Source organism: Kitasatospora sp. NA04385, assembly GCF_013364235.1.
Classification (GTDB): Bacteria; Actinomycetota; Actinomycetes; order Streptomycetales; family Streptomycetaceae; genus Kitasatospora.
Genome location: NZ_CP054919.1, coordinates 7319187 through 7432126, shown reverse-complemented (window position 1 = coordinate 7432126; position 112940 = coordinate 7319187). Strand labels below are relative to the sequence as shown.

At 75.1% G+C, this 112940-nt stretch carries 99 protein-coding genes and 5 pseudogenes (2 of these 104 cut by a window edge); 51 read left to right on the top strand and 53 right to left on the bottom strand.

Translation table 11 applies throughout. The features are described from left to right. A protein-coding gene (locus HUT16_RS39485) for a YncE family protein (RefSeq protein ID WP_176191665.1) crosses the window boundary here: on the bottom strand, nucleotides 1-211 show its start. It extends 1265 nt beyond the left edge of the window; only the first 211 of its 1476 coding nucleotides appear in the window; the start codon lies at nucleotides 209-211; its stop codon lies beyond the left edge, outside the window. A 389-nt stretch (nucleotides 212-600) separates the two neighbouring features. On the opposite strand from HUT16_RS39485, the gene HUT16_RS32945 reads away from it, so the two are divergent. The 3 genes from HUT16_RS32945 to HUT16_RS32935 all read left to right on the top strand — a co-directional run bounded on the left by HUT16_RS32945 (nucleotide 601) and on the right by HUT16_RS32935 (nucleotide 4425). Further along, complete coding sequence (locus HUT16_RS32945) at nucleotides 601-2493, top strand: alkyl/aryl-sulfatase (RefSeq protein ID WP_176191664.1); 1893 nt, start codon at nucleotides 601-603, stop codon at nucleotides 2491-2493. Nucleotides 2494-2590: 97 nt separating this feature from the next. Beyond that, a complete protein-coding gene (locus tag HUT16_RS32940; RefSeq protein WP_176191663.1) occupies nucleotides 2591-3775 on the top strand; it encodes an MFS transporter in 1185 nt (394 codons plus the stop codon). Nucleotides 3776-3858: 83 nt separating this feature from the next. Further along, on the top strand, nucleotides 3859-4425 hold the full coding sequence (locus tag HUT16_RS32935; RefSeq protein WP_176191662.1) for a hypothetical protein: 567 nt from the start codon (nucleotides 3859-3861) through the stop codon (nucleotides 4423-4425). 163 nt (nucleotides 4426-4588) lie between these two features. Here HUT16_RS32935 and HUT16_RS32930 read toward each other — a convergent pair whose 3' ends face one another. Further along, complete coding sequence (locus tag HUT16_RS32930) at nucleotides 4589-6100, bottom strand: FAD-binding oxidoreductase (RefSeq protein ID WP_176191661.1); 1512 nt, start codon at nucleotides 6098-6100, stop codon at nucleotides 4589-4591. Nucleotides 6101-6380: 280 nt separating this feature from the next. Between HUT16_RS32930 and HUT16_RS32925 the strand changes: the two genes are divergently transcribed. Then, nucleotides 6381-7034, top strand: a complete 654-nt coding sequence (locus tag HUT16_RS32925) for a TerD family protein (protein WP_176191660.1) — start codon at nucleotides 6381-6383, stop codon at nucleotides 7032-7034. An 84-nt stretch (nucleotides 7035-7118) separates the two neighbouring features. On the opposite strand, the gene HUT16_RS32920 is transcribed toward HUT16_RS32925, so the two are convergent. Together HUT16_RS32920 and HUT16_RS32915 are read right to left on the bottom strand one after the other, a co-directional pair. Further along, complete coding sequence (locus HUT16_RS32920) at nucleotides 7119-7868, bottom strand: CbtA family protein (protein ID WP_176191659.1); 750 nt, start codon at nucleotides 7866-7868, stop codon at nucleotides 7119-7121. Nucleotides 7869-7892: 24 nt separating this feature from the next. Then, entirely contained in the window at nucleotides 7893-8111 is a 219-nt protein-coding gene (locus tag HUT16_RS32915) for a CbtB-domain containing protein (RefSeq protein ID WP_176191658.1), read from the bottom strand. 280 nt (nucleotides 8112-8391) lie between these two features. Between HUT16_RS32915 and HUT16_RS32910 the strand changes: the two genes are divergently transcribed. Next, nucleotides 8392-8952, top strand: coding sequence for a histidine phosphatase family protein (locus tag HUT16_RS32910; RefSeq protein ID WP_254898100.1), 561 nt, complete (start codon nucleotides 8392-8394; stop codon nucleotides 8950-8952). A gap of 315 nt (nucleotides 8953-9267) precedes the next feature. Further along, nucleotides 9268-10257 carry a response regulator gene (locus HUT16_RS38810; RefSeq protein ID WP_254898099.1) on the top strand — a complete coding sequence of 330 codons (990 nt, stop codon included), beginning with the start codon at nucleotides 9268-9270 and terminating at the stop codon, nucleotides 10255-10257. 97 nt (nucleotides 10258-10354) lie between these two features. Here the strand turns inward: HUT16_RS38810 and HUT16_RS38805 are convergent. Then, a pseudogene (locus HUT16_RS38805) lies at nucleotides 10355-10552 on the bottom strand (carbohydrate-binding module family 20 domain-containing protein); the annotation flags it as partial. A 344-nt stretch (nucleotides 10553-10896) separates the two neighbouring features. Between HUT16_RS38805 and HUT16_RS32900 the strand changes: the two are divergent. After that, a complete protein-coding gene (locus HUT16_RS32900; protein ID WP_176192992.1) occupies nucleotides 10897-13230 on the top strand; it encodes an excinuclease ABC subunit UvrA in 2334 nt (777 codons plus the stop codon). Between the two features lie 100 nt (nucleotides 13231-13330). Here the strand turns inward: HUT16_RS32900 and HUT16_RS32895 are convergent, their stop codons facing one another. The 3 genes from HUT16_RS32895 to HUT16_RS32885 all read right to left on the bottom strand — a co-directional run bounded on the left by HUT16_RS32895 (nucleotide 13331) and on the right by HUT16_RS32885 (nucleotide 16284). After that, a complete protein-coding gene (locus HUT16_RS32895) occupies nucleotides 13331-14644 on the bottom strand; it encodes a hypothetical protein (RefSeq protein ID WP_254898098.1) in 1314 nt (437 codons plus the stop codon). A gap of 90 nt (nucleotides 14645-14734) precedes the next feature. After that, the gene (locus tag HUT16_RS32890; RefSeq protein ID WP_176191655.1) at nucleotides 14735-15967 is read right to left on the bottom strand and encodes a hypothetical protein; all 1233 of its coding nucleotides are present in this window, start codon (nucleotides 15965-15967) and stop codon (nucleotides 14735-14737) included. Nucleotides 15968-16011: 44 nt separating this feature from the next. Further along, a complete protein-coding gene (locus tag HUT16_RS32885; RefSeq protein WP_176191654.1) occupies nucleotides 16012-16284 on the bottom strand; it encodes a hypothetical protein in 273 nt (90 codons plus the stop codon). 358 nt (nucleotides 16285-16642) lie between these two features. Between HUT16_RS32885 and HUT16_RS32880 the strand changes: the two genes are divergently transcribed. Genes HUT16_RS32880 through HUT16_RS39480 form a run of 3 tightly spaced genes read left to right on the top strand, consistent with a single transcriptional unit; the run spans nucleotide 16643 to nucleotide 19858 of the window. Further along, nucleotides 16643-17551, top strand: coding sequence for a hypothetical protein (locus HUT16_RS32880; RefSeq protein WP_176191653.1), 909 nt, complete (start codon nucleotides 16643-16645; stop codon nucleotides 17549-17551). Then, complete coding sequence (locus HUT16_RS32875; RefSeq protein WP_176191652.1) at nucleotides 17551-18906, top strand: hypothetical protein; 1356 nt, start codon at nucleotides 17551-17553, stop codon at nucleotides 18904-18906. Before HUT16_RS32880 ends, HUT16_RS32875 begins: the two co-directional genes overlap by 1 nt. A gap of 46 nt (nucleotides 18907-18952) precedes the next feature. Next, a complete protein-coding gene (locus tag HUT16_RS39480; protein WP_176191651.1) occupies nucleotides 18953-19858 on the top strand; it encodes a hypothetical protein in 906 nt (301 codons plus the stop codon). A gap of 72 nt (nucleotides 19859-19930) precedes the next feature. On the opposite strand, the gene HUT16_RS32865 is transcribed toward HUT16_RS39480, so the two are convergent. The 5 genes from HUT16_RS32865 to HUT16_RS32845 form a co-directional block, all read right to left on the bottom strand. Next, a complete protein-coding gene (locus tag HUT16_RS32865; RefSeq protein ID WP_176191650.1) occupies nucleotides 19931-20917 on the bottom strand; it encodes a hypothetical protein in 987 nt (328 codons plus the stop codon). Continuing rightward, the gene (locus tag HUT16_RS32860; protein ID WP_176191649.1) at nucleotides 20914-21744 is read right to left on the bottom strand and encodes a hypothetical protein; all 831 of its coding nucleotides are present in this window, start codon (nucleotides 21742-21744) and stop codon (nucleotides 20914-20916) included. The genes HUT16_RS32865 and HUT16_RS32860 overlap by 4 nt, the downstream gene beginning before the upstream one ends. A gap of 431 nt (nucleotides 21745-22175) precedes the next feature. Next, on the bottom strand, nucleotides 22176-22475 hold the full coding sequence (locus HUT16_RS32855; RefSeq protein ID WP_176191648.1) for a DUF2316 family protein: 300 nt from the start codon (nucleotides 22473-22475) through the stop codon (nucleotides 22176-22178). A 122-nt stretch (nucleotides 22476-22597) separates the two neighbouring features. Beyond that, nucleotides 22598-22855: a hypothetical protein gene (locus HUT16_RS32850; RefSeq protein ID WP_176191647.1), complete on the bottom strand. Its 258-nt coding sequence runs from the start codon at nucleotides 22853-22855 to the stop codon at nucleotides 22598-22600. 16 nt (nucleotides 22856-22871) lie between these two features. After that, the gene (locus HUT16_RS32845) at nucleotides 22872-23249 is read right to left on the bottom strand and encodes a helix-turn-helix domain-containing protein (RefSeq protein WP_176191646.1); all 378 of its coding nucleotides are present in this window, start codon (nucleotides 23247-23249) and stop codon (nucleotides 22872-22874) included. A gap of 73 nt (nucleotides 23250-23322) precedes the next feature. On the opposite strand from HUT16_RS32845, the gene HUT16_RS32840 reads away from it, so the two are divergent. Continuing rightward, nucleotides 23323-23976 carry an NADPH-dependent F420 reductase gene (locus tag HUT16_RS32840; RefSeq protein ID WP_176191645.1) on the top strand — a complete coding sequence of 218 codons (654 nt, stop codon included), beginning with the start codon at nucleotides 23323-23325 and terminating at the stop codon, nucleotides 23974-23976. Nucleotides 23977-24167: 191 nt separating this feature from the next. Here the strand turns inward: HUT16_RS32840 and HUT16_RS32835 are convergent, their stop codons facing one another. Both HUT16_RS32835 and HUT16_RS32830 read right to left on the bottom strand, forming a co-directional pair. Next, nucleotides 24168-24590 carry a hypothetical protein gene (locus tag HUT16_RS32835; RefSeq protein WP_176191644.1) on the bottom strand — a complete coding sequence of 141 codons (423 nt, stop codon included), beginning with the start codon at nucleotides 24588-24590 and terminating at the stop codon, nucleotides 24168-24170. Nucleotides 24591-24663: 73 nt separating this feature from the next. Continuing rightward, nucleotides 24664-25647: a TIGR01777 family oxidoreductase gene (locus HUT16_RS32830; RefSeq protein ID WP_176191643.1), complete on the bottom strand. Its 984-nt coding sequence runs from the start codon at nucleotides 25645-25647 to the stop codon at nucleotides 24664-24666. 120 nt (nucleotides 25648-25767) lie between these two features. On the opposite strand from HUT16_RS32830, the gene HUT16_RS32825 reads away from it, so the two are divergent. From HUT16_RS32825 to dmpI, 3 genes are all read left to right on the top strand, one after another. Further along, a complete protein-coding gene (locus HUT16_RS32825; protein ID WP_176191642.1) occupies nucleotides 25768-26403 on the top strand; it encodes an SMI1/KNR4 family protein in 636 nt (211 codons plus the stop codon). A 94-nt stretch (nucleotides 26404-26497) separates the two neighbouring features. Further along, nucleotides 26498-27448 (top strand): LysR family transcriptional regulator, encoded by a 951-nt coding sequence (locus tag HUT16_RS32820; RefSeq protein ID WP_176191641.1) that lies wholly within the window; start codon nucleotides 26498-26500, stop codon nucleotides 27446-27448. 101 nt (nucleotides 27449-27549) lie between these two features. Further along, a complete protein-coding gene (gene dmpI, locus HUT16_RS32815) occupies nucleotides 27550-27732 on the top strand; it encodes a 4-oxalocrotonate tautomerase DmpI (RefSeq protein ID WP_176191640.1) in 183 nt (60 codons plus the stop codon). 85 nt (nucleotides 27733-27817) lie between these two features. Here dmpI and HUT16_RS32810 read toward each other — a convergent pair whose 3' ends face one another. Together HUT16_RS32810 and HUT16_RS32805 are read right to left on the bottom strand one after the other, a co-directional pair. Continuing rightward, nucleotides 27818-28222: a hypothetical protein gene (locus HUT16_RS32810; RefSeq protein WP_176191639.1), complete on the bottom strand. Its 405-nt coding sequence runs from the start codon at nucleotides 28220-28222 to the stop codon at nucleotides 27818-27820. A gap of 133 nt (nucleotides 28223-28355) precedes the next feature. Beyond that, on the bottom strand, nucleotides 28356-29294 hold the full coding sequence (locus HUT16_RS32805) for a carbohydrate kinase (RefSeq protein ID WP_176191638.1): 939 nt from the start codon (nucleotides 29292-29294) through the stop codon (nucleotides 28356-28358). 383 nt (nucleotides 29295-29677) lie between these two features. Between HUT16_RS32805 and HUT16_RS32800 the strand changes: the two genes are divergently transcribed. Then, on the top strand, nucleotides 29678-31537 hold the full coding sequence (locus HUT16_RS32800) for a cellulase family glycosylhydrolase (RefSeq protein ID WP_176191637.1): 1860 nt from the start codon (nucleotides 29678-29680) through the stop codon (nucleotides 31535-31537). 88 nt (nucleotides 31538-31625) lie between these two features. Here HUT16_RS32800 and HUT16_RS32795 read toward each other — a convergent pair whose 3' ends face one another. Beyond that, nucleotides 31626-32474: an SAM-dependent methyltransferase gene (locus tag HUT16_RS32795; RefSeq protein WP_176191636.1), complete on the bottom strand. Its 849-nt coding sequence runs from the start codon at nucleotides 32472-32474 to the stop codon at nucleotides 31626-31628. A gap of 379 nt (nucleotides 32475-32853) precedes the next feature. Between HUT16_RS32795 and HUT16_RS32790 the strand changes: the two genes are divergently transcribed. Both HUT16_RS32790 and HUT16_RS32785 read left to right on the top strand, forming a co-directional pair. After that, the gene (locus HUT16_RS32790) at nucleotides 32854-33387 is read left to right on the top strand and encodes a MarR family winged helix-turn-helix transcriptional regulator (protein WP_176191635.1); all 534 of its coding nucleotides are present in this window, start codon (nucleotides 32854-32856) and stop codon (nucleotides 33385-33387) included. Nucleotides 33388-33541: 154 nt separating this feature from the next. Then, nucleotides 33542-33898 carry a PRC-barrel domain-containing protein gene (locus HUT16_RS32785; protein WP_176191634.1) on the top strand — a complete coding sequence of 119 codons (357 nt, stop codon included), beginning with the start codon at nucleotides 33542-33544 and terminating at the stop codon, nucleotides 33896-33898. 108 nt (nucleotides 33899-34006) lie between these two features. Here HUT16_RS32785 and HUT16_RS32780 read toward each other — a convergent pair whose 3' ends face one another. After that, nucleotides 34007-34402: an SsgA family sporulation/cell division regulator gene (locus HUT16_RS32780; protein WP_176191633.1), complete on the bottom strand. Its 396-nt coding sequence runs from the start codon at nucleotides 34400-34402 to the stop codon at nucleotides 34007-34009. 269 nt (nucleotides 34403-34671) lie between these two features. Beyond that, entirely contained in the window at nucleotides 34672-35043 is a 372-nt protein-coding gene (locus HUT16_RS32775) for a hypothetical protein (protein ID WP_176191632.1), read from the bottom strand. A 206-nt stretch (nucleotides 35044-35249) separates the two neighbouring features. Between HUT16_RS32775 and HUT16_RS32770 the strand changes: the two genes are divergently transcribed. From HUT16_RS32770 to HUT16_RS32760, 3 genes are all read left to right on the top strand, one after another. Further along, nucleotides 35250-36182 carry an RNA polymerase sigma factor SigF gene (locus HUT16_RS32770; protein WP_176191631.1) on the top strand — a complete coding sequence of 311 codons (933 nt, stop codon included), beginning with the start codon at nucleotides 35250-35252 and terminating at the stop codon, nucleotides 36180-36182. Nucleotides 36183-36314: 132 nt separating this feature from the next. After that, entirely contained in the window at nucleotides 36315-36683 is a 369-nt protein-coding gene (locus HUT16_RS32765; RefSeq protein ID WP_176191630.1) for an STAS domain-containing protein, read from the top strand. 240 nt (nucleotides 36684-36923) lie between these two features. After that, on the top strand, nucleotides 36924-37295 hold the full coding sequence (locus tag HUT16_RS32760; RefSeq protein ID WP_254898097.1) for an ATP-binding protein: 372 nt from the start codon (nucleotides 36924-36926) through the stop codon (nucleotides 37293-37295). Between the two features lie 297 nt (nucleotides 37296-37592). Here HUT16_RS32760 and HUT16_RS32755 read toward each other — a convergent pair whose 3' ends face one another. The 3 genes from HUT16_RS32755 to HUT16_RS32745 form a co-directional block, all read right to left on the bottom strand. Further along, complete coding sequence (locus HUT16_RS32755; RefSeq protein ID WP_176191628.1) at nucleotides 37593-37907, bottom strand: WhiB family transcriptional regulator; 315 nt, start codon at nucleotides 37905-37907, stop codon at nucleotides 37593-37595. 134 nt (nucleotides 37908-38041) lie between these two features. Beyond that, the gene (locus HUT16_RS32750; protein WP_176191627.1) at nucleotides 38042-38227 is read right to left on the bottom strand and encodes a hypothetical protein; all 186 of its coding nucleotides are present in this window, start codon (nucleotides 38225-38227) and stop codon (nucleotides 38042-38044) included. 534 nt (nucleotides 38228-38761) lie between these two features. After that, the gene (locus HUT16_RS32745; RefSeq protein WP_176191626.1) at nucleotides 38762-39775 is read right to left on the bottom strand and encodes an oxygenase MpaB family protein; all 1014 of its coding nucleotides are present in this window, start codon (nucleotides 39773-39775) and stop codon (nucleotides 38762-38764) included. Nucleotides 39776-40024: 249 nt separating this feature from the next. On the opposite strand from HUT16_RS32745, the gene HUT16_RS32740 reads away from it, so the two are divergent. The 3 genes from HUT16_RS32740 (at nucleotide 40025) to HUT16_RS32730 (ending at nucleotide 43994) form a co-directional block, all read left to right on the top strand. Continuing rightward, nucleotides 40025-41368 (top strand): hypothetical protein, encoded by a 1344-nt coding sequence (locus tag HUT16_RS32740; protein ID WP_176191625.1) that lies wholly within the window; start codon nucleotides 40025-40027, stop codon nucleotides 41366-41368. A gap of 74 nt (nucleotides 41369-41442) precedes the next feature. Then, nucleotides 41443-42702 carry an AAA family ATPase gene (locus tag HUT16_RS32735; RefSeq protein ID WP_176192990.1) on the top strand — a complete coding sequence of 420 codons (1260 nt, stop codon included), beginning with the start codon at nucleotides 41443-41445 and terminating at the stop codon, nucleotides 42700-42702. Beyond that, on the top strand, nucleotides 42699-43994 hold the full coding sequence (locus HUT16_RS32730) for a VWA-like domain-containing protein (protein WP_176191624.1): 1296 nt from the start codon (nucleotides 42699-42701) through the stop codon (nucleotides 43992-43994). Before HUT16_RS32735 ends, HUT16_RS32730 begins: the two co-directional genes overlap by 4 nt. Before the next feature lie 71 nt (nucleotides 43995-44065). On the opposite strand, the gene HUT16_RS32725 is transcribed toward HUT16_RS32730, so the two are convergent. The 4 genes from HUT16_RS32725 to HUT16_RS32710 form a co-directional block, all read right to left on the bottom strand. Then, nucleotides 44066-44917 (bottom strand): biotin-dependent carboxyltransferase family protein, encoded by an 852-nt coding sequence (locus HUT16_RS32725; protein ID WP_176192989.1) that lies wholly within the window; start codon nucleotides 44915-44917, stop codon nucleotides 44066-44068. A gap of 98 nt (nucleotides 44918-45015) precedes the next feature. Further along, a complete protein-coding gene (gene pxpB, locus HUT16_RS32720; RefSeq protein WP_176191623.1) occupies nucleotides 45016-45717 on the bottom strand; it encodes a 5-oxoprolinase subunit PxpB in 702 nt (233 codons plus the stop codon). A gap of 175 nt (nucleotides 45718-45892) precedes the next feature. Further along, nucleotides 45893-46375 (bottom strand): DUF6114 domain-containing protein, encoded by a 483-nt coding sequence (locus HUT16_RS32715; RefSeq protein ID WP_176192988.1) that lies wholly within the window; start codon nucleotides 46373-46375, stop codon nucleotides 45893-45895. A gap of 121 nt (nucleotides 46376-46496) precedes the next feature. Next, entirely contained in the window at nucleotides 46497-47126 is a 630-nt protein-coding gene (locus HUT16_RS32710; RefSeq protein WP_176191622.1) for a DUF6230 family protein, read from the bottom strand. 604 nt (nucleotides 47127-47730) lie between these two features. On the opposite strand from HUT16_RS32710, the gene HUT16_RS32705 reads away from it, so the two are divergent. Continuing rightward, nucleotides 47731-48720, top strand: coding sequence for a hypothetical protein (locus HUT16_RS32705; protein WP_176191621.1), 990 nt, complete (start codon nucleotides 47731-47733; stop codon nucleotides 48718-48720). A gap of 201 nt (nucleotides 48721-48921) precedes the next feature. Further along, nucleotides 48922-49584, top strand: a complete 663-nt coding sequence (locus tag HUT16_RS32700) for a Tat pathway signal sequence domain protein (protein ID WP_176191620.1) — start codon at nucleotides 48922-48924, stop codon at nucleotides 49582-49584. A gap of 67 nt (nucleotides 49585-49651) precedes the next feature. On the opposite strand, the gene HUT16_RS32695 is transcribed toward HUT16_RS32700, so the two are convergent. Next, nucleotides 49652-50254 carry a helix-turn-helix domain-containing protein gene (locus tag HUT16_RS32695; RefSeq protein ID WP_176191619.1) on the bottom strand — a complete coding sequence of 201 codons (603 nt, stop codon included), beginning with the start codon at nucleotides 50252-50254 and terminating at the stop codon, nucleotides 49652-49654. Nucleotides 50255-50336: 82 nt separating this feature from the next. Between HUT16_RS32695 and HUT16_RS32690 the strand changes: the two genes are divergently transcribed. The 3 genes from HUT16_RS32690 to HUT16_RS32680 all read left to right on the top strand — a co-directional run bounded on the left by HUT16_RS32690 (nucleotide 50337) and on the right by HUT16_RS32680 (nucleotide 53963). Continuing rightward, complete coding sequence (locus HUT16_RS32690) at nucleotides 50337-52064, top strand: SAM-dependent methyltransferase (protein ID WP_176191618.1); 1728 nt, start codon at nucleotides 50337-50339, stop codon at nucleotides 52062-52064. A gap of 117 nt (nucleotides 52065-52181) precedes the next feature. Beyond that, nucleotides 52182-52967 carry an electron transfer flavoprotein subunit beta/FixA family protein gene (locus HUT16_RS32685; RefSeq protein ID WP_217712037.1) on the top strand — a complete coding sequence of 262 codons (786 nt, stop codon included), beginning with the start codon at nucleotides 52182-52184 and terminating at the stop codon, nucleotides 52965-52967. Between the two features lie 39 nt (nucleotides 52968-53006). Further along, complete coding sequence (locus HUT16_RS32680; protein ID WP_176191617.1) at nucleotides 53007-53963, top strand: electron transfer flavoprotein subunit alpha/FixB family protein; 957 nt, start codon at nucleotides 53007-53009, stop codon at nucleotides 53961-53963. 79 nt (nucleotides 53964-54042) lie between these two features. On the opposite strand, the gene HUT16_RS32675 is transcribed toward HUT16_RS32680, so the two are convergent. Beyond that, nucleotides 54043-55995, bottom strand: a complete 1953-nt coding sequence (locus tag HUT16_RS32675; RefSeq protein WP_176191616.1) for a hypothetical protein — start codon at nucleotides 55993-55995, stop codon at nucleotides 54043-54045. A gap of 29 nt (nucleotides 55996-56024) precedes the next feature. On the opposite strand from HUT16_RS32675, the gene HUT16_RS32670 reads away from it, so the two are divergent. After that, nucleotides 56025-56897, top strand: a complete 873-nt coding sequence (locus HUT16_RS32670; protein ID WP_176191615.1) for a class I SAM-dependent methyltransferase — start codon at nucleotides 56025-56027, stop codon at nucleotides 56895-56897. A gap of 30 nt (nucleotides 56898-56927) precedes the next feature. On the opposite strand, the gene HUT16_RS32665 is transcribed toward HUT16_RS32670, so the two are convergent. Then, complete coding sequence (locus HUT16_RS32665; RefSeq protein ID WP_176191614.1) at nucleotides 56928-57269, bottom strand: DUF5713 family protein; 342 nt, start codon at nucleotides 57267-57269, stop codon at nucleotides 56928-56930. 147 nt (nucleotides 57270-57416) lie between these two features. Continuing rightward, the gene (locus tag HUT16_RS32660) at nucleotides 57417-58460 is read right to left on the bottom strand and encodes a hypothetical protein (protein WP_254898096.1); all 1044 of its coding nucleotides are present in this window, start codon (nucleotides 58458-58460) and stop codon (nucleotides 57417-57419) included. 180 nt (nucleotides 58461-58640) lie between these two features. Between HUT16_RS32660 and HUT16_RS32655 the strand changes: the two genes are divergently transcribed. Beyond that, on the top strand, nucleotides 58641-59645 hold the full coding sequence (locus HUT16_RS32655) for an aldo/keto reductase family protein (protein ID WP_176191613.1): 1005 nt from the start codon (nucleotides 58641-58643) through the stop codon (nucleotides 59643-59645). Between the two features lie 109 nt (nucleotides 59646-59754). On the opposite strand, the gene HUT16_RS32650 is transcribed toward HUT16_RS32655, so the two are convergent. From HUT16_RS32650 to HUT16_RS32640, 3 genes are all read right to left on the bottom strand, one after another. Then, entirely contained in the window at nucleotides 59755-62322 is a 2568-nt protein-coding gene (locus tag HUT16_RS32650) for a SpoIIE family protein phosphatase (RefSeq protein ID WP_254898095.1), read from the bottom strand. Between the two features lie 83 nt (nucleotides 62323-62405). Continuing rightward, nucleotides 62406-64475 (bottom strand): SpoIIE family protein phosphatase, encoded by a 2070-nt coding sequence (locus tag HUT16_RS32645; protein ID WP_176191612.1) that lies wholly within the window; start codon nucleotides 64473-64475, stop codon nucleotides 62406-62408. Between the two features lie 250 nt (nucleotides 64476-64725). After that, nucleotides 64726-65130 (bottom strand): SHOCT domain-containing protein, encoded by a 405-nt coding sequence (locus tag HUT16_RS32640; RefSeq protein WP_176191611.1) that lies wholly within the window; start codon nucleotides 65128-65130, stop codon nucleotides 64726-64728. Nucleotides 65131-65299: 169 nt separating this feature from the next. Between HUT16_RS32640 and HUT16_RS32635 the strand changes: the two genes are divergently transcribed. After that, the gene (locus HUT16_RS32635; protein ID WP_254898094.1) at nucleotides 65300-66598 is read left to right on the top strand and encodes a threonine/serine exporter ThrE family protein; all 1299 of its coding nucleotides are present in this window, start codon (nucleotides 65300-65302) and stop codon (nucleotides 66596-66598) included. 66 nt (nucleotides 66599-66664) lie between these two features. Here HUT16_RS32635 and HUT16_RS32630 read toward each other — a convergent pair whose 3' ends face one another. From HUT16_RS32630 to HUT16_RS32600, 7 genes are all read right to left on the bottom strand, one after another. Further along, entirely contained in the window at nucleotides 66665-67537 is an 873-nt protein-coding gene (locus tag HUT16_RS32630) for a hypothetical protein (protein ID WP_176191610.1), read from the bottom strand. A gap of 190 nt (nucleotides 67538-67727) precedes the next feature. Then, entirely contained in the window at nucleotides 67728-68096 is a 369-nt protein-coding gene (locus HUT16_RS32625) for a hypothetical protein (protein WP_176191609.1), read from the bottom strand. 52 nt (nucleotides 68097-68148) lie between these two features. Beyond that, a complete protein-coding gene (locus tag HUT16_RS32620; RefSeq protein WP_254898403.1) occupies nucleotides 68149-68712 on the bottom strand; it encodes a ubiquinol-cytochrome c reductase iron-sulfur subunit in 564 nt (187 codons plus the stop codon). Nucleotides 68713-68786: 74 nt separating this feature from the next. Beyond that, entirely contained in the window at nucleotides 68787-69404 is a 618-nt protein-coding gene (locus HUT16_RS32615; RefSeq protein ID WP_176191607.1) for a 4Fe-4S dicluster domain-containing protein, read from the bottom strand. 5 nt (nucleotides 69405-69409) lie between these two features. Continuing rightward, nucleotides 69410-71710 carry a molybdopterin oxidoreductase family protein gene (locus HUT16_RS32610; protein ID WP_176191606.1) on the bottom strand — a complete coding sequence of 767 codons (2301 nt, stop codon included), beginning with the start codon at nucleotides 71708-71710 and terminating at the stop codon, nucleotides 69410-69412. Continuing rightward, entirely contained in the window at nucleotides 71707-72717 is a 1011-nt protein-coding gene (locus HUT16_RS32605) for an MFS transporter (protein WP_254898402.1), read from the bottom strand. Before HUT16_RS32605 ends, HUT16_RS32610 begins: the two co-directional genes overlap by 4 nt. Nucleotides 72718-72997: 280 nt before the next feature. Then, nucleotides 72998-74164 (bottom strand): DUF4037 domain-containing protein, encoded by a 1167-nt coding sequence (locus HUT16_RS32600; RefSeq protein WP_176191605.1) that lies wholly within the window; start codon nucleotides 74162-74164, stop codon nucleotides 72998-73000. A gap of 237 nt (nucleotides 74165-74401) precedes the next feature. On the opposite strand from HUT16_RS32600, the gene HUT16_RS32595 reads away from it, so the two are divergent. The 4 genes from HUT16_RS32595 to atzF all read left to right on the top strand — a co-directional run bounded on the left by HUT16_RS32595 (nucleotide 74402) and on the right by atzF (nucleotide 82343). After that, entirely contained in the window at nucleotides 74402-75115 is a 714-nt protein-coding gene (locus tag HUT16_RS32595) for a GntR family transcriptional regulator (protein WP_176191604.1), read from the top strand. A gap of 106 nt (nucleotides 75116-75221) precedes the next feature. Continuing rightward, nucleotides 75222-76928 (top strand): cytosine permease, encoded by a 1707-nt coding sequence (locus tag HUT16_RS32590; protein WP_176191603.1) that lies wholly within the window; start codon nucleotides 75222-75224, stop codon nucleotides 76926-76928. Between the two features lie 79 nt (nucleotides 76929-77007). Continuing rightward, nucleotides 77008-80610, top strand: a complete 3603-nt coding sequence (gene uca, locus HUT16_RS32585; RefSeq protein ID WP_176191602.1) for an urea carboxylase — start codon at nucleotides 77008-77010, stop codon at nucleotides 80608-80610. Next, the gene (atzF, locus tag HUT16_RS32580) at nucleotides 80607-82343 is read left to right on the top strand and encodes an allophanate hydrolase (protein ID WP_176191601.1); all 1737 of its coding nucleotides are present in this window, start codon (nucleotides 80607-80609) and stop codon (nucleotides 82341-82343) included. Before uca ends, atzF begins: the two co-directional genes overlap by 4 nt. 135 nt (nucleotides 82344-82478) lie before the next feature. Here atzF and HUT16_RS32575 read toward each other — a convergent pair whose 3' ends face one another. Together HUT16_RS32575 and HUT16_RS32570 are read right to left on the bottom strand one after the other, a co-directional pair. Further along, nucleotides 82479-84131 (bottom strand): amidohydrolase, encoded by a 1653-nt coding sequence (locus tag HUT16_RS32575; protein WP_176191600.1) that lies wholly within the window; start codon nucleotides 84129-84131, stop codon nucleotides 82479-82481. 86 nt (nucleotides 84132-84217) lie between these two features. Next, entirely contained in the window at nucleotides 84218-85717 is a 1500-nt protein-coding gene (locus HUT16_RS32570; protein WP_176191599.1) for an APC family permease, read from the bottom strand. Nucleotides 85718-85892: 175 nt separating this feature from the next. On the opposite strand from HUT16_RS32570, the gene HUT16_RS32565 reads away from it, so the two are divergent. Next, nucleotides 85893-86603: a TetR/AcrR family transcriptional regulator gene (locus tag HUT16_RS32565; RefSeq protein WP_176191598.1), complete on the top strand. Its 711-nt coding sequence runs from the start codon at nucleotides 85893-85895 to the stop codon at nucleotides 86601-86603. Nucleotides 86604-86644: 41 nt separating this feature from the next. Here HUT16_RS32565 and HUT16_RS32560 read toward each other — a convergent pair whose 3' ends face one another. Both HUT16_RS32560 and mptB read right to left on the bottom strand, forming a co-directional pair. Continuing rightward, nucleotides 86645-87904 (bottom strand): glycosyltransferase 87 family protein, encoded by a 1260-nt coding sequence (locus HUT16_RS32560; protein ID WP_176191597.1) that lies wholly within the window; start codon nucleotides 87902-87904, stop codon nucleotides 86645-86647. Then, nucleotides 87898-89730 carry a polyprenol phosphomannose-dependent alpha 1,6 mannosyltransferase MptB gene (gene mptB / locus HUT16_RS32555; RefSeq protein WP_176191596.1) on the bottom strand — a complete coding sequence of 611 codons (1833 nt, stop codon included), beginning with the start codon at nucleotides 89728-89730 and terminating at the stop codon, nucleotides 87898-87900. The genes HUT16_RS32560 and mptB overlap by 7 nt, the downstream gene beginning before the upstream one ends. A gap of 332 nt (nucleotides 89731-90062) precedes the next feature. On the opposite strand from mptB, the pseudogene HUT16_RS32550 reads away from it, so the two are divergent. The 4 genes and pseudogenes from HUT16_RS32550 to HUT16_RS32535 form a co-directional block, all read left to right on the top strand. Further along, a pseudogene (locus HUT16_RS32550) lies at nucleotides 90063-90857 on the top strand (GNAT family N-acetyltransferase); the annotation flags it as partial. A 279-nt stretch (nucleotides 90858-91136) separates the two neighbouring features. Continuing rightward, nucleotides 91137-91976: a 1-acyl-sn-glycerol-3-phosphate acyltransferase gene (locus HUT16_RS39475; RefSeq protein ID WP_303392117.1), complete on the top strand. Its 840-nt coding sequence runs from the start codon at nucleotides 91137-91139 to the stop codon at nucleotides 91974-91976. 68 nt (nucleotides 91977-92044) lie between these two features. After that, nucleotides 92045-92311 (top strand): metal-sensitive transcriptional regulator, encoded by a 267-nt coding sequence (locus tag HUT16_RS32540; protein ID WP_176191594.1) that lies wholly within the window; start codon nucleotides 92045-92047, stop codon nucleotides 92309-92311. Nucleotides 92312-92577: 266 nt separating this feature from the next. Continuing rightward, nucleotides 92578-92865 (top strand): hypothetical protein, encoded by a 288-nt coding sequence (locus HUT16_RS32535; protein ID WP_254898093.1) that lies wholly within the window; start codon nucleotides 92578-92580, stop codon nucleotides 92863-92865. 132 nt (nucleotides 92866-92997) lie between these two features. Here the strand turns inward: HUT16_RS32535 and HUT16_RS32530 are convergent, their stop codons facing one another. Both HUT16_RS32530 and HUT16_RS32525 read right to left on the bottom strand, forming a co-directional pair. Further along, nucleotides 92998-93264 carry a metal-sensitive transcriptional regulator gene (locus HUT16_RS32530; RefSeq protein ID WP_176191592.1) on the bottom strand — a complete coding sequence of 89 codons (267 nt, stop codon included), beginning with the start codon at nucleotides 93262-93264 and terminating at the stop codon, nucleotides 92998-93000. Between the two features lie 209 nt (nucleotides 93265-93473). Beyond that, entirely contained in the window at nucleotides 93474-94847 is a 1374-nt protein-coding gene (locus tag HUT16_RS32525; protein WP_176191591.1) for an MBL fold metallo-hydrolase, read from the bottom strand. 309 nt (nucleotides 94848-95156) lie between these two features. Here HUT16_RS32525 and HUT16_RS32520 point away from each other — a divergent pair, with 309 nt between their 5' ends. From HUT16_RS32520 to HUT16_RS32505, 4 genes and pseudogenes are all read left to right on the top strand, one after another. Next, the gene (locus HUT16_RS32520) at nucleotides 95157-95543 is read left to right on the top strand and encodes a rhodanese-like domain-containing protein (RefSeq protein WP_254898092.1); all 387 of its coding nucleotides are present in this window, start codon (nucleotides 95157-95159) and stop codon (nucleotides 95541-95543) included. Further along, nucleotides 95540-96064, top strand: a pseudogene (locus HUT16_RS32515) (TSUP family transporter); the annotation flags it as partial. The gene HUT16_RS32520 and the pseudogene HUT16_RS32515, both read left to right, overlap by 4 nt. 531 nt (nucleotides 96065-96595) lie before the next feature. Then, nucleotides 96596-96961: pseudogene (locus HUT16_RS38790) on the top strand (TSUP family transporter); the annotation flags it as partial. A gap of 232 nt (nucleotides 96962-97193) precedes the next feature. Further along, complete coding sequence (locus tag HUT16_RS32505) at nucleotides 97194-97769, top strand: rhodanese-like domain-containing protein (RefSeq protein ID WP_176191589.1); 576 nt, start codon at nucleotides 97194-97196, stop codon at nucleotides 97767-97769. 211 nt (nucleotides 97770-97980) lie between these two features. Here the strand turns inward: HUT16_RS32505 and HUT16_RS32500 are convergent, their stop codons facing one another. Both HUT16_RS32500 and HUT16_RS32495 read right to left on the bottom strand, forming a co-directional pair. After that, complete coding sequence (locus HUT16_RS32500; RefSeq protein WP_176191588.1) at nucleotides 97981-98223, bottom strand: hypothetical protein; 243 nt, start codon at nucleotides 98221-98223, stop codon at nucleotides 97981-97983. Nucleotides 98224-98358: 135 nt separating this feature from the next. After that, the gene (locus tag HUT16_RS32495; protein WP_254898091.1) at nucleotides 98359-99189 is read right to left on the bottom strand and encodes a pentapeptide repeat-containing protein; all 831 of its coding nucleotides are present in this window, start codon (nucleotides 99187-99189) and stop codon (nucleotides 98359-98361) included. An 878-nt stretch (nucleotides 99190-100067) separates the two neighbouring features. Here HUT16_RS32495 and HUT16_RS32490 point away from each other — a divergent pair. The 3 genes from HUT16_RS32490 to HUT16_RS32480 all read left to right on the top strand — a co-directional run bounded on the left by HUT16_RS32490 (nucleotide 100068) and on the right by HUT16_RS32480 (nucleotide 103866). Next, a complete protein-coding gene (locus HUT16_RS32490) occupies nucleotides 100068-101666 on the top strand; it encodes a DUF4331 domain-containing protein (RefSeq protein ID WP_254898090.1) in 1599 nt (532 codons plus the stop codon). 194 nt (nucleotides 101667-101860) lie between these two features. After that, nucleotides 101861-102499 carry a class F sortase gene (locus HUT16_RS32485; RefSeq protein ID WP_176191585.1) on the top strand — a complete coding sequence of 213 codons (639 nt, stop codon included), beginning with the start codon at nucleotides 101861-101863 and terminating at the stop codon, nucleotides 102497-102499. A 35-nt stretch (nucleotides 102500-102534) separates the two neighbouring features. After that, nucleotides 102535-103866 carry a tetratricopeptide repeat protein gene (locus HUT16_RS32480; RefSeq protein WP_176191584.1) on the top strand — a complete coding sequence of 444 codons (1332 nt, stop codon included), beginning with the start codon at nucleotides 102535-102537 and terminating at the stop codon, nucleotides 103864-103866. Nucleotides 103867-103871: 5 nt separating this feature from the next. On the opposite strand, the gene HUT16_RS32475 is transcribed toward HUT16_RS32480, so the two are convergent. Next, nucleotides 103872-104213: a hypothetical protein gene (locus HUT16_RS32475; RefSeq protein WP_176191583.1), complete on the bottom strand. Its 342-nt coding sequence runs from the start codon at nucleotides 104211-104213 to the stop codon at nucleotides 103872-103874. 29 nt (nucleotides 104214-104242) lie between these two features. Beyond that, nucleotides 104243-105988, bottom strand: a complete 1746-nt coding sequence (locus HUT16_RS32470; protein ID WP_176191582.1) for a high frequency lysogenization protein HflD — start codon at nucleotides 105986-105988, stop codon at nucleotides 104243-104245. 439 nt (nucleotides 105989-106427) lie between these two features. Here HUT16_RS32470 and HUT16_RS32465 point away from each other — a divergent pair, with 439 nt between their 5' ends. After that, nucleotides 106428-107477: a HoxN/HupN/NixA family nickel/cobalt transporter gene (locus HUT16_RS32465; protein WP_176192982.1), complete on the top strand. Its 1050-nt coding sequence runs from the start codon at nucleotides 106428-106430 to the stop codon at nucleotides 107475-107477. 203 nt (nucleotides 107478-107680) lie between these two features. Here HUT16_RS32465 and HUT16_RS32460 read toward each other — a convergent pair whose 3' ends face one another. Both HUT16_RS32460 and HUT16_RS32455 read right to left on the bottom strand, forming a co-directional pair. After that, nucleotides 107681-108430, bottom strand: coding sequence for a nucleotidyltransferase domain-containing protein (locus HUT16_RS32460; protein ID WP_176191581.1), 750 nt, complete (start codon nucleotides 108428-108430; stop codon nucleotides 107681-107683). 90 nt (nucleotides 108431-108520) lie between these two features. Next, on the bottom strand, nucleotides 108521-109519 hold the full coding sequence (locus tag HUT16_RS32455) for a hypothetical protein (RefSeq protein ID WP_176191580.1): 999 nt from the start codon (nucleotides 109517-109519) through the stop codon (nucleotides 108521-108523). A gap of 362 nt (nucleotides 109520-109881) precedes the next feature. On the opposite strand from HUT16_RS32455, the pseudogene HUT16_RS32450 reads away from it, so the two are divergent. The 3 genes and pseudogenes from HUT16_RS32450 to HUT16_RS32440 form a co-directional block, all read left to right on the top strand. Further along, a pseudogene (locus HUT16_RS32450) lies at nucleotides 109882-111009 on the top strand (glycosyltransferase family 4 protein); the annotation flags it as partial. Between the two features lie 203 nt (nucleotides 111010-111212). After that, entirely contained in the window at nucleotides 111213-112418 is a 1206-nt protein-coding gene (locus HUT16_RS32445; RefSeq protein ID WP_254898089.1) for a glycosyltransferase, read from the top strand. 172 nt (nucleotides 112419-112590) lie between these two features. Then, nucleotides 112591-112940, top strand: the start of a protein-coding gene (locus tag HUT16_RS32440) for an SGNH/GDSL hydrolase family protein (protein ID WP_176191578.1). 520 nt of this gene lie beyond the right edge of the window; 350 of the gene's 870 nt are visible here — the first part of the coding sequence; it begins with the start codon at nucleotides 112591-112593; the stop codon falls past the right edge of the window.

Sequence of the window (112940 nt, the reverse complement as noted above, 5' to 3'; positions counted from 1 at the left end):
TGGTGAGGGTGGCGCAGCACTGGTCGACGACGTACGCGACGGGTGCGGCGGGCGCGGTGTTCCCGGTGGACGTCCCGGCCGCGGCGGCGGGCCCGGGCAGCGCCAGCAGCAGGGGCGCGGCCAGGGAGAGCGCCAGTGCGCCCGGAACGGCGGGCCCGCGGCCGGGGCGGCCCGGGCGGCTGACGCGGTGGGGGCGGAGGAGGGATCGCACTGCCGTCTCATTTCGGTCGCGAGGGTGGGAGCCGGGCGCACCCGCCCCGCGGTCGCGACCGGAGGCGCACGGGTGATCACCGGGAGTGCATGCTGCTGGGCGCCCGGCTCGGGCCGCAAGGGCGGGTTTGCGCCACCGGGTGCCGCCGGGAGCGGCCCGGCGGCGTTCCCGCCGGGCCCGCGGTTGCGGCGGGGCGGAACGTTCCGGCGCAGTTGTCCGAAACGCCGCCCCACCGGTCGCACCCGACCGTTTGCCCAACTCCCTTGCTCCGCAAGGGCGTTCGGAGTCCGTTCATTCGATCGGCGCAATCCCGGGCCGGGCCGCCGGGCGCGGCGCCCGCCGCGCACCGAGGCTGGGGGCAACATCCGTCCGCGATCCGGGAGTCATCGATGGCGCAGCACACCCAGCCCGAGCCCGCCGAAGCGAGCATCGTCGAGGCCAACCGCGCGGTGCTCGGCCGCTTCGCGTTCGACGACACGCAGGACTTCGAGGACGCGAAGCGGGGCTTCCTGGGGACGGCGGCCGATCCGCTGGTCAGGAGCGGCGACCGGCCCGTCTGGGACTTGGAGGCGTACGGCTTCCTGTCCGGCGAGTGCCCGGACAGCGTGAACCCGAGCCTGTGGCGGCAGAGCCGGCTGGTCTCCGACCACGGCCTGTTCGAGGTCACCGAGGGGATCTACCAGGTCCGCGGCTTCGACCTGTCGAACATGACGATCGTCGAGGGCGAGCGCGGCGTCCTGGTGATCGACCCGCTGATCTCGGCGGAGACCGCGGCAGCGGGCCTGGCGCTCTACCGGGCGCACCGGGGCGACCGCCCGGTGACCGGCGTGCTGTACACGCACAGCCACATCGACCACTTCGGCGGGGTGCGCGGCGTCCTCCCCGAGGACGCGGACGTCCCGGTGCTGGCCCCGGAGGGGTTCCTGGAGCACGCGGTGAGCGAGAACGTGTACGCGGGCACGGCGATGGGCCGGCGGGCGGCGTACATGTACGGGGCGGCGCTGCCGAAGGGGCCGCACGGGCAGGTCGGCGCGGGCCTGGGCCAGACCACCTCGACGGGCGCGGTGGGGCTGGTCCCGCCGACCGTGCACGTCACCCGGACCGGGCAGGAGGAGGTGGTCGACGGCATCCGGATGGTGTTCCAGCTGACCCCGGGCACCGAGGCGCCGGCCGAGCTGAACATCTTCTTCCCGGCGCACGCGGCGCTGTGCATGGCGGAGAACGCCACCCACAACCTGCACAACCTGCTGACGCTGCGCGGTGCGCAGGTCCGCGACCCGCACGTGTGGTCGCGCTACCTGACCGAGGCGGTCAACCTGTTCGGCGCGAACACCAACGTCGCGTTCGCCTCGCACCACTGGCCGGTGTGGGGCCGCGAGCGGGTGATCGCCTTCCTGTCCGAGCAGCGCGACCTGTACGGCTACCTGCACGACCAGACCCTGCGGATGCTCAACACGGGCCTGACCGGCCCGGAGATCGCCGAGCGGATGCAGGTCCCGCCCGCGCTGGAGAGGGCGTGGCACACGCACGGCTACTACGGCTCGGTCAGCCACAACACCAAGGCGATCTACCAGCGCTACCTGGGCTGGTTCGACGGCAACCCGGCCCACCTGTGGCAGCACCCGCCGGTGGAGGCCGCCACCCGGTACGTCGACTTCATGGGCGGCGCCGAGCAGGTGCTCGCCAAGGCCCGGGAGGCGTTCGCGACCGGCGACTACCGGTGGGTGGCGGAGGTGGTCAACCACGTGGTGTTCGCCGACCCGTCCAACGCGGACGCCCGCACCCTGCAGGCCGCCGCGCTCGAACAGCTCGGCTACGGCAGCGAGAACGGCACCTGGCGCAACTTCTACCTGATGGGCGCGCTGGAGCTGCGCGACGGCGGCGTCGGCACCCCGACCGAGACCGTCTCCCCCGACCTGCTGGCGGCGCTGACGCTGGAGCAGCTGTTCGACTCGCTCGCGATCCGGATCGACGGCCCGGGCAGCTGGGACGCCTCGCTCGCGATCCGTTGGAACGTCGACGGCCGACCGCAGCCGATCACCCTGCGCCTGCACAACGGCGTCCTCACCCACGTCGAGGGCGAGGGCCCGGCCGTCGCCGCCCCCGATGCGACGATCACCCTGGACGAGGCCGACCTGCGCGCCGTCCTGCTCGGCACCGCCGACCTCGGCAAGCTCGCCGCCGACGGCCGGGCCCGGGTCGAGGGCGACCCGAAGGTGCTGTCCGAGCTGATGGGCCACCTGACCGCCCCGGACCCGGACTTCGCCGTCGTCACCCCCTGACCCCCTGACTCCCTGACCCCCTGGCCTCCGCCTCCGCCCGCCGTCCGCCCCCGGCGCGCCGGTTCCTCCCCCGGTCCGGCGCGCTGCCTACGGTGGGGTGGTGACAGATCGCCGACGCAGCGGGTACCTGGGGGCGGCGGCCGCGTTCGCCGTCTGCATGGCCGGGACCACGCTGCCCACCCCGCTGTACGGGCTGTACCAGGAGCGGATCGGGTTCTCCGAGCTGATGGTGACGGTGGTGTTCGCCGTCTACGCGCTCGGGGTGATCGGCGTGCTGCTGCTGTTCGGCAACGTCTCGGACGCGGTGGGGCGGCGGCCAGTGCTGCTGTGCGGGCTGGCGTGCGCGGCGGCCAGCGCGGTGGCGTTCCTCGCCGAGCAGGGCCTGGCCTGGCTGTTCGCGGGCCGGCTGCTGTCGGGCTTCTCCGCGGGCCTGTTCACCGGCACCGCCACCGCGTACGTCCTGGAGCTCGCCCCGCCCGGGCGCAGGGGGCGGGCGGGTTTCGTCGCGACCGCCGCCAACATGGGCGGCCTGGGCTGCGGGCCGCTGCTGGCCGGGCTGCTCGCCCAGTACGCGCCGCGGCCGCTGACCCTGCCGTTCGTCGTCCACCTCGCCCTGCTGGCGGCCTCGTTCGCCATCACCCGGTCGCTCCCGGAGACCGTGGCCGGGGCCGGCCGGCTGCGCACCGCGCGGCCCCGGCGGCCGTCCCTGCCCGCCGAGGTGCGCGGGGTGTTCGTGCCCGCCGCGGTCGCCGCGTTCGCCGGGTTCTCGCTGCTGGGCGTGTTCACCTCGGTCACCCCCGCGTTCCTCGCCGAGGAGTTGGGCGTGCACGACCGCGCGCTGGTCGGGCTGATCGTCGCCGCCGCGTTCTTCGCCTCCACCGGCGGCCAGTTGCTGGTGCCGAAGCTGGGCGCGCGGCGGGCGGTCCCGCTGGGCTGCCTGGTGCTAATCGGGGGCCTGGGCCTGTTCGCCCTCTCGCTGGCCACCGGCACGCTCGCCCCGCTGGTGCTGGCCGCCCTGGTCGGCGGCGCCGGGCAGGGCATGACGCTGCGCGGCGCGGTCGGCGAGGTCGCGGCGGCCGCCCCCGACGCCCACCGCGGCGGGGTGCTCTCCGCCCTGTTCGTGGTCGCCTACCTGGGCATCTCGATCCCGGTGATCGGCGTGGGCCTGCTCGACGCCCCGCTCGGCCTGTCCGACGCGGGCCTGGTCTTCACCGCCTGCATGGCCGTCCTGGCCGCCGTCTCGGGCGCCTTCCTGCTGCGCCGGGCCCGCGCCCTGGACTGACCCCCACCGGTCGTCGATCTTCCCCCGGCCCGCCGTCCCGTGGTAGGAGTGCCGCAGCGCCCCGCGCAGGAAGGAGGTCCGCCATGCTGACGGCCGGCCGGACGGACCCGGAGTCCGGACACCTGTTCATGCTCTGCTGGGGGGTCGCCGCGTTCTCGATCGGCTGCTTCCTCGCCTTCAACCTGCGGGGCGCGCGGGACCGGTTCGTCGCCTTCCTCCAGGCCCAGCAGGCGCAGTCGGGCCGGACGGCGCCGCTGCGGGGCACCTCGGCCTTCCCGGTGGTGGGAACGGCGTTCGTCGTGCTCGGCGCCGGCTGCACGGTGCTCGGCGCGGCCGAGGTGTTCTCCGTGGACGCGCACTCCCTGTTCACCCGGGACCGGGAACTCGGGGCGCTGACCCTGGCCTTCCCGCTCTTCGGCCTGTTCGCGCTGTGGGGGCTCTGGCACCGCCGCGGCCCGCTGCGCGCCGCCTGGGCCACCGGCCGCGCGGCGCTCCGCTCCGCCGCCGCCCTGTGCTGCCTCGCCCTCCTCGGGCTGACCGCCTGCCTCACCCTGGGCCTCTTCACCCTGGGCGCCTTCGTCCTCGCCCTGACCGTGGTCACCGCCGCGATCACCCTGCTCGCCCTCCCCCGGCGCACCCCCGCCACCTGATCGGGGCGGCGCCGCTGCGCGCGGTGGGCGACCTCAGGGGCGCGGGGAGCGGCGAGCTTGGGTCTGCTGACGGTGCACTGCCGTCGCGCGCACCGGCTCCGGGCGCTGTTCACGTCCCGCAGCAGCACGGCCCCGCCGTTCCCCGAGCCCCTGGTTTCTCGCGTCAGGCCGCCGTGACCGACTGCGGGAAGGCGAACACCCCGTCCGGGTCGTACTGCCGGGCCACCCGCCGGAGTCGCGGCAGGTTCTCGCCGTAGTAGGCGCGCCCCCAGTCCGGCAGCGTCGCGTCGATGTAGTTGACGTACGCGCCGGGGGCACCGAGCCGGGCGAGGCCGTCGCGGATCTCGTCGACGGTGGCCCGGACCCGGTCCTCCGTCCCGGGCGTGGCGCCCGCGTAGACCTGGGCGCTGGCGAGCGAGCCGCGGTGCGGGAAGGCCGTCCCGTCGGGGGCGATCTCGCCGACCGCGCCGCCGAGCGAGTCGAGCAGCAGGTCGACGCCGGTGCGGCCGGTCATCAGCTCGGTGAGCCGGGCCGGGTCGAGCGGCCGGGGGCCGAACATCCGGGAGACCGCGACGAAGCCGGTGCGGGTGAGCCGGCCGCCTTCCCAGGTGGGGTGGCACTGGGCGATGGTGTCGTTGGCGCAGCCGGCCATGAACTTCATCGCGTCCAGGTAGTCCTTGGCGGCGACGGTGCGTCCGGTGGGCGCGGTGCCGGCCAGCCGCACCAGGCGGTCGATCTGCTGGTTCGCGCCGGCCGGGTCGCCGACCCAGCAGCCGACGATCCGGCAGGTGGGCGGGTTGCCGCCGGAGACCTGGCAGCTGGCCCACAGTTCGGGCGGCGCGTCGGCGCACCACTGCTGCCAGCCGCCGAGCACCTGGGCGACGGACCCGGCGGGGAACGGCACGACGAAGACGGTGAGGCCGGGCGCGGGCGGGGTGTCGAAGGTGAACCGGGTGACCACGCCGAAGTTGCCGCCCCCGCCGCCGCGCAGCGCCCAGTGCAGGTCGCACTCGTGCTCGGCGTCGGCGGTGAGCACGCAGGAGTCGGCGGTGACCACCTGGGCGGCGGTGAGCCGGTCGCAGGTCAGGCCGTACTTCCGGGCCAGGACGCCGATGCCGCCGCCGAGGGTGAGTCCGCCGATGCCCACCGTGGGGCAGCTCCCGCCGGGCAGCAGGCGTCCGGCGGCGGCGAGGCCCGCGTACACCTCGATCAGCCGGGCGCCCGCGCCGACCTCGGCGGTGCCGTCGGGGAGGACCCGGACGGTGTTCATCGCGCGCAGGTCGATCACCAGGCCGCGGTCGGGGACGCTGTAGCCGAGGTAGCTGTGACCGCCGCTGCGGGCGGCGATCGGGATGCCGTGGCCGCGGGCGACGTCCAGGCAGGCCCGGACGTCGTCGGCGGAGGCGCACTTGGCGACCGCGCCGGGGAGTTGACCGTCGTTCAGCTCGTTGAAGCCGAGCCGCGCCGTCCCGTACCCGGGGTCGGCGGGGAGCACCAGCCGGTCGCCGAGCCGCTGCCGCAGCGCCTGCCAGTCCGGCGGTGCGGCCCGCCACCCGCGCTGCCGGGCCGGGAACGCCCGCACCGACCCCTGTGCCCGCGCCGGGGCGGCCCCCAGCAGCAGTCCCGCCCCGACGGTCCCGCCCAAGGCCAGGAAACGACGACGATCGATGGTCACGACGCACCTCTCTCCTCCGCGCCCGGTGCGCGAAGGCCCTGCGCCGATCGTCACGCGCCCCGCCGCCCGCACCCGGCTGCGGCCCGCCGGAGTGCGTCCGATGGCGCAGCGCACACGGCGCGCGCCCGCCGGCAGGCCGGTTCGTGTACGCCGGGTGCGGCCGGTGCCGCGCGCTCCAGGTGCCTGGGTAGGGTGTCCGGACACCCGGCCCCGCCGCGTCCGCGCCCGCCCCGGGCCCGTCACGGGCCGTCACGTCCCCCACCGCGCCCCGGAGGCCGCCATGACCGACCCCGCCCCGCCGCCCGTCGTGCTGACCAAGGGTCAGAGCGGGCGGATCAGCCTGGCCAAGGACGCGCCGGACACCGAGATCACCTGCACCCTGACCTGGCGCGGCCGGGAACGGGGCGGGTCGGACCTCGACCTGTTCGCGATGTACGTCCCGGCCGACGAAGTCTCCGCGGAGCCCGGACCGACCACCGCGGCGGTCGACTTCCGCCACCCCGGCGCTCTCGACGCCGCGCCGTTCCTGCGGCACAGCGGCGACTCCACCGCCGCCGGCACCGAGAGCGTGGTGCTGCGCAACCCGGCCGCGCACGGCTACGTCCTGCTGTGCGTGTACTCGGCGGTGTCGAACGGCGCCGGTTCGCTGCACTCCTACCGGGCCGAGATCACCGTCACCGACCACGCCGGGCAGAGCGTGACCTGCGCGCTGGCCAACGACTCCGCCCACTCGTACTGGTGCGCCTTCGCGCTGATCGACCTGACCGACCCGCGGGGCGTGCGGATCCGCAACGTGGAGTCCTACTCGAAGCGGGGCGGCGAGCGTTCGCCGCTGCTGTACGCGGACGGCACCTTCGCGATGGACAAGGGCCCGCTGCGCTTCAAGGGCGTCCTCGGCTGGCTGACCCGCAACTCGAAGCCGCTCACCACCTGATCCCACCGGCCCGCCCCGCCCGGAGCACGCCGGAGGGCCGGTCCGTGCCCCGGGTACGGGGTGCGGACCGGCCCTCCGGGACGGCTAGCTGGCGGCGGGGACGGCCGTGGCGGGCGTCCGGACCGGCTTGGGGAGCAGCAGGCGCTCGGCGAGGTGGCCGAAGAGCAGGCCGAAGGACAGCCACAGGGTGAGCTGGATGGCCAGGGCCGCGGTGCGGAACTGCCAGAGCAGGGTGGCGGAGAAGTCCGCGGGGACTTCGTTGACGGCGGGCAGCAGGACGTACCCGAGGCCGATCAGCACGGCGTAGCCGAGGCCGGCGGCCAGGGTGGCGTTCCAGTTGCCCAGGCGCGGGGCGAGTTGCCGGCCGGCCACCACGGCGGCGACGGCGAGCAGCACGCTCAGCAGCATCATGAGGAAGTACAGGGTGGTGCGGTGGCCGATGGTGTCGGGGTCGCCGACGGAGGGCGGGTTGGCCGGGTACTTGAGGAAGGGCACCAGGTACACCGCGACCAGGGCCGCGCCGGAGAGCAGCAGGGCGGTGGCGCGGGGGCCGATGCGGCCGGTGCGGCCGAGGGCGAAGCAGTAGGCGAGGGCGGCGATGCCGCCGAGCGCGATGCCGTAGATCAGGATGCCGGTGGCCAGGCCGGCGGTGGACTGCAGGGTGCGGCTGACGAGTTCCTCGCCGTGTTCGTGGGCGTGGGAGTCCTCGAAGGCGATGGCGGCGTCGACGCGGGGCTCGCCCAGCAGGTAGGCGACGATCAGGGCCAGGACGCCGGCGCCGAGTCCGGCGAGCATGCCGCGCACCAGCAGGTTGCGGACGGTGTGGGAGTTCATCTCAGTGGTTCGCCCGTTCCCCGGTCAGTGGCAGGGGAAGCCGAGCAGGTGGCGTCCGTCGTGGACCCACTCGTGCACGGACTCGCCGGAGATCAGCGAGGTGGCGCCCTGTTCGGCGCCGACGAAGTACAGCAGGGTCAGCAGCAGGACGCCGAAGAACAGCGCCCAGGGCGCGATGTCCCGGACGGACAGCGGGGTGAGGGCCGGCGTGGTGACGGCGGCGGGCGCGATGGGGTGAGCCATGGCGGGGTGACCTCCTTTGCGGGAACTCGCGTCCCGGTCGTGTGGAGCAGGAAGACGACGGAGGCGGGTCTGACTCCCCCGGACGGGCCTGCCCGCCCGGGGTGCACAGTGGCGCGACCGTGCCGGATTTGCACCGGACTTCCACGCGCCGTCGTCGATATGAGGTTGTTCGCCGAGAAGGTACCGTTCCCGGACGCACCCCGCCAGGGGCACGGCGCCCCGAGGTGTCGGTGCGTGCACGGATGATCCACTGGAGGGAGGGCCTGTGACGGTCCGGGTGATGTTGGTCGCACCGGTGCTCGGCGCGGCCGGGCGCGAGGCCCGGTTCGGGGACGGCTCGGCGCCCTCGGACGCCGAGCTGGCCCCGGCGCGCGCCCTCGCCGCGCCCCGGGCCGACCGCGTCCTGGCCGCGCCGTCGCCGCGCTGTCGGCGGACCGCCGGGGCGCTCGGCCTGGCGGCGGAGGCCGAACCCGCGCTGGCCGACCTGGACCCGGGCGGCTGGCGGGGGCGTCCGCTGGCCGAACTCGCCTCCGGCGAACCGGAGTCGGTGGCCGCCTGGCTGTCCGATCCGGAGTTCGCCCCGCCCGGCGGGGAGTCCGTCGCCGCGCTGCTGGCCCGGGTCGGCGGCTGGCTGGACGCACTGCCCGCCGGGGCCGGCCGGGTGCTCGCCGTCGCCGAACCGGCCGCCGTCCGGGCCGCCGTGGTGCACGCGCTGGCGCTGCCGCCCGCCGCGTTCTGGCGGCTGGACGTCGCCCCACTGACCGCCACCTCGCTCAGCGGGCGCTCCGGGCGCTGGAACCTGCGCTGCGGTGCACCGCTGACGGCCCGTCAACTCACTTGAGCGACAGGCGGTTCGGCGGTGGCGGAGGCCGCCGGGGCGCGCCGCGCGGGCGCACCGCCCCGGCCGGGCGGGGCGGTGCGCCTCCGACCGCCCCCGAACCGTGACCTGACCGGGCGTCAATTCGGCTCCCGGTGACGTATGGTCTCCGTCTCGGCCGGTCGCGATCGCGGGTGATCACGACCGTCGCTGCCGTGCGGCTGGATGCTGCCCGGGGGGCGGGGCCGGGTCGACCGGAGCAGGCGGAGGTAGACGGGTGCGGGTTCGGATGCGGGTGCCGGGGCGGCCGGTCGCGGTCCTCCCGGCGGGGTGCGGCCGGTGACGGCCGTCGACGGCCTTCCGCCGCTGGACGCCGGACTCGGTGCGGAGCTGCGGGAGTTCACCGGGGAGCTGCGGGCGCTCTTCCTCGGCCTCGGGCCGGCGGCGGACGCGTTCGCCGCCCGCTGCGGGACGGACCCGGAGGTGCTCGCGGACTACCTGACGGCCGTCCGCGTCCCGCCGTGGGAGTTCGTCGAGACGCTGCTCGACGCCGTACGCGGGAGCGCTCCCAGTCCGGTCGTCCGCGAACGGCTGTACCGGTCGCGGATGGCGGCGCTGCGGGTGGCCCGGCCGATCGGCCGGGCGGTGTGCCAGCTGGAGGGCCAACTGCACGCCGCCGAGCGGGAGATGAGGCAGGCGGAGGAACGGGCCGAGCAGACCGGGCAGGCGCTCGCCGAACTGGACGCCGCGGACCCGGCCGGGGCGGGACGCGCCGAGCTGCTGGCCGAGGAGTACGACCGCGCCCGCGAACAGTCCGCCCGGGCCGGCGCCCGCCGCACCCTGCTGCAACGCCAACTCGCCCTGGTGGAGCGGCAGCAGGGCACCTCCGCGGCGCCGCCCGCGCCCACCGGGGCGGAGCCCGGCGACGGCCCGCCGCCGAAGATCCTGCTGGTGGACGACCGCCGGGAGAACCTGGTCGTCCTGGAGGCGCTGCTCGGCTCGCACGGCCACCAGCTGGTCGCGGCGACCTCGGGGCCCGCCGCGCTGCGGGCGCTGATGGAGCCGGACGGCTACGCCGCGATCCTGCTGGACGTGCAGATGCCGGGCATGGACGGCTACGAGACCGCGGCGCACATCCGCAGCCGGGCCCGGACCCGTGACATCCCGATCGTCTTCGTCACCGCCATCGGCAGCGAGCCCGACCACGCGGCGCGCGCGTACGCGGCGGGCGCCGCCGACTTCCTGCCCAAACCCGTCGACCCGTGGGCGGTGCGGGCCAAGGTCGCCTCCTTCGTCGAACTGCACCACGCGCGCCACCCGGGAGCCTGACCGCCCGGCAGACCGGCACACCGTCCCGCATGCGGAACATCCCCCCACGGGGGTCCGGACGGGCCGTCAGGCCGGGAAGCGGCGCGGCCGTCCCGGAGGCGCCGGTGGTGTGGCTGCGGTTGGCGCCGCCCTCCCAGGTGACGTGCCCGGCCGCGCCCTTGGCCACGCACTTGTACTCGAAGGCGGTGTCGGCGGGCAGTTGGACGCTGCCGCTCCACACGGGGTAGGCGGCCGGGGAGAGCGCGACGGCCGCGTTCGGGTCCCAACTGCCGAGCTGCGGCAGGGAGCCGACCATGTTGGCGTACCGGAAGCCGGAGTAGACCTGCGGGGTGCCGTAGCCCTCGAACGCGGCGGGCGCCAACTGGCCGCTGCCGCCCGGGAAGATCTCCCAGGGGTGGCCCGCCACCGAGATCGACTCCTGCGGCGGGGCGACCTGCACGGGCGCGGCTCCACGGACGGACACAGAAATCCGGTAGCCGACGCGGCGAAAAGGTATATGCCTCGCCACCATCCACCCGGCTCACTCCCCACGGACGGAAAACTATTCCCGCAGCTTTCAGCGAGGTGCCGCTCCCCGCCCCGCGCCCGCCCCCGGGTTAGCGTGACGCGGTGAACCACAGCGAGATCGACGACGACGGCATGGTGCGGGTGCGCGGCGCCCGGGTGCACAACCTGCGCGACGTGACGGTGGCGGTGCCGCGCGGCGCGGTGGTCGCCTTCACCGGCGTCTCCGGCTCCGGCAAGTCCTCGCTGGCCTTCGGCACCCTGTACGCCCAGGCCCAGCACCGCTACCTGGAGTCCGTCTCGCCCTACGCCCGCCGCCTGCTGCGCCAGGTCGAGGCCCCGCAGGTGGACGCCGTGACCGGCATGCCCCCGGCCGTCGCCCTGGAGCAGCGCCGCTCCGTCCCCTCCTCGCGCTCGACGGTCGGCACCATCAGCACGACGTCCAACCTGCTGCGGATGCTGCTCTCCCGCTGCGGCGACTACCCGCCGGGCGCGCCCCGCCTGGACTCCGACGCGTTCTCCCCGAACACCCCGGCCGGCGCCTGCCCCGAGTGCCACGGGCAGGGCGTGCTGCACCGGGTCACCGAGCGCTCGCTCGTCCCGGACGACTCGCTCTCGATCCGGCAGGGCGCCGTCGCGTCCTGGCCGGGCGCCTGGCAGGGCAAGAACCTGCGCGACGTCCTGGGCACGCTCGGCCACGACCTGGACCGGCCCTGGCGCGAACTGCCCGCCGCCGAACGGGAGTGGATCCTGTTCACCGACGAGCAGCCGGTCGTCACCGTCCACCCCGAGCGCGAACCCGGCCGGGTCCAGCGCCCGTACCGGGGCAAGTACAGCAGCGCCCGCCGCCTGGTCCTCAAGACCTTCGCCGAGTCGCGCAGCGAGGCCGCCCGCACCCGGGCCGCCGCCTTCCTGGAGCAGTCCGTCTGCCCGCACTGCCACGGCCACCGGCTGCGCCCGGAGGCCCTCGCCGTCACCTTCGCCGGCCTGCCGGTCACCGGCCTGGCCGCCCTGCCCGCCACCCGCCTCGCCGGCCTGCTGCGCCCGTACACCGCCGGGGGCGGCCCGGCCGCCCTGATCACCGCCGACCTCGCCGACCGCCTCACCGCCCTGGACCGCCTCGGCCTCGGCTACCTCTCGCTCGACCGGGCCGCCCCCACCCTGTCCACCGGCGAACTCCAACGCCTGCGCCTGGCCACCCAGTTGCGCTCCGGCCTGTTCGGCGTGGTGTACGTCCTGGACGAGCCCTCGGCGGGCCTGCACCCGGCCGACACCGAGGCGCTGCAGCAGGTCCTGACCGAGCTGCGGGCGGCGGGCAACTCGGTGTTCGTGGTCGAGCACGACCTGGCGGTGGTGCGCGGCGCCGACTGGCTGGTGGACGTCGGCCCGGCCGCGGGCTCCGGCGGCGGACGCGTCCTGTACAGCGGCCCGGTGGAGGGCCTGCGCGCGGTGGACGCCTCCGCCACCTGCCGCTTCCTGTTCGACCCGCCGCCCCCGCCGCCGTCCCGCGGCCGCACCCCCACCGGCGTACTGCCGCTGCGCGGCGTCACCCGGCACAACCTGCGCGGCCTGGACGCGGACGTGCCGCTGGGCGTGCTCACCGCCGTCACCGGCGTGTCGGGGGCGGGCAAGTCGACGCTGCTCGCGGCGGTCGCCGAAGCCGCCTCCTCGGCCGACGCGGGCCACCGGGTGGTGACCTTCGACCAGACGCCGCTGGGCCGCACCCCGCGCTCCAACCTGGCCACCTACACCGGCCTGCTGGACACCGTGCGCAAGCTGTTCGCCGGCACCGCGGAGGCGAAGGCCCGCGGCTACGGCGCGGGCCGGTTCTCCTTCAACGTGGCCGCCGGACGCTGCCCGACCTGCGAGGGCGCCGGGGCGATCGAGGTCGAGCTGCTGTTCCTGCCCACCGCCTGGAGCCCCTGCCCGGACTGCCGCGGCAGCCGCTACAACCCGCAGACCCTGGAGATCGCCTACCGCGGCTCCACCGTCGCCGACGTCCTCGCGCTGACCGTCGACCGGGCCGCCGCGTTCCTCGCCGACACCCCGGCCGCCGCCCGCGTCCTGACCACCCTCCAGCAGGTCGGCCTCGGCTACCTGCGGCTCGGCCAGCCCGCCCCCGAGCTCTCCGGCGGCGAGGCCCAGCGCGTCAAGCTCGCCGCCGAGCTCCAGCACGCCCGGCGCCGCCGCACCCTCTACCTGCTGGACGAGCCCACCACCGGCCTGCACCCCGCCGACAGCGAGCGGCTCACCGCCCAGCTCCACCGCCTGGTCGACGCGGGCGCCACCGTCCTGGTCGCCGAACACGACCTCGACCTGATCGCCGGCGCCGACCACGTCATCGACCTCGGCCCCGCCGGCGGCGACGCCGGCGGCCGCATCCTCGCCACCGGCACCCCCACCACCGTCGCCACCTCCCCCACCAGCCGCACCGCCCCGTACCTGGCGGCCCGCCTCGGCCTCCACTGACCCGCCGACCGTCCGGCCCCGCCGGCACCCCGCCCCGGCAAGGACGTTCAGGGGCCCGCGCAGGCGTCGCGCGGGCCCCTGAACGTCCTTGCCGGGGGGCTCAGTTGGCGAGGCTGAAGTCTCCGCCCACCGGTGCGGCGATCTTGTCGACGCCGGTCAGCGCGGTCAGCGTGGTGACCGGGGTGCTGCTCTCGGTGGTGGTGCCGTTGCCGAGCTGGCCGGAGCCGTTGGCGCCCCAGGAGCGGACGGTGTTGTCGCCGAGCAGTGCGAGGGTGTGCTCGCGGCCGCCCGCGACCAGCTGGACGCCCTTGATACCGGGCACCGGGACGGGCGTGATCCGGTAGTCGGTGGTGCCGTCGCCGACCTGGCCGGAGGTGTTCTGCCCCCAGGCCTTCAGCTTGTTGTCGCTGTCGGTGACGGCCAGGCTGTGGTTGCAGCCCGCGGCGATCTGCGAGACGCCGCCGAGCCAGATGCCCTGGGTGTCGACGGGCGTGTACCGGTTGATGGTGCTGTTGTCGCCGAGCTGCCCGGTCGCGTTGTAGCCCCAGGACTTGACGGCGTTGCCGCTGGTGGGCTTGGTGCCGCCGCTGGGCGGGCCGACCAGGGCCAGGTTGTGGTTGCAGCCGGCCGCGATCTTGGTGACGCCGGTGAGCCCGCCGACCGGGGCGGGCACGTTGCGGCTGGCCGAAGTGCCGTCGCCCAGCTGCCCGTTGATGTTGTAGCCCCAGGCCCAGACGGTGCCGTCCTCGCGCAGCGCGAGGCTGTGGTTGAGCCCGGCGGCGATCGCCACCACCTTGTTGAGGCCCTCGACCCGGACCGGGACGCTGCTGTCGCTGTTGGTGCCGTTGCCGAGCTGCCCGTAGTTGTTGCGGCCCCAGGCGACCACGGTCTGGTCGTCGAGCAGGGCGAGGCTGTGCCAGCCCCCGGCGGCGACGTCGCGCGCGGTGGAGAGGTTGACGACCTGTCCGGGCGCGTTGTGGCTGAACACGCTGCCGTCGCCGAGCTGCCCGGAGCCGTTGGCGCCCCAGGACTGCACGGTGCGGTCGGTGAGCAGCGCCAGCCCGTGCCCGGTGGCGGAACCGCCGCCACCGGCGGCGATCTTGACGACCTCGGCGCTGGTCAGGCCGAGCACGGTGGTGGCGGTGGTGCGGAAGTCGGTCCAGGTGCCGTCGCCGAGCTGCCCGGAGCGGTTGTTGCCCCACGCCTTGAGCCGCTTCTCCTGCGCGTGCGCGGTCCCGGCGGGCACGGCGGCCAGGCTGAGCGCGGTGAGCGCGGCCAGGCCGGCGGCGAGGGCCGGGCGCAAGGCGGGACGCGGGGCCGGACGCAGGACGCGACGCAGGACGCGACGCAGGGCGGGCCGCAGGACGGGCCGCAGCCGGGAGCGGCGGGCGGCGGCGGTCTGAGTGGACGTCATGGAGTGCCTTTCCTCGGTTCCTCGGCCGGGACCGGCGCCTCGAACGAACGGGCCCGGCCCCGCGGAGGGGGCGGTCAGCGCGCGAGGCGGTCAGCGCGCGAGGCTGAAGTTGCCGTTGCTCGGCGCGGAGATCAGGGAGACGCTGCCGGACTTGGCGAGCACCTGGACGGGGGTGTTGCGCTGGGTGGTGGTGCCGTCGCCGAGCTGCCCCTTGTCGTTGAGGCCCCAGGCCTGGACGGTGCCGTCGGCGAGGACGGCCAGGTTGTGCGCGGAGCCGGAGGCGATCGCCTCGATGCCGGTGACGCCGGGGACGGGCACGCTGGTGTTGCGCTGGGTGGTGGTGCCGTCGCCGATCTGGCCCTTGTCGTTGGCGCCCCAGGCGCGCAGCGTGTGGTCCTGGAGCAGGGCGAGGCTGTGACCGGCGCCGGCGGAGAGCGCGACGACGTCGGTCAGCTCCTGGACGGGCACGGGGTAGGGCTTGTTGACGACGGTGTCGTCGCCGAGCTGGCCCTTGTCGTTGAGGCCCCAGGCGTACACCTCGCCGTCGGCGAGCAGGGCGAACGCGTGGCCGGCTCCGGCGGCGATGCCCTTGACGGTGGTGAGGCCGGGGATGGTCATCGCGGTGGTGCGGGTGGCGGGCGTCGGCGCGGGGACGGGCGCGGTGGAGCTGACGGGCAGCGGGGTGACGCCGAGCTGGCCCTTGTCGTTGAGGCCCCAGGTCTTGACGGTGCCGTCCTTGAGCAGCGCCACGCTGAAGGCGTCCCCGGCGGCGATGGCCTTGACGTCGGCGAGCCCGGCGACGGTGACGGGCAGGTTGGTGTTGACGATCGTGCCGTCGCCGAGCTGGCCCTTGTCGTTGAGGCCCCAGGCCTTGACGGTGCCGTCCTTGAGCAGGGCGAGGGCGTGCGCGCCGCCCGCGGCGACGGCCTCGACGCCGGTCAGTCCGGCGACCAGGCCGGGGACGGCCGCGTCCTCCTTGGCGTCGGTGACCCCGTTGCCGAGTTGCCCCTTGTCGTTCTTGCCCCAGGCTTCGACGGTGCCGTTGCCGAGCAGCGCGAGCGCGAACCCGGCCGCCGTGGTGCCGCCGGCGGCGATGCCGTTGAGTTCGGCCCCGGCCATGCCGACCACCGAGACGGGGGTGAGCCGCTGGGTCTTGGCGCTGCCGTCGCCGAGCTGCCCGCTGGCGTTGTTGCCCCAGGCGCGCAACCGCAGGTCGTACGCGGAGGCGGTGCCGGCCGGCAGGGCGGTGGTGCACACCAGGGTCAGCCCGGCCACCATCGCGGGCAGGGTGACGGCGGGCAGCTGGCGCAGCTTGCGGTGCATCGGTGGTTCCTCCATGGACGTGCGGGACGGTGTGCGGCGGGACGTCAACGGGACGGTGTGCGGGGGACGGCGCGCTGGACGGGCCCGCCCTGGGCGAGCCGTCCGGGCGGGGGCTGGGCGGGGTAGGTCTTGTCGACGGGCCGGTGCGCGACGGGCGGGGCGCTCTGCGGTGCACTCTGCGGGGCGCTCTGCGGTTCGGGGCGGGCACCCGGCGCGGCGGCCGGGGTCGCGGCGGCCGGGGTCGCGGCGAGCAGGCAGGCGAGCAGACAGGGGGCGGCGGCCGCGAACAGGGCGGCGCTTCGGGCGTGGGATGTCATCGGTGCCTCGTGATCACGGTCGGGCGCGGCTCGGCACGGCACGGGTGGCGTGCGGCGGCGGTCCGACTCCGGTCGAATGCGAAGTCGAATCCGAATCCGAAGTCGAAGGTCGAAGGTCGAAGTCGAGAAGTGACGATCCGATCGTCGGAATGCCTAACCGCGCGCCGCCGGGTTCGTGCGGGTGCGGACCGCTTTCCATGCCAACGGCGCAGTGGATCCTTCGCCCACCCCCCGTTCGGTCCGCCCTCGGTTGCGGTGCGTAGTCGATCCGCCCAGCATGGCCAGGGATCTTGATCGTCGGAAGTCTCGACCAGCCATCAACCGATCGGCCCCGTAGCCGAGTTCAGGGAGGCACCCGTTGCTCCGGACCTCACCGGCCAGACTCCTGGCCATCACCCTCAGTAGCTGCTGCGCCCTCGCCGTCCCGGCTCCGGCGGGCGCGGAGGACACCGAGCCGGCCGTGGTGGTCAATGGCGCCTTCGCCTCCCCGCAGGTCCCGGTCGGGCAGAGCTGGGCGTACCTGGCCATCGACGGCTGGGAGGGGCCCGGCCTGCTCTCCGCCGCCCGGGCCGCCCATCCGCAAGGCCACCAGGCCGCCTTCCTGGCCACCCCCGACGCGGCCGTCCCGCTCAGCACCCGGCTGCGCGCCGTCAGCGCGGGCGCCACGGTCACCCTCAGCTGGGACGACAACCCCGACACCTGCGCGGCCAAGGGCACCGCCAAGCGGACGTACACGGTGTCGGTCGCGGGCGACGCCAACCAGCCGGGCGGCTTCGCCACCAACGAGCCCACCGGCCGGGCGAACTGGTTCGTCGGCCGGTCCTACTCCTTCACCGCGGCCGAGGACGCGCCGAAGGTCGTCTTCACCTTCGACGCGTCCAACCCGAACCCCGGCTGCCAGCCGTCGATCACCAACGTGGCCGCCCGGCAGACCGCTTCGAAGGCCCCGCCGAAGGGCACCGCCGACCCCTGCGCGGGCGACGCCGCGGGCGGCTCCCAGTGCGCGGACGTCGGCGCGGCGAAGGGCGAGATCGCCAAGTGCCCGGCCACCAGCCGGGACTGCCTGAGCAGCGTCGCCGGGGACGGCCGGCAGACCAACGACGGCATCGCCCAACAGACCACCGCCGTACCGGACTTCGGCGACATCCCGCGCGACGAGAGCCCGGACGCCGCCGCCCAGCACCTCTGCCCGCAGTCGAACGCGCTCATCGACGGCCTCCCGCCCGCGTACCTGGTCATCCCGCCGAAGCAATGGGGTCAGTGCTGATGCTCCGTCAACTCCCTTACGCCGCAAGCTCGATGCTGCTGGCCGCCGCGCTCGCCCTGACCGCCCCGCCATCCGCCGCGCACGCCGCCGACACGGTCGACGCGACCGTCCCGAACGGCACCTTCGCCGACCCGGTCGCCCCCGACGACGGCACCCGGGCCGGACACGCCGGCTGGTCGCCGGACGGCAACGGCGTGGTGTTCGGCAAGGGCCTGGCCCAGCACCCGCAGGGCTACCAGGCGGCCTCGCTGAACTGGAACGGCGCGCCGCTGACCATGCGCACCCGGCTGTGGGGCGTCAGGAAGGGCTCCACCGTCACGCTCACCTGGGACGACAGCCCCAGCACGTTCAAGGGCTGCACGCCGGAGCAGGTCAAGAACGGCCAGACGTACAACGTCTCGCTGATCACCGACGGGCCCGCGCCGGACCCGCAGGTCACCACCAGGGGCAGCGACACCGTCGGCACCGCCAACTGGACGGCGGGGCGCGCCTTCTCGTTCACCGCGACCGAGGACAACCCGATGGTCTCCTTCGACTCGGCGGAGCCCGCCGGGTCGATGTCCTGCGGCCCGTTGATCACCAACGTGGCCGCCAAGCAGACGCCCGCGCCGGTCGACCAGAAGGTCCGCAAGGAGCAGCTGCCGCCGCCGAAGGCGTACCGGGGCAACGACCCGCTGGAGCCGGGCGTGGCGGTGGACGACTGCGAGGGCTCGCCGACCACCTGCACGTTCACGGTCGACCAGCGGTACTCGTACCAGTACTACGGGCAGACCCGGATCGTCGGCGAGGTGTACCTGAACTGCACCCGCAACGCGATCACCGACGACCGCAGGCTGGAGGTCACCGAGCCGCCGTACGACAGCCTCACCCAGTACTACGCGCTCAAGGGCGCGCCGCTGCTGCCCAGCCGCTCCGAACTGGCCAAGAGCCGTCCCAACGTGGCGAGTCAGGTCGAGGCGGGCTTCGGCGTGGCGGGCGGGAACACGGCGGCGGTGTCCACCAGCAACCCGCTGACCTGGACCCGGACCACGAACAAGCCACTGAACCCGGTGATCCAGCCCGGCGAGGTGAGCTGGATCGAGGTGCAGCCGGCCCGCGAGCGGGTGACCGGCTCGTTCACCAACTCCCGCAACGGCTACCGGCTGGACGCCACCTTCGACGTCCCGGCGACCTCGCTGCCGGACCGCTACTACCAGCGCACCGGCCCGCTCAGCGAGGTCGAGCTCCAGCGCTGCGGCGCCGCCCGCCCGACCGCCGGGACGCCCGACAACACGGCCGGCCCGGACAAGCGGCTGACCCGGGTGGACCCCCCGCCGCCGGGCCTGGCCACCCGCTCCGTCCCACTCACCCCCTGAACCCCCTCCCGCTGCCCCCTCCCGCTGCCCCCCCCTGGAGCCCACCGTGCCGCTCACCCGCCCGCTGGCCGTCCCGCTCGGAGCCGCCCTCGCCCTAGCCCTCCCCCTCGCCGCACCGTGGCCGGCCGGGGCGGCGAACACCGACCCGGTGGCGGTGGCGAACGCGACGTTCTCCTCCCCGACCGTGCAGTCCGGCAACTGGACGGCCGGAGTGGACGGCTGGACCGGTCCCACCGGGGTCGCCTCCGTCGACCGGGCCGCCCATCCCAAGGGCCTGCAGGCGGCCACCCTGGGGTGGAACGGCGTCGCCGTCTCGCTCAGCACCCGGCTGCGCGGCGTGCGGGCCGGCGCGAACGTCACCCTCGTCTGGGACGACAACCCGGACTCCTGCGTCACCTCCGGTGCCGGCCCGCGCACCTACACGGTGACCGTCGCGGGCACGGCCAACCCGGTCGGCGACTTCACCACCAACGCCCCCGCCGCGAAGGCCGACTGGTACACCGGCCGCACCTACTCCTTCACCGCCGCCGAGGACTCCCCCCATGTCACCTTCACCAACACCGCCACCAGCAACCCGGGTTGCGGCGAGCTGATCACCAACGTGCAGGCGTTCCAGACCCCGCCGGAGCCCACCTCCCCCGGCTCGTCCGACCCGTGCGCGGGCGAGGGCGCGGGCAGCCCGGCCTGCACCACCGACGCAGGCAACAAGCAGCAGATCGAGAACTGCCCGGCCACCAGCCGGGATTGCCTGGCGGGCGTCGCGGGCAAGGGCGAGCAGGAGAACGCCGGGATCGCCCAACAGACCCAGGCGCTCGACGAGTTCACCAACACCCCGCGCGACCAGGACCCCAACACGGCCGCCGACGCCCTCTGCCAGGTCTCGAACGCCCACACCGGCAACCTCCAGCCGGGCGACACCGTCATCCCGCCCGGCACCTGGTGGTACTGCTGACCCGCGACGGGAGGGCGCCTGGCCCTCGCCCCCACGGTGGTTCCCGTGGGGGCGAGGGCCCGGCGCTGTCGGTCAGTCGGTGCGGACCCACTCCTGCCCGTCCGCCAGCAGGTAGCGCGCCGACGGGCGCCGGTCGGCCGGGTGCGGGGCACCCTCGTACACGGCGCCGTCCGACAGGCCGCGCTGCGGGCGCAGGGTCAGGCAGATGTCCTTGGCGTTGAAGGTCTGGGCGACCACGGTGCTGATGTTGGTGCTGGACGGGCTGGTCACCAGGATGTTCTTCACCGTCGTGCCGGTGCCGTCGACCGACAGCACGCCAACCGTCCTCGTCATCGCGCCGAGCATGCCGAACTGCAGTTCCTCGCCGATGCCGACGGTGAACTTCACCTGCGTGCTCTCGGTGTTGGTGCGTTTCCACTCGTGCGAGTAGGTGGCCTTGAAGGCCATCTGGAAGGCCGCGGTGGCGGTCAGCTTGAGCTGGCCGGAGCCGGTGACGCTGCCGCTGACGGTGGTGTTGGTGCCGTTGGTGGTGTCGGTGTTGGGGCCCTTGTCCTTGGGCGCGGTGGTGTCGGTGTGCGAGGTCTCGGTCTTGTTGGAACCGGCCGCCGTGCCGGACACGTTGGTGGTGTTGTCGATGGTGCCCTCGATGGTGGCGGAACCGGAGATCTCGCCGGCCAGGTTGTCGGTGGCGCTCGACTCCAGCACCACCGTCCGGTACACCGTGATCTTCTTGTTGGTGCAGTTGATGACGGTGTTGCCGACCGAGACCACGGCGGCGGTCCGCTCGGCGGTCAGCCCGGGGATGAACCGGAACCCGCAGCCGTAGTCGCGCCCGCAGCCGCGCACGACGGCGGCGGCGTCCGGCAGCGGCCGGTCCCCCTCGAAGGCCTGGGCGACCAGTTCCTCGGCGGCCTGCTGCGAGGGGGACTGTTGCATGGGGGAATGCTCCACGGGGGCCTGCTGTACGGGGGTCTGCTGCGCGGTCGGCTCCTCGGCGGACGCGGCGGTCGGGCCGCTCAGCACCAGCAGCGCGACGGCCAGCGCCGCGCCCCGCTTCACCGCTTGCTCCAGGTGCCCTCGGCGGTGCGGGTGTGCACGGCGTCCGGCACCCGTCCGGGCGGCTCCGGTGCCACCTCCACCGGGCCCGGTCGCGGCACCGCCCGACCGGGCGGGCGCAGCGACAGGCAGACGTCCGGGCGGGAGAAGGTCTGCGCGACGATGGAGCTGCTGGTGGCGATGGACGGGCTGTCCACCACCACGTTCTTGATGAACCGGCCGGTGTGGTCGACCGACAGCACGCCGACCACCCGGGTGACGGCGTTGATCGCGCCGAACTGGATCTCGTCGTTGGCGGAGACGGTGAACACCACCCGGGTGGTCTCCCGGACGGTGGCCTGCCACTGCTTGGAGTAGCTGGCCTGGAAGGCGAGTTCGAAGCCGGCCTTGGCGCCCAGGTGGAGGGCGTTGGAGCCGGACACCGTGCCGGTGGCGTTCGTGGTGTTCTGGAACTTGTCCTGGGTGGTGGGGCCCTTGTCCTTGTTCGGCCCGTACTGGACGGTGCCGTTGACCAGGTCCGCGGCCAGGCTGCCCTGCGCGGAGGCGGTGACGGTGGTGTCGATGCTGCCGGTGACGGTGGCCTTGCCGGAGATCGAGCCGCTGATGTTGTCGGTGCTGCTGCTGGCCACCGTCAGGGTGCGGTCGATCTCCATGTCGTCACCGGTGCAGTTGATCGCCGCGTTGCCGACCGAGGCGACGGCGCTGCCGAACAGCCCGACGACCCGGTCGGTGACCCGGAACGTGCAGGTGCCCGGCTGGTCGCACTGGGCGGCCACCTCCTCGGGCGAGGCCAGCCTGGTGCCGCCGTCGTAGGCTTCGGCCGCCGGCATCGGCGGCAGCGGCGCGAGTCCGCCGGACTCGGCAGACCCGGCAGCCTCGGACGGCTCGGCAGACCCGGCAGACCCGGCGGCCCCGGACGGCTCGGCCGTCGCGGCCGCAGCAGCGGACGGCACCAAGCCGCCCAGGACGACTATCCCGGTCAGCGCGGCCCCCGGCGCCAGCGCGGCGCACCTGCTGATCCACCTGGCCGTTCGCGCCGTTCGCGCCGTTCGCGGGCATGCGGAACCAACCACGGACGTGCTCCTCACTCGTCGACGACCCCCGGGGCCGAACCGTCCGAGCGGACACCGAGCCCGCGGACGGCCCCCCGGCCCCATCCTCCGCGACCTTCGGATCGCAGGCGAACGGTCGGTCGTCGCGGGTGCGCCATTCGATGGCACGTCACCCGGTGGGACGTCAAAGGGCGCCCAGCGGTGGCGGATCAGGCCCGGCGCGGGGCCTTGCGCAGCGGGAACCAGCGTTCGGCGGCCGCCCGCGCCTCCTCGGTGAGCACGGTGTACGGGACGGGTTCACGGCCCGCCGCGCGCACCAGGTCCTCCAGGTGGTCACGCAGCAGCCACACGTCCTCCGGGTCCGCCCCGGCGACACCCAGCACCTGCGCCAACTGCCCACCGCCGAAGCCGAGTTCCGCCCCGGCTCGCTCCGCATCGACTCCGGTCAGCTCCAGGTTGGCCCGCAACTCGGCGGCGGTACGGGCCCGCTCCTCGGCGTTCAACGACACGATGGCCCCTCTCCGGGCGAATGACTGGACGACTGCACGACTGCACGACCGGACGGACAGCCACCCTCTGCCCGGCCCTGCCCCCGCATGCTACCGAGGCGCCCGCCGCCGGGGCGCCGCCCTCACTCCTCGGCGCGGCGCCGCCGCCGGTACTCCGCCAGCCAGCCGCGCACCTGCTCCTCGTCGTGCAGGTACGGCTCGCCGGGGCCGTGTCGCAGGTCGATGCCGTGCAGCAGGTCCAGCGCCCACCAGGAGGTCTCGTCCCGCTCCCGCGCGTCGTCCGCCAGCATCCGGCCGGCCCAGCGGTCGACGGCGTCCCGGTCCGCGGTGCCGTCCGCGACCCCGGCGAGCCGCCGCTCGATCCCGTCCTCCCCCGTCACGCCCGCTCCTCCCCCGTCACGCCCGCTCCTCCCCCGCCGCCTCGGCCGCCTCGGCCGCCTCCTGGGCGGCCATCACCTGGTCACCGTACGCGAAGGCCCACGCGCCGAAGGCGTCGATGGCGGGCAGCAGGGTCCGTCCCAGCGCGGTGAGTTCGTAGGCCACGCCGGTGCTCCCGGGGCGCGGCGGGTGGCGCTCGACCAGGCCGTTGTACTGCAGGCGGCGCAGCGTCTCGGTGAGGACCTTGGAGCTGATCCCGCCGATCCGGCCGCGCAGTTCGGCGGGACGGCACGGGCCCTCGCGCAGGGCCCAGAGCAGCACGGCGTTCCAGGTGTTGGAGAGCAGGTCGAAGGCGAGGCGGGCGCGGCAGTCGGCGAGCAGTCGGTCGGCGGTCACGTACCGAATGGTGCCCGACCGCCTCCCTAGGCTCGAATCCGAGGTCGAGAACTCTTGGAACGGGAGACAGTCGATGAGGATCGGCATTCTGGGCACGGGCAACATGGCGGACGCGCTGGGCACCCACTGGGCCCGGGCCGGGCACCGGCTGACCGTCGGCGGACGCGACCTGGCGAGGGCCGGGCGCCTGGCCGACCGGATCGGGCACGGGGCGCGACCCGGCGACCTGCGGGCGGCGGCGGACGCCGAAGTGGTGCTGGTCGCACTGCCGTTCGGGGTCGGCGCAGAGGTGGTCGGGGCGCTCGCCGAACCGCTCGCGGGGCGGACCCTGATCGACTGCGCCAACCCCGTCGGCCCCGGCTTCCGCCTGCTGACCGGCCACGGCCCGTCCGCCGCCGAACAGTTGGCGGCGGCGGCACCCCGGGCCCACGTGGTCAAGGCGTTCAACCTCTGCCACGAGGACGTCTGGCGGATGCGCCCCCCGGTCTTCGACGGCCGCCCGCTCGCCGTCCCACTGTGCGGCGACGACGCCACCGCACTGGCCCGGGCCTCCGAACTGGTCCGCGACACGGGCTGCACCCCGTTCCCCGCCGGCGGCCTCGACCGGGCCAGCCTGCTGGAGGCCACCGCAGCCCTCTTCATCGGCCTGTGGGTCGGCGACGGCGCCGACGCCCAGGCCATCGCACCCCCGCTCGCGTACGCGCACGGACCGGCCGACAAGAACTGACGGTCCGTCAATTCCCCTACTCGGCAAACCCTGAACCGTCAGCCAACAGTCGCAATCCGTCCAGGAGTTCGCGCGCGTACCGGCCCTCCGGGGCGACCTCCTGGACGGTCCGCCGGGCCGCCCCGGACCGATCCGTCGCGCCGGACACCCGAACGCCCGCCCGGACCCTGAACGGTCGAACCCCGAACGGTTCAGACGGCGCGCAGCAGGTGGTCCGTCGGGGCATAGTCGATCTTCCAGTCTGCATAGACCCCCGACGCACCGTCCCGCAGGCAGCGCAGGCCCACCGTCACCCATCGCACCGATCCATCGGCGGTCAGCGAGAACGCCACTGCCGCCTCGAACTCGTCTCCCCCGCACGGGCATTCGGCCACTCCGGGTTCGGCCTCCTGCCACACCTCCGCGCTGTCCGCGAGGAACGCCCGCTCCTCGCAGCGGACGCACTCCCGCCCGGCGCACCCCTGGGTGTCGTCCACCCAGACGGTGAACGCCCGTCCGCCGCAGCCCTCGCACACGCACCCGGCGAGCAGCACGGGCCGGTACTCGGCGGCCTCGCGCAGGCACGCCGCGAGCTCCGCGGAGACGGCCGCGCCCTCCCACTGATCAGCATCCACCCGCCCATCCTGGCAGCACCCCCGGACACCCGGACCCGCCCGGGCCCGCCCGGACCCGCCGGGCCCCATCGGGTCAGGCGGCGCCGGCCCGGGCCGGGGCGGGCGCCCCCGGGCGGTGGAGCGTCCGGCGGCGGGCGACCAGTTCGCGCGCGGCGTCCGCGCACTGCGGGAAGTCGAAGGCGAAACCGGCGTCCAGCAGCCGGCCGGGGACCACCCGGCGGCTCTTCAGCAGCAGTTCGGTGTCCGACCGGAGCGCGAGGGCTCCGAGTTCGGCCATCCAGCGGGTGGCGGGCAGGCCGACCGGCACGCCGTTGGCGCGCCGCAGCTCCCGCATCAACTCCCGGTGCGGGAGCGGGTTCGGTGCGGCCAGGTTGACCGGGCCGGACAGCTCCTCCCGCTCGACCAGGAAGCGCACCGCCCGGACGAAGTCCCGCTCGTGGATCCAGGAGACGTACTGCCGCCCGCCCGCGACCGGCCCGCCCAGGCCGAACCGGACCAGCCGGGACAGCACGTCGAAGACACCGCCCCGGTCCGGGCTGAACACCATCGCGGCCCGCAGCGCCACCTTGCGGGTGTCCGGCGTCCGGGCCTCGTCCTGGGCGGCCTCCCAGTTCCGGGCGATCCGGACGCTGTACTCCCAGTAGTCCGGGACGCCCGGCTCGGCGCCGCCGATGACACCGGTCGCCTCGTCGTTCGGGGCGTCGTAGCGGTGCGCGTACACCGTGGCGGTGCTCATCTGCAGCCAGACCCGGGGCGGGCGCGCGGCGGCGGCGATCGCCTCGCCGACCACCCGCGCCGAGTCCACCCGGGAGTCCATCATCTGCCGGAGGTTCTCCGGCGTGTAGCGGCAACTCACCGTCCGCCCGGCCAGGTTGACCACCACGTCGGCACCGTCCAGCTGCTCGGCCCAGCGGCCGAGGGTCCGCCCGTCCCAGGCCACGTGGTGCGGGGCGGTCGGTGTCCGGGTCAGGATCACCACCTGGTGCCCGTCGGCGCGCAGCGCGCGCTCCAGCATCGTGCCGACCTGCCCGGTCCCGCCGGGAATCACGTACTTCACGGGAACGAACGTATACCGAACACTGAACACGTTCAATTCCTGCCCCCGAGATTCCCCCACCCGCCCCCGCACGCACCCCCTCCCCTCCACCCGTCCGAGCCGCCTGCTATCCCTGTGCCCGTGAACACCGAACAGCCGGAGCCGACCGAGCTGGCCCTCCTGCGCGACGCCTTCGGCCCCGACGCCACCGACACCACCGCCGCCCTCGGCTGGGCGGCCGTGCACGCCTTCGAGGCGCGGCACGGCGTCGTGCTGCCCGAGCCGTACCGCACCTTCGTCGCCGAGATCGCGGACGGCTCCCCCGACGGCCCGCCCGCCCACGGCCTGGTCGGGCTGGCCGAACTTCCCTCCGACTGGGGCGACGGCCGCGCCGCCCGCGACCTCGCCCGCCCGTTCCCGCTCACCGCCGCCTGGCTCTGGGAGGACGACGAGGAGACCCCCGAGGAGGAGTTCGACGCGCGCCTGGCGCAGGTCTCGAACGACGGGTCGGTCGTCCTGGGCACCGACGGCTGCGGCATGTACTGGCACCTCGTCGTCACCGGCCCGCACCGCGGCCACGTCTGGCTCGTCACCGACGTCGGCGCGGCCCCGTTCGGCGCCGGGTTCGACCACACCACCGCCGCACCCGGCTTCGCCGGCTGGGTCGCCCACTGGCACGCCGGCCGCCCGTGGTTCGACGCCGCCCCGAGCTCCGGCCCGGACGGAGAACCGAACGCGGCCCCGGACGCCCACCGGTCCCCGGACCCCGTCGCCTGACACCCCCCGCGCCCCGGCCTCCTCCCGGCTGCGACCATGGTCCCGCCGCCGACCGCACCGGGACGCCGGGGGCGTCGACGGCAGGAGGAACCACGTGGAGCTACGGCAGTTGCGCTGCTTCGTCGCCGTCGCGGAGGAGTTGCACTTCGGGCGGGCGGCCGAGCGGCTGCTGCTCGGCCAACCCGCCGTGAGCCAGCAAGTACGGCGGCTGGAACGGGAGTTGCGGGTCGAGCTGTTCGACCGCTCGCCCCGGTACGTGCGCCTGACACCGGCCGGTGAGCGCTTCCTGCCCGCGGCCCGGAACGTGCTGGCGGCCGAGGACGCGGCCCGCGCCCTCGCCGCCGACCTGGCCGCGCCGACCGTGCTCCGGCTGGGCACCGTCGGCGGGCTCGGGGAGCGGCTGGACGACATCCTGGACGCCTACCGCCGCCAGGCCCCGACGGTGCGCGTCGAACTCCACTCCGAGCCCGTCCGGGAGCGGTTGGCCCGTCTCGCGGACGGCCGGCTCGACGCCGCCTTCGTCCGCGGCGCGGTGCCCGGCGGCGACGAGCTGCGCTACCTGCCGCTCTGGCAGGACGAGTTGGTGATCGCACTGCCGGCCGGGCACCCGCTGGCCGAGCAGCCGGAGGTCGACCTCGCCGAACTCGCCGGGCTACCCCTGCTGTTGACCGAACGGCGCAACCACCCGACCCTGGTCGACCTGGTGACGGACGCCTGCGAACGGGCCGGCTTCCGGCCGCTGTTCGGGCCGCCGCACAGCACCCTGCAGAACACCCTCGCCGCGATCGGCGCCGGTGCCCCGATGTGGACGGTGGTGTACGCGGCCACCGCCCGGATGACCCACGCCCGCCGGATCGCCTTCCGCCCCTGCCGCACCCCGCTGGCACTGCCGATGTCGCTCGCCGTCCGGCGCTCCGCCCCGCCGCCCCGGCTGCTCCTGGAAGCCTGCCGCCGGACGCCCGCCCCCGCTCCGGACCAGGCACCGGCCCCGACCACGGCCCCGGCCCCGGCCCCGACCCCGACCAGCGACGATCAGGATTCGTGATCGCTGCGAGAGCGAATCGGGTCTGGGTGCGGCCGGCCGAATCCGGTGGACTGGTGTCAGCCGGAAGGACCGGCACGCAGGACGGACACCAGGAGTCGAAGATGCCGATCGTCACCATTCAGCAGGGCCCGCGCGGGATCGAGCAGAAGCGCGAGCTGGTCGCACGGGTCACCGAGGCCTTCGTGGCGGCCCTGGAGTGCCCGGCCGAGAGCGTCCTGGTCTGGATCCAGGAGTATCCGGCCGAGAACTGGGGCAAGGCCGGCAAGCTCACCGCCGACCAGTAGCACCACCGCCCCGGGCGGTTCGCACCCCCGCGAACCGCCCGGCCCGCCGACTCACTGCACCGCCGACTCCCACTCCCCCATCTCCTCACTCGCCCGGCGGCCGCACCCAGGGCGCCCGCCGCTGGCCCGGTTCCAGGTGCTCCCGCCAGTACCGGAAGACCGCCCCGGTTTCGATCTCCAGCCGCCGGGCGGCGATCAGTCCGGTGGCCGGTTCCACCCCACCGACGTCGCACTCGAACGCGACCAGCACCTCCGGCGGCCCGCCGACCGCCCGGACCACCCGCTCCGCCTCCTGCGCCGTCGCGGCGCGGAACACCGGGTCGGAGAAATCCTCCGGACACTGGACGAACACCGGTCCGTGGAAGCGCAGTTCGAGCCCGTGGTGGTACGACAGGTCGTAGTCCGCACCCAGCACGAACAGCTCCGGCCCGGTGGACACCACGTCCCAGTCCCACCAGGAACCCGTCGGCAGCTCCGGCACCACCAGCATCACGTTCCCCCTTCACCGGCTCGAACCACCAGCCCGAGCCACCGTCCCATTCAACCCGGCCCGACCCGTCCGTCCCGTCCGTCCCACCCCTGCCGCCCCAGTTCGCTCCGCCTCGAACCGAACTGACGCAACGTCAGAGATCTTCGGCCCAAGGCGGGTTGGCGCCTGGAACGGCGACCGTCCGGGCGGCGACCCGGGTGGCGAAGCGGCAGGCGCGCTCCAGGTCGTCGGGGGTGAGGGAGTCGAGCCGACCGCCGAGGTGGCCCTGGACGGCGAGGGAGTGCAGCAGCCCCGCGGTGAAGGAGTCGCCCGCGCCGACGGTGTCGACCACCGGCGTCACGGGCGCGGCCACCCGGACCCGCCGACCGTCCAGCGAGGCGAGTGCGCCGCGTTCGGCGAGCGTCACGACGACCAGCCGGACGCCCGCCGCGTGCCAGTGGTCGCAGGCGTCCTCGGGGGTGACGCCGGGCAGCAGGACGTGCAGGTCGTCCTCGCTCAGGCGCAGCAGGTCGGCCAGTTCGCACCAGCGGCCGAGCCGCTGCCGGTAGGTCTCGGGGGCGACCAGCAGGGTGCGGACGTTGGGGTCGACCGACACGGTGGCGTACGGGCGGGCTTCGGTGAGCAGGTCCTCGATCCGCGGGCCGCCGGGGTCGCGCACCAGGGCGAGCGAGCCGGTGTGCAGGCAGGCCGATCCGTCGTCGCGGGCGGTGGCCAGTTCTTCGGGGGTCCACTGCCAGTCGGCGGTGCCCTCCGCGTGGAAGGAGTACTTGGCGTGGCCGTCGCCGTCGAGCGCGGCCAGCGCCAGGGTGCTCGGTTCGGCGGCCGCGACGGTGCCCGCCAGGTCGACGCCGGAGCCGCTCAGGTGGCCGCGGAGGAGTTCCCCGAACGGGTCGGCCGAGATCCGGCCGACGAACCGGGTGGGCGTGCCCAACCGGGCCAGGGCGACCGCGGTGTTCGCCGGGCCGCCGCCGGGCAGCACCCGCAGCGCGAGTTCCCCCGCTCTGGCCCCGTCGCGCTCGACGAAGGCGTCGGCGACGCACTCCCCGACCACGGTGATCTGCCGACCCGCCATCGCAACCAGCCTCCCAACAGGACGAACGCACATCCGGCGGTCCGGACTCCATCACTGCGGCCCGCCCGTAGTCAACGCGCGGCCCGCCTCCCCGGTCACCCCGCCGTACCGCCGTCCGCCCGATGTACGTTTCAGCATGGCGTGGCGGACGACCCTCATCAAGTGGGAGCGCTCCCAATAGTCTTGACGACACCAAGGGAGGTCTGGCTTCATATGGCAAGCCCGCAAGGCCGAGAATGGGAGCGCTCCCGGACATCCCCCCACCACGACCGGGCCGCCTCCCCCTCCCCCACCCGCGGGGCCGACCACCGGCACCACGAACGTCTCGGACCACCCCACCCCCACCGGACGCCCCCACCCGCGTCCAGAGAGGAACGAGACCCATGCGCCTACGACTGCGCCGACGCCTGACGCGCCGACTGGCGGGCTGCGCCGCGGCCCTGGCCGCCGCGCTCGTCACCACGCTGACCGCCCCGGCGGTCCCGGCGGCCCAGGCCGCCACCACCGGCACGAGCACCGCCGGTACGAGCACCGCCGCGGCCGCCGCCACCGCGGGGGCCGGGTACTGGCACACCAGCGGCCGACAGATCCTGGACGAGGCCGGGAACCCGGTGCGGATCGCGGGCATCAACTGGTTCGGCTTCGAGACCTCCAACTACGTGCCGCACGGCCTGTGGAGCCGCGACTACAAGTCGATGATCGACCAGATGAAGTCGCTGGGCTACAACACCATCCGCCTGCCGTACAGCGACGACATCTTCAAGGGCACCTCCCCCAGCAGCATCAACACCTCCAGCGGGATGAACGCCGACCTGGTCGGCCTCAACTCGCTCGGCGTGATGGACAAGCTGGTCAACTACGCGGGCAGCATCGGCATGAAGGTCATCCTGGACCGCCACCGCCCGGACTCCGCCGGGCAGTCGGCGCTCTGGTACACCTCCGCGGTGCCGGAGTCGACCTGGCTGGCGAACCTCAAGTCGATCGCCGCCCGGTACGCGAACAACTCCGCCGTGATCGGCATCGACCTGCACAACGAGCCGCACGACCCGGCCTGTTGGGGCTGCGGCGACACCGCCACCGACTGGCGGCTGGCCGCCCAGCGCGGCGGCGAGGCGGTGCTGTCGGCCAACTCGAAGCTACTGGTCTTCGTCGAGGGCGTGCAGAGCTTCAACGGCAGCTCGTACTGGTGGGGCGGCAACCTCCAGGGCGCCGGGCAGTACCCGGTCCAACTGAGCGTCCCCAACCGGGTGGTGTACTCGGCGCACGACTACGCGACCAGCGTGGCGCAGCAGACCTGGTTCTCCGACCCGAGCTTCCCGTCGAACATGCCGGGCGTCTGGGACAAGAACTGGGGCTACCTGTTCAACCAGAACATCGCACCGGTGTGGGTCGGCGAGTTCGGCACCACGCTCCAGTCCACCGTCGACCAGGCCTGGTTGAAGGCGCTGGTGCAGTACCTGCGGCCGACCGCGACGGCGGGGGCGGACTCCTTCCAGTGGACGTTCTGGTCCTGGAACCCCAACTCCGGTGACACCGGCGGCATCCTGAACGACGACTGGACGACGGTCAACACGGTCAAGGACAACTACCTGGCCTCGATCAAGGCCCCGGGCTTCGGCTCCGGCGGCGGAACGGGCGGCGGCGACGTCCAAGCTCCCTCCGTACCGGGCGGGTTGACCGTCTCGGGCACCACGGCGAGCAGCGTCTCGCTGTCCTGGACGGCGTCCACCGACAACACCGCCGTCACCGGCTACGACGTGTACCGCAACGGGACGAAGGTCGCCTCGACCGCCTCGCCCTCGTACACCGACAGCGGGCTGAGCCCGGCGACGACGTACAGCTACACCGTCCGGGCGAAGGACGCGGCGGGCAACGTGTCGGCGGCCTCCGCGGCGGTGACGGCGACCACCGCGACGAGCGGCGGCGGGACGAACGCCGGATGCTCGGCGGCGATCAGCCTGAACGACTGGGGCAGCGGCCTGACCGCGACGGTCACCGTCACCAACACCGGCACCACCGCCGTCAAGGGCTGGCAGGTGAGCTGGACGTGGCCCACCAGCCTGCAGATCAGCAGCAGTTGGAGCGCGAACGTGACCCGCAGCGGGCAGACCGTCACCGCGACGAACCTGTCCTACAACGGGGCGCTGGCCCCGGCGGCGTCCACCTCGTTCGGCGTCCAGGCGACCCGGACCGACGCCTCGGCCGCGGCCACCGCGACGGCGGTGTGCACCGCGACCTCCTGACCGGTCCGCACCACCCCTGTCGCACCACGCGTTCACCGCCGGCCGGTTCCTCCGGTCGGCGGTGAACGCGCTTGTGCGCGGGCCCGGTTCAGGCCGTCCGGCAGGCCTCCAGGAAGCCGGCGCCGTCGAAGCCCCCGACGGGCGGGAGTTCACGCCCGAGTCCGGCGGCGAACCCGTCGATGGCGGTGAATCCGGTCTGCCAGCCGTGCGCGTCCAGCCAGTCGATGGTGCCGGACCCGAGACCGCCGCGCCACAGCGCGGTCATCTCGGCCAGCCCGGCCTCGGCGCGCACCCCGGACACGTCACGCCCCTGCTCGGTCAGCAGGCGGCTGCCGGGCGCCGACAGCCCGCCGACGGCGGTGAGGAGCGCGGCCGCCTGCTCGGCGTCCAGGTACACCAGCAGCCCTTCGGCCAGCCAGACGGTGGGCTGCCCGGGGTCGAACCCCGCCGCGAGCAGCCGATCCGTCCACCCCGGATCGGCCAGGTCCGCGGGCAGCGCGACGCGCTCACAGGCCGCCTCGGCCCCCCGCTCGTCCAGCACCCACTGCTTGAAGTCGAGCACCGCCGGCAGGTCGACCTCGAACAGCCTGGTCCCCGACGGCCACTCCAACCGGTAGGCCCGGGTATCGAGCCCCGCCGCGAGCAGCACCACCTGCCGGACCCCCGCCGCCAGCAGCCGGTCGTCGTAGAACCGGGTACGCATGATCCCCCGCGCCACCAGCAGCCGAGCCAGCGGCCCGGTCGGCCCCTCCGTGGGCAGCGGAGTACCGGAAGCCTCGATGAACGCCAGCGCGTAGGGGTCGGTGAACAGCGGCTCCGGCCGACTGCTCTCGTAGGCCCGGACCCGGGCCACCGCGAGCGCGGTGCGGGAGACGGGGCTCAGCTGCGCGGCGCGGTGTGCGCCGGGAGCGGGATCGGTGGACTCGTTCGTCGTCATGCCCGCCAAACTACATCGCCGCAGATGCATCTGTGAAGATGTATCTACTGCGATGGATGTTGGATCACTGGTGTCGCGACACGGGTGTCGCGTTATGCGTGTCGCGTCACGCATGACGCTGCATCGGTGATTGAGCATGGATGTCGACACATCGATGTCGGATCATGCAAGACGCGCCATCGATGCCAGGTCACCGATGCCGAGTCAACAATGTCGACACATCGACTCAGAGCCAAGATGCGCATGGCACGTCATCGATGCGCCCACACAGATGACGAGTCATCGATGCTGGAGCACGCGTGCCGCGTCATGAACGATGTATCCCCACCGATACATCAGCGCAGATACAGCTGCCCAACAGCGCGGTAGCCTGTCCGCCATGGACGGCGTACGGCTTCTGCGACTGGGCAAACGGCTCACCGAACTGGGCCGGGCGATGGTCACCGATCACGCCTCGGCGGCCCTCACCCCGGGGGAGATCGCGGTGGTCTCCGACGTGTACCAGCACCCCGGCAGCTCGGTGCAGGACATCCGGGTCCGTACCGGCTTCGCCCAGAGTCACGTCTCCACCTCCGTCGCGCGGCTGCGCGAACGCGGGTTGCTGGACGCCTCGGCCGATCCCACTGACGGGCGCCGCACCCTGCTGTCGGTCTCCGCGCTCGCCCGCAGCTACGTCCGCGCCCGGGCCGCCCGGCCCGCCGAACCACTGCTCGCCCGGGCGATCACCGACCCGGCGAAGGCCCAGCGCGCCGCCGAGCTGCTTGACGAACTGGCCACCCTGCTGCTCCCGGACCCGGGCCCGGCCCCGACCGTGTCCCAGCCTCAGTCCCGGCCGGCGCCCGCAGACCACCTGGCCCAGGTCTCGGCCCCCGCCCCCGCCCCCGAGACGTCTCCCGAGCCGCCCACCCCCTGACGCTCTGACGCCCTGACGACCACCCTCGCCGTAAGGCCGGAACGCCGCCGGTCAGGGCGAGGGTGCACGTCCGGGGAGCGTGGTGGGCCGACGTCGGTGAGCATGGAACGGATGGGAGCAGGTGGGGGGCGAGTCCAGCCGACGGAGGCCGTGAATGATTGAGATCGCCGACATCCGGGAGTGGCGCAGCCACGACGTGGTCGACCAGGACAGCAAGAAGATCGGCAGCCTGGAGAACGTCTACGTCGATACCGCGACCGACCAGCCGTCCTTCGCCACTGTCACGGTCGGCATGCCAGGTCGGCACCGCCTGGTGTTCGTGCCGATCGCGGATGCGGTGGCCGGCCCCGGTTACCTGCGGGTGCCGTTCAACCGCAACGACGTGAAGAACGCTCCCTCCATCGGCACCGACGACGTGCTGGCCGCCGAACAGGAGCCCGAGGTCTTCGCGTACTACCACCTCGACTACGTCACCGGCGCGAGCGGCGAACGGCGGCTGGCCCGGCGCTGAGCCCGCGCCCGCACAACCGCACAGTCGCCCAGCCGTGCAGTAGCTCGGCCAAGCGGCCGTGCAGTCGCGCAGCCACGTGGCCGCTTGACCACGTAACCGCGCGCCCGCTCAGGCCGACAGCAGCCCGGCCAGTCCGCCGTCCCAGTCGATCCGTTCGAACTCGCTGCCGAGCGGCACCAGTTCGACGGTGGTGGCGAGGAACTCGGCGAGCGCGACGCAGTCGACGGTGAGCGCCACCGGGCTGCCCGCGCCGCCGAGCACCAGGCACAGCGAGCCGTCGTCGAGGGGCGCGAAGTGGATGTCGCCGTCGCCGACCGGCCCGTGCAGCGCGGCGAGCAGCATCTCCCGGGAGAGCACCCAGCCGGCCCCGGCGGCGCGCGGGCCGAAGTCGATGCTCACCGCGTACGGGTCGTCGGGCCGGTAGCGCCAGTCGGTGTCGAGGTCGACGGTGGTGCCGTCGTGGGCGAGCAGGTGCAGGGTGATCCGCTCGATGACGGGGCCCATGGCGGTGCTCCCTTCCGTTTCTCGCAGGCGGGCGGACGAACGAACGAACAGGTTCAGCCAGGCAGGTCGGCAGACAGGCAGGTAGACAGGCGGGAAAGGTCGGGCAGCCGGATCGGCCGACGAACCGACCACGCGAACCAGCCAGGCAGGAGAGGTCAGGCCGGAGGGGCCAGGCGGACAGGCGGACAGGCGGACAGGCGGACAGGCGGACAGGTCAAGCAGGCCTCAGACAGGCCTCAGACAGGCATCAGGCAGGCATCAGCCAGACGTCAGGCGGCCAGGTGCTGCCGGTGGTCCTCGACGTGGGCCTTGAAGGCGGCCAGTTCGTCGATGACCCGGCGGTCGGTGAAGCCGAGGCCCTCGACCAGGTGGTCCCAGAGGCCGTGGGGTTCGGTGTCGAGCTGGAGCATCAGCCGGGTGCTGCTCTCGGTGACGCGGTGGAAGGTGACGACTCCGGAGTGTCCGGGCAGCTCGGGGCCGCCGCTCCAGGCGATTCGGTCGAGCGGCAGCACCTCGGTCGCGATGGCGCCCCGGCCGGCGCCGCCGCGCATGCAGGCGGGCAGCGTCTGGTAGTCGGTCCATTCGCGGTAGACGGTGTCGATCGGCGCGTCGATCTCGATGGACTCCTCGATCCGGCCCATGGGTTTCCCTCCTTCACCGGGGTACGGCCGCCGGGTGCGGTCCGCGTCCGGGGGCCGTGTGCCCTGCCCGCCGCCGCGCATGCGCATTCGGGCGGCTCGAACACCGGGGCATTTCCTTCACAGAAACTCCACAGAGAGGTTTGGCATGATCGAAGGACGCCCGGGTACCCGGGAACGGACCGGCCGGAGACGAGGAAAGGACTGGCATGCCTGTGCCCACTGATGAACTTCTCCTGATCGCCCCCACCGAGGTGTACTCCGACCAGGGCGGAGCACCTGTCGCGACCGTACGCGAAGCAGCTCCGTCGGCGGCGTCCGTGATCGCGGACGACCCGGCGCTCGACCCGGACGTGCTCGCCGACCCGGCGAACGCGACCCCCGCCGACGCCCGCGCGATGACCCGGGTGCTGCTGCGCCGGCTCGCCGGCCTGGAGGAGGGCACCCGCGAGTTCAGCTACGTGCGCACCACCCTGATCGAACTGAACCTGACCCTGGTCCGGTTCGCGATCCGCCGCTTCGGCCACAGCAAGGAGCCGTACGAGGACCTGCTGCAGGTCGGCTCGGTCGGCCTGATCAAGGCGATCGACCGGTTCGACCCGGACCTCGGCGTCGAGTTCACCACCTACGCGGTGCCCACCATCGTCGGCGAAATACGCCGCCACTTCCGGGACACCACCTGGTCGGTGCACGTGCCGCGCAGGCTGCAGGAGCTGCGCCTGGACCTGGCGAAGGCGCAGGACGCGCTGGCCCAGACCCTGGACCGCGAGCCGACCGTCGCCGACCTGGCCGAGCACCTCTCGCTGACCGAGGAGGAGGTGATCGAGGGTCTGGCCGCCGCTAACGCGCACACCGCCGGTTCGCTCGACCTGACCTCCCCGGGCGAGGGCGACGGGCAGCAGCCCGCCGAGCGGCTCGGCCGGGTGGACGGACGGTTCGCGCTGGTGGAGAACCTCGTCGCGCTGAAGCCGCTGATCGCGCAGCTCCCGGAGCGGGAGCGGCAGATACTGGCGATGCGTTTCTGCGAGGACCTCACCCAGTCGCAGATCGGCGCACGTCTCGGCCTGTCGCAGATGCACGTCTCCCGGTTGCTCTCCCGGACGCTGGCCAAGCTGCGTACCGGGTTGGACGCGACCGACTGACGCGAGTCGATCGACTCTCCAGGTGGTGACGGTTTCCGCCGTCCGCACCGACCGCACCGGGCACCCCGTCTCGACCGCCACGCCCATTGGTGCGTAAGGTCGAGGCAGATCGGTCGAAGGAACAGGACGAGGATGCCAGCCGAGAACATGCCCGTGGCCCCCCTGGCGGTCGACGTCCGGCGTACGCCGTCCAGCGCGGCGGTGTGCGCACTGTCGGGCGACCTGGACATTGAGACCCTGGCTCCGGCCAGGGAAGCGCTCGACCTACTGGTCGCCGAACGCCCCCGGACGCTAGTGGTCGACCTGGGACGGGTCGACTTCTGCGACTCGTCCGGATTGAACCTGCTGCTCCAGACCCGGATGGCAGCCGCCGAGGGAGGGGTTTCCTTCCACTTGGCGGCGCTGTCCGGGCCGGTTCAGCACTTGCTCGAACTGACCGGTGCGAAGGCCGTGTTCGCCATCCACGAAACGGTGGACGCGGCCATCGCTTCGGATGGCTGACCGGCCCGCCCGTACCGTCTGCCATCCGCCGGCACCGTTACTGTCGGCCGCACCGGGCATAATCCGGGCGCGGCCGGGAAATCGACCCGTGAGAACGACCCGTGAGCCTGTGAGAGCGCCGTCGAGAGCGAAGGGAACCCCTACGTGACACCGAGCCGGGGAACCCTGGACGGAGATCGTCCGGACGCCTGGGCGGCACTGCCCCCGGGCGGACAGCGGCGACGCCTGCGACTGGTGGGCGTGCCCCGCCCGGTGGCCCGTGCCAGGGCGTTCACCGCGGAGGCGCTCGGCGACTGGTCGTGGTCCGCACCGCCCGATCCGGACCTCGCCGAGGACGTCGTGCTGCTGGTCGCCGAACTGGTCGGCAACGCGATGCTGCACGCCGGCGGCCCGCTCGAGCTGGTTCTCGACGCGACGCCCGCCCGGTTGCGGATCGAGGTCTCCGACGCGTCCGACGTGCTACCGACGCTGCGCACCCCGCACCTGCCCGGCGTGCCGGGCGGGCACGGGCTGTACATCGTGCAGCGCACCGCCGACCGCTGGGGGTCCGACCGGCACTCCCAGGGCAAGTCGATCTGGGCGGAGATCGACGCCACCCGGCTGCTCGCGTAACCCGTCACCGCCCGTACCGCCCCCACGGGCGGCACGGGGACGGACCGGACAGCCCGGACCGGGCGGCCTGGAAACCCTGCACGGCACGACCCGCGAGGCAGGGGCCCAGGAGCGCAGGGCGCAGGGTCGCAGGAGAAGACGGAAGCACCACGGAGAGGCGGTCCCCCGAGCGGGGACCGCCTCTCCGTGGTGTCTGTGGGTGTTTGTGGGTGTCTGCGGTGTACCCGGCTTGCGCGCGGCGCCCGCCGGGCTCGGCCCGGGCGGCGCTCAGCGGGCGCGGACTCAGCGGGCGCGGACTCAGCGGGCGCGGGCCCGGCTGCGCGTGCGGTTGCGGTTGCGCCGGCGGCGCAGCATGCCGCGCCGTTCCTCCTCGGTGCAGCCGCCCCACACGCCGTAGCGTTCGCGGGTGGCCAGGGCGTGCAGCAGGCAGCGTTCGCGGACGGGGCAGCGGGCGCAGACGGCCTTGGCGGCGCGGTCGCGCTCGTCGTGGGCCTCGCCGCGTTCCCCCGCGGGGTGGAAGAACAGCTGGGAGTCGGCGGCCCGGCAGGCTCCGTCGAGCTGCCAGTCCCACTCCTCCTCGAGGGCGCCGGGCAGGCGGGAGATCACGGTCATCGGGTGCTCCTTCCGTCGGACGGTCGGATCAACAGCTGGACGGACGATCTGATGAACAGCTGGACGTATGTCCTGTCCGTCTAACCGGTATCCGCCGACCGAAGCACCCGGGTGCCACGCCCTCTCCCCCGGCCTCAGTCGGTCTCGGCCTCGGGCGGCGAGGAGACCGGGACGGCGAACTCGGGACCGTCCTCGGGGCCCTTCTCGGTCTCGTCCGGCGGCGGCGAGCCCTCGGCGGTCATCCGGGCTTCCGGGGTCTCGGTGGGCGGCCACTCGTCGGCCGGCGCGTCCTGGTGGGTCCCGTGCGTGTGGTGCGACATCGTGCCTCCGCGGCTTCGTCTCGGCCCCCTGTCCTCCATCCTGGTCCCCGCGCCGTCCGGCCGCCGCCCGGCCGGTACCGGCGTGTCGCGGCACCCGTCGCGGGGCCCGCCGCAGCATCCGGTACGGGGTGCGCCCCGGTTCCGGGCCACGTGTCGGCTGGCGGGTTCGGTGCGTACGGGGCACGGTGGACGGGGGGTTGTTGTGCACCGCCGCGAGAGGAGAGGCCATGTCGTCGAAGCGCCGCCGCAAGAAGAAGGCCCGCGCGAGGCGCGGAGCGAACCACGGCCGCCGGCCCCAGTGCTGACGTCCGTGCGCTCCGCACCCACCGCCGACCACTGACGACGCCGGAGCGGCCGTCGTACCGGAACCCAGCCCCGGTACGGCGGCCGCTCCGCCCTATCCGCCCCGCCTGTCCACCCCGCCCCGGCCTCGCACCACGGCGTCCCGCGTCCGCCCCGTCGTACGCCGTCGCGTCCTATGCCGTCGCGTCCTACGCCGTCGTGCCCCGCAGCGGGCCCACGGGCCGGTCGCGGTCAGCGCGTTCCGCCGCCGCCAGCCGGGACGGACGGCCGGGCCCGGGCCCGGGTGGTCGCGGCGGCGCGGATCGGGGACAGGCCGCACGCCCAGACCATGACGGTGCCGAGCAGCCGGGCCAGCGGGCGGTCCCAGAGGCGGCGCACGGCCCAGGGGCGGCGGATGTCGAGGGCCCGGCGGGCCCAGCCGGGCAGCAGGCCGATCGCCGCGTTGGTGAGCACCCGGACGGCGAGGCGTTCCCGCCGGGTGCGGCCGAAGCCGCGCAGCAGGACGACGGCCTCCAGCGCCTCGGGGGTGGTCCGCAGCGCGCCGCGCACCCCGCCCAGGTAACGGGCGAGCCCGGCCCGCGAGACGGGGACGCCGTCCGCGCCCAGGAGTTGGCCGATCTGCGCGACCTCGGCGAGGTAGTCGTCGCACTGCGCGTCGCTCAACCTGCCGGCGCCCGCGAAGACTTGGTGGCCCGCCAGGAAGCAGGCCACTTCGGCGCTGTGCACCCAGCACAGCAGGTCGGGGTCGTCGCCCCGGTACGGGCGGCCCTCGGCGTCGCGGCCGCGGACGTAGCCGTGGATGCGCCGGACGTCGGAGATCGCGGCCTCGGCGGCGGCGGAGGAGCCGAGCGTGGTGGTGGAGACGAACCGGGCGGTGCGGTGCAGGCGGCCGACCGGGTCGGTGCGGTAGTCAGAGTGTTCGGCGACGGCGCGCATCGCCACGGGATGCAGCGACTGGAGCATCAGCGCGGCGAACCCGCCGACCAGCATTCCGGCGGGGTGCCCGTGCACCTGCCACACCACGCTGTCCGGCCCGAACAGCCCGGGGTCACCGGGCGGACGGTCGTAGCGCTCCAGGTGCAGATCGGCGCCGTGCACGGTGGAGTTGATCTCCCGCAGCAGCCGCAGCCGCAGCGCCTCGGCGGGACTCGGCCACCCCGGCCGCTGCCGTTGCCGTCCCAGGGCTGGTCCGCTCGCGATCCGCCCGCTCGCGATCCGCCCGCCCGTGATCCGCCCGTCCGACATCCTCCACCGCCGTTCCGGTCCGCCCCGGGCCGTGTCAGCCCCTTGCGGCCCACTGTACGTCGGGGCGGCGCGCGGGCGGACGGGTCGGCGACGGGCGGGCCAGCGGCGGGCGGGCCGAGGGCGGACGGGTCAGGGGTGCCGGTGGCCCGGACCGGCGGAACGGGGCTGACAGTTCGGCGATCTGCGGCTACGATCACCGGCGATGACTACTCACGGATTGGAGGTCCCGTCCTTCCGAAGTGTGTGCTGATGGACACCACTTCCCTCCTGGACGAGGACACCCACAACAATTTCTGGTCGCGCGTCCGGCGTTTCGCCGTCCCCCCGGCCATGATCGATACCGCCACCGCCCGCCGCGCGCGGGGTGATTGGGGCGGAGCCTGCGCAGCGGCCGGATGCGATCCGGATGTCGAACTGCGCGCCGTCACCCGGACGTACGGGTCGGAACTGACGGGACGGCTCCGGGCCGACCTGCGGCACCTGGCCCCCGACCTGCTGCGTTGGCACCTGCCGCGGATCGCCCCGGACGGGGTGCTGCGCCCCGGGCTGACGCTGACCCTGGCACGCTACCCGCGCGACGGGGGCGGGGCACCGCTGCACCTGGTGGCCCGTACCGCACCCGGCCGCGCGGCGGCGGGCCAACGCGTCACGCTGGCGCTGTGGGACGCCGACGCCCGCCCGGACGGACACCCCGGGCCGCGCCCCGACCCGCGCTTCCGCCTGGACCTGCACCGGCACCTCTGGGACGCCCGCCGCTCCCCCGAACTCGCCGCCCGGACAGCAGGGCTGACGGACAGTCATGTCGCGGACGCGAACTGGGAGTTCGAAGCCCGGTTGGTGCGCGCGGCGGATGGTCTGCCGGACGGCGCACCCATCTCGGTACGGCTCGCCCACCGGCGGCACCTGCTGCTCGGCGGGCCGCCGAACGCGCCGGCGACGGCCCGGCGTCGGGTGCGCGGCCGCGCCGTCCTGCCGGACGCGGCGACGTGGACGCCGCCCGACCTGCTGCTGCTCCGCGCGGGGCTGATCAAGCCGGACGCGCTGCACCCACTGGTGGCCGCCGCGCTCGCGCCCGACCACCGGTCGGGCGTCCTGCGCCGCGCCGAACAGGCCGACGGGGAGCAGACGTTGACGGTGGAGTGCCGTGGCGCCACGCACCGGATCGCGGTGGTCGACGGGGTGCTCGTCCCGCTCGACCACGACCCGGAGCAGCTGTGCCGCGAGGAGCTGCTGGCGTCGTTCGGGGGGCCACCGCTGCCGTGCCTGCGGGCGATCGACCGGGCGCACCGGCAGCCGGAGGACCTGGACGCCATCCGACAGCGGCTGTTGCACGGCGACCGCGACGGGGCGCTGGCCGCCGTGCGCCGGTTGGTCGGCGCGGAGGCCGTGCTGCGCGCCGGGCCGCTGGCCGAGGCGCTGGAGGACGACGTCCAGCGGCGTTTGGTCCACAGCCTGCACGCGGCCGGACTCGAACCCGGGCGCAACCGCTACGACGCCACTCCCGCCCACCCGCCCGGCGACCCGCGACCCAACGGCAGCCCGCACCGCGCCTCCTCCCGCCCGCGCAAGCGCCGGAGCAGCCGGTGGGGCTGATGCCCCGCCGCGCCCTCGAACCTTCCGTCACCCGTTCCCCGACCCCAGGTGGATCACCCATGCCTTCTTCCGTCATGCCCCAATCCCCTTCCGCTTCCCCTTCCGCTCCGCGGCCCATCCCGTCCCGCTCACCCCAACTCGCGACTGCTGAAAGTCTGTTGGGACTCCTGAGGGAGTTCAGCACCGAGCCTCGCCAGGATCTCCAGACCGAGGCGCTGACCCTCGCCGTCGCCGCCGATCTTCCGGTCCTGCTGTGGGGGGAGCCAGGCGTCGGAAAAACCGCGGCGCTGACCCAGCTCGCCACCGAACTGGACCTGCCGCTCACCACGGTGATCGCCAGCGTGCACGAGCCGTCCGACTTCTCCGGCCTGCCGGTGATCGGTGACAACCCGGCCGCACAGGGTGTGCCGCTGGCGCCGCCGGACTGGGCAGTGCGGCTGGTCCGGCAGGGGCGCGGGCTGCTGTTCCTCGACGAGTTGTCCACGGCTCCGCCCGCCGTGCAGGCCGCGCTGCTCCGGCTGGTCCTGGAGCGGCGGATCGGTTCGCTCCAACTGCCGCCGGGGGTAAGGATCGTGGCGGCGGCGAATCCGCGCGCCTCGGCGGCCGACGGCTGGGAGCTGAGCCCGCCGCTGGCCAACCGCTTCGTCCACCTGGACTGGGTGCACGACGCGCAGGTGGTGGTGCGCGGCCTCGGCGGGGTGTGGCCGCGGGCCGAACTGCCCCGGCTCGATCCCGAACGGCTGCCCGCGGCCGTCGAGTTCGCCCGCCGCGCGGTGTGCGGGCTGCTCACCGTCCGGCCCGAGCTGACCCACCGGCTGCCGTCCGCCGAGACCCGGCGCGGCAAAGCCTGGCCTTCGCCGCGCAGTTGGGAGATGACCGTACGGCTGCTGGCGTTCGGTTCGGCGGCCGGCTCCTCCCGCGAGGTGCTGTCGCTGCTGGTGCGCGGCACCGTCGGCGACGGCCCGGGGCTCGAACTCCTGGCCACCGTCGACCGGATGGACCTGCCCGCGCCCGAGGACCTGCTCGCCGACCCGGCCGCCGCCGTCCTGCCCGAGCGCGGCGATCTGCGGCAGGCCGTGCTGGACGGCGTGGTGGCCGCCGTCCGCTCCCGTCCGACCCGCGAACGGTGGGACTCCGCCTGGACGTTGATGGCCCGGGCGTTGGAGAGCTGCCCGCCCGACGTGCTGGTGGTGCCGGTGACCACGCTCGCCTCGCTGCGCCAGGAGGCTTGGGAGGTACCGGAGTTGATCCACCGGTTCGCGGGCGCGCTGGCGGTGGTCCGCCGGGCCGAGCGCTCGACGGCCGGCGTCCCCACCGGGGCGGGCCGCCGATGAGCGCCTCCGGCTCCGTTCCCGCGCCCCGCTCCGACCCCGCGCCCGGCTCCGAACCGGCACCACCTGTCCGAGCGCCGCTGCGGCTGGACACCGAGAAGCTGTTCGCGGCCCGGCTGCACGCGGTGCGGGCTCGCCCGTACCTGGCGACCGCGCTGTTCGCGATGCACGTGGTGGAGTCGCGTTGGGTGCCGACCATGGCGGTGGACCGGTACTGGCGGTGCTACGTCTCGCCCGGTTTCGTCGACCGCACCCCGGTGGAGGAGTTGGCCTCGGTCTGGGTGCACGAGGTCTCGCACCTGCTGCGCGACCACGCCCGGCGCGGCGACCTGGCGATGCGCACGCTGGACCTGGACGGGCCCGCCGACCGGCTGCGGGTCAACCTGGCCGCGGACTGCGAGATCAACGACGACGCGTTCGGCGACGGCCTGGTCCGGCCCGCCGACGCGATCTACCCGGACACGCTGGGCCTGGTCGAGGGCCAGCTGATGGAGGACTACCTGCGGCAGTTCACCATCGACACGAAGTACCAGCGCCTGGTGTGGCTGGAGTGCGGCAGCGGCGCGGACGGCCTGGAGCGGGAGTGGGAGTTCGGCCCGGACGGCGCGCACGGCCTGGCCGACCACGAACGCGACCTGGTCCGCTTCCGGGTCGCCCGGGGCATCCTGGGGCGGCCCGGCCACGCTCCGGCGGGCTGGCGGCGCTGGGCCGAGGAGGCGCTCCACCCGCCGCAGCCCTGGCGGCAGTTGCTCAGTGCGGCGATCCGTTCCACCGTCGCCGCGGCGGGCGCCGGCGCGGACTACGACTACGGCCGCCCGGCCCGCCGTTCGAGCGGCCTGCCCGGGGTGGTGCTGCCCTCGCTGCGCCACCGGCCGCCCCGGGTGACGGTGGTCGTCGACACCTCGGGATCGGTCAGCGACACCGAGTTGGGCACCGCGCTGCTGGAGACCGCGGCGATCCTGCACGCGGTGGGCGGGCGGCGCGACCTGGTCTCGGTGGTCTCCTGCGACGCGGCCGCCCAGTCCGTCCAACAGGCCGCCGCCGCCGGTGGGTTGGCGCTCGTCGGCGGGGGCGGTACCGACCTGCGCACCGGTTTCGCCGCCGCCCTGAAGCGGCGTCCCGCCCCGGACGTGGTGGTCGTCCTCACCGACGGCCAGACCCCGTGGCCGAGCGCCCCGCCGCCGTGCCGCACGGTCGTCGGCCTGTTCCCCCGCGACCGCGTCGTGGACGAGGAGGACCCGGACTACGTCCCGGACGACCCGCCGTCCTGGGCGAAGGTCGTCACCCTCGGCTGACCCGGCCCGCCTGCGCCCGGTGCCGACGACGCCCGGTGCGGACAACGCCCCGTCCACCGGTACCCGGACCGTCAGCGCCCGGCGCCCTCCAGCCGGAAGCGCAGCGTGTCGCCGGGGCGGGCCTGCGCGGCCGCGTCCAGATCGGCGCGGCGGACCACCGCGATCACCGGGTACCCGCCGGTGACGGGGTGGTCGGCGAGGAACAGGATCGGTCGGCCGGAGGGCGGTACCTGGAGCGCACCGGCCACCATGCCCTCGGAGGGCAGTTCGCCGCTCTCGGCGCGTTCCAGCGCGGGGCCGTCCAGCCGCATGCCGACCCGGTCGCTGTCGGCGGTGACGGTGTACGGCTCGCCGCACAGGGTGCGCAGCGCGGCGGCGGTGAACCAGTCGTCGCGCGGGCCCGGGATCACCTGGAGCACGGTGGGTCCGGCCGGGGCGCGGCGCGGGGCGTGTTCGGCGGCGGGCCAGCCGGTGGCGGCGGTGCCGACGGGCAACAGCAGGCCGGCGGTCAGCCGTCCGGGGCCGAGTCCGGCGAGGGTGTCGGTGGCGCGGGAGCCCAGGACGGCGGGGACGTCCAGGCCGCCGCGCACGGCCAGGTAGACGCGCAGGCCGCGCACCGGGGTGCCGAGCCGCAGCCGGGCCCCGGCGGGCACCGCCAGCGGGGTGCGGGTGCCGACCGGGCGGCCGTTCACCCAGGCCGGGCAGTCGGCGCCGGCCAGCGCGCAGGTGGCGGCCCGACGGAACTCCAACTCGACGCCGCCTAGCGGCATTTCCAGCCCTGCGGCGTCCTCGGGGTTGCCCACCAGGCGGTTGGCGAGCCGCAGCGCGCCCCGGTCGGCGGCCCCGGAGCATCCGACCCCGAGCGCGGCCAGCCCGGGGCGTCCCAGGTCCTGCACGGTGGCGCCGTACCCGGGCTGCACCACCAGCAGCGCGGCGGGCCCGTCGACGGGGTCCGGCCCCGGCGGCCCGGACGGCGCCGATACACCGTCTCGCCCGGATACGGTGTCCTCCGGCTTCCGGTTCACGGCCGCACCGCCTCCCCGCTCTCCCCGTGTTCTCCGCTCTCCCCGTGTTCTCCGCTCTCGCCGCGCTCCCCGCGCTCGCCGTGCTGTCCGATCGCGACGAAGCGCACCGCGGTGCCGGGGCGCAGCCTGGTGGGCGGGTCGGCGGTGGGGTCCCAGAGCGGGAGGTCGGTGGTGCCGAGCAGCTGCCAGCCGCCGGGTGAGGTGCGGGGGTAGACGCCGGTGTACTCGTCGGCGACGGCGACCGCACCGGCGGGGACGCGGGTACGGGGTTCGGCCCGGCGGGGCACCCGCAGGTGCGGGTCGAGGCCGGTGAGGTAGGCGAAGCCGGGAGCGAAGCCGCAGAACGCGACGCGGTAGCGGGCGGCGGTGTGGCGTTCGACGACCTGCCGGGGCGTCAGTCCGGCCAGGCGGGCGACCTCGGCGAGGTCGGGGCCGTCGTAGCGGACGGGGATCCGCACGGTCTCGGCGGCCTCGGCGGGGGGTGCCTCGCGCAGCGGGAGCGCGGTGACGGCGGCGCGCAGGCGCTGCCAGTCGGTCGCGGACGGGTCGTAGCGGACCAGGACGGTGCGGGCGGCGGGGACGAGCTCGCCGGTGCCGGGGGGCGGGGCGTCGCGCAGGGCGGCGTGCAGCCGCTGGGCCTGTTCGGCGTCCTCGGTCTCGATCAGGACGGCGTCGCTGCCGCACCGCAGTACCCGCACCGCACCCCGTCCCGTCCGCCGCCGCATCCGGCCGCGCCGTCGTGCCCCGTCACGGGCCGTCAGCTGCCCAAGGTACCAAGACGGGCCCGGCCGCGGTCCCCGCCCGCTCGGTGCGCGGGGGTCGCGGCCGGGGCGTCCGGCGGTGGCCACGCTCCGCCACCGGACGCCGCCCCGGTCAGGCCGGGGTGGCTTCGCGTCCGGTGCCGCGACCCGTTCCGCGTCCGGGTCCGGAGCCGGATCCGGACCCGGGTCCGGGTGTCGGTTCGCGGCGCAGCAGTCGGCGGCGCCTGGGCTGGTCGGGGAGCCAGCCGAAGGCGAGGCTGCTGCCGATCAGGCCGAGCAGCAGGCCGATGAAGAAGCCGCCGAGGTTGGAGGTGACCCAGCTGCCGAGGGTGGCGAGGACGGCGAGCAGGGAGTAGAAGATCCGCTGGACGGGGTGGAAGATCAGCAGCAGCCCGCAGAGCACCATGATCGCGGGGACCACGTAGCCGGCCAGGCCGAGCATCCCGATGCGGATGACCATGCGCATCGGGGCCTTCTCGGTGAACAGGATCTCCGCGCCGGCCAGCACGACGAGCAGGCCGCCCCAGAACGGTCGGCGTCCGCGCCAGCCCGCGAAGCCACCCGGGGCGGGCGGCGCCGGGGCGGGCTCAGCGATGGCTGCGGCGGTTGCGGCGGTCACTCCGGTCGCCCCGGTCACTCCGGCCGCCGTGGTGTCGTCGTGGTCGGCGGGCCGGGCGGCCGTGGTGTCGGCCGCCCGGTCCGGTGCCGGTCCGGGTTCAGCAGCCATCGGTGCTGAAGCTGAGGTGCATGTTGGGCAGCCGGAAGGTGCCGGCGGTGGTGGCGTAGTTCTGCTGCCGGAAGTGGTCGACGGCGACGCTGTCGCCCTGCTGGCCGAACATGCCGGGCGGGCCGGCCACGCCGCCCTTGTCGAAGGTGCTGGCGTCGCGGCCGACTTCGAGGCTCTTGAACTCGGCGTCACCGCTCATCAGGTCGGAGTCGGTGGTGAGGTCCTCGGCGGTGACGGGGGTGCCCTTGTCGCCAGCGGTGATCAGCAGGTTGATGCCGCCCAGGTTCACACTCTGGCAGAGCTTGGTGAGGGAGGCCTTCTTGACCACGGTCTGGATGAGGAACAGCTGGCCGCCGGTGTCGCCGGCGTTGGGGCTGTTCTCGATCATGTTGTCGAGGGTGCCGAACTGCTCGAACCCGGTGCCGTCCAGCCGGTCGGCGGTGACCTGGAAGGCCATGCCGGAGATGGCGAACTGGGTGGCGAGGACGTTCTGCGCGGTCAGGGTCACCAGGACGCCCGCGGCCACGCAGGCCGGTACCGCCATCAGTGCGGCGCGGCGCAGCCGGACCCGGCCGCGCCCGGTCGAGGTGGCGGCGGGTTGTTCTGCGGAGGGTGCCATGGACAGCTCCAGAGGGTCGGGTGGGGGATCCGCGGCTCCGTCGGGTGCGGGCGGGTCTGGCGTGGACCCAGATCGCCAACTGTGGTGCCTGGCAGTGCAGTTGACGATCTTTCTCACAACCGGCGGGCTGACTGGAAGTTACCCCGGGGTACATGGCCGGTCAATACTTCGCGCACCGCCCGGAAATTCCGGAACGCCAGTCAACTTCTGTTACTGGAGGGGCACTTGACGGCGAAAGTCACTCGAACTCCACTCATCTCCCTTCCAACTTCCGCGCACTGCCTTGACGTTGAGCCGGAACGGCGCCTAGAACTTGGCGAGTACCCGGCGGTAACCACGGCGTCGCAGCCGTGCCCACCGGGTCGTTCCCGCTCCGGCCCGGCGCGGCCCCGTACGGGGTGCCGCGGTTCCCGGCACGACGGAGCGTTTCCCGGTACGACGGACCGCACCGGCGCGACGGTGGCAGTCGTGCGCCCCGGCCCGGTCGCTCGTGGCGTCGAGCGCCCTGCATCCCCGCACCTCGCCCCGCCCTCGCCCCGCACCGCGCCCGCCCTCGCCCCGTACTGCGCCCGCTCTCGCCCCCTGCCGTCAGGAGTGCCCCACCATGCACACCTCCCCCGCGCCCGCCGCGCCCGCCACCCCGTCCCCCGCCACGTCGCCCGCCGCGCCCCGGCGCCGCCGCCTGCTGTCGGGCGCCGCCGTGCTCGCCACCGCCGCGCTGCTGGCCGGTGTCGCCCCGGGCTCCGCCTCCGCGAGCACCGGCGCCGCCGCGCCCGGTGCGCCGTACACCGGCATGGGCAACTGTCCGCTCGCCGCGCCGGCCATGCACGATCCGGCGAACCTCCAGGTCGGCTGCCTGGTGTCGGTGACCAACGCCGGGAAGTTCACCCTCGGCAGCACGGTGGTGCCGTTCAACTCGCCGATCACGCTGCAGTTCGGCTTCTACTGGGACAAGTCCGCGCCCGAGGTGTCGTTCCCGGACGGCAGCACCGCGAACCAGTACACCGTGGTGCCGCCGACCAACGCCCCGCTGCTCAGCGCGCCGATGGTGCAGATCAACATCCCGGGCATCCAGAACTACCTGCCGGGCATCACCAGCGTCTTCGCGCAGGTCGAACTCGCGGGCCCGGTCACCAAGTTCACGCCGCTGGCGACCGGCGAGCCGTACCCGGTGTTCCAGCTGCCGATCAAACTGCACCTGTACAACGCGCTGTTCGGCGCACACTGCTACGTCGGCTCGGACTCCTCGCCGCTGCTGCTCAAGCCCACCACCGGGTCGACCGCCCCGACCGGCTCCACCCCACCGATGACCGGCGACCCGGGCACCCTGGGCTACGACCCGGACCCCAACGGGCACAACGCGCTGGCGATCTCGGAGACCAACGCCTCCCTGGTCGACAACACCTTCACGGTGCCCGGCGCCAGCGGGTGCGGCCTGCTCGGCTCGCTGAACCAGATCATCAACTGGACCATGGGCCTGCCCGCCGCCGCGGGCAAGGACTCGGTGAGCTTCCAGCAGACCAACGCCTCCTTCGTGCTGGACACCGACATCGCCGACCTGACCGCCGCGCTGAAGGACAGCGCCGCACACTGACCCCTTCCCCTCTGCCGCGGCCCCACCGCGACTCCCGAGCCGCTTCCCACCACCCCGCGCCGACTCCCCGCACCTGCAAAGGAGTTCACGCGGAGATCCCCCACCTGCCCGTGCCGTCCCGTCCCCAGCGCGGGGCCGGCACGCGCTCCGGCGAGCGCGCCGGAGCAGCTCCGTCCGCCCCACCCACCGGAAGGAACCCCCATGCGCAACCGCACCCTGGCCGGCGCCGCCGCCCTCGTCGCCGCCGGCGCCCTGCTCGTCCTGCCGGCCGCCTCGGCCGACGCGGCCGGCAGCACCCCGGTGCTGACCATCGCCGGCACCCCCACCCCCGTGGGGGTCGGCGACAGCCTGTCCGCCAACCTGGTCAGCGGCACCCTGGCCACCATGTACAACCCGGGCACCACCACCGGCGTCAAGTGCACCACCTCCACCATCGGCGGCAGCGTGAGCGCCAACCCGCTCGCCACCGGCTCCGCCACCGCGTCCGGCCCGGTCGGCACCCTGACCTTCTCCGGCTGCACCTCCAACGTGGTCGGCGTCAGCGGGGTGAACAGCCTGACCATGAGCAACCTGCCCTACACGCTGAGCATCTCCGACTCCTCCGGGTTCCCGGTGGCCCTCAGCGGCTCGATCCAGGCCGTCGTCAACCTCAAGACCCTGGCCGGCAACGCCCTGTGCACCTACTCCTCGACCGGCGGCGCCCTCAACGGCCACGCCACCAACTCGCCCGCGCAGATCACCATGACCAACCAGGGCTTCACCAAGCTGAGCGGCCCGAGCATCTGCTTCGCCGCGATCAACTTCTCGGCGGCCTACGGTCCGGTCACCGACACCACCCTGGGCGGCACGGTCTTCGTCAACTGACCCCCGCCCGCGCACCGTTCACAGGCCGCGCCCGCATCAGCGGGCGCGGCCCTTCCCTGACGGACCGTCAATCTCTATCTCCCTCAACCTTGCTGGCGGTGCGCGCCCGGACGTGCACCCGCTCCCCCTGCGGGCCGAACAGGCTCAGGAACTCCACCGGCGTCCGCCCGGCGTTGGTGAACAGGTGCGGCGTCCGGGTGTCGAACTCCGCGGCCTCGCCCGCCTTCAGCACCACCTCGTGGTCGCCCAGCTTCAGCAGCAGCTCCCCGGAGAGCACGTACAGCCACTCGTGGCCCTCGTGGGTGCGCTGCTCGCAGTTCTCCCGGCTGCCGCCGGGCGGGACGACGATCTTGTACGCCTGCATGCCGCCGAGGCTGCGGGCCAGCGGCAGGTACGTCCAGCCGTGCCGGACGAACGGGCGCAGCCGCACCCGGGGGTCGCCGGTGGGCGGGGCGTCGACCAGTTCGTCCAGGGCCACGCCGTGCGCGCGGGCCAGCGGCAGCAGCAGTTCCAGGGTCGGCCGCCGCCCGCCGGACTCCAGCCGGGACAGCGTGCTGACCGAGATGCCGGTCTGCTCGCTCAGCTGCGCCAGCGTGGTGCCGTGCTGCTGTCGGATCGCCCGCAGCCGGGGGCCGACGCCGGTCAGCACCGCTTCGAAGTCCTCGCCCATGGTCCCGCTCCTCTCCACCCCTCCATTTGCCACCTCAGCAACATTGTTTGTCAATCCGGCGAACGCGACGCACCATCGAGCCATGACCACGACGCACCAGCACGAGCACGAGCACCCGAGCCAGCACCAGCATCAGCACCCCGCCCGCCACCACGACGTCCTGATCGTCGGGGGCGGCGCGGCCGGACTCAGCGGCGCCCTGACCCTGGCCCGGGCCCGCCGCTCGGTGCTGGTCGTCGACTCCGGCCGGCCGCGCAACGCGCCCGCCGAGGGCATCCACGGCCTGCTCGGCCGCGAGGGCCTGTCGCCCGCCGGGCTGGCCGCCGCCGGCCGGGCCGAAGTCGCCTCGTACGGGGGCGAGTTCCACGACGCGGAGGTGCTGACCGTCCACCGCGAGACGGACGGCGGTTTCCGCGCCGAGCTGTCGGACGGCAGCGCCGTGCACGCCCGCCGCCTGCTTCTGACCACCGGCACCACCGACCTGCTGCCCGAGGTGCCCGGCCTGGCCGAGCGCTGGGGGCGTCAGGTGGTGCACTGCCCGTACTGCCACGGCTGGGAGGTCCGGGACCGGAAGATCGCGGTGCTGGCCACCAACCCGGTGATCGCCGTCCACCAGGCGCTGCTGTGGCGGCAGTGGAGCGCGGACGTCACGCTGCTCGCGCACACCGGCGGGCCGTTCGACGAGCAGCAGCGGCGCGAGCTGGCCGCCCGCGGGGTGGCCGTGGTGCCCGGCGAGGTGGTCGCGCTGCTGCCCGAGAACGAGAACGAGAACGAGGGCAAGGACAAGGGCGAGGGCGAGGGCGAGGGCGAGGGCGAGGGCGAGGGCGAGGGCGAGGGCGAGGGCGAGGGCGAGGGCGAGGACGCCGGGCTGACCGGCGTACGGCTGGCCGACGGCACCGTGGTGGCGTGCGAGGCGCTGGCCGTCGGCACCGAGATGACGGTGACCGCGCCGTTCCTGGCCGACCTGGGCCTGGAGGCCACCGACCTGGTCCGCGAGGGCGTCCGGTTCGCGACCCGGCTGGCCACCACCGACCCGATGGGCGCCACCGGCGTCCCCGGCGTCTGGGCGGCGGGCAACCTGACCGACCCGGCCGCGCAGGTCGCGATCGCCGCCGCGGACGGCCTGCGCGCCGCCGCCGCGATCAACGCCGACCTGGTCGCCGAGGAGACCCGGCTGGCCGTCGACGCGGTCGAGTTCTGGGAGAAGCGGTACGGCGAGAGCGAGCAGATCTGGAGCGGCCGCCCGAACGCCTCGCTGACCGTGCAGGCCACCGGCCTGGAGCCCGGCCGGGCCCTCGACCTGGGCTGCGGCGAGGGCGGGGACGCGATCTGGCTGGCCAAGCAGGGCTGGCGGGTCACCGCCGTCGACCTCTCGCAGGTCGCCCTGGAGCGGGCCGCCGCCCGGGCCGCCGTCGAGGGCGTCGCCGACCGGGTCGACTGGCAGCGCGTCGACCTGGCGCACGCCTTCCCGTCCGGCGCCTACGAGCTGGTCTCGGCGCAGTTCCTGCACTCGCCCGCCGAGTTCCCGCGCGAGCGGGTGCTGCGCCGGGCCGCCGCGGCGGTCGCCCCCGGCGGCACGCTGCTGGTCACCAGCCACGCCGCGTTCCCCGTCAAGCACGACCACCCGCACCCCGACATGCACTTCCCCACCCCGGAGGAGATGCTCGCCTCGCTGCGGCTCGACCCGTCCGCCTGGACCGTCGAGCTCGCCGAGGAGCACGCCCGCCACGACCACCCCGGACACCCCGTCACCGACCCGGACGCCCGCCCGCACCGCGACTCCACCCTGCGCCTGCGCCGCCACGCCTGACCGCCCGGCATGGGAACTGAGTCCCCCCCTCACACCGCCGCAAGAGTGGATCTGTGGCACGGAGTGTGGTCTAGTGGGGGAACTCAGTTCCCTCCCGCGTGAAAGGACAAGGTGGCCGTGAGCTTGAGGATCGTTGTCTGTGTGAAGTACGTGCCCGACGCGACCGGTGACCGTCGCTTCGCGGACGATGCCACCACCGACCGGGAGGGCGTGGACGGCCTCCTGTCGGAGCTGGACGAGTACGGCGTCGAGCAGGCGCTGCGGATCGCGGAGGCCAACGAGGGCGCCGAGGTGACGGTGCTGACCGTGGGCCCCGACGATGCGAAGGACGCGCTGCGCAAGGCGCTGTCGATGGGCGCGGACAAGGCCGTGCACGTCAGTGACGACGGCATCCACGGCACGGACGCGATCGGCACGTCGGCGATCTTGGCGGCGGCGCTGGAGCAGACCGGCTACGACCTGGTGGTGTGCGGGATGGCCTCCACCGACGGGGCGATGGGCGTGCTGCCCGCGCTGCTGGCCGAGCGCCTGGGCGTGCCGCAGGCCACGCTGCTGTCCGAGGTGTCGGTCGCGGGCGGGAAGGTCAGCGGGCGCCGGGACGGCGACAGCGCGACCGAGCAGGTCGAGGCCGCGCTGCCGGCGGTGGTGTCGGTGACCGACCAGTCCGGTGAGGCCCGCTACCCGTCCTTCAAGGGCATCATGGCCGCGAAGAAGAAGCCGGTGGCCTCGCTGGACCTGGACGACCTGGGCATCGACGCCGCCGCGGTGGGCCTGGCCGGCGCCTGGAGCAAGGTCGCCGACGTCACGGCGCGCCCCGCCCGCACCCAGGGCGTGCTGGTGACCGACGAGGGCGAGGGCGGCAAGCAACTCGCCGCCTACCTCGCCCAGCAGAAGTTCATCTGACCGGCCGCCGGGAACACAGGGATACGGAGCAAAAAACACATGAGTGAGATCCTGGTCCTGGTCGACCACGCCGACGGCGCCGTGCGCAAGCCCGCCCTCGAACTGCTGACGCTGGCCCGCCGCCTGGGCACCCCCGCCGCCGTCGTGCTGGGCGCCGGCGACGCGGCCGCGGCCATCGCGGCCAAGGCCGCCGAGTACGGCGCCGCCACCGTCCACACCGCCGACGCCGAGGAGTTCACCACCCAGCTGGTGGTGCCCAAGGTCGACGCCCTCACCCAGATCGCCGAGGCCACCGGCGCCACCGCCGTGCTGCTGACCTCCTCCGGCGAGAACAAGGAGATCGCCGCCCGCACCGCCCTGCGCCTGGGCGCCGGGCTGATCACCGACGCCGTCGACCTCGCCCCCGGCGAGGGCGCCCCGATCGCCACCCAGTCGGTGTTCGCCGCGTCCTTCCAGGTCACCTCGACCGTCACCACCGCCACCGCGGTCATCACCGTCAAGCCCAACAGCACCGCCCCCGAGGCCGCCCCCGCCGCCGGCACCGTCCAGAGCGTGCAGGTGGCGCTGAGCGGCAACGCGGCCACCGTCACCTCCCGCACCCCCCGCACCTCCACCGGCCGCCCCGAGCTCACCGAGGCCGCCATCGTCGTCTCCGGCGGCCGCGGCGTCGGCGCCGCCGACGGCTTCACCGTCGTCGAGGACCTCGCCGACGCCCTCGGCGCCGCCGTCGGCGCCTCCCGCGCCGCCGTCGACGCCGGCTGGTACCCCCACAGCAGCCAGGTCGGCCAGACCGGCAAGCAGGTCTCCCCCCAGCTCTACATCGCCGCCGGCATCTCCGGCGCCATCCAGCACCGCGCCGGCATGCAGACCAGCAAGACCATCATCGCCGTCAACAAGGACCCCGAAGCCCCCATCTTCGAACTCGTCGACTACGGCGTCGTCGGAGACCTCTTCACCGTCCTCCCCCAACTCACCGACCAGGTGAAGACCGGCTGACGGCAGTCGGGTTGACGATCCGTCGACCGCCTCCGCGGGCGACGGGGAAGGGCGCGGCCGCCGGGGCCGCGCCCTTCCGTCATTCCCCGAAGGCCGCCAGCGCCCCGGCGGCGGCCGCCCGCAGTTCCTCGTCCTCGGCGAAGCCGTGCCAGCCGCCGTGGCTGCGCAGCCGCCGGTCCTCGGCGAGGGCGGCGCGCAGCAGCGGGGCGGCGGGGCGGGCGGCGGGGCCGATCCGGGCCAGCTGCCGGACGGCGACCGGCATCACGGGGCGGTGCCGCCCCTGGTCGAGGCCGCGCAGGGCGGCGATCAGGGCCGGGACGGCCGTCCCGGTGTCGCCGGTCGCCGCCCACAGCGCGCTCGCGGCCCGCACCCGGACCCAGTCGCTCCGGTCGGCGGCGCGGACCCGCAGGGGTGCGGCGCAGCGGGCCGCGTGCGGGCCGAGGTCGCCGAGCATCCGCAGCGCGTCGTGGTCGTCCAGGTGGGCGGCGAGGGCGTCGACGGCCGCCTCCGGGTCGCCGCCGAGCCGCCAGCACGCCCAGGCGGCGGTGGCCGCCGCCACGTCCGGGCCGTTCATCCGTGCGGAGATCATCGCCCGGGCGCGTGCGGTGGCGTCGGCGCCGAGCACCGCGGGGCCGAGTCCGGCGAGGGTCTCGGCGGTGACGGCCCACACCCGGTCCTCGGCCAGCCGGGCGAGCAGCCGTTCGACGGCGGCCGGGCTCGCGGCGCCCCAGCCGGTCAGCACCCGGCCGTAGCGGTACACCGTCGACGGGTGCCCGTCCCGGGCGAGCCGCCGCTCGACCACGGGCATCAGGGCGTCCGCCTGCCCGGGCAGCCGGGCCAGCACCTCGGACAGGGCGGGCAGGGTGATCCCCTGGGTGCGGAGGCGCAGTAGGTGGTGGTCGGCGTCGCCGAAGGTCTCGGGGGCGGCGTTCAGCGCGGGTGCGCAGCGCGGGTCGCCGCCCCGGGCGAGGGCCCAGAGCGCGAGGGCGGCGACGGTGGGGTCGGCGTCGTCGAGCAGGGCCGCGATCCGGTCGGCGTGGGGGGTGACGGCCGCCGGGCCGAGGCGGGCGAGCAGGTCGAGGGCGAGCAGGCGTACCTCGGGCTCGGGGTCGTCGAGGTGCGCGGCGAGCGCGGGCAGCAGGTGCGGGGCCGGTGAGCGCCGTTCGGCGAGCAGGTCGCCGGCCTGTTCGAGCGCGGCGGCCCGGTGCGCGGCGTCGGGGTGGTCGCGGAGCAGTGCGCGGACGAACGCCGTGGCCGGTGCGGGTGCGGGGAACAGCCGCCGCGCGCGGCCGTGGACGTGCCCCGGTCCGCCGTCCTCCTCCCAGCGCCGGACTGCGGGGTCGCGCAGCGCGCGAGCGACCAGGTCGGCGTGCCGCGCCGGGAGTCCGAGGTCCTCGGGGGCGAGCGCGAGCAGCGCGCCGAGGCGTTCCTGGAGGTCGCCGTCGGCCAGCAGGGCCCGCAGCATCGCCCGGGCCCCGGGGCCCTGCGGCCCGGCGGGTTCGCGCCGCCGGGCGGCGCCGAGCGCGGTCAGCAGGCAGAGCCGGGTCACCGGGTCGTCCTCGGTGCGCAGGCGGCGCAGCAGCGCGGGCAGCAGGTCCCGGCCGGGGGTGGGGCAGGAGGTGAGCATCCGGGCGGTGTCGCGGCGGATCGCGGGCAGCGGGTCGTCGAGCAGGGCGAGGGTCTGCGGCAGGGCCCGTTCCCAGGCCGCCCACCAGGTGCCGTCGGTGCCGGGCGGGACGTGCGCGGCGGGGCGGCCGGAGAGCATGTCGAGGGTCTCCAGCAGGCTGCGGCGGACGGTCGGCGGCCGCGCCGGGTCGGCGGCCAGGCGCAGCAGGAAGGGCAGGGCGGCGGGGGCCGCCGAGCAGATCCACCCGCCCAGGTGCACCATCCGGTCGTGGATCTCGGCGGCCGCGTCCTCGGCGGCCTCCTCGTCGTCCCCGGCGCAGGCCCGCAGCAGTCCGGGCAGGTCGGCGGCGCTGCCCTGCTCGTGCTTCAGCGCGGCCCATTCGACGGTGTCCAGGTCCTCCCCCATGCCGCGGACCCTAGCACCGGGCGGTCGCTATGATCGTTCACCGACCGTCGGGACGAGGGGGAACCGTGGCCTGGGCCGTACCGCAGCACACCGCCTTCGACGCCAACGAGCGCACCGCCTGGGCGGGGCGCGGTGACGCCTACGCGGCTTCGTTCGGCCGGCTCTGCGCCCGCCCGGTGGGCGAACTGCTGGACGCGGCGGGCGTGTCGGCAGGCAGCCGGGTGCTGGACGTCGGGACGGGGCCGGGCACCGTCGCCGCCGGGGCGGGTGCGCGCGGGGCCCGGGTGACGGCGGTGGACGCCGAGCCGAGCATGCTCGAACTCGCCCGCCGCAACGCGCCGCAGGCCCGTGCGGTGCTCGCCGCGCTCCCAGAACTCCCGTTCGAGGACGGCGAGTTCGACGTGGTGGTGGCCAACTTCGTACTGAACCACGTCGGCCGTCCGCTGGTGGCGCTCGGCGAGCTGCGGCGGGTGCTGCGCCCGGGCGGCCGGATCGCCCTGACCATCTGGTCGGGCAGCCCGGCCCCGGGGCAGACCCTGGTTCCGCGCGCGCTGCGGGCGGCCGGTGCGGTCCGCCCGCCGCACCTGGGGCCGCTGGATCCGGCCGACGACTTCCCGCGCACCACCGACGGCCTGGCCGGGCTGCTCGCCGCCGCGGGGCTGCGCGAAGCGGGCTGCCGCGCCGTCGACTTCGCGCACGCCACGACGGTGGACGAGTGGTGGAGCGGCCCGGCGTCCGGCGTGGCCACCGTCGGGCTGACCCTGCTCGCCCAGCCGCCGGAGATCCGGGCCGCGGCCCGCGGCCACTACGAGCGGCTGGCCGGGGAGTTCCGCACCGGCCCGGCGGGCGGCGATGCCCTGCTGCTGCCGCACAGCGCGCTGCTGGCGAGCGCCGTCCGCTAGGGCCGGTCCGGCCCCGAGGCGGCGGCGCGTTCACCAGTCGCGGGGCGCGACCAGTTCCTCCAGGTCGGCGTCCGGGAAGCCGTAGGCCCGCGCGAGGTGGTCGAAGTCCACGGCGATGGTGTCCCGGGCGACGGTCTCGATCTCGCTGTCGGCCGCTTCGAACTCCTCCGCCAGCAGGTTGAACTCCTCCGTGGCGGCGTGCGTCAGTACGTACAACTGCGCGAGGTCGCGCGGCGGTTCGGCCTCGATCCGCTCGCACAGCGCGTGCAGGATGTCGCCGCCCCTGGCGACCAGGTGCGCCGGGTAGTAGCCGTCGCCGCGCATCGGGCGGAGGAACTCGTACCCCGCCATCCGCTCGTTGGTGATCGCCATCCGCCGCCGCTCCGTCCGTCCGTGGGGTTCTTCCGGCCGATCATGCCCCCGGGCACCGACAACCGGAACTGACAACCAGGCGCTGACGACCGGGCACCGGCGGGCGGGCACTGACGACCGGGCACCGGCAGAGCTACCGGAGGGCAACTACCCACGCCCCTCGGCGGGGTCGCGCAGCAGGTCGTCGACGTCCCGGCGCGGGGTGGGCGCCCCGGGCGGGCCGTAGCCGACCCGCAGCACCACCTGCACGGTGCCGATGCCGCTCTCCGGGTCGCGCAACCGCCAACGGGTGTCCGGGAGTTCGACGGCCTGGTGGAGCACCGAGACCCGCAGCCCGCGGGCGGTGGCCACCAGCCACACCCGTTCCATCGCCTGTCCGGCCCGCAGCCAGTCCGCCGCCGTGTCGCCCCGGGTGGCGAGCGTCGCGACCTGCGGCAGCGCCTCGAAGCGCTGCGCGTGCGCGGGCCCGTGCCCGGCGAAGTCCCGTACCGGAACCCGGACTTCGTGGTCCTGTGGCCCGAGGGCGCGCTCCGGGACGCCGTCCCGGGCCGGTGCGGCCCGCACCCAGCCGTCGGTCTCGGCCCGGCGGGCGGCGTCCCCGGCGATCCGGGCCTCGGCCTCCGCGGTCAGCGCCAGCACCCGACGCGCGCCGTCCTCCTCCAGCACGTCCAGCACGGTGTCCTCGTCGGCGGCGGCCTCGATCAGCTCGCCGATCACCGCCTCCGGCACGTCCCGGTTCCCGAACGGTTCGCGGCTGGAGTGCCGTCGGCCGATCTCCTCGGCCAACTCGGCGAGTTCGCAGGGCGCTCCGCGCGGCCCGAAGCGCACCACCGCGACCGGCCGGTCGTCGCCGATCGGCTCCGGCATCAGGTCCAACTCCTCGACGGGGAGCCCGAGTCGGGCCGCCGCCACCCGCAGGTTGAACAGCGCCGCGCCGACCGACACCAGCATGGCCCGCCCGTCCGGGTCGGCCAGCGGCACCGCCCGCGCCGGGTCGGCGTACACCAGCACGCCGGGCCCGTCCGCGGTCGGCCGGAACCGCCACGGCTGCGTGTTGTGCAGCGAGGGCGCCGCCCCGGCCGCCGCCACCAGTGCCCGCAGTTCCGCCGCGCTCGGTCCGGCCGGCGCCCCGTCCACCGGGCCGCCCGGCATTGCGGGTGCCGTCCTCGCCGGCACCGTCGACTCGGTCATCGCGGATCACTCCTCGCCGCATCCTCGTCGCGTCCCACGCCTTCCGTGCCTCGATCCTGCTCCCGCCCGCGTCCCGCCCGGTAGGGCCCAAAGACCCGGGGCGGGCGACCTCCGCCCCCTGTGCCGGCTTCCCGCGTCGGTGCCCGCCCCGGCCGCCGCCGCTGGCGTACCGTACGGACCATGGAATTCCGCCACCTGGGCCGCAGCGGCCTGATCATCAGCGAGATCGCGTACGGGAACTGGCTCACCCACGGTTCGCAGGTCGAGGAGGACACCGCGGCCGCGTGCATCCGGGCCGCCCTCGACGCGGGCATCACCACCTTCGACACCGCCGACGTGTACGCCGAGACCCGCGCCGAGTCGGTCCTCGGACGGGCGCTCAAGGGGGAGCGCCGCGAGGGGTTGGAGATCCTCACCAAGGTGTTCTGGCCGACCGGGCCCGGCCGCAACGACCGGGGGCTGGGGCGCAAGCACGTCCTGGAGTCGATCGACGGCTCGCTGCGCCGCCTGCAGACCGACTACGTGGACGTCTACCAGGCCCACCGCTACGACCCCTCCACCCCGCTGGAGGAGACCATGGAGGCGTTCGCCGACGTGGTCCGCTCCGGCAAGGCCCTGTACATCGGCGTCTCCGAGTGGACCGCCGAGCAGATCCGGGCCGGCCACGCGCTGGCCCGCGAGCTGCGCGTCCCGTTCGTCTCCAGCCAGCCGCAGTACAGCGCGCTGTGGCGGGTCATCGAGGGTGAAGTGGTGCCCACCTGCGAGGAGTTGGGCATCGGCCAGGTGGTCTGGTCGCCGATCGCGCAGGGCGTGCTGACCGGCAAGTACAAGCCGGGCGCCGAGCCGCCGGCCGGCTCCCGGGCCACCGACGAGAAGGGCGGCGCGAACTTCGTGGCGCGCTGGCTGCGGCCCGAAGTCCTGGAGCGCGTCCAGCAGTTGCAGCCGCTCGCCGCGGAGGCCGGGCTCTCGCTCGCCCAACTCGCCGTCGCCTGGGTGCTGCAGAACCCGAACGTGTCCGCCGCCATCATCGGCGCCTCCCGCCCCGAGCAGGTCACCGAGAACGTGAAGGCCGCGGGCGTCAAGCTGGAGCCCGCGCTGCTCGCCCGGATGGACGAGATCCTGTCGCCCGTCGCCGAGTTCGACCCGGCCCGGACGGCGGAGAACGCTCCCAAGACCCGCCCCTGAACCGTCCCTGATCCACCCCTGAACCGCCCCTGGCCCGCCCCCGGCGGGCGGCCGCCGGAAGGAACCCTCCGACGGCCGCCCGCCTCGCACACACCGAGAATCCGCCGACTCACCGCGGCAGTTCGCCCCCGTCCCCCGGCCCCACCTCCGGCAGCCCGTCCGGGCCCGCCCGGTCCGCCCGGTCCACCCGGTCCGCCGTCGGCACCTCCTGCTGGGCCCAGATGGTCTTGCCGTGCCGGGCGAACCTGGTCCCCCAGCGCTGCGCCAACTGCCCGATGATGAACAGCCCGCGGCCGCCCTCGTCGGTGGACTTGGCCCGCCGCAGGTGCGGGGTACTGTCCGAGCTGTCCGACACCTCGCAGATCAGGCCCCGGTCGTTGATCAGCCGCAGCCGGATCGGCGACTTCCCGTACCGGATGGCGTTGGTCACCAGCTCGCTGACGATCAGGTCGGTGGAGAACTCCAGTTCCTCCAACCCCCAGGCGGCGAGCTGGTGTTCGGCCAGCCGCCGGGCGGTGCGGACCACCGCCGGGTCCTCCGGCAGGGTCCACACCGCGACCTTGTCGTCCGGCAGCCCCATGGTGCGCACCAGCAGCAGCACCGCGTCCTCGCGCTGCCGTTCGGGCAGCAGCGCGTACACCGCCTGGTCGCACAGCTGCGACAGCTCCTCCTCCCCGGCGCGGGCCAGCACCCGTTGCAGGACGGCCCGCCGCCCCTCCCCCGGCCCGGTCGGCAGCATCTCGTCCAGGCCGCCACGCTCCGGGCCACCGCGCCCCGGACCACCGCGCCCCGGGCCACCACCGCCCGCCCGCCCGGCCGGGTGCTCCGCAGCACGCCCGTCCCGGTGCCCGGCGGCGCGGTGCGGCGGCCCGGACATCAGCCCGCTGGTGTACAGCGCCAGGACGCTGCCGACCGGCAGTTCCGCGATCCGCGTCTCGTAGCAGCCGTCGCCGCAGCCCAGCGGCAGGCCGGGTTCCACCGGGAACGGCACCGGCACGCCGTCGGGGCCGACCACCACCGGCCCGGGGTGCCCGGCCGAGGCCGCCGTGCAGGTCCGGCCGATCGGGTCGTAGACCAGGTACAGGCAGGACGCCAGCCCGTCCGGCAGGCCGGCCGCGCCGGCGGGCAGGCTGCCCTGCTGCTCGTGGGTGAGGACCCGGGCCGCGTCGTCCAGCCGCACCAGCAGTTCGTCGGGTTGCAGGTCCTGGACGGCCAGCGTGCGCAGCGCGGTGCGGACCTGGCCCATCACGGCGGCGGCCTCGATGCCGGTGCCGGTGACCGAGCCGATCGCCAGGCCGACCCGGGCGGCGGACAGCGGCACCACGTCGTACCAGTCGCCGCCCGGCCCGACCACGCCGGGCAGGTACACCTGCGCGCTCTGCACCGCGCTCAGTCCGGCCGGTTCCCGGGGCAGCAGCTGGCGCTGGAGCGTGGTGGCGATCGAGCGCTCGCGCGCGTAGCTACGCGCCTTGTCGATGGACATCGCGCCGCGCGCGGCCAGTTCGACGGCCAGTTCCAGGTCGTCCTGGTCGAACGGTTCGGTCCGCCGGTGCCGGTACAGCGCCAGCACGCCCAGCACGGCGTCGTGCACCACCAGCGGCGCGACGATCATCGAGTGCACGCCGAGCCCGGTCAGCCGGAGCGCCCGCTCCGGGTCGGCGGCCAGCCACTCCTCGTCCCCGCCGAGGCCGCGCACCAGCCGGGCCCGCCCGTCCACCAGCGCCTGGCTGTACGGCGTGGGCGCCCCGTACGTGGACAGCGCGCCGTGCGGGACGGGCCCGGGCGAGGGGCCGGCGGGGCCGGTGCCGTGGACGAAGCGGTAGGCGGCCCGGCGCAGCGGTGCGCCGGGGTCGATCGGGCCGGTGCGCAGCGGCAGTCCGCGCAGTGGCTCGTCGAGCAGGTCGACGGTGGCGGAGTCGGCGAAGCGCGGGACGGCGACGTCGGTGAGTTCCTGGGCGGAGCCGATGGCGTCGAGGGAGGCGCCGAGGCGGCGGTGGGCGCTGTGCAGGATGTCGAGCCGGTCGAGGGCGGTCTGCCGGTCGGTGACGTCCTCGACGGCGGCGACCAGGTAGGGGCGGCCGGTGTCGGAGACGATCCGGAAGAAGGAGATCGCGCCGACCATCTCGCGCCCGGGGTCGGTGGGCATCCGGCCGCGCACCAGGTGTTCGCGGACGTAGCCGCCGTCCTGGAGGGCCTGGCGGGCGAGTTCCTCGAGTTCGACCGGGTCGAAGCCGGGGGCGAAGTCGGCGGGCTGGTGGCCGACGATGTCGGTGCTGGGCATGCCGCGCACGCCGCGGGCGGCGGTGTTGTAGCGGATCACCCGCAGGTCGTGGTCGAGCAGGTACAGGCCGAGCGGGGCCTGGGCGAACAGGGCGTCGAGCAGCGCGGCGTCGACGTGGTCGCCCTGGCCGCTGCCGGTGGGCGTGCCGCCGCTCGCCGGTCCGCCGCTCGCCGGTCCGCCGTTCGCCGGTCCGCCGTTCGCCGGTTCGCCGTTCCCCGGTGCCGTCTCCTCCACCACGCCGTCCGCCTCCCCGTCCGCGGCGCCGCCGCTGTCACCGTTCCCGTTGCCGTTGCCGTTCCCGTTGCCGTTCCCGTTGCCGTTCTCGCCGCCGCCGCTGCTAGCGCTGCCGCCGCGCCGGTCCTCCCGGTAGCCGTCCACGCCGTCCCCACCGTCCACGCCGTCCCTCCGGCTTCGACTCCGACTCCGCATCGCGCCCCCGTCCGCCTGCCGGCGGCCCTGCTCCTCGTCCCCGGGCCCGTTCACGGCCGTCCCCCTCGCTTCGGCGGGCGGAGGGCGCCGGGTGGCGGCGGGTCCGGCCGGAAGGCGATCACCGCGATGTCGTCGCGGATGTCGGCGACGCTGGCGACCAGGTGCTCGCAGAACTCGGCGAGCGGTCTGCGGCGGGCGGCGGCGGCGGTTTCGCAGAGCCGGGCGATGCCGACGCCGAGGTGTTCGCCGGGTACTTCGACCAGCCCGTCGGTGTAGAACAGCAGGGTCTCGCCGGGCCCGACGGGGTGCCGGTGGGTGACCCGGGGCCGGCCCGGGTCCACGCACAGCGGGACGTCGGCGTCCTCGGCGGACAGCAGCCGGGGCGGTCCGTCGACGGGGAGCAGCACGGGCGGCGGGTGTCCGGCGTTGGTCCACTCCATCTCCCAGCCGCCGTCCGCGCCGTGCCGCACCAGCCGGGCGTGCACGGCGGTGGCGAAGCTGCCGACGCCCAGTCCCTCGGCGGCGGTGTCGAGTTCGCGCAGCGTGTCGGCGGGGGTGTGGGCCTGGCCGCGGGTGTAGGCGATGGAACGGAGCATGGCGCGCAGCTGGCCCATGGTGGTGGCGGCGGCGAGGTCGTGTCCGGCGACGTCGCCGATGGTCATGGCGAGCGAGCCGTCGGGGAGGACGAAGGCGTCGTACCAGTCGCCGCCGACCTCGGCGTTGCGGCTGCCGGGCTGGTAACGGGCGGCGACGGCGGCGCCGCCGAGGGAGGGCGGGGTGGTGAGCAGGGCGCGTTGCAGGACGACGGCGGCGTGCCGGGCGCGTTGCAGGGCGAGGGCCTGGCGCAGCGGTGCCTGGGCGCGTTGCAGGACTTCGTGCTGGAGGTCGATGTCGGCGGGGGCGGGCGGGGGCGCGTCCTCGCACCCGGCGGTGGCGGCGAGGGCGACGACGGCGCCGTCGACGACGATGGGCAGCAGGGTGAGGCTGGTGGCGCGGGCGTCGTACAGCCAGCGGGCGGAGATCTCGGGGACGGCGCCGTCGGGGACGTTCCCGTCGGTGATCTCCAGCAGGGTGGGGGCGCGGTCGGTGACGGCCTGCCGGGCGCGGTCGCCGAGGGTGAAGGTCTGCCGGTCGAGCGGGGGCAGCGGGGGCAGTCCGGGGCGGGCGACGGAGGCGATCCGGGTGGCGGTGACCTCTCCGTCGGCGGCGTCGGGCCCGGGCAGCAGGTAGACGGCGCACACGTCGGTGAGGTCGGGGACGAGGGTGGCGGCGAGGGCGGCGAAGGCGTCCTCGGCGCGTTCGGCCTCGGTGACGGCGCCGGCCCGGGCGAGCAGGCGTTCGCGCAGGCGGCCGCGCCACTGGTCCTCGATGTCGGCGGTGGTGCCGATCCATTCGGGGCCGCGGCCCTCGCGCAGGACGGGGACGGCGCGGGAGCGGATGTGCCGGTAGCCGCCGGTGGCGCTGCGCACCCGCAGGGTGTGTTCGAAGACGGGGGGCAGGTCGCGGACGGCGGCGGCCCAGCGGGCGGCGGCGTCGGCGCGGTCCTGGGGGTGGACGACGTCGAGCCAGCGGTGGCGGTCGGCGGTCGTTCCGGGGAGGGGCTGGCCGGTGAGCTCCTCCCAGCCGGGCACGAGTTCGCTGACGGTGCCGTCGGCGCGGGCGACCCAGACCATCTGGGCGGCGGCGGCCATCAGCGCCTCGTAGCGCTGGAGCGCTTCGAGCCGTTCGGCGGACTGGCGTTCGGCTTCGAGTGCGGAGTGCAGTTCGGCGGTGGTGTCGATGGCGGCGGCGAGGATGCCGGGGCCGTACCGGGTGGCGGCGGGCGAGCAGGAGTAGACGAAGTGCCGGTGGGCGGGGGCGCCGGTGGGGCAGGCGAGGGTGCGGTGGGCGGTGACCTGCCGGGCGCTGCCGTCGGCGAGGACGGCGTCGAGGGTGGCGAGGAAGCGTTCGCTGCCGGGGTCGGTGAAGGCCTCGCGGGCGGGGGCGCCGAGCGGGCGGTCGCCGAACAGGTCGCGGAAGGCCTCGTTGTAGTAGACCATCCGGTGTTCGGGGCCCGCGGTCAGGGCGATCGCGACGACGGCGCGGTCGAACACCTCGGGTGTCAGTTGCGGTTCCGGCACCCCGGTGTCCTCCTCGTGTCGGCTCGTCGGTCCCGTCCGCCCCGGCTGTCCCGGCTGTCCGGCCCGGGCCGTCGGCCCGTCGGCGGGGTCGGCGGCGGGGTCGGCGGCGGGGTCGGGGGCGGCCTTCCGGCGGGTGCGCGCGTCGGCCCGGGCCGGCGCGGGTGGGGTTCCCGCTCCGGCCCGGGCTGCGTGCGTGCGCCGTCCGATGTCCGTGGTCCGTCCGTAGGCTCGCCGGTCCGTCCGCGCGGGCTCAGGCGAGCAGCTTCTGCTTGGCCCTCTCGAACTCCTCGGTGGAGATCGCGCCGCTGTTCTTCAGGTCGGCGAGGCGGGCGAGTTCGTCGACGTGCCGGGGCCCGGCGTTCTGGTCCTCGGTTCCGGCGGCCTTCCTGATGTAGTCCTGGAAGTCGCCCTCGGCCTTGGCGGCGAGGGCCCGGTCGCGTTGGCCCATCTCCTTGCCGCGGGCGATCAGGTACACCAGGACGCCGAGGTAGGGCAGCACGATCACGAAGATCGTCCAGCCGGCCTTGCCCCATCCGCCCATGTCGTGGCTGCGGAAGATGTCCGTCAGCACCTTGAACATCAGGAAGAACCACAGGATCCACAGGAACAGCCAGAGCATGGTCCAGAACAGGTTGAGCGCCGGGTAGTCGTCCATCGACTGGCTCCCTTCCACAGGTCCTTCGAGTGGTATCACCACATTCCGGACATCGCATGTCGGCAGCCGCCCCCTGCACGCCGCCCGCGCGCTTCCCGCGCCCCTCCCGCGCGCCCCTCCCCCGCTCCCGGAGCGCGAGCGGCCACCCGCCGGGCGAGGATGTGAGCGGGTGTCAGGTTCGACGGCTCGGGAGGCGCGGATGGACGGCGGGCGGGCGGTGCGTCCGGACGGGGGCAGCCAGGAGGCGGCGCCGCTGGAGCGGGTGACCGCGCTGCTGGCGCGGCTGACCGGGATGCTGCTGGCGGCCAGCGGCGAGGGCGCCTCGGAGATCGAGCAGGCGGTGGCGCAGGTCGCGACGGGTTTCGGCGCCCGCACCTCGATGGTGCTGGTCCCGGACGGCGCGACGCTGACCGTCTCCCTGGGCGGGGGCACCGAGACGGTCGCGGTGCGGGCCTTCCCGGACGTCGCCCGGCTGGACCGGGTCGCCGCGCTCAAGCCCTGGGCGCACCGGGTCTCGCTGGGCGGCACCCCCCTCGCCGAGGCGGAGCGGCGGCTGGCGGCGATCGACGACTCGCCCGCCCCGTACCCGTGGTGGCTGAAGGGCCTGGGCATCGTGCTGTTCTCGGTGGGTTTCGCGCCGCTGATGCAGCCGACCTGGTACGAGATCGGCAGCACGGCGGTGCTGGGCCTGGTCACGGCGGTGCTGGCGGTGGCGGCGGGGCGGTGGCCGCGGCTGTCGCGGGTGCTGCCGCTGGTGGCGTCGGCGGCGGTGTCGGTGCTGGTGCTGGAGGTGTTCGCGCGGACCCCGGCGCACGGCGGGGCGGTGCTGCTGATGCTCCCGGCGCTGTTCTACTTCGTCCCCGGCGACCTGCTGTCGGCGGCGGCCGCCGAACTGGCCGCCGGGTTCCTCACCACGGGCGCGGTGCGCCTGGTGTACGCGGTGTTCCTGCTGCTGCAGCTGTACCTGGGCGTGATGCTCGGGGTGTACGCCACCGGCGGCGACACCTCGGCGCTGTTCGACCTGGCGGCGCACGCCGACCTGCCGCGCTGGGCGACGTTCCTGTCCTGGGTGCTGTTCACGGTCGGCACGGTGCTCGCCTTCGCGGTGCCGTGGCGGCTGCTGCTGCCGTTGCTGGGGACGGTGTACCTGACGGTGGCGGTGCAGTCGGGGGCGACCAAGCTGGTGGGCGAGGTCGGCGGGACGTTCGTGGCCGCCGCGGTGCTGGGCGCGCTGGCCACGCTGGTGGCCCGCGGGCCGGACCGGCCGCCGCGGCTGCTGCTGGCACTGCCCGGGTTCTTCACCCTGACGGTGGGCTCGCTGGGCATGCGCGGCCTGACCAGCCTGGCCGGGGGCCATCCGGTGCGGGGCTTCCACGACCTGCTGTCGATGGTGACCACGGTGGTGGCGATCTCGGTGGGCCTGCTGCTGGGCGCGGTGCTGGCCCAGCGCCCGCGGCCGCTGCCCTGAGACACCCTGGCGCCCTGGCGCCCCGGGGCCGCTGTCCTGAGGCGGCCCGGGCTCTCCCCGGGGCCGCTACCAGCCGGCCCCGCGGTAGTGCGGCAGGTCGAGCGCGGCCGGGTCCATCGCGGCCAGCCACTGGCCGCCCCGGCGCAGCACCGGCGTCAGGACGATCTCCGGTCCGCCGTCGTACCCGGTCTGCACCAGGGCCTCGTAGCGGACGGGCCGGTGGGCGGCCGTGCCGGGGGTGGGCCGTTCGTCGCGGTGGGCGCGGGCCTGCGCCTCCAGGGCCCGGTAGGCGAGGCGCAGGTGCGCCTCCCAGCCGGGCAGGTCGTGCGGGTCGGCGGGGACGAGGTAGCGGGCGCCCCGGTCGACGAGCAGGGCGACCAGGCGGCCGAGCGCCGCGGTGCGGTCGAGGCCGGGCGGGATCAGGTCGAGCGCCTCGGCGAGCGGGCCGGTGACGCGCAGCAGGGCCTCGTTGAAGTCCAGTCCGTGTTCGCCCTCGGCCTGGACCAGCAGGGCGCGCTGGTCTCCGGCGAGGTGGAGCCGGCAGGGGTGGGCGGCGCCCTCGGTGAGCAGTTCGGGCTGTCCGCGCCAGACGACGGGGGTGTCGCCGAGCTGCGCCCACTCGGGCCAGGTGACCTCGCCGCCGGGGTGCGTGACCGCGTGTCCGAGCGGGTGGTCGCCGACGGTGAGGATCTCGATCCGGGCGCCGACCACCCGGGCGGGGGCGGGGCGGGCGACCAGCTGCTGCCGGGCCGCGTCCCAGTCGAGGCCGCCGGTGTGCGCGCCGACGGGTTCGGTGGCGGCGAGGGTGAGCGGGCCGTGCGGGTGGGCGTCGTGCATGTGGGCGACCGTGACGGGGACCAGGACGGCGGCGCGGAGCACGGCCTGCCGGTCGGGGAACGGCCTGGGCTGGACGGCTTCGGTGGTGAGGTGCTCCGTCATGCGTCGTGCCCTTCCCGCGCCCGCACGGCGCGCACCCCCCGCGGGGGTCGGCGCGTCGGCCGGCCGCCCCGCGGTCTGTCCCGTCGGCCGCCCGCGCGGCCAGGGGGACAGCGTACGGGGCGCGGCCGGTTCGGGGAACGCTGTCGGCGCGGTCCGGAGCGAATCGTGACCGGCCGCAACCTCCTTGCGCTCAGCGGTCGTTGGGCGAGATCCGCCAGGCGAGCAGGACGACCAGGAAGGACGCGGCGCTGAAGCCGGTGCACCACCAGGCGGTGGCCACCCGGCCGCTCATCCAGGCGTTGGTGGCGGTGTTCAGGGCCCACAGCTGGCCGATCACGATGGTGACGGCCAGGCCGACCCGGGCGGACAGGATCGCCGACCGCTCGGGCTGCTGGTCGGTGCCCGCGCCGGGGCCGGGGCCGGTCGCCGAGACCCGCGGGTCGGCGTAGCCGGAGGTGGCGCGGATCTGCGGGTACCGCTCGCGGACGGGCCGGTTGAGCCGGGGCTCGTCGCTGCCGGGGCGGTAGCCCTCCGGGTAGTGGCCTTCGGGAACGCTCATCACGCGCCTCCACGGGTGGGTCGACGGGCCGTCGGTCGGCTCCGGGTGCCGGTCATCTGCCGCTCCTGCGGGTGGCGCAGCCGGCCGCTTCGGCGAGGGCGGGGTTGCGTTCGCGCAGGCCGCGGCAGAGGCCGGCCTCCTCGCTCTCGCCGGAGCGGGCGGTGCCGACCGCCCACACCGCGCCCTGGGCGTCCTCGACCACCACGACCTTGGGCAGCGGGCGGGGCGGCGGGCCGCCGGTGACCTCGCCGGTGCGGGAGTCGAACTGCCCTTCGTGGCACGGGCAGTAGAGGTCGCCGTCGGTGCCGTGGTCGCGCCGCCAGAGCACTCCGCAGGCGAGGTGGGTGCAGACCGTGGAGTAGCCGACCAGGGTGCCGTCGGGCAGCCGGATGGCCATCGCCCGGTCGTCCTCGCCGGGGTAGTCGAAGGTGACCGCCTCGCCGCGCTCCAGCCGCTCGGCGACCTTCAGCGGGGCGGCGCTGCCGTCCCCGTGGCGGTGCAGCACGCCGGCCGAGACCACCGTGGAGCCGACCACCAGGCCGCCGGAGACGGTGGCGACGATCCGCAGGTAGTCGCGCCGGGTGGTCAGCGAGTCGGCGCTGATCCGTTCCTTCAGCGCGCTCTGCTCGGCCCGGTGGTCGTCGGGGCCGCCCTCCCGGCCGTACGGCTGGGGGGAGTTGCCGGGGCTGGTCACGCCCTCGCTCCGTTCCCGGGCGTGGGGCGCCCGTTGACCTCGATCAGGTTCAGCATCCCGCCGGGGACGGGCGCCCGGTGCTCGCCGGGCACCACCATGGCGACGCCGGTGGAGACCACGGTGTCGCCGAACGCGAACATCGTGGAGACGTCCACGCCGGGCCGCTCGGCCTGGAGTTCCTCGACGGTGCCGTAGAACAGGGCGCCGGTGGGGCAGACGGTGGCGCACATCGGTGCCAGGCCGTAGGAGGTGCGGTCGTAGCAGAGGTTGCACTTCATCTGGAGCTTGGCCTCCAGGTCGATCTTGGGCACGCCGAACGGGCAGGCGTTGACGCAGTTCGCGCAGCCGATGCAGCGGGTCGGGTCGGCCTCCTGGACCACGCCGTCCGCGGTGATCAGGATCGCCTCGGCCGGGCAGACCTCGGCGCACGGCGCGACCGGGTCCTCGCAGTGCATGCACACGGTCGGCAGCGAGGCGACGGTGTGGCCCTCGTCCGGGTAGTCCAGGTGGATCATCGACTTGCCGCGGTGCGAGTCGCACTCGCGGCAGGCCGAGACGCAGGCCTGGCAGCCGATGCAGCGGCCCGGGTCGATGAAGATGGTGCGTCCGAGCATCTCGGTCAGCCCCTCTCGGCGGTGCCGCGGCCCTGCGGCGCGGTCGGCGGCAGCGGGTCGGTGCGGGAGACCTGGGCCTCCGGGTACGGTTCGCGGCCGGGCGGCACCGGCGGTGCGGGCACCGGGTCGATCGCCTCGGCCCGTTCGATCCGCACCGCGCACACCTTGTACTCGGGGATCTTCGAGCGCGGGTCCAGCGCGTCGATGGTCAGCACGTTCGCCGCCGTCGGGTAGGGCCAGTGGTAGGGCACGAAGACGTGGTCGGGGCGGATCGCCTCGGTGACCAGCGCGGGCAGCACCTCGCTGCCGCGCCGGGTGACCACCCGCACCGGGTCCCCGTTGCGGAACCCGTGCGAGGGGTGGATCTCCACCCACGGCCGGGGCGTCTGCTCGACCAGTCCGCCCAGGCGCCGGGTCTGGTTGCCGGACAGGAAGTGCGCCACGGTGCGCCCGGTGGTCAGCCGCATCGGGAACTCGTCGCTGAACGGGTCGGCCGGCGGGTGCCACTCCACCGCCTGCAGGTGCACCCTGCCGTCCGGGTGGTAGGTCCGGCCGTCCTCGAACAGCCGTGGCGTGCCCGGGTGGTCGAGGCTCGGGCAGGGCCAGGCGAGGCCGCCGGTGGCCTCCAGGCGCTCGTACGTGATGCCGTAGTAGTCGATCACCGTGCCGGCCGAGGCGCGGCGCAGTTCGTCGAAGACGTCCCGGGAGCCCTCGAAGGCGAACTTGCTTCCCTCGCCGAGCCGTCGGGCGATCTCGCACAGCACCCAGGTGTCGGTGCGCACGCCCTCGGGCGGCTCCTGGGCCTTGTTGTGCTTGACCACCCGGGCCTCGGCGTTGGCCATCACGCCCTCGTCCTCGGCCCAGGTGGTGACCGGGAAGACCACGTGCGCGTTGGCGGCGGTCTCGGAGAGGAAGAAGTCGAACTGGGCGTGGAACTCCAGCTTGTCGTAACCGTCCTTGACCACCGCGTAGTTGGGCAGCGAGACGAACGGGTTGTTGCAGACGCCGATCAGGCCGCGGATCTCGCCGCGCTGCATCTGCCAGACCATCTCCATCATCGAGGTGCCGGCCTGCGGGAGTTCGGACTCCTCGATGCCCCAGATCGCGGCGATCTGCCGGCGGTGCACCGGGTCGTTGATGGAGCGGCCGCCGGGCAGCAGGTCGGACTTCTGGCCGTGCTCGCGGCCGCCCTGGCCGTTGCCCTGGCCGGTGAGGGTGCCGTAACCGGCGCCCGGGCGGCCCAGGTTGCCGGTGGCGGTGCACAGGTTGATGACGGTCAGGCAGTTCTCCACGCCCTGGGTGTGGTGCTCGATCCCGCGCGCGTGGCAGGCCATCGCCCGCTCCGCCCGCCCGAACATCCGCGCCACCTGGACGATCTGCTCCGCGGGGACGCCGCAGATCTCGGCCGCCCGGTCGGGCGGGTACGCCGCGACGGTGGCCTTGACCTCCTCCCAGCCGGTGGCGTGCTCGGCCAGGAACGCCTCGTCGGTCAGGCCCTCCGCGACGATCACGTGCAGCACGGCGTTGAAGAACGCCGCGTCGGTACCGGACTTGAGCGCGACGTGGACGTCCGCGGTGCGGGCGACGGCGGTCTCCCGCGGGTCGACCACGATCAGGGTGGCGCCCCGGTCGCGGGCCCCCCACACGTACTGGGTCAGCACCGGGAAGCACTCGCCGACGTTCGCCCCGGCGATCAGCAGGCAGTCGGTCTGCAGCATGTCGGAGAACGGGTTGCCCGCCCGGTCGATGCCGAAGGCCAGCTTGTTGGCGCCCGCCGCGCTCACCATGCACAGCCGGCCGTTGTAGTCCACGTGCCGGGTCTTCAGCGCGACCCGGGCGAACTTGCCCACCAGGTAGGTCTTCTCGGAGAACAGGCTGGCCCCGCCGAGCATCCCAAAGGCGTCCCGGCCGTACTGCTGCTGGATCCGGTTGATCTCGGCGACGGTGTGGTCCAGCGCCTCGTCCCAACTCACCTCGCGGAACGGCTCGTCGCGGCTGCGGCGCAGCAGTGGCGCGGTCAGCCGGTCCGGGTGGTTGACCTGCTGGTAGGCGTTGATGCCCTTGGGGCACAACCGCATCCGGTTGATGTCGTGGTTGCGCGGCTCGACCCCGAACACCTTGCCGCGCCCGTCGACCCGCAGGTACATGCCGCACTGCACGCCGCAGAAGCAGCAGTGCGTGGGGACGAGGGTCTGCTCGGTCTGGTCGGCCCGCCAGGCCGCGGCGGGCAGGCCGCCCGCGTCGCGGAAGTTGCGCGTCCCGAGCGGGGCGACGCTCGGGTCCAACGGGACGTGCTCGGTGCTCACTTGAACCCCCGCTTGACGTTCGACAGGTAGGCGGTGCCGCGCAGCACCCGCTTGCAACGGGGGCAGTACTCGGCCCACTCGTCGAAGCCCAGCTTCAGGTCGCGCATGGTGGCGCGCAGGTTGTCCACCGCGGCGGCGGTGTCGATCGGCTGGCCGCAGCGCTTGCAGGACTGCAGCTCCTCGGCGTCCGAACCCTTGCGCCGCGCCGTGTACTTGAACAGCTGCATGCCGACCGCGGCCGGGCGCTGCACGATGTGGAAGAACTTGCCGAACGGCAGGTAGACCAGGGTGAGGACGACCGAGGCCATGTGCAGGACGGCCAGGAACTCGTAGCCGCCGCCGTGCAGGAACATCTCCGAGAAGGTCAGCAGCAGGCCGGTGACCGAGATGGTGATCAGCGCCAGCAGCGGCAGGAAGTCGTAGCCGAAGCGCTGGCCGGTGGTCGCGGCGCGGTCGCGCATCCGCCGCCACAGGAAGTAGCCGGCGCCGCCGATCACCATCACGGCGGCCAGGTCCAGGCCGTGGTAGAGCGCCCAGCCGAGGAAGCTGCCGGAGTCGAAGCCGAACAGCTTGAAGCCCCACAGGCGCATCTCGTAGCCCGGGCCGGCCGCGCTGGAGGAGGTGAAGGTGAACCAGCCCCAGGTCAGCGGGAAGGTGATCGCCGCGGCCAACAGGCAGCCCCAGAAGATCAGTTGGTGGGCGGCCCAGCGGGCGTGCGAGCGGGCGCCGAGGAACTTCTGGAAGCCCAGGTAGGTGGCGGCCATCTTCGGCAGCGCGGCGGGCGAGCGCTTGAGGTTCTCCCAGGACAGCGCGGACTTCCAGCCCTGCACGAACAGTCGGCGGGCGGCGGGCGCGGAGACCCACACCACGTAGCGGTAGACCACGCCGAAGGTCAGGAACACCGAGGCCACCGCGTACGGCACCAGCGCGGAGTCGAAGTCGCGCAGCAGCCGACTGCCCAGCACGATCGCCACCACCAGCAGGACGCTCGCCCCGGCCGCGATCACCGAGGCGCGCGCCGCCGTCGACCTGGTCGCCGAGGCCACCACCCCCGCCGCACCGCCCTCGGCCTGACTGCTCCCGGTCGGTCTGCCCTGCGGGGGCGGCGCTGTCCCGGCCACGCGCACTCTCCTAGCGCTCGACGAGCCACTCGATCTGACGTCCTCTGCGCCGGACGCTAGCCAGCACCCCCGTCCGGCGCCCGCCCGCTGCGCCGCCTGCGGCGCGTCGCTGGGCCGGACGGGTGAGCGGTCGGCGCGGCGTGGTCGGCGTGGTCGACGTGGTCGGTCAGCCCTGCGGGCTCTCCGCGCCGAGCGCGTCGACGGCGGCGCGGAGGGCTCCCGGGTGGTCCAGCAGGTCGGTGCTGTCGGCCCACTGGTCGACCGCACCGGTCAGCGGGCGGTCCCGCAACTCCGGTGCGGTGACCGTCCGTTGCAGGGCCCGGGCGAAGCGGTCGGCGTGCAGCACCAGGTACGGGCGGCCGTGGTAGCGGCGGCGGGCCGGGTCGAGCGGCCCGGTCAGGCCGAGCGCGTTGTGGGCCCGGGCCGCGGCCTCGTACGCCTCGCACAGGTGCCGTTCGCGGGCCCGCGGGTCGGGGGCGGCCAGCGCGGCGCGCAGCGCGGGGGCCAGCGCGGGGTCGGTGTCCAGGCGGGCGAAGGCGCTGCCGAACCACTTGCCGTAGGGGGCGTAGCGGCGGGCGGTCAGGAAGGCCAGCCGCATCAGGTCGCGCACCAGGCGGGCGGTGACCAGGGCCGCGCCGAGGTCGTCGCCGGCTTCGGCGCAGCGGCCGACGAAGGCCTCCTCCTGGGCGATCCGCTGCCACTGGCAGGCCAGCAGGTGGCGCCACACCTGCTCGGGGTACCAGTGCAGGCGTTCGCGGGCGGCGGTGAGGGTGCCGGGGCCGTCGTGGAAGACCGCGCCGCCGGTGAACTCGGCGAGCCGCTGCTGCGGCAGGGCCAGCCAGTCGAGGGGGCCGGGCGCGGCGTCGGCCCAGGCGGCGGCGGGCGGGCCGAGGCGTTCGGCGAGCCAGCCGGGCAGGTCGTGGACGGTGACCCGGTGGTCGACCGGGCCGTCGGCGGGCGCCGGTTCCAGGTGGCTGACCGGGTCGTCCGGGTTGCCGGTGCCGCGGTAGTGGGTGGACCAGCCGCGGATCTCGCCGGGCAGGCGGGCGGCGAGCAGTTCGCGGACCGCCCGGCCGTGCCGCCGGGTGTCGGCGGGGGCGAGGAAGAGCTGGAGGCGCGGCCCCCAGTCGTGGTCGGTGGAGCGGGCGGTGTCGAAGCCGAGCACCTCCGACCCGGCGCCGATCCGCGCGGCCGCGTACCGCAGCCCCGGGTGGGCGCTCGCCAGCAGCGGCCGGACCGCCTCCTCGTACAGCGCCCGGGAGAGGTCGAGCCCCGGGACGAAGGGCGGCTCGGGCGGCTCGGACGGCGGGCCGGACGGTGCGGGCGTGGTCATGCGGCCCACTGTGGCAAAGCGGCGTCCGGCGGGTCCACCGCTTAACGGGCGCCTCGTCCGGGTGGCCGTCGGGCGCAGGGGAGAGCCGCGGCGAAGTGGTCGGCTCCGCGCTCGTGGCCGCGGTGAGCCGGGAGGGCGCGGTGCCCCGGCGGGCGGTGCGGGCCGGGAGGGTTCCGAAACACCTCCTTCACCTGGGAGGCGTCCGGGGGAAACGGCCGCTGCCTAGCGTCTCCCGCCATGGACACAGGGCTGTATACACCCCCGGACACACCGCACCTCCCGCACCGCGAACGGGTCCACGCCGCCCTGCGCGAGGAGTTGATGTCCGGTCGGATCGGGCCGCGCGAGCGGATGACCGAGGAGCGGCTCGCGGAGCGGTTCGGGGTCTCCCGGACGCCGGTACGGGAGGCGCTGACGAGGCTGCGGTCCGACGGCATGATCGAGCGCGGCGACGGCGGCTACTACCCGGTCGTCCCGAACCTCCCGCAGCTGCGGGACCTGTACGAGCTGCGTGTCACGCTCGAACTGCGCGGCGTGGCGCGGGCCCTGGAGGACCCGTCGGTCCGGCACGACCCGGCGGTCGTCGAGGCGGAGCTGCTGCGCTGGTACGCGATCCGGGAGGCGCCCCCCGAGCCGGACCCGCGGTTCGTCGTCCTCGACGAGGAGTTCCACGTCGCCCTGTCCCGGGCCTCGGGCAATCCGGCGCTCACCGAGGCGCTGGTCGCGGTCAACCGGCGGATCCGCCGGGTCCGGATGTACGACTTCCTGACCCGGGACCGGGTGGACTCCACGATCACCGAGCACATCGCGATCATGGAGCTGGTCCGGGACGGCCGCCTGGACGAGGCGTACCGCGCCCTGCACGACCACGTCGGCGCCTCCATGGACGTCGTCCTGGAGCGCGCCCGGCGCGCCCTCACCCAGATGGCCCTGCACGGGGACCGCGTCTGACCCCCCGCCACCCGTCCCGCCCCTGCTCGGCCCCCTCTCGTACGGCGCGCCCGCACGCCCTCACACGCGCGCCCGTCCCCCCTTCCGCACGGCAAGGAGGCACCGCATGAACGTCGAGCCACGCCTGGTGAGCACCGCCGAACCCGGCCCCCCGCAGGCCGCGGCACCGGCCGCCGCCACCGACCAGGCGGCCGCGGAGACGCTGGAGGACTACACCCTCCGCTTCGCGCCCCGCAGTTACCGCCGCTGGACCCCGATGGTGGTGGCCACCACGGCCCTCGGCGGCATCGCCTACATGGCCGACTTCTCGATCGGCGCCGGCATCGGCCTGGCCCACGGCACCGGCAACGCGCTGGTGGCGATCGCGGTGGCCGCCGCGGTCATCTTCGTGACCGGCTACCCGCTGGCGTACTACAGCGCCCGCTACAACATCGACCTGGACCTGATCACCCGCGGCTCCGGCTTCGGCTACTACGGCTCGGTGCTGACCGGCGTCATCTTCGCCAGCTTCACCTTCGTCTTCTTCGCCCTAGAGGGCTCGATCATGGCGCAGGGGCTGAAACTGGGGCTCGGCCTGCCGCTCTGGCTGGGCTACCTGGTCTCCACGCTGATGGTGATCCCGCTGGTCGTGTACGGCATGAAGGCGCTGAGCAGGCTCCAGGTGTGGACCACCCCCGTCTGGCTGGTCCTGATGGTCTCCCCGCTGGTGTACCTGATCTGGACCGACCCCGGCAGCGTGGACCGCTTCCTGTCCTACCCGGGCACCGACGGCGAGGGGGGCGTCAACACCGCGTCCGTGCTGCTGGGCGCGGGCGTCTGCCTGTCGCTGATCGCGCAGATCGGCGAGCAGATCGACTACCTGCGCTTCATGCCGCCCCGGACGGCGGCGAACCGGCGCGGCTGGTGGACCGCGGTGGTCATGGCCGGCCCGGGCTGGGTGGTGATCGGCGCGCTGAAGCAGGCGATCGGCGTGTTCCTCGCCGTGCACATCCTCGCCGCGGCCGGGCCGGGCCTGGCGCCCGAACCGATCCGGCAGTTCAAGGGCGCCTTCGACGCGATGCTGCCGTCCTGGCTGGTCGTCCCGCTGGCCGTGGCGCTCGTGGTCGTCAGCCAGATCAAGATCAACGTGACGAACGCCTACTCCGGCTCGCTGGCCTGGACGAACTCCTTCACCCGGGTCACCCGGCGCTACCCCGGGCGGATGGTCTTCGTGCTGGTCAACCTGGGCATCGCGCTGGTCCTGATGGAGGCCGACATGTTCAGCTTCCTCAACAGCGTCCTGGGCTTCTACTCCAACTGCGCGATCGCCTGGGTGGTCACCGTCGCCACCGACATCGGCGTCAACAAGCACCTGCTGCGGATCTCCCCGCTCCGCCCCGAGTTCCGCCGCGGCATGCTGTACGCCGTCAACCCGGTCGGCGTCGTCGCCTTCACCGCCGCCTCCGGCCTGTCGATCGCCATGTACTTCCACGCCCTCGGCGACACCCTCCAGCCGTACTCCCCCGTCGCCGCCGCCGTGATCGCGTTCGTCCTCACCCCGCTGACGGCCCTCGCCACCGGGGGCCGGTACTACCTGCGCCGGACCGACGACGGCCTCGATCTGCCGATGCTGGACGCCGAGGGCAACCCGAGCGCGGTCACCCTGGACTGCCACGTCTGCCACCGCTCCTACGAGCGCCCCGACCTGGTCGCCTGCGCCGCCCACGGGGCCGCCGTCTGCTCGCTGTGCCTGAGCACCGACCGGACCGGCGCCCACGTGCCGCCCGCCCAGCCCGCCCAGCCCGCCCAGTCCGCCCAGTCCGCCGCCGTGTGACCACTCCCCCCACCGCCGGCACGGGGAGGACCAGTCACCCGGCCCTCCCCGTGCGGCCCGCTCCCGAGGAGCCGCCGTCGTGTTCGACACCCTGCTCGTCGCCAACCGCGGCGAGATCGCCTGCCGCATCATCCGCTCCGCGGCCGCGCTCGGCCTGCGGACCGTCGCCGTGTACTCCGACGCCGACCGCACCGCACCGCACGTGCGGATGGCCGACGAGGCCGTCCGGCTGGGCCCGGCCCCGGCCGCCGAGAGCTACCTGCGGGCCGACCTGGTCCTGGCCGCCGCCCGGGCGACGGGCGCCGGGGCGGTCCACCCCGGGTACGGCTTCCTGTCCGAGAACGCGGCGTTCGCCGCCGCCGCGGAGGCCGCCGGCCTGGTCTTCGTCGGCCCCACGCCCCGCCAGCTGGAGGTCTTCGGCGCCAAGCACACCGCCCGCGCGGCGGCCGAGGCCGCCGGGGTCCCGCTGCTGGCCGGCACCGGGCTGCTGGCCGACCCGGAGGAGGCCCTGCGCGCGGCCGCGGAGATCGGCTACCCGGTGATGCTCAAGGCCACCGGCGGCGGAGGAGGCATCGGCATGCAGGCCTGCGGCGGACCGGACGAACTGCGGGCGGCCCACGCCCGGGTCACCCGGCTCGCCCGGGGCAACTTCGGGGACGGCGGGGTCTTCCTGGAGCGGTACGTCGCCCGGGCCCGGCACGTCGAGGTGCAGGTCTTCGGCGACGGCACCGGACGGGTCGTCAGCCTCGGCGACCGGGACTGCTCCCTGCAGCGCCGCCACCAGAAGGTCCTGGAGGAGGCCCCGGCCCCCGGCCTCCCGGCCGCGCTGCGCGAGGAACTGCACCGCAGCGCCCGCGAGTTGTGCGCCTCCGTCGGCTACCGGTCCGCCGGAACGGTGGAGTTCGTCTACGACGCCGACCGCGAGGAGGCCGCCTTCCTGGAGGTCAACACCCGCCTCCAGGTGGAGCACCCGGTCACCGAGCAGGTCACCGGCGTCGACCTGGTCGGCTGGATGCTGCGGCTGGCCCGCGGCGAACGGGACCTCCTGGACGGCGTCGGCCCCGACGGCCCTCCCGCGCGGGGGCACGCCGTCGAGGCCCGGCTCTACGCCGAGGACCCGGGCCAGGACCACCGGCCCAGCTCCGGCCTGCTCACCCGGGTCGAGCTCCCCGCCGACCCCGACGGCGGGGTGCGGGTCGACGGCTGGGTGGAGACCGGCCAGGAGGTCTCCCCCGCCTACGACCCGATGCTCGCCAAGGTGATCGCCACCGGCCGCGACCGCGACGAGGCGTTCGCCCGGCTGGCCGCGGCCCTGGACGCCGCCCGGATCGACGGCGTGGAGACCAACCTCGGCCTGCTGCGCGCCGCCTGCCGCACCCCCGAGGTGCTGGCCGCCTGCCACACCACCGCCACCCTCGCCGGGGTCGTCGACCCGCGCCCGCGGATCGACGTCGTCCGCGGCGGCACCCTCACCACCGTGCAGGACTGGCCCGGCCGCACCGGCCTCTGGGAGGTCGGCGTCCCGCCCGGCGGCCCGATGGACGACCTCTCCTTCCGGCTCGGCAACACCGCCGTCGGCAACCCGGAGGGCGCCCCCGGCCTGGAGTGCACCCTGGAGGGCCCGGCGCTGCGCTTCTCCCGGCCGGCCGTCGTCTGCGTCACCGGCGCCCCGGCCCGGGTCACGGTCGACGGCGCCCCCGCCGCCCAGTGGGAGCCCCTCGCCCTGCCCGCCGGCGCCCTGCTGGAGGTCGGCGCCCCCGAGGGGCCCGGCATGCGCACCTACGTCCTGCTGCGCGGCGGGCTCGACCTGCCCGCCCACCTCGGCAGCACCGCCACCTTCCCCCAGGGCGGCTTCGGCGGCCACGCCGGACGCGCCCTGCGCACCGGCGACGTGCTGCGGCCGGCCGACCCCGCCCCCGGGGCGCCGGAACCCGCCGCCGTCCCGCCGCTCCGGCGCCCGTCCCTCACCTCCCACTGGCGGATCGCGGTGTCCGAGGGCCCGCACCCCGCGCCGGACTTCCTGACCCGGGACGGCCTGCGGACGGTGTACGGCGCCGAGTGGAAGGTCTCCGCCCAGTCCGCGCGCACCGGCGTGCGGCTGGTCGGCCCCCGCCCCGAATGGGCCCGGCCGGACGGCGGCGAGGCGGGGCTCCACCCCTCCAACGTCCACGACACCGCGTACTCGGTCGGCGCCGTCAACCTCACCGGCGACACCCCCGCGATCCTCGGCCCCGACGGCCCCAGCCTCGGCGGCTTCGCCTGCCCGTTCACCGTCGTGTCCGGCGAGCGCTGGAAGACCGGCCAGCTGCGCCCCGGCGACACCGTCCGCTTCGTGCCCGTCACCGAGGCCCGGGCGGACGAACTGCGCCGCGCCCCGGGCCTGTTGCCGCTGCCCGGCGGCGGCCCGGACCGCGACGACGGCGTCCTCGCCCGCCGCCCCGCGACCGGCTCCGCGCCCGAGGTCGTCTACCGGCGCGGCGCCGACGACAACCTGCTGGTCGAGTACGGGCCGATGGCTCTCGACCTGGGCCTGCGGATGCGGGTGCACGCCCTGGCCGGGCACCTCGCCGCCCACCGCCCGGCCGGCCTGGTCGACGTCACCCCCGGCGTCCGCTCGCTGCACCTGCACACCGACCCCGACGTGCTGCCGCTGCGCACCCTGCTCGGCCTGCTGCAGGAGGCCGAGGAGCAGCTGCCCGCCGCCCGCGAACTCACCGTGCCCAGCCGGGAGGTCCACCTCCCGCTGTCCTGGGACGACCCGACCGTGGACGAGGCGATATCCCGCTACCGCGCGTCGGTGCGCGACGACGCCCCGTGGAACCCCTCCAACATCGAGTTCATCCGGCGGATCAACGGCCTCGACTCGGTGGACGACGTCCGCCGGACGGTCTTCGACGCCCGGTACCTCGTCCTGGGCCTCGGCGACGTCTACCTCGGCGCGCCCGCCGCCACCCCGCTCGACCCCCGCCACCGCCTCGTCACCACCAAGTACAACCCGGCCCGGACCTGGACCGCGGAGGGCGGCGTCGGCATCGGCGGCTCCTACCTGTGCGTCTACGGCATGGAGAGCCCCGGCGGCTACCAGCTGATCGGCCGCACCGTCCCGATCTGGGGCGGCCTGCGCCCCGGCCGCTCCTTCGCGGACGGCCTCCCCTGGCTGCTGCGCTTCTTCGACCGGATCGTCTGGCACCCCGTCTCCCCGGCCGAACTCCTCGACGTCCGCGCGGACCTGGCGTCCGGCCGCCGGGCGCTCGACATCCGCCCCGGCACGTTCTCGCTGGCCGAGCACGAGCGCTTCCTGGCCGACCACGCCGAATCGATCGCCGCCTTCCGCAGCCGCCAGTCCGCCGCGTTCGCCGCCGAGCGGCGGGCCTGGGAGGCCGCGGGCGAACTCGCCGACCGCGCCGAACCGGCCCCCGTACCGGTGGCGGCACCCCGCGCGCTGCCGCCCGGCGCGGGGCTGGTGGAGGCGCCGCTCAGCTCCAGCGTGTGGAAGGTGGCCGCCGGGCCCGGCACCCGGGTGTCGGCGGGGCAGCCCCTGGTCGTCCTGGAAGCCATGAAGATGGAGGTCGTCGTCCGGGCCCCGGCCGACGGCGTCGTCACCGACGTCCTGGTCGCCCCCGGCCAGCAGATCGACGCCGGGACCCCGTTGACCGTCGTCCTCCGGGAGGAAGCAGCGTGAACCCCACCGCCACCGCCACCACCACCGCCCCGGCCACCGCCGCGGAGCGGGTCGCCGCCGCCTACTGGCGCATCGAGGAGGCCGACCGGCCGGAGATCTGGATCACCCTGCGGCCCCGCGCGGAGGTGGAGGCCGAGGCCCGCGCCCTCGACGCCCGGACGGCCGCCGGGGAACGGCTGCCGCTGGCCGGGCTGGTGTACGCCGTCAAGGACAACATCGACGTCGCGGGCCTGCCCACCACCGCCGCCTGCCCCGCCTACGCCTACCGCCCCGAGGCGTCCGCCACGGCCGTGCGCCGACTGGCCGCCGCGGGCGCGATCGTCCTCGGCAAGACCAACATGGACCAGTTCGCCACCGGGCTGGTCGGCACCCGCAGCCCGTACGGGGAGGTGCGCGCGGCCCACCACCCGGAGCGGATCTCCGGCGGCTCCAGCTCCGGCTCCGCGGTCGCCGTGGCGCTGGGCATCGCGGACTTCGCGCTGGGCACCGACACCGCCGGCTCGGGCCGGGTGCCCGCCGCGCTGAACGGCGTCGTCGGCGTCAAGCCGACCCTCGGCCTGGTGCCGACCACCGGGGTCGTCCCCGCCGCCCGCCCCTACGACGCGGTCACCGTCTTCGCCCGCACCCTCGCCGCGGCCGTGCCGCCGCTGGCCGTGATGACCGGCCCCGACGGGGCCGACCCGCGCAGCCGCGCCTGGCCCGACGCCGTGCGGCTGGCGGCACCCGAGCGGCCGCGGGTCGCGCTGCCCCGGGAGGAGGACCTCGCGCCGCTGTCCGCGCAGGCGCGGGCCGCGTTCGGGGCGGCCGCCGACCGGCTGCGGGCGTCCGGCGCGGAGACCGCCGCCGTGGACGTCTCGCCGCTCCTGGAGGCCGCCCGGCTGCTGTACGACGGCGCCCTGGTCGCCGAACGGTACGCGGCCGTCGGCGCGTTCCTCGCCGGGGCCCCGGCGGGCGCCGACCCCACCGTCTCCGCCATCGTCCTCGCCTCGGCCGACCTGCCCGCGCACGCCCTCGCCGCCGACCAGGAACGCCTCGACCGCCACCGGGCGGCCGCGGCCCGCCTGCTGTCCGGCTTCGACGCCCTCCTGCTGCCGACCACCACCGGGCACCCCGCCCTCGCCGACGTCCGGGCCGACCCGGTCGGTGTGAACCGGCGGCTCGGCACCTACACCAACTTCGTCAACCTGCTCGACCTGGCCGCGGTCGCCGTCCCGGCCGGTGCGGCGGACGGCGGCTCCTTCGGCGTCAGCGTCGTCACCCGCGCCTTCGACGACCAGGTGGGCCTCGACGTCTCCGCCCGCCTCACCGGCGAGGAGCCCCCCGGCCCGCTGCCCGGCAACGGGATCGACCTGGCCGTCTTCGGCGCCCACCGGCGCGGCCAGCCGCTCTGCCACCAGCTCACCGGCCCCGGGGCGCGGTACGCGGGGCCCGTGCGCACCGCCGCCGCCTACCGGCTGGTCGCGCTGCCCACCGAACCCGCCAAGCCCGGCCTGGTCCACGTCGGCCCGGAGGGGGGCGGCGCGGTCACCGGCGAGCGGTGGACCCTCTCCCCGGCGGCGCTGGGCCGCTTCCTGGCCGAGCTGCCCGCGCCGATGTCGCTCGGCCGGATCCGGCTCGACGACGGCTCCGGGGTGCTGGGCTTCCAGTGCGACCCGCACGCCGCGGCCGCCGGCACCGACATCACCCACCACGGCGACTGGCTCGCCTACCTGGCCGCCCGGCCGGACCGCTGACGGGCGCGCGGGGCGTCACGCCGGGGTGTGCGCGGTGGGGTCTGCGCGCGGTGCGGCGCAACGGCTCCCCGCGGCCGGGGACGTGGACGGTGGCGGGGACGTGGACGGTGGCGGGCCCGGCGGGCCCCTCGGTGGTCAGGCGTCGGGGGCGTGGTGGACGCGGTGCCCGCCGACGAAGGTCTGCAGCACCCGGGTGTCGGCGATCTCCTCGACGGGCCGGGCGAAGGGGTCGCGGTCGAGCACGGCGAGGTCGGCGAGCTTGCCGGGGGCGATCGTGCCGGTGTCGTCCAGGTGGTTCACGTGGGCGCTGCCGGCCGTGTAGGCGGCGAGGGCCGCGGCCAGGGTGACGCGCTGCTCGGGGAGGAAGACCGGGCGGTCGGAGCCGGGCTGGTGGCGGTTGACGGCGGTGTGCAGGGCGGCGATCGGGTCGGGGCTGGAGACCGGCCAGTCGCTGCCCGCCGCGAGGGTGGCCCCGGCGCGCACCAGGTCGGCGAACGGGTACTGGCGGGCGGCGCGGTCACCGCCGAGGAAGGGGATGGTGAGCTCGTCCATCTGGGGTTCGTGGGCGGCCCACAGGGCCTGGACGTTGGCGGTGGCGCCGAGCGCGCGGAAGCGCGGGACGTCGGCGGGGTCGACGACCTGGAGGTGCGCGAGGTGGTGGCGGTTGTCGCGGCGGCCGTTGGCCCGCAGCGCGGCGGCGACGGCGTCGAGGGCCTCGCGGACGGCGCGGTCGCCCAGGGCGTGGAAGTGCACCTGGAAGCCCTCGGCGTCCAGGGCCGTGACGATCCCGGCGAGTTCGCGGGGCTCGATGAAGGACAGGCCGGAGTTGCCGGTGGCGCAGCCGCAGGCGTCCAGGTAGGGGGCGAGCATCGCGGCGGTGCCGTTCTCGGCGATGCCGTCCTGCATGATCTTGACGGTGTGGGTGTTCAGTCGGCCGACGGTGAACTCCTCGCGCTTGCGCAGGAGTTCGGGTATCTGCCCGAGGCCCTTGTCCCGCTCCCACCACAACGCGCCGCGCACCCGGGCGGTGAGCAGTCCCTCGGTGGCGGCGCGCCGGTAGACGGGGGCGGCGTCGGCGGTGGAGGCGTGCTCGCCGAGCAGGGCGTCCTGCCAGGCGGTGATGCCGTACCCGTGCAGGACGGCCTGGGCGCGCAGCAGCGCGGCGAGCTGCTCGTCGGCGGTGACCGGGGGGACGTGGTCGGCGACCAGGTGCATGGCGCCTTCCTGGAGCGTGCCGCCGGGGGTGCCGTCGGCCTCGCGCTCGATCCGGCCGTCGGCGGGGTCGGGGGTGCGGCGGTCGAGTCCGGCGAGTTCGAGGGCGCGGGTGTTGGCCCAGGCGCCGTGGTGGTCGCGGTTGACCAGGTAGACGGGGCGGTCGGGGACGAGGGTGTCGAGCAGGTGCCGGTCGGGGGTGCCGCCCGGGAAGGACTCCATGGACCAGCCGCCGCCGGTGATCCAGGGCCGCTCGGGGTGGGCGTCGGCGTAGGCGCGGATCAGGGCGGCGTACTCGTCGGCGCCGGTGGCGCCGGACAGGTCGCACTGGCCCATCTCCACGCCCGCGCCGACGGGGTGCACGTGGGCGTCCTGGAAGCCCGGGACCAGCAGTCGGCCGTGCAGGTCGACGACCTCGGTGGCCGGTCCGATCAGCTCGCGCACCTCGTCGTGGCCGACCGCCGTGATGCGGCCGCCGCTCACCGCCACCGAGGTGGCGTACGGGCGGACCGGGTCGACGGTGTGGACCGGCCCTCCGGTGAACACGAGGTCGGCGGCGGTGGCGGCGGCGTGCATGCGGTGCTCCAGGCGGGTGCGGAGTGCGGACGGCGGGGACGGCGGGGACGGCGGGGGCGGCGGGGGCGGCGGGGACGGGCCGGGTGTCAGCCGGTGGTGTCCATCGGCAGGGCGATGGCGTCGGCGTCGGTGCCCCGGCCGGTGGTGAAGTACGGGGAGCGGCGGTGCCACTTGGCGACGGCGGCGACGACCAGGCCGGAGCCGACGATCAGGGCCGGGATCAGCAGCATGAACCAGCCGTTGTCGGGGGTGGCCTCGAAGTGGTCGCTCATGGTGGCGTACTGGTAGGCGAGGTAGCCGCCGAGGCCGAACAGCACCAGGGCGCTGAGGCCGGGCACGATGACGCCGCGCAGCGCCGCGGAGGGGCCCTCCCGCAGGTCGGCGCGGAAGCGGACGGCGCAGGCCAGCGCGGTCAGGCCGTAGTAGAGCGCGACGATCAGGCCGATGGAGTTCACGGCGGTGAGGATCATCAGGTTGATCTTCGGGATGCCGACGGCGAGGACGGCCACGGCGGCGGACATCGCCATGATCAGCAGGGTGCCGACGGCCGGGGAGCCGTAGCGGGGGTGCACCCTGGTCCACAGCCGGCCGAGCGTCTGGTCCCGGCCCATCGCGAGCGCGCCGCGCGCGGTCGGGATGACGCTGGACTGGAGCGAGGCGAACGCCGAGCACATCAGCGCGGCCAGCGGGAGCGAGGCCCACGGCTCGGGGGCGAGCTTCGCGCCGAGGTAGGTGAGGGCCTGCGGGCCCTGGGCGACGAGTTCGTCGTTGCCCATGAGGCGCTGGAAGGAGATCGCGGCGAACACCAGCAGTCCGAGCATCGCCAGCAGGGCGATCAGGCCGCCGCGGGAGGCGTCGGAGGCGTTCTTGGTCTCCTCGTTGACGGTGAACGCGGCGTCCCAGCCCCAGAAGACGAACACGGCCAGCACCAGGCCCTGGGCGAGGGACTGGAAGGAGCCGATGGCGAACGGGTTGAGCCAGTTCCAGGAGAAGGACTCGTGCCCGGAGACCAGCGCCCAGGCGCAGAACACCAGCAGGACGGTGTACTCGAAGGCGAGCAGGACCCACTGCAGGCGGGTCGCGGAGCGCACGCCGGTCACGGCGGTGACGGTGACGGCGACCAGGGCGACCAGGCCGACGACGGTGCTGATGCCGGTGGAGCCCGGGTCCAGGTCGATGCCCGGCAGGCGGTGCAGGCCGGCCTTGTTGACGAACTGCAGGACCACCGAGCCGGTGATCGCGCTGGTGTAGGCCATGAAGACGACGTTGGCGACGAGCACCACCCAGCCGGTCAGGAAGCCGGGCCAGGCGCCGACGGACCGGCCGACCCAGGTGTAGCCGTTGCCGCAGTTCGGCTCGGTGCGGTTGAGCCGGGCGTAGGAGAGCGCGATGCCGAGGATCGGCAGGAACGCGACGAGCAGCAGCGCCGGGGTCTGGCGGCCCGCGTACACCGCGAGCGCGCCCATGCCGATGCCGATGCTGGTGGTGGCGGCCGTGCTGGAGGCGGCGATGGCGACGCCGTCGCGCACGCCGAGGGTGCGGCGCATCTCCGGTGCGGGGGGTCTGACGGGGGTGCCGGCGGCCATGTCGGGCTCCTCGGTTCGCGGGGGGGACACTCCGCCCGCGCCTGAGCGGCACGGAGCGGGCGGAGGGGGGTGACCCGATGAAACAACCCTGCCATAGTTACGTCAATAAGTTGTCGTAAGGGTGCCCCGCGGCACCCCGCCCGCCGTCCCCGTCCCCCGTCCCCAGGAGCCCGACGTGCCGGAACCCGCCCGCATCCCCGCCGAACGCCGCCGCCGGCGCCCGACCAAGAACGGCACCGTGCTCACCGAGGAGGCGATCGTCACCGCGGCGCTCGAACTGATCGAGGCCCCCAGCGGCAACGCCCTCACCGTGCGGCGGCTCGGCACCGCCCTCGGCTGCGACCCCTCCACCGTCTACCGCTACTTCGCCGACACCGACGCCCTGCTGCTCGCCGCCGCCGACCGGCTCATCGGCGACTCCCTGGACGGCTTCGTCCCCGACCCCGACTGGCGGACCGCCCTGCGCGACTTCGCCGTCCGCGTCCACAGCTCGGTCCTGCGCCACCCCCGACTGGCCGCCGTGCGCGCCTCCCGGATGACCGCGGGCCCCGCCGAGCGCCGCGCCGTCGACACCGGCATCGGGCTCCTGCTGCGGGCGGGCTTCACCCCCGCCGAGGCGGTCGGCCACTACCGCACCTTCATCGACACCGTCCTCGCCCACGCCACCCTCGACGCCGACGTCCTCAGCCTCTCCGAACGGCAGCGCACCCAGCAGGCCGAGCTCTGGCGGGCGGCCGACACCCTGCCCCCCGAGGAGTACCCGCACCTGCACGCCGTCCGCGACCACCTGCCGGACCTCGCCGCCTCCGCCTTCCCCGAGACCCTGGACATCCTCCTCGCCCACCTGGCCGCACGAGCCCCCCGGCGCACCGCCCCCACCGCCTGACCCCGCTGCGGGCGCACCGTCGCCCGGCGCGGCGCGGGGCCTCAGCCGACGGGGGCGGGGCGGCGGCCGGCGGGGCGCGGGAGGCGGGCGGCGGCGGGGTGCTCCGGCCGGTCGGGTCCGTCCGGCCCGGGCCCGTCGGGGCGCGGCCGGATCGGGGTGGCGAACAGCAGGCCGAGGGTGAGCAGGGCGTAGGCGCTGCCGCCGAGGAGGGTACCGAGGTCGCGGCCGTCGGGGCGCCAGAGCCACACCATGCCGCTGGAGACGACGAGTTGGAGCAGCCAGCACAGGGCGAGCCGGCCGCGGCGCCGACGGGTGCGGTCCAGGGCGGCGTCGGCGAGGACGACCAGGGCGGGCAGCATCCAGACCAGGTGGTGCACCCAGGTGATCGGGCTGACCAGGCAGCAGGCGATCCCGGTGAGGCTGTACGCGGCGAGGCTGTCGCCGGAGGCGTCGGCGCGGCGCAGGCGGTGCGCCCAGACCGCCAGCACGGCCAGTGAGGCGGCCACCCACAGGGCGCGGCCCGGGAGTTGGGGGCCGAGCCGGGCGATCAGCCCCTGCAGGGACTGGTTGGACATGTTGGCGAAGCCGCCGACCCGGTCGGTGTCCCACAGGGTGACGGTCCAGAACTGCCGGGAGACCCCGGGGCCGATCAGGAAGCCCGCGCCGGTGGCGGCCAGCGCGGTGGCGGTGGCGGTCGCCGCGGCCCGCCAGCGGCGGGTGAGCAGCAGGTGGACGATGAACAGCGCCGGGGTGAGCTTGATCGCGGCCGCCAGCCCCGTCCCCACCCCGGCGAGCAGCCGCCACCTGCCGTGTGCGAACCGGCTGCCCGTCAACTGCCGGTCGGCGAAGACCAGCGCGACCAGCAGCAGGTTGACCTGGCCGAAGCTGAAGGTGTCGCGGACGGGGTTGCTCAGGCCGAACAGGCAGGCCGCGAGGCCGAACGCGTACCAGCGGCACCAGCCCCGGCGGCGGGCGATCGGGTCGACGGTCCAGTACAGCAGCAGCGCGGTGGCCGCGGCGGACAGGACGACGCCGACCGCGATGGCCGGGTGCCACCCGAACAGCCGCATCGGCAGCATGCAGACGGCGGCGAACGGCGGGTAGGTGAACCCGTAGGCGGTGCCGGGCCGGACGTAGTCGTAGAGCTGTCCGGTGGCGGCCCAGTGGCGGACGGTGCCGTAGTACACGCCGATGTCGAACCAGCCCCGGTGGCCCGGGATGACCGCCAGGACCAGGGCGGTGACGAGGACGCACCCGGCGAGGACCGCGATCCTGGCGGTGGTGGTGCCGCGGGTCAGCACGCGGGCTGCCTTTCCTGGAAGGTGATCTGACGCTCCGTCAGGAACACGGCGACCGCCCCGGCGGCGAGGCCGCCCGCGGCGAGCACCAACTCGGCGGCGTCCGGCTCGAATCCGTCCGGCATGACGGTGAACGCGAGTGCCGCGCAGGCGAGTTCGATCGCCCTCCGGGCGGTCTCGGCGGGTACGGCGAAGGCCGCCGGGACGGCGCACCACAGCGCGTACCAGGGGCGGAAGGCGGGCCCGAGGACGACCAGCGCGCCGAACCCGAGGGCCAGGGCCGCCAGCGGTTCGCTCCCCCGGCGGACGACCCGGGCCGCCAGCAGGCCGAGCACTCCCGCCGCGGCCGCCAGCCCCAGCAGCCGGGCCCCGGCGACCGCGTCCTGCGGCGCGGTGCCGGTCAGTCCGGCGAACAACCGGCCGAGGCCGCTGGTCGGCGACCAACTGCGGTCGGTGGCCGGGGTGGTGAGCGCGGCGACCCAGCCGTAGCCGGTGCCCGCCACGGCGGTGACCGCAGCCGTGGTCGCGGCGACGGCCGCCGCCATCGCCACGGCGAGCCGGAACCCGCGCCCCCGCCCGCCCGGGCCACCCGCCGCACCACCGCCGACGACCGCCGACCGGCCCGCGGGAGCGAACCACCCTCTCCGGTCGGCGAGTTGACCCAGCCGCTGCGCCGAGAACCCGGCGGCGGCCGCCGCCATCGCCACGGCGAACCGGAGCCCACGCCCCCGCCCGCCCGGATCACCCGCCGCACCGCCCGCCGCACCGCCGCCGACGGCCGCCAACCGGCCCGTGGAGGCGAACCAACCTCTCCGATAGGCGAGTTGACCCTGCCGCTGCGCCGAGAACCCGGCGGCGGCCGCCGCCATCGCCACGGCGAGCCGGAACCCGCGCCCCCGCCCGCCCGAGCCATCCGCCGCATCGCCGCCGACGACCGCCGACCGGCCCGCGGGAGCGAACCAACCTCCCCGGTCGGCGAGTTGACCCAGCCGCTGCGCCGAGAATCCGGCGGCGAGCCACCAGGCGGCGGGGAGGGCCAGCGCGGCGGGCGCCTTGACCAGGGTGGCGAGCGCGATCAGGACGGCGGCGAGCAGGGGGCGGCGGCGGGTGGCGGCGAGCAGGGCGGCGAGCAGCAGGGCGAGCGGGACGGCGTCGTTGTGGGCCCCGGCGACCAGGTGCAGCAGGACCAGCGGGTTGAGCGCGCCCAGCCGCAGCGCGGCGGCCGGGTCGGTGCCGAGGCGCCGGGCGAGGGCGGGCAGCAGCGCGGCGAGGGCGGCGACGGCCAGGACGGCGCTCAGCCGCAGCAGCAGGACACCGGCGTACGGGTGGGCGGCGAGCGGCGCGGCGGCCCGGGCCAGCAGCAGGAAGCCGGGGCCGTACGGGGCGGGGGTGTGCTGCCAGACCTGCGGCACCTGCTGGGCGACGGGGCCGCCGAGCGCGGCCGGGCCGTCCGTGTAGACGTCGAACCCGCTTGCCAGCAGGGCTCCTTGGGCGAGGTAGCTGTAGACGTCGCGGCTGAACAGCGGGGGCAGGAGCAGCAGCGGGGCGGCCCACCAGGCCAGGGTGACGGCCAACCAGCGGGTGGCGGAGGGGTGTCGGCCCTCGGCGCGGCGGCCGGAGGTGCCCAGCAGCAGCCAGGCGGCGGTGAGGACGGTCAGGCCGGCGAAGACCAGGACGGTGCCGGCGCCGCCGGAGGCGCGCAGCGCGGGGCCGGTGGCGGCGGCGGGCAGGGCGCCGGAGGTGAGTCCGCCGGCGGCGAGGGCGAGCGAGCCCAGGAGTCCGAGCCACCGGTACCGGCCCGGGTAGGCGTTCGCGCCCGTGTTCGGCATGTCGGGAACGCTGGCAGAGCGGCGTGGCCCCCGGGGGAAGAGTCGGCGTCCGCCGGGTGTCCGCGGGGCGTCCGGATGCCGCGGTGCGCAGGCCGCGGCGGGTAGCGGTTCCGAACTACCCGCGGGGGCCGAACCGGCCATTCAGCAGGTGCACATCTGGTCTCCCTCGGCCGGTCACCTCAGGGCCAGGCGGGTCGGGGAGACATACGGGTGCCGCCCGTGGCCGGCGCCGCCCGACCGGCGGCCCGGGTGCGAGCGCCCGTGTCGTCGCGTGTCGTCCCGTGCTGTCCGTCGCCACCCTATCGCGCCCCGAGATCCCGGAGATTCCCGCCATGACCACCGCCCCCGCCCGTTCCGGACCCGTCCCCGCCCAGTCCTCCCGGCTGTCGTCGAACCGGCGGCCGGAGCCCCGACAGCCCTCGTACCAGCTGGCGTTCGCCCGGACCCCGGAGGACGTGGAGGCCGCCCAGCGGCTGCGCCACCAGGTGTTCGCGGACGAGATGGGCGCGGTGCTGGACTCGCCGCTGCCCGGCCTGGACGCCGACCCGTTCGACGAGTTCTGCGACCACCTGCTGGTGCGCGAGCAGCCCTCCGGCGAGGTGGTCGGCACGTACCGGCTGCTGCGCCCGGAGCAGGCGCGCCGCGCGGGCCGGACGTACTCCGACACCGAGTTCGACCTGGCCCGGCTGGGCGGGCTGCGGGACGGCATGGTGGAGGTCGGGCGGTCCTGCATCGCCGCGGCGCACCGCGGCAACGGCGCGGTGATCAACCTGATGTGGGGCGGCATCGCCCGCTACATGACCGCCACCGGCAACGCCTGGCTGGCCGGCTGCTGCTCGGTGCCGCTGTCCGACGGCGGGACGACCGCCGCCGGGGTGTGGGACGCGGTCTCGGCCAAGCACCTGGCCCCGCCGCAGTACCGGGTCGCGCCGCTGCGCCCGTGGTCGGCGGAGGGCGTGGTGCGGGCGGGCCGCACGCCGATCCCGGCGCTGCTGCGCGGCTACCTGCGGCTGGGGGCCTGGGTGTGCGGCGAGCCCGCGTACGATCCGGACTTCGACGTGGCGGACCTGTACGTGCTGCTGTCGCTGGAGCGCACCGATCCGCGCTACCTGCGGCACTTCCTGGCGGCCGCGGCGGACCTGCCGATCTCCGCGATCATCGGCGGCACCTCGGGCGCCCCCGTCGGCGCTTCCACCGGCGTTCCCGTCGGCGCTCCCGCGATCCCCGCGATCCCCGCGCAGGCGACCGCCCCGGCGGCCGGGCCCGGAACGGCGACGGCGGCATGAGCGCCTGGCTGCCGACCGCGCCGTGCACGCCCGGTGGCTGCGTGCGCGTCACCGGGCCCCGGGCGGGCACCGCGCGGCGGGTGCTGCGGCTGGCGTGCTGCCTGGCCGTGCTGGCCGCCGGTGCTGGCGGCGCCGCTGGTGCGCGCGCTGGCCTGGCTGCCGGCGGAGCGGCTGGTGCGCCGGTGGGCACGGCTGCTGCTGGCCTCGCTGGGCGTGCGGGTGCGGGTGGGCGCCGGTGCGGTGCCGGGCCGGTCGACGGGGGGTGCGCTGTTGGTGTCCAACCACATCTCCTGGCTGGACGTCCTGCTGATCGCGGCCGTCCGTCCGGGCCGGATGCTGGCCAAGACCGAGGTGGGCCGCTGGCCGGTGCTCGGCCCGCTGACCTCCTGGGGCGGCACGATCTTCATCGACCGGGACCGGCTGCGGGCGCTGCCCGGCACGGTCGGGGAGATCGCCGCGGCGCTGCGCCGGGGCGAGCGGGTGGTGGTCTTCCCGGAGGGCAGCACCTGGTGCGGGCGGGGCGGCGGGCGGTTCCGTCCGGCGCTGTTCGAGGCGGCGGTGCGGGCCGACGTGCCGGTGCAGCCGCTGACGCTGCGCTACCGCGGCGCGGACGGGCGGCCCAGCACCGCACCGGCGTTCGTCGGGGAGGACGGGCTGGCGGCCTCGCTGTGGCGGGTGGTGTCGGTGCGGGGGCTGACGGCGGAGGTCGAGTTCCTGCCGCAGCTGCCGCCCGCGCTGTTCCCGGGGCGCCGGGAGCTCGCGGCGGCGGCCCAGCGGGTGGTCGACCGGCGGCGCCACCCGGACGGCGGCCCGTCCGACGGCGCTGACGGCACTGACGGTGCTGAGGGCTCCGGCTGCGCGGCCTGCTCCACCGCCCGCCCGGCGGTTCGTCCGGCGGTTCGTCCGACGGAGGGCGCGGCCGGTGTCCGGGTGCCGGTCCCGGTGGAGGCCGGGCGGTAGCCGGGCGGGCCGGTGGGGGCGCCTCCCGTATGATCGGGCGAGTTCAGAAAAGGGCGAGGAGGTGCTCGATGCAGGTGGACGAGGAGGCCGTGGGCGCGGTGCTGAACCGGCTGCGCCGGGCCCAGGGCCAGCTGTCCGGGGTGATCGCGATGATCGAGGCCGGACGCGACTGCAAGGACGTGGTCACCCAACTCGCCGCCGTCTCACGGGCGTTGGACCGGGCGGGCTTCAAGATCCTGGCCAGCGGCATGCGCCAGTGCCTGGCCGAATCCGAGGAGGGCACCGCCCCGATGACCGAGGCGGAACTCGAGAAGATGTTCCTGACCCTGGCCTGATCCCGCACGAACGCCTGGGCTCTCGGGGAAGATGATCACTCAGCTTCAGGGCGATCGGCTCCCGCGGTGGATCAAGGCGGTCCCCGCCGACGACCTGCCCGGCCTCACGCCGCCCCACGGCTCCGGCGCCGTGACCACCACCGAGCCCGTCCCTGACGGGGTCTCATGTCCGCCAAGGTTCTGCCAGAGGCAAGGCCTTGGCGGGGCTCTGAAAGACTCGGAGCATGCAATCGTTCCCTGCGAACCCCGACAGCCTGAACGACCCCGTGACACTGCTCGACGAGCAAGGGACCCGCTGGGTTCTCCACCGCAAGCGCCTGGACCTGCGCATCGTTCGTCGGCTGGTCAAGGACGCGGCGACGCCGGTCGTGTGGGGGGACATGGGCGGCATCAGCCCTCGACTCGCAGCCGAAGCCGAGCGGCCCATGCTCTGGAACCGGATCAAGGACGAGTACCAGGGCCCCGGCGGGTCCTGGTCGACCGGCCGCTACTTGGCCCACGAGTTCCGCGCCGAGCCGGGACAGCGCATGCTCTACATCGAAGATCACTGCTGAGCGAACCGGCGGATTCCGGTGACGGAGAGTTGTTGACCGCAGAAGTTGGACCGGCGGCAGGACCCGCACGCACCGCGCCGGAGCGCGGTGCGTGCGGGCGTTCGGGCCTGCGCGGCCCCGGGCCGTCCGGGCTCAGGCGAGGGCCAGGAAGAGCTTCTCCAACTCGGCCTCGGTCATCGGGGCGGCGCCCTCCTCGGATTCGGCCAGGCACTGGCGCATGCCGCTGGCCACGATCTTGAACCCGGCCCGGTCCAACGCCCTGGAGACCGCGGCGAGTTGAGTCACCACGTCCTTGCAGTCGCGTCCGGCCTCGATCATCGCGATCACCCCGGCCAATTGGCCCTGGGCCCGGCGCAGCCGGTTCAGCACCGCGCCGACGGCCTCGTCGCCCACCTGCATCGGGTCTCCTCCTCGTCCTCGGCGGGTGCTGGTCGCCGCCCGCCCCCGTGTTCCGTGCCGGGTGCCGGTCGGTACCGGTGCACCGCGCCACGTGTCGTGACACCTCGCGCATACCCCCGCCCGTATCAACCCATCCGGCGGACGGCGCATTCCCCCGTCCGCCGGACGCCTCCGGCTCCCGGCCCCACTCCCCGGGCGTCGCGGCGGGTTCAGGCCGCGGCCGCCCAGGCGCCGTAGCCGCCGAGCAGGTCGGAGGTCAGCGGGTGGCCGTGGTGGCGCAGCAGGCTGGCCGCGATGGAGGAGCGGTGGCCGCCTGCGCAGTGCACGACGACGGGGCGGTCCTGCGGTATCTCGGCGAGGCGGTGCGGGAGTTCGGCGAGCGGGAGGTGGACGGAGCCGGGGATGTGGCCGTCCGCGCGCTCGCCCTCGCCGCGCACGTCGAGGACCAGCGGGGGTTCGGCTCCGGCGAGTTCGGCGCGCAGGTCGGCGACGGTGCGGCGGGGGGCCCGGCGCAGCTGCTCGGGGACGGCGCGGAAGGCGGTCCCGGGGTCGGCGAGGTACCCGGCGACCCGGTCGAAGCCGATCCGGGCGAGCCGGGTGACGGTCTCCCGCTCGCGGCCCTCGGGGGCGATCACCAGCAGCCGCCAGGCCGGGTCGAGGACGGTGCCGGACTGCTCGGCGAAGCGCCCGTCGGCGGGGACGTTGACGGCTCCGGCCAGGTGCCCGGCGGCGAAGTCGAGCGGGTCGCGGGCGTCGACCACCACCGTGCCGGTCTCGGCGCGGCGGGCCAGGAAGGCGTCGGCGTCCAGCGGGACGGCGAGGGCGGCGGCGTCGAACAGGTCGCGGTCGCGGCGGTTGAGGTCGGCGTCGTAGCCGAAGTAGCCGGGGGCGGTGGGCTGTCCGGCGGTGACGATGGCCACGAACTCGTCCTCGGTCATCGGCGCGCAGGCGTAGTTGGTGGCGCGCTGCTGCCCGATGGTGGACTGCCGCTCGGTGGACAGGTTCTTGCCGCAGGCGGAGCCGGCGCCGTGCGCGGGGAAGAGCCGGACCTGGTCGGGCAGCGCCATCAGCCTGTGCTGGACGCTGTCGTACAGCATCCGGCCGAGCCGGTCGGCCGTGACGCCGGCGGAGGCCAGCAGGTCGGGGCGGCCGACGTCGCCGATGAACAGCGCGTCGCCGGTGAGCACGCCGTACGGGACGGTGTCGTCGGCCTTCTCCCGGACCAGGACGCTGATCGACTCGGGGGTGTGGCCGGGCGTCTCCAGGACCTCCAGGACGACGTCGCCCAGGCTGATCCGCTCGCCGTCGGCGAGCTTGCGGATCGGGTACTCGGTCTCGGCGCGGCGGCCGTAGCCGATCCAGGCGCCGGTGCGGGCGGCGAGTTCGAGGTGGCCGGAGAGGAAGTCGGCGTGGAAGTGGGTGTTGATGACGCCCTCGACGGTGAAGCCGCGGGCCGCGGCCTCGGCGAGGTACTCGTCCACGTCCCGGCGCGGGTCGACCACCACGGCACGGCCGGTGGTCTCGTCCGCGATCAGGTACGAGGCCTGGGAGAGGCAGTCGAGGTAGTACTGGGCGAAGAACACGGGAGTCCTCTTCTCTGCGGCTGGGCGGGCGCGCGACGGGGCGCGCCGGAGGGGTGGCGGGTGTGGTCACCGGCTCGGGCGTCCCGCTCGGGCGTCCTGCTCGGACGCGGGCGCCGACCCGCGGACTCGGATACCCCCACGGGTATTATTACCGGCAGTTCCCTGCCGGGAGGCCTGGCCAGTTGATACCGGTGGGGGTATATGCTCGAAACCAACGATATACCCCCACCGGTATCTTCCCGAGGACGGCCGAGCCGCCCGGGCCACCGGAAAGCCCGCCCCGCCCCGCCCGAACCCCAGGAGGACACCGTGGCCCGGACCCCCCGGCCGCCCGCGCCCGCACAGATCGACCCCGCCCGGGCGCACCGCCTGGCCGCCGCCGGTGAGGCGCTGCTGCTCGACGTGCGCGAGCCCGAGGAGCACGCCGAGCTGCACGCACCCGGCGCGGTCCTCGTCCCGCTCGGCGGCCTCAGCGCGGCGGCGGCCGGCGCCGGGGCCCTCGGAACTGTGCGCGCGGCGAGTGGCGGGCGGCTGGTGCTGGCGGTGTGCCGCTCCGGGAACCGCTCGCAGACGGCCACCGAGTTGCTGAACGCGCACGGGGTGCCGACCGTGAACGTGGTGGGCGGGATGCGCGACTGGCTGCGGGCCGGACTGCCCGCGCACCGGGGCGCGTGTCGCTGCGGCGGCGCGATATGAGCACCGTCCTGCTGGCGCTGATGGCCGGCGCGGTGGTCGGCCTGGCCCTGGGCGGGCTCGGCGGCGGTGGCAGCATGCTGGCCGTCCCCGCGCTGATCTACCTGATCGGGCTGACGCCCGGCACCGCGACCACCGCCAGCCTGCTGATCGTCGCCGCGACCTCGCTCACCGGCCTGGTCGCGCACGCCGGGGCCGGACGCGTCCGCTGGCGCGAGGGGCTGCTGTTCGGCGCGGCCGGGCTGCCGTTCGCCGCGCTCGGCGGTGCACTCTCCCGCCACCTGCCGGGGCCCGCGCTCACCGCCGCGTTCGCGCTGCTGGCCGGGCTGGCCGCCTGGCGGATGCTGGCGGGCGACCGGCGCGGCGGCGAACGGGCGGACGACGGCCTTGGTGATGTCGGCAGCGGCGGTGACGCCGGTCGCGCGCCGCGCCCGGGGCCCGGGCGGCCACTGCCCTCCGCCCTCGGCCCAGCAACGGTCACCCGGGCGCTGCCCGGTCCGGCCACCGCCGACCCGGCGTCCGGAACCACCACCGGCCCGGCGGTCGGCGCTACGGCAACCACGGCGTCCGTCCCCACCGGGATGATCCCCGCACAGACGAACCTCGATCCGCGCCCGGGGCCCGGGCAGGCACTGCCCTCCGCCCTCGGCCCAGCAACGGCCACCCGGACGCTGCCCGGCCCGGCCACCGCCGACACGGCGTCCGAAACCACCACCAGCCCGGCGGTCGGCGCTACGGCAACCACGATGTTCGTCCCCACCGAGATGATCCCCGCACAGACGAACCTCGATCCGCGCCCGGGGCCCGGGCGGCCACTGCCCTCCGCCCTCGGCCCAGCAACGGCCACCCGGACGCTGCCCGATCCGGCCACCGCCGACCCGGCGTCCGGAACCACCACCGACCCGGCGGTCGGCGCTGCGGCAACCACGGTGTTCGTCCCCACCGGGATGATCCCCGCGCGGACGGACCTCGATCCGTGCCCGCCCCCGGCCGCCGCCGAGCCCATCGGCACGCCCTCCGCTGGGCCCTCCGCTGGGCCCTCCGCCGGGGCGCCCGCCCCGGCGCGGCGGGCCGCGCTGGCGGGGGCCGGGCTGGGCGCGGCGACCGGGGTGCTGGGCGTCGGCGGCGGGTTCCTCGCGGTGCCCGCCCTGGTGTCCTTCCTGGGCTTCCCGATGGCCGAGGCGATCGGCACCAGCCTGCTGGTGATCACGCTCAACTCGCTGGCCGCCCTGCTGCCCCGGCTGGGCGCTGCTGCCGAGATCCCCTGGTCGACGGTGGGGCCGTTCGCCGCCGCCGCGATCCTGGGCGCCTGGGACGGCAAGCGGCTCGCGGCGAAACTGTCCGGCCGCACGCTGCAACGGCTGTTCGCCGGTGCGCTGCTGGCGGTGGCCGCCCTGATGCTGGTGGACGCCGTGCTCTGACGCCCCGCCGCACCGCCTCCACCGCACCGCCTCCGCCGCCGCTCACCTGCGGTGGCGCCACGCGCCCGGCCTTTCCGGTTCCCGGTGCCGCTCGGGCATCCTTGGGCACTCCACGCCCGGTTCCATCCGATACGCCGCTTTCCTCCCGAGTTCCCTGTTCCCCTCCCCCTCCCCCCGCCCGGCCCGTCCGCACGTGCCGGGGCAGTCTCCTCCCGAAGGGTTCACCGCTCCGATGACCACGCCCCTGACCGTCGACCAGCTCCAGCCCCGCCTGCACCAGCTGACCGTCATCGACGTCCGCTCCCCCGGCGAGTTCGCCGGGGGCCACATACCCGGCGCCCACAACGTGCCGCTCGACCAGCTGGCGCAGGCCGTGCCCGCGCTGCGGGCCGCCGCCGAGCGCGGCGAGCTGGCCGTCGTCTGCGCCTCCGGCGCCCGCGCGCTGAACGCCTGCGAGCAGCTCGCCTCGGCCGGCGTGCAGACGCTGCTCGTCGACGGCGGCACCTCGGCCTGGACGGCCAACGGCGGCCCGCTGAACCGGGTACCCGGCCAGAAGCCCCGCTGGGCGATGGACCGGCAGGTCCGGCTGGTGGCCGGTTCGCTGGTGCTGGCGGGCGTCGTCGTGGACGTCGCCGTCCCCGGCGTGCGCTGGGTGTCGGCCGCGGTGGGCGGCGGCCTGCTGTTCTCGGCCGTCAGCAACACCTGTGCGATGGGCTCACTGCTGGGCAGGCTCCCGTACAACCGCCCGCGCAACTCGGGCGCCGCGCTCGACGCGACGCTCACCGCGCTGCGCGACGGCGGCAAGTGACGCGTACGGCCTGACGGCCGGTCAATCTCCTTGCCCCACAAGGGAGTTCGGCCCCCGACACCTCTTCCTCACCAGGGGGTGCCGGGGGCTTTCGCCTGCCCGCCCACCTGCCACTCGCTCGCCCGCCACCCGCGCACCACCCGTGCCCCGCACGCCTGGCGGCCCGGAGCCGTCCGGGGTGGTCGGCAACGCGGTTGCGGCGAACGGGTGTTCAGCGGCCGACGGCCGCGCCCTGGGGGCCGGGGGTGGACGTGCCGGTGGTGGCGGCCGGGTCGCAGGAAGCGGCGGGGGCGGCGCCGTAGTGGCTGGCCAGCCAGAAGCCGGCCAGCAGGCCCGCCACGGCGAGTGCCTTGTGCCGGTTGCGCTTCCACCACGAGGGCGTACCGGCGGCCATGAACCGCAGGTGGGTGAAGTCGGGGTGTTCGCTGGGTGGTGCGTCCTTGAACATGCCCATCACGGATGATCCTCCTCTCGCGTCGGGGAGTTCATGACCATACGCCCGGTTCCGCCCTGACCGCAGGCAATTAATCCCGATTCCCGGGCCTGCGCGCGCCCCCGCGCGCCCCCCTCGCGCGCCGGGCGGCCGGTCTCACCAGCGCGCGGGGCGGGCCAGTCCGGGGCCGAGCCGGGTGGCCGGATCGCCCTTGGCGGCGTTGAGTTGGGCCTGGGTGAGGAACAGCGCACCGGTCAGGTCGGCGCCGCGCAGGTCGGCGTCCCGCAGGTCCGCACCGATCAGGTCGGCCTCGCGCAGGTCCGCGCCGGACAGGTCGGCCGCGATCAGGTAGGCACCGCGCAGGTTGGCCCCGCGCAGGTCGGCGCCGCGCAGCCGGGCCCCGATCAGGTCGGCGCCCCGGTGGTTGCGCCGCTTGCCGGGCAGCGCCTTGCGGGTCAGTTCGCTGGCCCGGAGCAGGAGTTCGTTCGCCCCGGCCCGGATGCGGGGCACGTCGGCGGCGATCAGCGCGGCGGCGTCCCGGCGGGTCAGCTCCTCGATGTCCTCGTACGCCCGGCTCAGCTCGGCGTGCACCGGCCGGGCCTTCGGCAGTTCCAGCGCCTCGGCCAAGTACCAGAGCAGCTCGTGGAGTTGGCGCATCACCGGGAAGGTCTCGAACATCTGCCCGGCGGTCTCCCGGTCCTCCCGCCAGCTGCGCCCGCCGAAGGTGTGCCGGGAGACCTTCTGCCCGGCCCCGAAGCAGTCGAAGACGGTGCAGCCCTGGTAGCCGCGTTCGCGCAGGTCTGAGTGGATTCCGCAGCGGTAGTCGGTCTGGAGGTTGCGGCAGGGCGTGCCCGCGTTCTTGTTCGCCGCGAAGTCGGCGGACTTGGCGAAGGGCAGGGCGACGCAGCACAGCCCGAAGCAGGCGGAGCAGTCGGCGAGCAGGTCGAGTCGACGGCCGGTGGGGGCGGTGTGCTGCTGGTCGGTCACGGTGCGGGGTCTCCTGCGGTGGGGGTGCCGGTAGACCCCCATTCTCCCTCTCCGGCCACCCCCGCCCGGACCGCACCCGGACACCCCCGGGGGCGCGGACCGGCCGCGCTGCCGACGGCGCACGCCACCGGGCCGGTCGACGTCCCCGACCGGGTCGCCGCCGGGCACCGGCGTCGGCGGTGACGGGCGGACCGCGCGGTCCGTGCTCGGGCTCCCCTCCGACGGCCCGCTCGACACCCTGCCGGACGCCGCCCTCGCCGCGCCGGCACCGGAGGACGCCGGGAAGGAGAGACCGCCCGGCCCGCGGCCCGGGTCCGCCACCGCCCGTCCTGCCCCGGCACCACCCGGACCATCGGCACCGCCCGGACCGCCGGCACGGACGCGTCGGGTCCGGGGCCCGCTCGGGGCCGGTCGGCCGCTTCCACCGGCCCCACGGGACCAGCGCGGCCGTCAGCACGCCGAGCGCGGCGGCCGGGCCCGTGGGCGAACCCCCCCACGGCGCCGCGCCTGCCCCGCTCCGTCGTTCCCTGCCGCATGGTCCCGGAGGTTCCGGCTTTTCCGGGGCCGGCGCCCGTTCCGGAGGTCGGACGGACCGTTCCCACTGGACCGCACGGGTGGAGTCATCCTCCCCGTGGGCGTAGCCGAAGGGGCGGGTGGGCGGGAGCTGTGTTCGTCTTATCTCGGGCTTACACCTGTGAGTAGTTGATGCGTGCTCAGGTCCGCCCCCGTGCCGTCGACCACCGGAACCGACGGTTCGGAACGCGCTATGCCCGATCGGGCCGCGCGGTGTGATCCGGCTCCTCCTTCACGAAAGACAGGCCATGCAGCGTCCGCCGTCCCTGAAACTGTCGTCCCTCGCCCGCCGTTCCGAGAAGCCCATGGCGGGCCTCGGGGTGCTGGCCCTCGCCGCCGCCGGCGCCCTCGTCGGCCTCGCCCCCGGCGTGGGCCACGCCTCCAGCCACCGGGAGGCCCCGCTGATCGCGGGCGACCCGCGGGCCGACAACACGGACGTGTACGCGTTCGTCAGCCCGGACAAGCCCGACACCGTCACCCTGGTGGCGAACTGGATCCCGTTCGAGGAGCCGAACGGCGGCCCGAACTTCTACCCGTTCGCCGACGACGCGCGCCACAACATCAAGATCGACAGCGATGGTGACGGCAAGCCCGACACCACCTACACCTGGACCTTCGCCAGCCACTACCGCGACGACGCCAACCAGTTCCTCTACAACACCGGCGTGGTGAAGTCGCTGGACGACCAGACGCTGAACTTCCGCCAGACCTACACCCTCACGGTCACCGGCCCGGACGGGAAGTGCAAGGTCCTGCTCAAGGACGCGCCCGTCGCACCGTCGAACGTCGGCAAGGCGTCGATGCCCGACTACGGCTCGCTGCGCAAGCAGGCCGTCGTGGACCTCCCCGAGGGCGGGCAGAGCTTCGCCGGACAGGCCGACGACCCGTTCTTCCTCGACCTGCGGGTCTTCGACCTGCTCTACGGCGGGAACCTCAAGGAGTCCGGCCACGACACCCTGACCGGCTACAACGTCAACACCATCGCCCTCCAGGTGCCGAAGACGGCCCTGGCGCTGAAGGGCGACGCCGAGCACAACCCGGTCATCGGCGTGTGGTCGACCACCGACCGCAAGGGCGCCGTCGTCACCGACAAGGGCGGCGAGGGCAAGCCCGGCGGGGACAAGGGCGGCGAGGGCAAGGGCGGCGAGGGCAAGGCCGAGGGCGACTGGCGGCAGGTCTCCCGGCTCGGCAACCCGCTCGTCAACGAGGTCGTCGTGCCGATCAAGTACAAGGACGCCTTCAACGCCCTGACCCCGGACAAGGACCACACCGTCACCCCGGTGGTCGACAAGGTCAAGGACCCGATCGTGCCCAAGCTCGTCCAGAGCATCTACGGCATCCCCGCCCCGGCCACGCCGCGCAACGACCTGGTGGAGATCTTCCTGACCGGCATCTGCAAGGCGTGCGGCCCCGTCCAGGCCGACCTGAACTCCCAGCTGCTCAACAAGGACGTCAAGAAGGACGCCTTCGTGCCCTCCGAGGAACTGCGCCTGAACATGGGCGTCGCCCCCGCCGCCGCCCCCAACCGGCTCGGCGTGCTCGCGGGTGACCTCGCGGGCTTCCCCAACGGCCGCCGCCTGGCCGACGACGTCGTGGACATCACCCTGCAGGCCGCCGAGGGCGCCGCCCAGACCGGCACCCTGGTGCCCGCGCTGGCCGCCGGTGACGGCGTGAACGCCAACGACCACGCCTTCGGCCACCACTTCCCCTACGTGGCGCTGCCGAACACCGCCGCCGTCAACCAGGCCGTCTCCGACAACCCCGGCGGCTCCGTCGAGGCCGGTTTCGGCGGGCTGGCCGTCGGCGGCTTCCCGGTCGCCGGTGCGGCCGCGATGGCCGGCGGCACGCTGCTGTCGGCGGCCGGGGTGGTGGCGCTGCGCCGCCGCCGCTCGGCCCGCTCGTGAAACTGCCCGAACGGGCCGGTCGGCCGCTCCCCGCGAGCGGCCGGCCGGCCCTCGTGCGCGCCCGGCTCGTAGCCGCCCTCACGGTGTCCTTCGCCCGGGCGAAGGACACCGCCGCCCGGACAGGTGCCGGCGCGGCGCGTGCGGGTGCTGCGCTGCGGGCGGCCGGGCCCCGTCGCCTGGTGGGAGCGGGTGCCGTGGCGGCGGGGCTCGCACTGGCCGGGCTCGGCACGGCGGCCGTCACCGACCGGCCGGCGGCGCCCGCCCCCGCGCGGGTCGCCGACGTCGGCGAGCTGCCCGCCACCGTCCACGGTGCGGCCCCCACCGCCGCACCGACCGGCTCCGGGCCGGAAGCCGCCCGCACACCGGTCGCCCCGCCCGCCCGGCTCCGCATCCCCCGGATCGGTGTCGACACCGCTCTCGGCGAGCTGCAGGTCCAGGACGACGGCCACCTCGCCGCGCCCGCGGACCCGGACGTGGCGGGCTGGTGGAGCCAGGGACCTGCCCCGGGCGGCCCCGGCACCGCCGTCATCGTCGGCCACGTCGACTCCCGCACCGGCCCCGCGGTCTTCGCGGGCCTTTCCGTCCTGCGCCCCGGCGACGCCATCGAGGTGCAGGCGGTGGACGGAACGATCACCTCCTTCACCGTCCAGGCCCTGCGCAGCTACGACAAGCAGGCGTTCCCCGACGAGCAGGTGTTCGGCGACACCGCCGGACCGAGCCTGCGCCTGATCACCTGCGGCGGCAGCTACGACCGCGCGCAGCAGGCCTACGACGCCAACCTGGTGGTGTTCGCCGCGCCGCCGACCCGCGGCAACGACACCCCGACCGCATAGATTCCGTTCCGCCCACGACCGCCTGGAGTACCGCAGTGAACCGACGCCGTCGCCTGCTGCCCGCCGCCGTCGCCACCGCCCTCGGCGTGGGCCTGTTCCTCGCCGGGGGCCTCGGCCTCGCCCCGCAGGGCGGCGAAGCCCCCGCCGGGCAGGAGCGGAGCGCCGGGCAGGACAGCGCGGACACCGGCCTGGCCGCGGACATCCGCGGCCTGCAGGACCACCTGAAGCAGACCCCGGGCGACGCCCTCGCGATGGCGTCCCTGGGCCTGGCCTACGTCCAGCAGGCCAGGATCACCGTCGATCCGTCGTACTACCCGAAGGCGGAGGAGGTCCTGACCCGCTCCCTGGCCACCGACCCCGCCGAGAACTTCACCGCGATGGCCGGGATGGCCGCCCTCACCGCGGCCCGCCACGACTTCGCCGCGGCCCTCGACTGGTCGCAGAAGGCCGTCGCGATCAACCCCGACAACTCCACCCTCCAGGGCACCCTGGCCGACGCCTACACCCAACTCGGCCGCTACCCGGAGGCGTTCGACGCCGTCCAGCGCATGGTCGACCTCAAGCCCGGCACCCCCTCCCTGGCCCGCGCCTCCTACACCTGGGAGCTGCGCGGAGACACCGCCGCCGCCACCGCCACCATGCAGCGCGCCCTGGACGACGCCGACACCGCCGCCGACCGCGCCTTCGCCCTCTACCACCTCAGCCTGCTCGCCCTGGGCTCCGGGGACGCGAAGACCGCGCTCGCCCGGGCCGAGGCGGGCCTGCGCGCCGCACCCGGCACCGCCTCGCTGCTGGAAGCCGAGGGCCGGGCCGAGGCCGCGCTCGGCAACACCGACGAGGCCGTCGCCGACCTGCGGCGCGCCACCGCCCAGGTGCCGCAGCCCGAGTACGTCCTCGAACTCGGCGAGCTGCTCCAGTCGCTGGGCCGCACCGAGGAGGCCGAGCAGCAGTACCGGGTGCTGCGCGGCGAGTGGAAGCTGTTCACCGACAACGGCGTCGCCCTCGACGCGGACGCCGCCCTCTTCGAGGCCGACCACGGCGACCCGGCCACCGCCGTCACCATCGCCGAACAGGGCCTGCGCACCCGCCCGTTCCTGGACACCCACGACGCCTACGCCTGGGCCCTGCACGCCGCCGGCCGCGACGCGGACGCCCTGGCGGAGTCCGACGAGGCGCTCGCGCTCGGCACCCGCAGCGCCCTCTTCCACTACCACCGCGGCGTGATCCTGCGCGCCCTCGGCCGGAACGACGAGGCCCGCACCGAACTCGGGACGGCGCTGGCGACCGACCCCGCCTTCCACCCGCTGCACGCCCCGGCCGCCCGCGCCGCCCTGGCCGAACTCGCGCCGCCCCCGTCCGGCCGCTGAGCCGACTACCGCGCCGCCGGTGCGGCGACGTGCCCCGCGCCGCCGCCCAGGTCGGTGTAGAGCCGCGTCCACCGGAGGTCGGTGTCGGTCGGCGGCTTGCCGTCGCAGTACGCCTTGGTGCCGTTGGCGGTGTAGAAGCGCATCATCTCCAGCACGGCCGTCGGATCGGACTTCTCACCGCCGGTGTACCGGCTGCCCGGCTCCTGCCCCTGGTGCTGGAGGCAGGTCGGCGACGGTGTGCCGGGCTGGGCGTCGAAGCTCCCGTTCTGCGTCCCGCTGCTGCAGCCGGTGAGCAGTGCGGCGGTGAGGGCGAGGAGCAGGAACGGGCGGGTGCGGCGGGGGTCCACGGTGGTCGTCCTCCGGTGGGTGCGGGCGTTCACAGGGTCGAGGGCAGGCTGCGGACGACCAGTCCCAGCCCGACGGTCAGGATCAGCGCCGCGGTGAGCAGGGCGCTGTACGGGGCGATCCGCTGGACGCGCGCGGCGATCGGCCCGCGCTGCGCGGAGGCGAGCCGGTCGCCGACCCGGACCAGGAGCAGGCCGACGGCGGTGAGGGTGGCGGCCATGCCCACCCCGTACGCGACCACGAGGGCGGCGCCGAACAGCGTCCGGCCGAGCGCCACCGCGCCGAGCAGCACCACCAGCGCGGACGGGCTGGGGACCAGGCCGCCGGCGATCCCCAGGCCGATCAGGCTGCGCCGACTCGTCGGGGCGGGGTCGTGCCGGTGGTGGCCGCCGAACAGCCCGTGCCGGTGGCCGTGGTGACCATGCGCCAGATCACCGACCTGGCCGTGGACGTGCGGGTGGCCGTGGTCGTGGTCGTGCTGGTGACCGTGCCCGTGATCGTGCGGATGGTCGTGCTCGTGACCGTGGTCGTGGTCGTGACCGTGGTCGTGCGGGTGCGGGTGCGGGTGGCCGTCCGGTTCGGGGTGCGGGTCGTGGTCGTGGTCGTGCGGGGTGCCCGCGGCGTGGGCGGCGGCGTGCGCGAGTTCCCTGGCCTCGGCGTTGTCGAGGCCGGGCTGGGGCTGCGGGAGGTGGGCGGACGCGCGGGGGCGGCGGGAGCGGCGCACGGCGTCGCGCAGCAGGCCCGCTCCGACCAGGGCGACCAGCGCCCCGCTGAGGACACCCAGCCAGCCGAGCAGCACGTCGCCGGCCAGCGAGGAGAAGGTGGTCAGGCACAGGCCGATCACGATGACCCCGGCGGTGTGGGTGACCGTGACGGTCGCACCGACGGTGACGGCGTCGCGGGTGCGCCCGCGACGCCCCGCGAGGTAGGCGGCCATCACCGTCTTGCCGTGCCCGGGCAGCAAGGCGTGTCCGGCGCCGAGCACGATCGACAGCAGGACCGCGAGCAGGCCCAGCGGCACGGTCAGGCGCTCGGCGGCACCGATGCCGGTGAGCCGGGCGTCCAGGCCGGACAGCCAGGCCGTCGGCCCGGAGCCGTCCGCCCGGACGGCCGCGGCGCCCGCGGGGGCCGCGCCGCCGCCGGGGCGGGCCCGGAACTGGGCGCGGGTGACACCGCTGGGGCTGTCCAGCAGGTCCCGCGGGTAGTCCCGCAGCTCCTTGGAGACCGATTCGGCCGGCACGTCGGAGCCCTCCAGCGTGACACCGTCGCCGCGCGCGGTGATCTCGTTCCACCCCACCCGTCCGGAGTCGTTCCCGGCGTCCACCCGGATCGCGCTCCCGTCGGCGGGCAGGTGGAGACCGGCGTGCAGCACGCACTCCAGGCGGCTGGTGCGCAGCCCGGCGGAACCGTCCTCGTAGCGGAACCGCGCCGAGTCGGCCCGCCAGGCCAGCGGTCGGGCGTCCTGACCGGCCGTCACCTGGAGGTGCTGCGCGATCAGGCCACACTGCTCGGTGGCCCAGGCCGCGAGTTCGGCGTCGTCCGCGGTGCCGTCCCCGTTCCGGTCGACCTTCGGCTGCTCCTGGAGGGTGGGGATCTCGGCGGCGTCGGTGACGGCCAGGGCCTCGACGGCGTCCGGCCGGACGGTGAGGCCGAGGTAGTGGTTGAGGGAGAAGTTGCCCAGCGGGTGGGCATCGGCGGCGGGCGCACCGAGGGCCAGCAGGCACAGGGCCGCCGCCGCGACGGCGCCCGCTCGGGCGAGGGGTCGTGCTGTCTGCACGCGAGCCTCCAGGAACACGGCCGGGCGGTCCACGGCCGACGGGCCCGGTGGGAGAGGGAACGGGGCGAGATGCCCCGCGACCACCTTCGCGCCCGCCCGCCTCGCGGGGAACAGGTACCACCCCGACCTGCCGGGGGATCACCCGCACGGGGCAACCACCCGGCCGGGGCCCGCCCGGGCCGGAGCCGGAGGCCGTCACCCCCGCTCTCCCGGTGGACCGGACGCCGACCGCGCACTCTCACGCGCCCCCGGCGCGCCCCCTGACAGGCCCCCCTTCTGCGGTGATAGTGCAAGTACGAGTCGTACGCACCCGAGCGGACACTCGCTCCACGCCGGAAGGACGCCCGTGGCCTCCTCGTCCGCACCCCTCCCCCCGTCCCTGGCCGCCGCACCCGCGAAAGTCCCGATCACCCGTCAGGAGTGGCGGCGGCTGGGCGCGATGGCCGCGTTCATCGTCGCCCTGCACGTCATCGGCTGGGTCACCCTGGTCGCCGTCGTCGCCCCCGAGCACCACGCCCTGGGCACCCAGACCTTCGGCGTCGGAATCGGCGTCACCGCCTACACCCTCGGCATGCGCCACGCCTTCGACGCCGACCACATCGCCGCCATCGACAACACCACCCGCAAGCTCATGGAACAGCGGAAGAGGCCCCTGTCGGTCGGCTTCTGGTTCTCCCTCGGGCATTCGTCCATCGTGTTCGCCCTCGCCGTCCTGCTCTCGCTCGGCGTCAAAGCCCTGGCCGGCCCGCTCCAGAACGACGGCTCCGCTCTCCACCAGGTCACCGGCCTGATCGGCACCGCCGTCTCCGGCGCCTTCCTGTACCTGATCGCGATCGTGAACCTCGTCATCCTCGTCGGCCTGTGGAAGGTGTTCCGCCAGATGCGTGCCGGCCACCTCGACGAAGCCGCGTTGGACGAGCGGCTCGACAAGCGCGGCCTGATGAACCGGCTGCTCGGACGCGTGACGAACTCGGTCGGCGAACCGTGGCACATGTACCCGCTGGGCATGCTCTTCGGCCTCGGCTTCGACACCGCCACCGAGATCGCCCTGCTCGTCCTCGCCGGGTCCGGCGCCGCGTCCGGCCTGCCGTGGTACGCGATCCTGTGCCTGCCGGTGCTGTTCGCCGCCGGCATGTGCCTGCTGGACACCATCGACGGCTCGTTCATGAACTTCGCCTACGGCTGGGCGTTCTCCAAACCCGCCCGCAAGATCTACTACAACCTGACCGTCACCGGCCTGTCGATCACCGTCGCCCTCCTCATCGGCACCGTCGAGCTGCTCGGCCTGCTCGCCGACAAGCTCGCCCTGCACGGGCCCTTCTGGGACTGGATCTCCCGACTCGACCTCAACACCGTCGGCTTCGCGATCGTCGGCCTGTTCGTCGCCACCTGGCTCATCGCGCTCGCCGTGTGGAGGTTTGCGCGGATCGAGGAGAAGTGGAACGTCCCCGGCCCGGCCATCGCCCCTGCAGCGGCGAACGAGGGCTGACAGCACGGCAGTCGCCGGTGGGTGTCTCCGAACGCGCCTGCCGGGTACGGGTGTTCACCGGCCGCCTCGCCGGATTTCCCTACGATCGTGCCTGGTTGCTCGGGTTGGACTCTCCTTGCGTCCTTGCGGCCTTGCGGGAGGCGCTGACGGACCCTGGTCCCCGCGGTACGGCATCGCGGGACGATGCCCGCGGGGAAGCGGGTTCACCGCCCGGGAGCGGCCGCACCGGAAGCGGGTGCGGCCGGGGGCCAGCTGCGGTGGTAGCCGGCCGAGAGGGGGCCGCCGGCCAGGGCGAGGACGGCTTCGGCGGCCGTCAGCAGGGCGGCGGGGTCGCCGGTCTCGGACAGGGCGCGGTGGGCTTCCAGCAGGTCCCGGCCGAGGTCGGGGTCGGCGGCGAGCAGGCGGCGCGGGAACCACTTGCCCGTTCCCGTCCAGGCCCGGTGGTGGTCGCTGAGCAGGTCGGCGGCGGAGCGGAGGGTGTCGGCGCCGACGGCCAGTGCCTCCAGGCGGTCCGGGGCGTCGCGCAGGTCGTCCAGCAGGTCGGTCAGGGCGTACCGCAGGTTCTCGCGCTGCTCGGCCGTGAGCGGGGGCGGTCCGGCCCGCAGTTCGGCCCGGCAGTCCTCGACGATCCGGGCGGCGTGCCCGTCCCGGTCGAGCAGGACCAGTCCGGTCGCGTACAGCTGCTGGACCACCCCTCGGCGGGAGGCGGCGTCGAAGGCCCGCAGCTCGTCGAGCCCGGCCCGGGTGTGCGCGAACACCTCGGCGATCCGGCCCTCGTGGCGCAGTGTCGCGCGGTGGGTGTCCCGGCCGTCGGGCAGCAGGACGGCCAGGTCGAGGTCGCTGCCCGCCCGGGCCCGTCCCGCGGCCACCGAGCCGGCCAGCACCACGGCCGACGCGTCGGGGTGAAGCTCGGCGACGAGTCTCCTGGCCTGTTCGATCAGCATCTCCCGCATGCCGGTCAGCCTGTCACACGGCTCGCCGCTCGCTCCCGGCCACCCGCGCCGTCCTGGACCGTTCACCGATTCGGGAGCCGCCCTGACGAATCACCGGCGGGGTGCGTCGTCGCGCCCGTCCGGGCGGTGGGCGCCGTCCGGGCGGCGCGGCCCTCGGGAGCCGCGGGCCCGGCGGGCCTGGTCGGCAGCGTAGGCCGCGCCCGCGGCGAGGGCGAGCAGGAGGGCGGTGGCGAGGTGTCCGCCGGCCAGGTCGAGGCCGAGGAAGAGCACGAACAGGAAGGCCGCGACCGGGACCAGCAGGGCCAGCAGGGTCTGCCCGAGGACGGCGATGGTGGCGGTGCGGGCGTACGCCTCCTCGGGCTGCCGGGCGGCGCCGGGCGCGGCCGTCTCCCCGGGCCAGTAGAAGGCGGTGGCGCGCCGGGCGAGGGCGGTGGTGGCCCGGACGTTGGCCCGCCCCATGACGGGAATCCACACCACGGGGAAGGCGAGTCCGACGACCACCAGCAGGCCGGTGCCGACCCAACCGGCGATCCGGCGGACCGGGCCGCGGTGGTCCTCACCGATCGCGACGAGTCCGAGCAGGTAGATCATCCGCCGGACCATGTCCAGCCGGGACGGGCGGGGCGGGCGCGACGGACGGGACAGCGGACCGGGCTCGGGGGCGCCCTCGAGGGTGGCGGCGGTCTCCGCAGCGGTGGCGGCCAGGGCGGCGCGGCCCTCGGCGACGGTGGGGTACACGCCTTGCAGGACGAGGAGTTCGGCGCTGCGCTCGGCGTCGTCGCCGTCGGCCCCGGCGAGGGCGGCGAGTGCGAGGACCATCCGGGCCTGGGCGAGCATCCCGGCGCAGAACGCCACCGGCACGAGGAGGATGAGCGGTCCGCCGACCACGCAGCCCTCGACCAGGTTCAGCCGGATGCCGTGGGTGATCACCGTCGTGCGCCGTTCGGCGACCGTCCCGGACAGCCCGGCCACCGCTTCCGCGGCCCGCCCGGACTCCTGGCGCACCGCCAGTGCGGCCAGGTTCTCGGGGAGGCGCCCGGCGTCGTGCCGGACGGCCCGCCACAACTCCCCGGCCGCCCCGCCACCCACCCGGCCCCCGGGGACGGCACCGGCCGCAGCAGCATCGGCAGCAGCACCGCCACCATCCTGCGTTCCGGGCGCGGACGACGCCCCGGGCGCGGGCGGTCCGCCGCCGGGCTCGTTCGCCGGTGGCCCGTCGGCAGGTTGCGCCGCTTCCCCGCCCGCCCGCTCCATTCCGCCAGCCTACTCGGGCAAAACACCGCAAAGCACCCGTCGGAGGGCACTCCGTCCGGGCGGACGGCCCAAGGCCCGCTTCCCTCAGCCGACCCCAGCCCGCCATTCACACACCAGTGCGGAAATGGCGGCAGACGTTCGTCTGCGCGAAAGATCCCTTTGGCTGACCGCACGCCCGGATTGGCAACAACGTTGGCATGCGAGTCGCCATCGTCACCGAGTCCTTCCCGCCCGAGGTCAACGGCGTGGCCCACAGCGTGCTGAGGGCTGCCGAGCACCTCGTCCGGCGGGGTCACCAGCCCCTGGTGATCACCCCCGCCCCGGCCCGGGGTGCGCACTGCCCGCCGCAGTCCTTCGGCCCGGACCGGGAGCCGCTGCCGGTGGTGCGGGTGCCCTCCGTCCCGCTGCCCCGCTACCCGCAGGTGCGCATCGCGCTGCCCAGCCGCAAGCTGGCCGCCGCGCTGACCGCCCACCAGCCGGACGTGGTGCACCTGGCCAGCCCGTTCATCCTCGGCGCCCGGGCAGCCCGGCTCACCGAGCGCCTGAACCTGCCGACCGTGGCGGTCTACCAGACCGACCTGGCGGGGTACGCGCAGGCGTACCGGATGGGCCGGGGGGTCGGTTCGGCGATCGCCTGGGCCCGGATCCGCTCGGTGCACCGGGCCGCCGCCCGCACGCTCGCGCCGTCCACCCCGGCCGCGCAGGACCTGACGGCGCACGGGGTGCGCCAGGTGCGGATCTGGGCGCGCGGCGTGGACTCGGTGCGCTTCCACCCCGACCACCGCGACGAGGCGCTGCACCGCTCGCTGGCCCCGGGCGGCGAGGTGCTGGTCGGGTACGTCGGACGGCTCGCCCCGGAGAAGCGGGTGGACCTGCTCGCCGAGGCGTCCCGGCTACCGGGCGTGCGGGTGGTGGTGATCGGGGACGGTCCGAGCGCGCCCGCGCTGAAGGCGGCGATGCCCGGCGCGGTGTTCCTGGGCCGCCGGACGGGAGCCGAACTCGCCCGCTGCTTCGCCTCGTTGGACCTGTTCGTGCACACCGGCCCGCTGGAGACCTTCTGCCAGACCATCCAGGAGGCGATGGCCAGCGGCGTCCCGGTGGTCGCCCCCGCGGTCGGTGGGCCGCTCGACCTGGTCGGCCACCGACGCACCGGGCTGCTGGTCGCCCCGCGCGACCCGGGCGCCGTCGCCCGGGCCGTCGCCGAACTCGCCGCCGCCCCCGAACTGCGCGCCCGGTACGGCGCTGCGGGCCAGGCCGACGTCACCGACCGCACCTGGGAGGCGGTGGGCGACCAGTTGATCCGGCACTACGAGGAGGTGCTCGCCGAGCACCGGCAGCGCACCCGGGCCACCGCCCCGCTCAGCGCCACCGCCCCGACCGCCGCCGATGCCGTTGCCGCCACTGCCGCCCCGGTCGCGCTCACCGCGCAGCCGCTCCTCGGCGGCATCCCGGCGCCCCGCCAGGCCGGGGCCGGAACCCCTGCCCCCGCCCCCGCCCCCGTTCCGCTCTCGGTCGAGGAGCAGCCCGCGTGAACCCCCAACCGGCCCGCGCGGACGGCGGGTTGTGCATCGTCCGGGTGGCGAACTTCGTCACCCCGGTCTCGGGCGGCCTGCGGACGGCGCTGCGACACCTCGGCGCCGGCTACCTGGCGGCGGGCCACCGGCCGGTGCTGGTGGTGCCGGGGCCGGCCCGCCGCGACGAGTGGACCGAGCAGGGCCGGGTGATCACGCTGCCCGGCCCGCGCGTGCCCGGCACCGGCGGCTACCGGGTGCTCCGCGACAGGCGCCGACTCGCCGCGCTGCTGGAGGAGTTGGCGCCGGACCGGCTGGAGGTGTCGGACCGCACCACGCTGCGCTGGACGGGCGGGTGGGCCCGGGCGCACGGGGTGCGGTCGATGATGGTCTCGCACGAGAGCGCCACCGGCGTGCTCGGCGCCCGGGGGGTGCCGCCCGGCACCGCGCGACGGCTCGCGGACCGGCTCAACTCCCTTACCGCGCAGGGCTATGACACGGTGCTGTGCACGACGGCGTGGGCGGCCGAGGAGTTCGAGCGGATCGGCGCCCGCAACGTCGAGCGGGCGCCGCTGGGCGTGGACCTGGAGACGATGCGTCCGGAGTGCCACGACCCCGCGCTGCGGGCGGAGTTGGCCGATCCGCAGCAGGTGCTGCTGGTGATGTGCTCCCGGCTGTCCGGGGAGAAGCGGCCCGAACGGGCGCTGGAGGCGCTGGCCGAACTGCGCCGTCGGCACCGCGTTCCGGCCGTGCTGGCGGTCGCGGGGACGGGACCGCTGCGCGGCCGGCTGGAACGCCAGGCCGATCGACTACGGCTCCCGGTACGGTTCCTGGGCCATCTGGCGGAGCGCCCCCGGGTGGCGTCCCTGCTGGCCACGGCGGACGCGGTGATCGCGCCGGGCCCGGTGGAGACCTTCGGCCTGGCCGCGCTGGAGGCGCTGGCCTGCGGCACCCCCGTCGCGGTCAGCCGGTCCTCCGCGCTGCCCCGGGTGGTCGGGGACGCCGGTCTCGCGGCGGACGACACCGGGGCCGGATTCGCCCTCGCGGTGAGGGAGTTGCTGGAACGCCCGGAGGCGGAACGGCGGGCCGCCGCCCGGGCCAGGGCGGAGCGGTTCAGCTGGGCGGCGGCGGCCACCGCCTTCCTCACCGCCCACCGGGCCGCCACCGCACCCTCCCCCGACGCGCCCCCGCTCCCGTCCTCCGCCCCGGCCGCCACCGGGTGAGCCGAGGGGGACCGGACGGCCCCGACCACCGCTGCCCGCACCGGAGTTCGACCCGCCCGGGCGGTTCCCCCAGGTCCGCCGCATCCACCGGTTCGACCGTGTCCACCGGGTGCACCCAGCCCACCAGATCCACCGGTTCCGCCACTTTCCCCAGCCCCACCGGAGGGACGTGATGACAGTTCGATTCGCCGCGCTCGGCGACTCCCTCACCGAGGGCGTCGGCGATCCGGTGCCCGGCGGGTGGCGGGGTTGGGCGGCGCTGCTCGCCCCTACCCTCTCGCCCGGTCCCGTCGAGTTCCGCAACCTCGCCACCAGCGGGGCGCTCAGCCGAGACCTGCTGGTCTCCCAACTGCCCACCGCGCTCGCCCTGCGCCCGCGGTTCGCGGCGGTGCTGGTCGGCGGCAACGACACCCTGCGGGCCTCCTTCGACCTGGCGGCGACGGCCCACCGATTCGCCTCCGTCCTCTCCTCGCTGACCTCGATCGGGGCGGTCCCGCTGACCGCCTGCCTGCCCGATCCGGG

Excerpts from the sequence above, each read along its gene's own strand:
- HUT16_RS32945 (WP_176191664.1), top strand. The coding sequence starts at position 601 with ATGGCGCAGCACACCCAGCCCGAGCCCGCCGAAGCGAGCATCGTCGAG.
- HUT16_RS32935 (WP_176191662.1), top strand. The coding sequence starts at position 3,859 with ATGCTGACGGCCGGCCGGACGGACCCGGAGTCCGGACACCTGTTCATG.
- HUT16_RS32925 (WP_176191660.1), top strand. The coding sequence starts at position 6,381 with ATGACCGACCCCGCCCCGCCGCCCGTCGTGCTGACCAAGGGTCAGAGC.
- HUT16_RS32920 (WP_176191659.1), bottom strand. The coding sequence starts at position 7,868 with ATGAACTCCCACACCGTCCGCAACCTGCTGGTGCGCGGCATGCTCGCC.
- HUT16_RS32915 (WP_176191658.1), bottom strand. The coding sequence starts at position 8,111 with ATGGCTCACCCCATCGCGCCCGCCGCCGTCACCACGCCGGCCCTCACC.
- HUT16_RS32910 (WP_254898100.1), top strand. The coding sequence starts at position 8,392 with ATGTTGGTCGCACCGGTGCTCGGCGCGGCCGGGCGCGAGGCCCGGTTC.
- HUT16_RS32900 (WP_176192992.1), top strand. The coding sequence starts at position 10,897 with ATGGTGCGGGTGCGCGGCGCCCGGGTGCACAACCTGCGCGACGTGACG.
- HUT16_RS32895 (WP_254898098.1), bottom strand. The coding sequence starts at position 14,644 with ATGACGTCCACTCAGACCGCCGCCGCCCGCCGCTCCCGGCTGCGGCCC.
- HUT16_RS32890 (WP_176191655.1), bottom strand. The coding sequence starts at position 15,967 with ATGCACCGCAAGCTGCGCCAGCTGCCCGCCGTCACCCTGCCCGCGATG.
- HUT16_RS32885 (WP_176191654.1), bottom strand. The coding sequence starts at position 16,284 with ATGACATCCCACGCCCGAAGCGCCGCCCTGTTCGCGGCCGCCGCCCCC.
- HUT16_RS32875 (WP_176191652.1), top strand. The coding sequence starts at position 17,551 with ATGCTCCGTCAACTCCCTTACGCCGCAAGCTCGATGCTGCTGGCCGCC.
- HUT16_RS32860 (WP_176191649.1), bottom strand. The coding sequence starts at position 21,744 with ATGCCGGCGGCCGAAGCCTACGACGGCGGCACCAGGCTGGCCTCGCCC.
- HUT16_RS32840 (WP_176191645.1), top strand. The coding sequence starts at position 23,323 with ATGAGGATCGGCATTCTGGGCACGGGCAACATGGCGGACGCGCTGGGC.
- dmpI (WP_176191640.1), top strand. The coding sequence starts at position 27,550 with ATGCCGATCGTCACCATTCAGCAGGGCCCGCGCGGGATCGAGCAGAAG.
- HUT16_RS32810 (WP_176191639.1), bottom strand. The coding sequence starts at position 28,222 with ATGCTGGTGGTGCCGGAGCTGCCGACGGGTTCCTGGTGGGACTGGGAC.
- HUT16_RS32805 (WP_176191638.1), bottom strand. The coding sequence starts at position 29,294 with ATGGCGGGTCGGCAGATCACCGTGGTCGGGGAGTGCGTCGCCGACGCC.
- HUT16_RS32800 (WP_176191637.1), top strand. The coding sequence starts at position 29,678 with ATGCGCCTACGACTGCGCCGACGCCTGACGCGCCGACTGGCGGGCTGC.
- HUT16_RS32795 (WP_176191636.1), bottom strand. The coding sequence starts at position 32,474 with ATGACGACGAACGAGTCCACCGATCCCGCTCCCGGCGCACACCGCGCC.
- HUT16_RS32790 (WP_176191635.1), top strand. The coding sequence starts at position 32,854 with ATGGACGGCGTACGGCTTCTGCGACTGGGCAAACGGCTCACCGAACTG.
- HUT16_RS32785 (WP_176191634.1), top strand. The coding sequence starts at position 33,542 with ATGATTGAGATCGCCGACATCCGGGAGTGGCGCAGCCACGACGTGGTC.
- HUT16_RS32780 (WP_176191633.1), bottom strand. The coding sequence starts at position 34,402 with ATGGGCCCCGTCATCGAGCGGATCACCCTGCACCTGCTCGCCCACGAC.
- HUT16_RS32775 (WP_176191632.1), bottom strand. The coding sequence starts at position 35,043 with ATGGGCCGGATCGAGGAGTCCATCGAGATCGACGCGCCGATCGACACC.
- HUT16_RS32770 (WP_176191631.1), top strand. The coding sequence starts at position 35,250 with ATGCCTGTGCCCACTGATGAACTTCTCCTGATCGCCCCCACCGAGGTG.
- HUT16_RS32765 (WP_176191630.1), top strand. The coding sequence starts at position 36,315 with ATGCCAGCCGAGAACATGCCCGTGGCCCCCCTGGCGGTCGACGTCCGG.
- HUT16_RS32755 (WP_176191628.1), bottom strand. The coding sequence starts at position 37,907 with ATGACCGTGATCTCCCGCCTGCCCGGCGCCCTCGAGGAGGAGTGGGAC.
- HUT16_RS32750 (WP_176191627.1), bottom strand. The coding sequence starts at position 38,227 with ATGTCGCACCACACGCACGGGACCCACCAGGACGCGCCGGCCGACGAG.
- HUT16_RS32745 (WP_176191626.1), bottom strand. The coding sequence starts at position 39,775 with ATGTCGGACGGGCGGATCACGGGCGGGCGGATCGCGAGCGGGCGGATC.
- HUT16_RS32740 (WP_176191625.1), top strand. The coding sequence starts at position 40,025 with ATGGACACCACTTCCCTCCTGGACGAGGACACCCACAACAATTTCTGG.
- HUT16_RS32735 (WP_176192990.1), top strand. The coding sequence starts at position 41,443 with ATGCCCCAATCCCCTTCCGCTTCCCCTTCCGCTCCGCGGCCCATCCCG.
- HUT16_RS32730 (WP_176191624.1), top strand. The coding sequence starts at position 42,699 with ATGAGCGCCTCCGGCTCCGTTCCCGCGCCCCGCTCCGACCCCGCGCCC.
- HUT16_RS32710 (WP_176191622.1), bottom strand. The coding sequence starts at position 47,126 with ATGGCACCCTCCGCAGAACAACCCGCCGCCACCTCGACCGGGCGCGGC.
- HUT16_RS32705 (WP_176191621.1), top strand. The coding sequence starts at position 47,731 with ATGCACACCTCCCCCGCGCCCGCCGCGCCCGCCACCCCGTCCCCCGCC.
- HUT16_RS32700 (WP_176191620.1), top strand. The coding sequence starts at position 48,922 with ATGCGCAACCGCACCCTGGCCGGCGCCGCCGCCCTCGTCGCCGCCGGC.
- HUT16_RS32695 (WP_176191619.1), bottom strand. The coding sequence starts at position 50,254 with ATGGGCGAGGACTTCGAAGCGGTGCTGACCGGCGTCGGCCCCCGGCTG.
- HUT16_RS32690 (WP_176191618.1), top strand. The coding sequence starts at position 50,337 with ATGACCACGACGCACCAGCACGAGCACGAGCACCCGAGCCAGCACCAG.
- HUT16_RS32680 (WP_176191617.1), top strand. The coding sequence starts at position 53,007 with ATGAGTGAGATCCTGGTCCTGGTCGACCACGCCGACGGCGCCGTGCGC.
- HUT16_RS32675 (WP_176191616.1), bottom strand. The coding sequence starts at position 55,995 with ATGGGGGAGGACCTGGACACCGTCGAATGGGCCGCGCTGAAGCACGAG.
- HUT16_RS32670 (WP_176191615.1), top strand. The coding sequence starts at position 56,025 with ATGATCGTTCACCGACCGTCGGGACGAGGGGGAACCGTGGCCTGGGCC.
- HUT16_RS32665 (WP_176191614.1), bottom strand. The coding sequence starts at position 57,269 with ATGGCGATCACCAACGAGCGGATGGCGGGGTACGAGTTCCTCCGCCCG.
- HUT16_RS32660 (WP_254898096.1), bottom strand. The coding sequence starts at position 58,460 with ATGACCGAGTCGACGGTGCCGGCGAGGACGGCACCCGCAATGCCGGGC.
- HUT16_RS32655 (WP_176191613.1), top strand. The coding sequence starts at position 58,641 with ATGGAATTCCGCCACCTGGGCCGCAGCGGCCTGATCATCAGCGAGATC.
- HUT16_RS32640 (WP_176191611.1), bottom strand. The coding sequence starts at position 65,130 with ATGGACGACTACCCGGCGCTCAACCTGTTCTGGACCATGCTCTGGCTG.
- HUT16_RS32630 (WP_176191610.1), bottom strand. The coding sequence starts at position 67,537 with ATGACGGAGCACCTCACCACCGAAGCCGTCCAGCCCAGGCCGTTCCCC.
- HUT16_RS32625 (WP_176191609.1), bottom strand. The coding sequence starts at position 68,096 with ATGAGCGTTCCCGAAGGCCACTACCCGGAGGGCTACCGCCCCGGCAGC.
- HUT16_RS32615 (WP_176191607.1), bottom strand. The coding sequence starts at position 69,404 with ATGCTCGGACGCACCATCTTCATCGACCCGGGCCGCTGCATCGGCTGC.
- HUT16_RS32600 (WP_176191605.1), bottom strand. The coding sequence starts at position 74,164 with ATGACCACGCCCGCACCGTCCGGCCCGCCGTCCGAGCCGCCCGAGCCG.
- HUT16_RS32595 (WP_176191604.1), top strand. The coding sequence starts at position 74,402 with ATGGACACAGGGCTGTATACACCCCCGGACACACCGCACCTCCCGCAC.
- HUT16_RS32590 (WP_176191603.1), top strand. The coding sequence starts at position 75,222 with ATGAACGTCGAGCCACGCCTGGTGAGCACCGCCGAACCCGGCCCCCCG.
- HUT16_RS32575 (WP_176191600.1), bottom strand. The coding sequence starts at position 84,131 with ATGCACGCCGCCGCCACCGCCGCCGACCTCGTGTTCACCGGAGGGCCG.
- HUT16_RS32570 (WP_176191599.1), bottom strand. The coding sequence starts at position 85,717 with ATGGCCGCCGGCACCCCCGTCAGACCCCCCGCACCGGAGATGCGCCGC.
- mptB (WP_176191596.1), bottom strand. The coding sequence starts at position 89,730 with ATGCCGAACACGGGCGCGAACGCCTACCCGGGCCGGTACCGGTGGCTC.
- HUT16_RS32540 (WP_176191594.1), top strand. The coding sequence starts at position 92,045 with ATGCAGGTGGACGAGGAGGCCGTGGGCGCGGTGCTGAACCGGCTGCGC.
- HUT16_RS32530 (WP_176191592.1), bottom strand. The coding sequence starts at position 93,264 with ATGCAGGTGGGCGACGAGGCCGTCGGCGCGGTGCTGAACCGGCTGCGC.
- HUT16_RS32505 (WP_176191589.1), top strand. The coding sequence starts at position 97,194 with ATGACCACGCCCCTGACCGTCGACCAGCTCCAGCCCCGCCTGCACCAG.
- HUT16_RS32500 (WP_176191588.1), bottom strand. The coding sequence starts at position 98,223 with ATGGGCATGTTCAAGGACGCACCACCCAGCGAACACCCCGACTTCACC.
- HUT16_RS32490 (WP_254898090.1), top strand. The coding sequence starts at position 100,068 with ATGGCGGGCCTCGGGGTGCTGGCCCTCGCCGCCGCCGGCGCCCTCGTC.
- HUT16_RS32465 (WP_176192982.1), top strand. The coding sequence starts at position 106,428 with ATGGCCGCGTTCATCGTCGCCCTGCACGTCATCGGCTGGGTCACCCTG.
- HUT16_RS32460 (WP_176191581.1), bottom strand. The coding sequence starts at position 108,430 with ATGCGGGAGATGCTGATCGAACAGGCCAGGAGACTCGTCGCCGAGCTT.